General features: G+C 51.4%; 106 protein-coding genes (1 of these 106 only partly in view). 61 read left to right on the top strand and 45 right to left on the bottom strand.

Features of this window, described 5'->3' with window-relative positions:
- Positions 1-83 precede the first annotated feature (83 nt).
- On the top strand, positions 84-4,058 hold the full coding sequence (locus ACKWCC_RS04285; protein WP_413994671.1) for a PQQ-dependent sugar dehydrogenase: 3,975 nt from the start codon (positions 84-86) through the stop codon (positions 4,056-4,058).
- 391 nt (positions 4,059-4,449) lie between these two features.
- Here ACKWCC_RS04285 and ACKWCC_RS04290 read toward each other — a convergent pair whose 3' ends face one another.
- The 4 genes from ACKWCC_RS04290 to ACKWCC_RS04305 form a co-directional block, all read right to left on the bottom strand.
- A complete protein-coding gene (locus tag ACKWCC_RS04290) occupies positions 4,450-4,674 on the bottom strand; it encodes a helix-turn-helix domain-containing protein (RefSeq protein ID WP_413994672.1) in 225 nt (74 codons plus the stop codon).
- A gap of 1 nt (position 4,675) precedes the next feature.
- Positions 4,676-5,182, bottom strand: coding sequence for a hypothetical protein (locus tag ACKWCC_RS04295; protein ID WP_413994673.1), 507 nt, complete (start codon positions 5,180-5,182; stop codon positions 4,676-4,678).
- Positions 5,183-5,192: 10 nt separating this feature from the next.
- Positions 5,193-5,735, bottom strand: coding sequence for a DUF2975 domain-containing protein (locus ACKWCC_RS04300; protein ID WP_413994674.1), 543 nt, complete (start codon positions 5,733-5,735; stop codon positions 5,193-5,195).
- 407 nt (positions 5,736-6,142) lie between these two features.
- A complete protein-coding gene (locus ACKWCC_RS04305) occupies positions 6,143-6,397 on the bottom strand; it encodes a hypothetical protein (RefSeq protein WP_413994675.1) in 255 nt (84 codons plus the stop codon).
- A gap of 230 nt (positions 6,398-6,627) precedes the next feature.
- Between ACKWCC_RS04305 and ACKWCC_RS04310 the strand changes: the two genes are divergently transcribed.
- Positions 6,628-7,485, top strand: coding sequence for a universal stress protein (locus ACKWCC_RS04310; protein WP_413994676.1), 858 nt, complete (start codon positions 6,628-6,630; stop codon positions 7,483-7,485).
- Positions 7,486-7,671: 186 nt separating this feature from the next.
- Here ACKWCC_RS04310 and ACKWCC_RS04315 read toward each other — a convergent pair whose 3' ends face one another.
- Complete coding sequence (locus ACKWCC_RS04315; RefSeq protein ID WP_413994677.1) at positions 7,672-9,471, bottom strand: M61 family metallopeptidase; 1,800 nt, start codon at positions 9,469-9,471, stop codon at positions 7,672-7,674.
- Between the two features lie 195 nt (positions 9,472-9,666).
- Here ACKWCC_RS04315 and ACKWCC_RS04320 point away from each other — a divergent pair, with 195 nt between their 5' ends.
- The 5 genes from ACKWCC_RS04320 to ACKWCC_RS04340 all read left to right on the top strand — a co-directional run bounded on the left by ACKWCC_RS04320 (position 9,667) and on the right by ACKWCC_RS04340 (position 13,544).
- Entirely contained in the window at positions 9,667-10,788 is a 1,122-nt protein-coding gene (locus ACKWCC_RS04320; RefSeq protein WP_413994678.1) for an aminotransferase class I/II-fold pyridoxal phosphate-dependent enzyme, read from the top strand.
- Complete coding sequence (locus ACKWCC_RS04325) at positions 10,788-11,183, top strand: putative signal transducing protein (protein ID WP_413994679.1); 396 nt, start codon at positions 10,788-10,790, stop codon at positions 11,181-11,183. The genes ACKWCC_RS04320 and ACKWCC_RS04325 overlap by 1 nt, the downstream gene beginning before the upstream one ends.
- Positions 11,180-11,797 carry a dethiobiotin synthase gene (gene bioD / locus ACKWCC_RS04330; protein ID WP_413994680.1) on the top strand — a complete coding sequence of 206 codons (618 nt, stop codon included), beginning with the start codon at positions 11,180-11,182 and terminating at the stop codon, positions 11,795-11,797. The genes ACKWCC_RS04325 and bioD overlap by 4 nt, the downstream gene beginning before the upstream one ends.
- Positions 11,798-11,896: 99 nt before the next feature.
- A complete protein-coding gene (locus tag ACKWCC_RS04335) occupies positions 11,897-12,859 on the top strand; it encodes a YheT family hydrolase (protein ID WP_413994681.1) in 963 nt (320 codons plus the stop codon).
- Positions 12,860-13,064: 205 nt separating this feature from the next.
- Entirely contained in the window at positions 13,065-13,544 is a 480-nt protein-coding gene (locus ACKWCC_RS04340) for a c-type cytochrome (RefSeq protein ID WP_413994682.1), read from the top strand.
- Positions 13,545-13,803: 259 nt separating this feature from the next.
- Here the strand turns inward: ACKWCC_RS04340 and ACKWCC_RS04345 are convergent, their stop codons facing one another.
- Positions 13,804-14,580 carry a hypothetical protein gene (locus ACKWCC_RS04345; RefSeq protein ID WP_413994683.1) on the bottom strand — a complete coding sequence of 259 codons (777 nt, stop codon included), beginning with the start codon at positions 14,578-14,580 and terminating at the stop codon, positions 13,804-13,806.
- Between the two features lie 166 nt (positions 14,581-14,746).
- Between ACKWCC_RS04345 and ACKWCC_RS04350 the strand changes: the two genes are divergently transcribed.
- From ACKWCC_RS04350 to rpmA, 4 genes are all read left to right on the top strand, one after another.
- Positions 14,747-14,968 (top strand): hypothetical protein, encoded by a 222-nt coding sequence (locus tag ACKWCC_RS04350; RefSeq protein WP_413994684.1) that lies wholly within the window; start codon positions 14,747-14,749, stop codon positions 14,966-14,968.
- 78 nt (positions 14,969-15,046) lie between these two features.
- On the top strand, positions 15,047-15,502 hold the full coding sequence (locus ACKWCC_RS04355) for a DUF4199 domain-containing protein (protein ID WP_413994685.1): 456 nt from the start codon (positions 15,047-15,049) through the stop codon (positions 15,500-15,502).
- 86 nt (positions 15,503-15,588) lie between these two features.
- Positions 15,589-16,251 carry a 50S ribosomal protein L21 gene (gene rplU, locus ACKWCC_RS04360; RefSeq protein ID WP_413994686.1) on the top strand — a complete coding sequence of 221 codons (663 nt, stop codon included), beginning with the start codon at positions 15,589-15,591 and terminating at the stop codon, positions 16,249-16,251.
- Between the two features lie 61 nt (positions 16,252-16,312).
- The gene (gene rpmA / locus ACKWCC_RS04365; RefSeq protein WP_413994687.1) at positions 16,313-16,573 is read left to right on the top strand and encodes a 50S ribosomal protein L27; all 261 of its coding nucleotides are present in this window, start codon (positions 16,313-16,315) and stop codon (positions 16,571-16,573) included.
- A gap of 291 nt (positions 16,574-16,864) precedes the next feature.
- On the opposite strand, the gene ACKWCC_RS04370 is transcribed toward rpmA, so the two are convergent.
- Entirely contained in the window at positions 16,865-17,386 is a 522-nt protein-coding gene (locus ACKWCC_RS04370; protein ID WP_413994688.1) for a 5' nucleotidase, NT5C type, read from the bottom strand.
- Positions 17,387-17,503: 117 nt separating this feature from the next.
- Between ACKWCC_RS04370 and ACKWCC_RS04375 the strand changes: the two genes are divergently transcribed.
- Complete coding sequence (locus tag ACKWCC_RS04375) at positions 17,504-18,085, top strand: DUF3332 domain-containing protein (RefSeq protein ID WP_413994689.1); 582 nt, start codon at positions 17,504-17,506, stop codon at positions 18,083-18,085.
- 103 nt (positions 18,086-18,188) lie between these two features.
- The gene (locus ACKWCC_RS04380) at positions 18,189-18,521 is read left to right on the top strand and encodes a CCC motif membrane protein (protein WP_413994690.1); all 333 of its coding nucleotides are present in this window, start codon (positions 18,189-18,191) and stop codon (positions 18,519-18,521) included.
- A gap of 63 nt (positions 18,522-18,584) precedes the next feature.
- Here ACKWCC_RS04380 and ACKWCC_RS04385 read toward each other — a convergent pair whose 3' ends face one another.
- Together ACKWCC_RS04385 and ahcY are read right to left on the bottom strand one after the other, a co-directional pair.
- On the bottom strand, positions 18,585-19,688 hold the full coding sequence (locus tag ACKWCC_RS04385) for an SDR family oxidoreductase (RefSeq protein ID WP_413994691.1): 1,104 nt from the start codon (positions 19,686-19,688) through the stop codon (positions 18,585-18,587).
- A gap of 119 nt (positions 19,689-19,807) precedes the next feature.
- Positions 19,808-21,124: an adenosylhomocysteinase gene (ahcY, locus tag ACKWCC_RS04390; protein WP_413994692.1), complete on the bottom strand. Its 1,317-nt coding sequence runs from the start codon at positions 21,122-21,124 to the stop codon at positions 19,808-19,810.
- 80 nt (positions 21,125-21,204) lie between these two features.
- On the opposite strand from ahcY, the gene ACKWCC_RS04395 reads away from it, so the two are divergent.
- From ACKWCC_RS04395 to ACKWCC_RS04440, 10 genes are all read left to right on the top strand, one after another.
- Positions 21,205-21,849 carry a 4'-phosphopantetheinyl transferase family protein gene (locus ACKWCC_RS04395; protein WP_413994693.1) on the top strand — a complete coding sequence of 215 codons (645 nt, stop codon included), beginning with the start codon at positions 21,205-21,207 and terminating at the stop codon, positions 21,847-21,849.
- Positions 21,850-21,996: 147 nt separating this feature from the next.
- Positions 21,997-23,046, top strand: a complete 1,050-nt coding sequence (locus ACKWCC_RS04400) for a glycoside hydrolase family protein (RefSeq protein WP_413994694.1) — start codon at positions 21,997-21,999, stop codon at positions 23,044-23,046.
- A gap of 136 nt (positions 23,047-23,182) precedes the next feature.
- A complete protein-coding gene (locus tag ACKWCC_RS04405) occupies positions 23,183-23,443 on the top strand; it encodes a thiamine-binding protein (protein WP_413994695.1) in 261 nt (86 codons plus the stop codon).
- A complete protein-coding gene (gene pnuC / locus ACKWCC_RS04410; protein WP_413994696.1) occupies positions 23,427-24,065 on the top strand; it encodes a nicotinamide riboside transporter PnuC in 639 nt (212 codons plus the stop codon). Before ACKWCC_RS04405 ends, pnuC begins: the two co-directional genes overlap by 17 nt.
- On the top strand, positions 24,020-26,116 hold the full coding sequence (locus ACKWCC_RS04415) for a DUF4301 family protein (RefSeq protein WP_413994697.1): 2,097 nt from the start codon (positions 24,020-24,022) through the stop codon (positions 26,114-26,116). The genes pnuC and ACKWCC_RS04415 overlap by 46 nt, the downstream gene beginning before the upstream one ends.
- 250 nt (positions 26,117-26,366) lie before the next feature.
- Entirely contained in the window at positions 26,367-26,672 is a 306-nt protein-coding gene (locus ACKWCC_RS04420; RefSeq protein WP_413994698.1) for a hypothetical protein, read from the top strand.
- A gap of 210 nt (positions 26,673-26,882) precedes the next feature.
- Complete coding sequence (locus tag ACKWCC_RS04425; protein ID WP_413994699.1) at positions 26,883-27,104, top strand: hypothetical protein; 222 nt, start codon at positions 26,883-26,885, stop codon at positions 27,102-27,104.
- Between the two features lie 988 nt (positions 27,105-28,092).
- On the top strand, positions 28,093-30,261 hold the full coding sequence (locus ACKWCC_RS04430) for a TonB-dependent receptor (RefSeq protein ID WP_413994783.1): 2,169 nt from the start codon (positions 28,093-28,095) through the stop codon (positions 30,259-30,261).
- A gap of 3 nt (positions 30,262-30,264) precedes the next feature.
- Positions 30,265-31,179: an ABC transporter substrate-binding protein gene (locus tag ACKWCC_RS04435; RefSeq protein ID WP_413994700.1), complete on the top strand. Its 915-nt coding sequence runs from the start codon at positions 30,265-30,267 to the stop codon at positions 31,177-31,179.
- A 428-nt stretch (positions 31,180-31,607) separates the two neighbouring features.
- Positions 31,608-32,600: a Gfo/Idh/MocA family protein gene (locus ACKWCC_RS04440; protein WP_413994701.1), complete on the top strand. Its 993-nt coding sequence runs from the start codon at positions 31,608-31,610 to the stop codon at positions 32,598-32,600.
- Positions 32,601-32,627: 27 nt separating this feature from the next.
- Here the strand turns inward: ACKWCC_RS04440 and ACKWCC_RS04445 are convergent, their stop codons facing one another.
- Entirely contained in the window at positions 32,628-33,065 is a 438-nt protein-coding gene (locus tag ACKWCC_RS04445; RefSeq protein ID WP_413994702.1) for a Rieske (2Fe-2S) protein, read from the bottom strand.
- A gap of 133 nt (positions 33,066-33,198) precedes the next feature.
- Between ACKWCC_RS04445 and greA the strand changes: the two genes are divergently transcribed.
- Both greA and ACKWCC_RS04455 read left to right on the top strand, forming a co-directional pair.
- Positions 33,199-33,675: a transcription elongation factor GreA gene (greA, locus tag ACKWCC_RS04450; RefSeq protein ID WP_413994703.1), complete on the top strand. Its 477-nt coding sequence runs from the start codon at positions 33,199-33,201 to the stop codon at positions 33,673-33,675.
- 103 nt (positions 33,676-33,778) lie between these two features.
- A complete protein-coding gene (locus tag ACKWCC_RS04455; protein ID WP_413994704.1) occupies positions 33,779-34,168 on the top strand; it encodes an HIT family protein in 390 nt (129 codons plus the stop codon).
- Here the strand turns inward: ACKWCC_RS04455 and ACKWCC_RS04460 are convergent.
- Both ACKWCC_RS04460 and ACKWCC_RS04465 read right to left on the bottom strand, forming a co-directional pair.
- A complete protein-coding gene (locus ACKWCC_RS04460) occupies positions 34,158-34,514 on the bottom strand; it encodes a hypothetical protein (RefSeq protein WP_413994705.1) in 357 nt (118 codons plus the stop codon). The two genes, ACKWCC_RS04455 and ACKWCC_RS04460, sit on opposite strands and share 11 nt — an antisense overlap.
- Positions 34,514-35,665, bottom strand: a complete 1,152-nt coding sequence (locus ACKWCC_RS04465) for a sensor histidine kinase (protein WP_413994706.1) — start codon at positions 35,663-35,665, stop codon at positions 34,514-34,516. The genes ACKWCC_RS04460 and ACKWCC_RS04465 overlap by 1 nt, the downstream gene beginning before the upstream one ends.
- 127 nt (positions 35,666-35,792) lie before the next feature.
- Between ACKWCC_RS04465 and ACKWCC_RS04470 the strand changes: the two genes are divergently transcribed.
- Together ACKWCC_RS04470 and aat are read left to right on the top strand one after the other, a co-directional pair.
- The gene (locus tag ACKWCC_RS04470; RefSeq protein WP_413994707.1) at positions 35,793-36,167 is read left to right on the top strand and encodes a DUF3127 domain-containing protein; all 375 of its coding nucleotides are present in this window, start codon (positions 35,793-35,795) and stop codon (positions 36,165-36,167) included.
- Positions 36,168-36,294: 127 nt separating this feature from the next.
- On the top strand, positions 36,295-36,963 hold the full coding sequence (gene aat / locus ACKWCC_RS04475) for a leucyl/phenylalanyl-tRNA--protein transferase (RefSeq protein WP_413994708.1): 669 nt from the start codon (positions 36,295-36,297) through the stop codon (positions 36,961-36,963).
- A 32-nt stretch (positions 36,964-36,995) separates the two neighbouring features.
- On the opposite strand, the gene ACKWCC_RS04480 is transcribed toward aat, so the two are convergent.
- From ACKWCC_RS04480 to ACKWCC_RS04490, 3 genes are all read right to left on the bottom strand, one after another.
- Positions 36,996-37,592, bottom strand: coding sequence for a DNA-3-methyladenine glycosylase I (locus tag ACKWCC_RS04480; protein WP_413994709.1), 597 nt, complete (start codon positions 37,590-37,592; stop codon positions 36,996-36,998).
- Between the two features lie 17 nt (positions 37,593-37,609).
- Positions 37,610-38,572 (bottom strand): sodium-dependent bicarbonate transport family permease, encoded by a 963-nt coding sequence (locus tag ACKWCC_RS04485; RefSeq protein WP_413994710.1) that lies wholly within the window; start codon positions 38,570-38,572, stop codon positions 37,610-37,612.
- A 733-nt stretch (positions 38,573-39,305) separates the two neighbouring features.
- Positions 39,306-39,692, bottom strand: a complete 387-nt coding sequence (locus tag ACKWCC_RS04490) for a hypothetical protein (protein WP_413994711.1) — start codon at positions 39,690-39,692, stop codon at positions 39,306-39,308.
- 138 nt (positions 39,693-39,830) lie between these two features.
- Between ACKWCC_RS04490 and ACKWCC_RS04495 the strand changes: the two genes are divergently transcribed.
- The 5 genes from ACKWCC_RS04495 to ACKWCC_RS04515 all read left to right on the top strand — a co-directional run bounded on the left by ACKWCC_RS04495 (position 39,831) and on the right by ACKWCC_RS04515 (position 45,701).
- The gene (locus ACKWCC_RS04495; protein ID WP_413994712.1) at positions 39,831-40,517 is read left to right on the top strand and encodes a TetR/AcrR family transcriptional regulator; all 687 of its coding nucleotides are present in this window, start codon (positions 39,831-39,833) and stop codon (positions 40,515-40,517) included.
- On the top strand, positions 40,510-42,174 hold the full coding sequence (locus ACKWCC_RS04500; protein WP_413994713.1) for a peptidase domain-containing ABC transporter: 1,665 nt from the start codon (positions 40,510-40,512) through the stop codon (positions 42,172-42,174). Before ACKWCC_RS04495 ends, ACKWCC_RS04500 begins: the two co-directional genes overlap by 8 nt.
- An 8-nt stretch (positions 42,175-42,182) precedes the next feature.
- The gene (locus ACKWCC_RS04505; protein ID WP_413994714.1) at positions 42,183-43,535 is read left to right on the top strand and encodes an HlyD family secretion protein; all 1,353 of its coding nucleotides are present in this window, start codon (positions 42,183-42,185) and stop codon (positions 43,533-43,535) included.
- Between the two features lie 2 nt (positions 43,536-43,537).
- Positions 43,538-44,941 carry a TolC family protein gene (locus tag ACKWCC_RS04510; protein WP_413994715.1) on the top strand — a complete coding sequence of 468 codons (1,404 nt, stop codon included), beginning with the start codon at positions 43,538-43,540 and terminating at the stop codon, positions 44,939-44,941.
- Positions 44,942-45,101: 160 nt separating this feature from the next.
- Positions 45,102-45,701, top strand: coding sequence for a thioredoxin family protein (locus ACKWCC_RS04515; protein ID WP_413994716.1), 600 nt, complete (start codon positions 45,102-45,104; stop codon positions 45,699-45,701).
- Here ACKWCC_RS04515 and ACKWCC_RS04520 read toward each other — a convergent pair.
- The 6 genes from ACKWCC_RS04520 to ACKWCC_RS04545 all read right to left on the bottom strand — a co-directional run bounded on the left by ACKWCC_RS04520 (position 45,684) and on the right by ACKWCC_RS04545 (position 51,045).
- Entirely contained in the window at positions 45,684-46,415 is a 732-nt protein-coding gene (locus tag ACKWCC_RS04520; RefSeq protein WP_413994717.1) for a hypothetical protein, read from the bottom strand. The two genes, ACKWCC_RS04515 and ACKWCC_RS04520, sit on opposite strands and share 18 nt — an antisense overlap.
- Before the next feature lie 58 nt (positions 46,416-46,473).
- A complete protein-coding gene (truB, locus tag ACKWCC_RS04525; protein ID WP_413994718.1) occupies positions 46,474-47,187 on the bottom strand; it encodes a tRNA pseudouridine(55) synthase TruB in 714 nt (237 codons plus the stop codon).
- Positions 47,188-47,220: 33 nt separating this feature from the next.
- The gene (locus ACKWCC_RS04530; protein ID WP_413994719.1) at positions 47,221-48,018 is read right to left on the bottom strand and encodes an undecaprenyl-diphosphate phosphatase; all 798 of its coding nucleotides are present in this window, start codon (positions 48,016-48,018) and stop codon (positions 47,221-47,223) included.
- A gap of 1 nt (position 48,019) precedes the next feature.
- The gene (locus ACKWCC_RS04535) at positions 48,020-48,283 is read right to left on the bottom strand and encodes a DUF3098 domain-containing protein (protein WP_413994720.1); all 264 of its coding nucleotides are present in this window, start codon (positions 48,281-48,283) and stop codon (positions 48,020-48,022) included.
- A gap of 9 nt (positions 48,284-48,292) precedes the next feature.
- Entirely contained in the window at positions 48,293-49,171 is an 879-nt protein-coding gene (locus ACKWCC_RS04540) for a cell division protein FtsX (RefSeq protein WP_413994721.1), read from the bottom strand.
- A 62-nt stretch (positions 49,172-49,233) separates the two neighbouring features.
- Positions 49,234-51,045 (bottom strand): T9SS type B sorting domain-containing protein, encoded by a 1,812-nt coding sequence (locus ACKWCC_RS04545; protein ID WP_413994722.1) that lies wholly within the window; start codon positions 51,043-51,045, stop codon positions 49,234-49,236.
- A 245-nt stretch (positions 51,046-51,290) separates the two neighbouring features.
- Between ACKWCC_RS04545 and leuS the strand changes: the two genes are divergently transcribed.
- The 4 genes from leuS (at position 51,291) to ACKWCC_RS04565 (ending at position 57,186) form a co-directional block, all read left to right on the top strand.
- Positions 51,291-54,203: a leucine--tRNA ligase gene (gene leuS, locus ACKWCC_RS04550; RefSeq protein ID WP_413994723.1), complete on the top strand. Its 2,913-nt coding sequence runs from the start codon at positions 51,291-51,293 to the stop codon at positions 54,201-54,203.
- Between the two features lie 49 nt (positions 54,204-54,252).
- Positions 54,253-54,507, top strand: a complete 255-nt coding sequence (locus ACKWCC_RS04555; protein ID WP_413994724.1) for a SemiSWEET family sugar transporter — start codon at positions 54,253-54,255, stop codon at positions 54,505-54,507.
- Positions 54,508-54,988: 481 nt separating this feature from the next.
- Positions 54,989-56,089 (top strand): alanine dehydrogenase, encoded by a 1,101-nt coding sequence (ald, locus tag ACKWCC_RS04560; RefSeq protein WP_413994725.1) that lies wholly within the window; start codon positions 54,989-54,991, stop codon positions 56,087-56,089.
- 401 nt (positions 56,090-56,490) lie between these two features.
- The gene (locus ACKWCC_RS04565; protein WP_413994726.1) at positions 56,491-57,186 is read left to right on the top strand and encodes a zinc metallopeptidase; all 696 of its coding nucleotides are present in this window, start codon (positions 56,491-56,493) and stop codon (positions 57,184-57,186) included.
- Between the two features lie 55 nt (positions 57,187-57,241).
- Here the strand turns inward: ACKWCC_RS04565 and ACKWCC_RS04570 are convergent, their stop codons facing one another.
- Together ACKWCC_RS04570 and ACKWCC_RS04575 are read right to left on the bottom strand one after the other, a co-directional pair.
- Positions 57,242-57,712 (bottom strand): Lrp/AsnC family transcriptional regulator, encoded by a 471-nt coding sequence (locus ACKWCC_RS04570; RefSeq protein WP_413994727.1) that lies wholly within the window; start codon positions 57,710-57,712, stop codon positions 57,242-57,244.
- 140 nt (positions 57,713-57,852) lie between these two features.
- The gene (locus tag ACKWCC_RS04575) at positions 57,853-59,226 is read right to left on the bottom strand and encodes a saccharopine dehydrogenase family protein (protein WP_413994728.1); all 1,374 of its coding nucleotides are present in this window, start codon (positions 59,224-59,226) and stop codon (positions 57,853-57,855) included.
- A gap of 78 nt (positions 59,227-59,304) precedes the next feature.
- On the opposite strand from ACKWCC_RS04575, the gene ACKWCC_RS04580 reads away from it, so the two are divergent.
- A complete protein-coding gene (locus ACKWCC_RS04580) occupies positions 59,305-59,703 on the top strand; it encodes a DUF423 domain-containing protein (RefSeq protein WP_413994729.1) in 399 nt (132 codons plus the stop codon).
- Between the two features lie 212 nt (positions 59,704-59,915).
- Positions 59,916-61,532: a phosphoenolpyruvate carboxykinase (ATP) gene (gene pckA / locus ACKWCC_RS04585; RefSeq protein ID WP_413994730.1), complete on the top strand. Its 1,617-nt coding sequence runs from the start codon at positions 59,916-59,918 to the stop codon at positions 61,530-61,532.
- 310 nt (positions 61,533-61,842) lie between these two features.
- On the opposite strand, the gene ACKWCC_RS04590 is transcribed toward pckA, so the two are convergent.
- Genes ACKWCC_RS04590 through ACKWCC_RS04600 form a run of 3 tightly spaced genes read right to left on the bottom strand, consistent with a single transcriptional unit; the run spans position 61,843 to position 64,928 of the window.
- Positions 61,843-62,589 (bottom strand): uroporphyrinogen-III synthase, encoded by a 747-nt coding sequence (locus ACKWCC_RS04590; RefSeq protein WP_413994731.1) that lies wholly within the window; start codon positions 62,587-62,589, stop codon positions 61,843-61,845.
- Positions 62,590-62,597: 8 nt separating this feature from the next.
- The gene (locus ACKWCC_RS04595) at positions 62,598-63,254 is read right to left on the bottom strand and encodes a DUF4271 domain-containing protein (RefSeq protein ID WP_413994732.1); all 657 of its coding nucleotides are present in this window, start codon (positions 63,252-63,254) and stop codon (positions 62,598-62,600) included.
- Entirely contained in the window at positions 63,255-64,928 is a 1,674-nt protein-coding gene (locus ACKWCC_RS04600) for a glycosyltransferase family 39 protein (protein WP_413994733.1), read from the bottom strand. It abuts the gene before it with no gap.
- A 129-nt stretch (positions 64,929-65,057) separates the two neighbouring features.
- Between ACKWCC_RS04600 and ACKWCC_RS04605 the strand changes: the two genes are divergently transcribed.
- From ACKWCC_RS04605 to ACKWCC_RS04615, 3 genes are read left to right on the top strand one after another with little or no spacing between them, the layout of a single operon-like run.
- On the top strand, positions 65,058-65,786 hold the full coding sequence (locus ACKWCC_RS04605) for a polyprenol monophosphomannose synthase (RefSeq protein ID WP_413994734.1): 729 nt from the start codon (positions 65,058-65,060) through the stop codon (positions 65,784-65,786).
- 1 nt (position 65,787) lies between these two features.
- Positions 65,788-67,122 carry a dihydroorotase gene (locus ACKWCC_RS04610; RefSeq protein WP_413994735.1) on the top strand — a complete coding sequence of 445 codons (1,335 nt, stop codon included), beginning with the start codon at positions 65,788-65,790 and terminating at the stop codon, positions 67,120-67,122.
- Positions 67,122-67,535, top strand: a complete 414-nt coding sequence (locus ACKWCC_RS04615; RefSeq protein WP_413994736.1) for a DUF4296 domain-containing protein — start codon at positions 67,122-67,124, stop codon at positions 67,533-67,535. The genes ACKWCC_RS04610 and ACKWCC_RS04615 overlap by 1 nt, the downstream gene beginning before the upstream one ends.
- 50 nt (positions 67,536-67,585) lie before the next feature.
- Here the strand turns inward: ACKWCC_RS04615 and ACKWCC_RS04620 are convergent, their stop codons facing one another.
- On the bottom strand, positions 67,586-68,593 hold the full coding sequence (locus ACKWCC_RS04620; RefSeq protein ID WP_413994737.1) for an NAD-dependent epimerase/dehydratase family protein: 1,008 nt from the start codon (positions 68,591-68,593) through the stop codon (positions 67,586-67,588).
- A 90-nt stretch (positions 68,594-68,683) separates the two neighbouring features.
- Here ACKWCC_RS04620 and tyrS point away from each other — a divergent pair, with 90 nt between their 5' ends.
- Together tyrS and ACKWCC_RS04630 are read left to right on the top strand one after the other, a co-directional pair.
- Positions 68,684-69,982, top strand: coding sequence for a tyrosine--tRNA ligase (gene tyrS, locus ACKWCC_RS04625; RefSeq protein WP_413994784.1), 1,299 nt, complete (start codon positions 68,684-68,686; stop codon positions 69,980-69,982).
- 1,161 nt (positions 69,983-71,143) lie between these two features.
- Entirely contained in the window at positions 71,144-71,596 is a 453-nt protein-coding gene (locus tag ACKWCC_RS04630) for a hypothetical protein (RefSeq protein ID WP_413994738.1), read from the top strand.
- Positions 71,597-71,803: 207 nt separating this feature from the next.
- On the opposite strand, the gene ACKWCC_RS04635 is transcribed toward ACKWCC_RS04630, so the two are convergent.
- Positions 71,804-72,784 (bottom strand): LuxE/PaaK family acyltransferase, encoded by a 981-nt coding sequence (locus tag ACKWCC_RS04635; RefSeq protein ID WP_413994785.1) that lies wholly within the window; start codon positions 72,782-72,784, stop codon positions 71,804-71,806.
- Between the two features lie 55 nt (positions 72,785-72,839).
- Positions 72,840-73,163: a T9SS type A sorting domain-containing protein gene (locus ACKWCC_RS04640; RefSeq protein ID WP_413994739.1), complete on the bottom strand. Its 324-nt coding sequence runs from the start codon at positions 73,161-73,163 to the stop codon at positions 72,840-72,842.
- A 652-nt stretch (positions 73,164-73,815) separates the two neighbouring features.
- Between ACKWCC_RS04640 and ACKWCC_RS04645 the strand changes: the two genes are divergently transcribed.
- The 5 genes from ACKWCC_RS04645 to ACKWCC_RS04665 are packed head-to-tail and all read left to right on the top strand — an operon-like array spanning position 73,816 to position 80,848.
- Positions 73,816-76,812 carry a type I restriction endonuclease subunit R gene (locus tag ACKWCC_RS04645; RefSeq protein ID WP_413994740.1) on the top strand — a complete coding sequence of 999 codons (2,997 nt, stop codon included), beginning with the start codon at positions 73,816-73,818 and terminating at the stop codon, positions 76,810-76,812.
- Between the two features lie 38 nt (positions 76,813-76,850).
- Positions 76,851-77,225: a four helix bundle protein gene (locus ACKWCC_RS04650; protein WP_413994741.1), complete on the top strand. Its 375-nt coding sequence runs from the start codon at positions 76,851-76,853 to the stop codon at positions 77,223-77,225.
- Between the two features lie 36 nt (positions 77,226-77,261).
- Entirely contained in the window at positions 77,262-78,518 is a 1,257-nt protein-coding gene (locus ACKWCC_RS04655; RefSeq protein WP_413994742.1) for a restriction endonuclease subunit S, read from the top strand.
- Between the two features lie 26 nt (positions 78,519-78,544).
- Positions 78,545-79,195: a transposase gene (locus ACKWCC_RS04660; RefSeq protein ID WP_413994743.1), complete on the top strand. Its 651-nt coding sequence runs from the start codon at positions 78,545-78,547 to the stop codon at positions 79,193-79,195.
- A gap of 6 nt (positions 79,196-79,201) precedes the next feature.
- Entirely contained in the window at positions 79,202-80,848 is a 1,647-nt protein-coding gene (locus tag ACKWCC_RS04665; protein WP_413994744.1) for a type I restriction-modification system subunit M, read from the top strand.
- A 1,646-nt stretch (positions 80,849-82,494) separates the two neighbouring features.
- Here ACKWCC_RS04665 and ACKWCC_RS04670 read toward each other — a convergent pair.
- The 3 genes from ACKWCC_RS04670 to ACKWCC_RS04680 all read right to left on the bottom strand — a co-directional run bounded on the left by ACKWCC_RS04670 (position 82,495) and on the right by ACKWCC_RS04680 (position 87,004).
- Complete coding sequence (locus ACKWCC_RS04670; protein WP_413994745.1) at positions 82,495-82,803, bottom strand: T9SS type A sorting domain-containing protein; 309 nt, start codon at positions 82,801-82,803, stop codon at positions 82,495-82,497.
- 147 nt (positions 82,804-82,950) lie between these two features.
- Positions 82,951-84,150: a multidrug transporter gene (locus ACKWCC_RS04675; protein ID WP_413994746.1), complete on the bottom strand. Its 1,200-nt coding sequence runs from the start codon at positions 84,148-84,150 to the stop codon at positions 82,951-82,953.
- A gap of 31 nt (positions 84,151-84,181) precedes the next feature.
- Positions 84,182-87,004, bottom strand: a complete 2,823-nt coding sequence (locus ACKWCC_RS04680) for a TonB-dependent receptor (protein ID WP_413994747.1) — start codon at positions 87,002-87,004, stop codon at positions 84,182-84,184.
- Between the two features lie 183 nt (positions 87,005-87,187).
- Between ACKWCC_RS04680 and ACKWCC_RS04685 the strand changes: the two genes are divergently transcribed.
- The 10 genes from ACKWCC_RS04685 to ACKWCC_RS04730 all read left to right on the top strand — a co-directional run bounded on the left by ACKWCC_RS04685 (position 87,188) and on the right by ACKWCC_RS04730 (position 95,122).
- Entirely contained in the window at positions 87,188-87,874 is a 687-nt protein-coding gene (locus ACKWCC_RS04685; RefSeq protein ID WP_413994748.1) for a response regulator transcription factor, read from the top strand.
- Positions 87,875-88,005: 131 nt separating this feature from the next.
- Positions 88,006-88,920 (top strand): sensor histidine kinase, encoded by a 915-nt coding sequence (locus ACKWCC_RS04690; RefSeq protein WP_413994786.1) that lies wholly within the window; start codon positions 88,006-88,008, stop codon positions 88,918-88,920.
- A gap of 200 nt (positions 88,921-89,120) precedes the next feature.
- Positions 89,121-89,789 carry a tRNA (guanosine(46)-N7)-methyltransferase TrmB gene (gene trmB, locus ACKWCC_RS04695; RefSeq protein WP_413994749.1) on the top strand — a complete coding sequence of 223 codons (669 nt, stop codon included), beginning with the start codon at positions 89,121-89,123 and terminating at the stop codon, positions 89,787-89,789.
- Between the two features lie 4 nt (positions 89,790-89,793).
- Positions 89,794-90,423, top strand: coding sequence for a LysE family transporter (locus tag ACKWCC_RS04700; protein WP_413994750.1), 630 nt, complete (start codon positions 89,794-89,796; stop codon positions 90,421-90,423).
- Position 90,424: 1 nt separating this feature from the next.
- Entirely contained in the window at positions 90,425-90,772 is a 348-nt protein-coding gene (locus tag ACKWCC_RS04705; protein WP_413994751.1) for an MGMT family protein, read from the top strand.
- 281 nt (positions 90,773-91,053) lie between these two features.
- Complete coding sequence (locus ACKWCC_RS04710) at positions 91,054-92,010, top strand: ROK family protein (protein ID WP_413994752.1); 957 nt, start codon at positions 91,054-91,056, stop codon at positions 92,008-92,010.
- Positions 92,011-92,204: 194 nt separating this feature from the next.
- Complete coding sequence (locus tag ACKWCC_RS04715; protein ID WP_413994753.1) at positions 92,205-93,350, top strand: Mrp/NBP35 family ATP-binding protein; 1,146 nt, start codon at positions 92,205-92,207, stop codon at positions 93,348-93,350.
- An 8-nt stretch (positions 93,351-93,358) separates the two neighbouring features.
- Positions 93,359-93,598: a NifU family protein gene (locus tag ACKWCC_RS04720; RefSeq protein ID WP_413994787.1), complete on the top strand. Its 240-nt coding sequence runs from the start codon at positions 93,359-93,361 to the stop codon at positions 93,596-93,598.
- A gap of 62 nt (positions 93,599-93,660) precedes the next feature.
- On the top strand, positions 93,661-94,722 hold the full coding sequence (locus tag ACKWCC_RS04725; RefSeq protein ID WP_413994754.1) for an NAD(P)/FAD-dependent oxidoreductase: 1,062 nt from the start codon (positions 93,661-93,663) through the stop codon (positions 94,720-94,722).
- A 67-nt stretch (positions 94,723-94,789) separates the two neighbouring features.
- Positions 94,790-95,122, top strand: a complete 333-nt coding sequence (locus ACKWCC_RS04730) for a 2Fe-2S iron-sulfur cluster-binding family protein (protein ID WP_413994755.1) — start codon at positions 94,790-94,792, stop codon at positions 95,120-95,122.
- Between the two features lie 74 nt (positions 95,123-95,196).
- Here the strand turns inward: ACKWCC_RS04730 and ACKWCC_RS04735 are convergent, their stop codons facing one another.
- Complete coding sequence (locus tag ACKWCC_RS04735) at positions 95,197-96,933, bottom strand: ABC transporter ATP-binding protein (protein WP_413994756.1); 1,737 nt, start codon at positions 96,931-96,933, stop codon at positions 95,197-95,199.
- A gap of 88 nt (positions 96,934-97,021) precedes the next feature.
- Between ACKWCC_RS04735 and ACKWCC_RS04740 the strand changes: the two genes are divergently transcribed.
- Positions 97,022-98,098 carry a TPM domain-containing protein gene (locus ACKWCC_RS04740; protein WP_413994757.1) on the top strand — a complete coding sequence of 359 codons (1,077 nt, stop codon included), beginning with the start codon at positions 97,022-97,024 and terminating at the stop codon, positions 98,096-98,098.
- Between the two features lie 85 nt (positions 98,099-98,183).
- Positions 98,184-100,379 (top strand): acylase, encoded by a 2,196-nt coding sequence (locus ACKWCC_RS04745; protein WP_413994758.1) that lies wholly within the window; start codon positions 98,184-98,186, stop codon positions 100,377-100,379.
- A 298-nt stretch (positions 100,380-100,677) separates the two neighbouring features.
- On the opposite strand, the gene ACKWCC_RS04750 is transcribed toward ACKWCC_RS04745, so the two are convergent.
- The 10 genes from ACKWCC_RS04750 to ACKWCC_RS04795 form a co-directional block, all read right to left on the bottom strand.
- Positions 100,678-101,340 (bottom strand): hypothetical protein, encoded by a 663-nt coding sequence (locus tag ACKWCC_RS04750; RefSeq protein WP_413994759.1) that lies wholly within the window; start codon positions 101,338-101,340, stop codon positions 100,678-100,680.
- A 49-nt stretch (positions 101,341-101,389) separates the two neighbouring features.
- Positions 101,390-102,139, bottom strand: a complete 750-nt coding sequence (locus ACKWCC_RS04755) for an SGNH/GDSL hydrolase family protein (protein ID WP_413994760.1) — start codon at positions 102,137-102,139, stop codon at positions 101,390-101,392.
- A complete protein-coding gene (locus ACKWCC_RS04760; RefSeq protein WP_413994761.1) occupies positions 102,136-103,206 on the bottom strand; it encodes a dipeptidase in 1,071 nt (356 codons plus the stop codon). The genes ACKWCC_RS04755 and ACKWCC_RS04760 overlap by 4 nt, the downstream gene beginning before the upstream one ends.
- Complete coding sequence (locus ACKWCC_RS04765) at positions 103,203-104,315, bottom strand: D-TA family PLP-dependent enzyme (protein WP_413994762.1); 1,113 nt, start codon at positions 104,313-104,315, stop codon at positions 103,203-103,205. Before ACKWCC_RS04765 ends, ACKWCC_RS04760 begins: the two co-directional genes overlap by 4 nt.
- 135 nt (positions 104,316-104,450) lie before the next feature.
- Positions 104,451-104,912 (bottom strand): RidA family protein, encoded by a 462-nt coding sequence (locus ACKWCC_RS04770; RefSeq protein ID WP_413994763.1) that lies wholly within the window; start codon positions 104,910-104,912, stop codon positions 104,451-104,453.
- 149 nt (positions 104,913-105,061) lie between these two features.
- Positions 105,062-106,378 (bottom strand): gluconate:H+ symporter, encoded by a 1,317-nt coding sequence (locus ACKWCC_RS04775; protein WP_413994764.1) that lies wholly within the window; start codon positions 106,376-106,378, stop codon positions 105,062-105,064.
- A gap of 115 nt (positions 106,379-106,493) precedes the next feature.
- Positions 106,494-107,177, bottom strand: a complete 684-nt coding sequence (gene aqpZ, locus ACKWCC_RS04780; protein WP_413994765.1) for an aquaporin Z — start codon at positions 107,175-107,177, stop codon at positions 106,494-106,496.
- Positions 107,178-107,632: 455 nt separating this feature from the next.
- Entirely contained in the window at positions 107,633-108,529 is an 897-nt protein-coding gene (locus ACKWCC_RS04785) for a metallophosphoesterase (RefSeq protein WP_413994766.1), read from the bottom strand.
- A gap of 114 nt (positions 108,530-108,643) precedes the next feature.
- A complete protein-coding gene (locus ACKWCC_RS04790) occupies positions 108,644-109,513 on the bottom strand; it encodes an NHL repeat-containing protein (RefSeq protein WP_413994767.1) in 870 nt (289 codons plus the stop codon).
- Positions 109,514-109,588: 75 nt separating this feature from the next.
- Positions 109,589-110,947, bottom strand: a complete 1,359-nt coding sequence (locus ACKWCC_RS04795; protein ID WP_413994768.1) for a vanadium-dependent haloperoxidase — start codon at positions 110,945-110,947, stop codon at positions 109,589-109,591.
- A 56-nt stretch (positions 110,948-111,003) separates the two neighbouring features.
- Here ACKWCC_RS04795 and ACKWCC_RS04800 point away from each other — a divergent pair, with 56 nt between their 5' ends.
- Complete coding sequence (locus tag ACKWCC_RS04800) at positions 111,004-111,198, top strand: hypothetical protein (protein WP_413994769.1); 195 nt, start codon at positions 111,004-111,006, stop codon at positions 111,196-111,198.
- Here ACKWCC_RS04800 and ACKWCC_RS04805 read toward each other — a convergent pair.
- Both ACKWCC_RS04805 and ACKWCC_RS04810 read right to left on the bottom strand, forming a co-directional pair.
- Complete coding sequence (locus tag ACKWCC_RS04805) at positions 111,195-114,491, bottom strand: VCBS repeat-containing protein (protein ID WP_413994770.1); 3,297 nt, start codon at positions 114,489-114,491, stop codon at positions 111,195-111,197. The genes ACKWCC_RS04800 and ACKWCC_RS04805 overlap by 4 nt on opposite strands.
- A gap of 2 nt (positions 114,492-114,493) precedes the next feature.
- A protein-coding gene (locus ACKWCC_RS04810; protein ID WP_413994771.1) for a VCBS repeat-containing protein crosses the window boundary here: on the bottom strand, positions 114,494-115,343 show its 3' end. It continues 2,366 nt past the right edge of the window; 850 of the gene's 3,216 nt are visible here — the last part of the coding sequence; its start codon lies beyond the right edge, outside the window; it ends in the stop codon at positions 114,494-114,496.

Genomic DNA, 115,343 nt, shown 5'->3' on the forward strand with positions numbered 1-115,343 from the left:
TTCCAAGATCCAATAACATGGCCTTCTTGGACTGGAGGGGCAGATTGTATTCCTATGATTTTAATGTGGATGGCAGAACTACCTTGATCGGGGATTTAACCTCAATGGTGTCTCAGAACAATAATAGGTTTGGTTTTAAAGGCTTTGCTTTTCATCCGGACTATGGTTTGGCAGGATCACCGAACAGTCGTTATGTGTATATGACCTATTTGCCAAATGGAAGGGACAAGCTTTTAAGTCGGTTCACGGTTTCTGCGTCTGGTACGATCGATCTTAATACCGAACAGGTACTGATAAGGCAAAGGGTTCCGGCAGGCTCCTATCATTCTTATGGTGAGTTGGCTTTTGGCTTGGACGGGTTCTTATATATCACATCGGGTGATGGGAGTGGCGGAAATTCCGCACCCTATCCTGAAGGTTATGATATCAATACCATCATGAACCTTACCCAAGAAATAGACAATAACCTGTTGGGTGGTATTTTAAGGATAGACGTGGACAGGGATCCAACAAGAAGTCACCCTCCGGTAAAGCGCCTGCCCCAAGTGTTTCCGAGTGAAACCTCTGGTAATGGATATTGGATTCCCAATGACAACCCCTGGTTAGACCCCAATGGTTCAATAATGGAAGAATATTATAGCCTCGGGGTGCGGAACCCTTGGAAGCTGACCATAGATCCCTTAACGGGAACGCCTTGGTTCGCAGATGTGGGGCCATCTAACGGTGAGGAGATCAATAGGGTCTCCAATGGAGATAATTTTGGTTGGCCCTATAGGGTCGGGGCCACCGGAGAGATTGCCTGGGACAACCGTAGCCCAACCGCACCAGAACCCAACCCTTATCGTGGAAACCTGACAGAGCCTGTTTTCTCCCCGGAGCGGAGTTTGGCACGTTCAATAATTGTTGGCCCAGTATATAGAGGAGATAAATGGCCTGAGCTGTACGGTAAGATATTGGCCGCTGATGCATCAACAGTTAATGTTTGGATGATTGATTTCGATGAAGGTACGGGCCAGGTTACGGTTGAGGATTTCCCTGCAAGGCCAACCCGGACCTTTACTTATTTTGAAACACCATCAGGAGATATTATGTTGATAGGACAAAACGGGGTGCTTTATGCCCTTAACAAAACCGAAGGTGAAACCTCCGAAATACCAGCGTTATTGTCCCAAACAGGTGCATTTTCCAACATGACAACCTTGTCCACAGTCGCAGGAATTCTCCCTTACACGGTAAATACACCTTTATGGTCGGACGATGCCGAAAAATTAAGGTGGATCGCATTGCCTTCCGATGGAAATTTCAATGCGGCCCGCGAACAAATCATATTTTCAGAGGAAAATCCTTGGGAATTTCCAGAGGGCACGGTCTTCATTAAGCATTTTGAGCTGGCACTTGATAAAAACAGACCTGACAATGTACGCCGTATAGAAACTAGGTTTACCATTGTGGGTGATCAAGGAAATGTTTACGGGGTAACCTATCAATGGAGGCCAAATGGTCTTGAGGCAGATTTGGTCGCTTTTGAAGGTGCAACCGAAGATTTTGTGGTTACCGGTATAGGTGGTGAGCAATACAACCAGACTTGGACCTATCCAAGCCAAAACGATTGTTTAAACTGCCATAATCCCAATGCGGGCCAAGCCTTGGGCGTAAATACCCAGCAGTTGAACCGAAATTACTTTTATGCGGCCACTGGTGTCACGGACAACCAATTGAACACTTGGAATTTCCTAAATCTGTTTAACCGAGATATCGGGGATCCCAACGATTATTACCATAATGTTCCCTTGGACGACCCCTTGGCCACCAACGAATTTAAAGTGCGCTCCTACTTGGATGCCAATTGCGCTTATTGCCACATGAACAATGGGGTGGAGGCTGTTTTTGATGCTCGTTTAAGCGTTGCGTTAAGGGAGCAAAACCTTTTGAATACGGCACCGACCAGCAGTGTATCCAGACTGGCAAATGTGGTGGCCCCCGGAAATATTGCGGGGTCGGAACTTTGGGCCAGGGATGTCTCTACGGGTAGTGATGCCATGCCGCCATTGGGCAGGAGCTTCGTGGACCAAGAGTATATTGCGGCCTTGGAAGCTTGGATAGTAGGTCTTCAAGAAGACAACAATGTCATAGGGGAAGTGGGCAGTGTTTCTTTGGACCACAATTGGCAGCGCGTAAACTTTAATGGCAGCTATAGCGATCCAATCATAATCGCCGGAGGTTTAACCATGAACGGAAGTCAGACTGCCATGGTCCGCGTAAGGAATGTTACCCCCACTGGATGCGAAATACAAGTAGATGAATGGGATTGTCAGGATGGCGTTCATTTTCAGGAATTAGTTTCCTATTTGGTGGTTGAGCGTGGTGTGCACACCTTGCAGGGAGACCTTAAGATAGTGGCCGGGAAGAGCATGTTGTCCAATGAAGCCAATGATGTGAATATGGGCAGCGAATTTAGCGAAAGCCCGCTGCTCTTTGGACAAATCCAAACGATGGACAGCGAGCGAGCCGCGCGCTTGGAATTTCAAAATGTATCGACCAACTCGTTTACGGCCAGATTAAGGACTACGTCCAACACGCTTGCGTTAGAGGAAGAAGTAGGTTGGTTGGCAATGGAAGAGGGCCAATCTGGCGTAGGCCTCCCTTATGAATTTAAACGTGTACAAAATTCTTTGGCAACAGAGTTCAATAGCCTTACGTTTGATCAAAAATACGGTAATGAAACAGTTTTTATTGGGCAGACAAATGGAATGACCGGTGGCGATATCATTAATTTGAGATACCAGAAACTGAACTCCGGTGCCGTAGAGGTTCTGATCCAGGAAGAGGTATGCAGCGATGCGGAAATTATTCATTATTTTACAGGAGAAGTGTTGGAATACATGACCTTTGGGCGCGAAGGTTTTTTGAACGCCGTAAGCTCGGATACCGATCCGGGAACGGAAGACGGCAGACAGCTCATAGTACAATCGGGTACTGTTGAAATAGAACAGCAAGACAGGGAAGATTGGGTAACGGTTACTTTTCCCACCCCCATGGAGAACCCGGTTGTGGTCATGGGGCCGGTATCCTTTAATGGACCCGATCCGGTCACCACTAGGGTAAGGGCCATAACAACCTTAGGTTTTGATGTTAGGATAGAGGAATGGTCTTACTTGGATGGGGCTCATTTTCCTGAACGTATTTCGTGGATGGCCGTAGAAGAGGGAGCCCATAGATTGGAAGATGGCACCCTGATAGAGGCAGGCTTTGGTTCGGTTGATCACACCGATGAAGAGATCTTGTTTGATGTTCCTTTTAATGACGGGGTTCCTTTGGTGTTTGCCCAAGTTTCATCATTAAGGGATCCAACCCCCGTTTCAACCAGGATCAAATCAAAATCTGAAGCGAGTTTCACCATGGCTTTGGAGGAAGAGGAGGCACAAGATGATATCCATGCTGTTGAAAGGATATCTTGGGTAGCCTTTTCCAATGATCCCACCAACCGTTGGCAGGGCGGAGAGTTGGTCAATGCCGTGAACCATACCACGACCACCATAAATTTTGATAGAACTGAAAATGGTAGGTTCTTCGCAGCTATTCAAAGTTACATTGGGCCGGATGTAGCAACTGTGAGGTTACGGTCTCTGGATGCTGTAAGCGCCGATATTTTCCTCGAAGAAGAACAATCGGCCGATGCGGAAATACAACATTTTAGGGAAAATCTAGCTTGGCTGTTACTGGAAGATGATCTTTACACCGAACAGGATCGGTTAAATGCCACAAGTTTGAGACTTTCATTTGAAGAGGTTGCAGAGTTGGAAGAGGATTTTTTGGTGTATCCCAATCCGTTGCCAATGGGCGCACTGCTTACCATTGAACTTAGCTCACTACAGGCTGGGGTAACCACCTTACAGTTGTTTGATATCACCGGAGTCCAGGCCAGGGCATACAACCAAGATATTGTGGCCGGTAACAATGTACTGAGAATTTCAGTAGCTGGGCTGGTTCCTGGAATCTATGTGCTGCAGACAGAAGTGAATGGTACCATGAGAAGCGCCAAGCTCGTTATTCAGTGATTTCAGTGTTTTGGCCAACGGCTTCGGGACATGGCATCTTGCTCAAGTACCGTTTGGCAATAGGCCTTCCCTGAAACCATTTTAGGCTTTGCAAAATAGGGATATGTTGCCAACAGTGTACGGTATGGGCCCTGCCCTGCCAAATGGTAATACCATTTCCCCATTGAAAATAAACCAAGAAATGGTTTCTTTTTACGCCCTACTTCAAAATAAAAATAAGCCGTAGCCGGGCCAGGCCTGATTTTTCTTTTTCGCAGGCCAAAAAAAATAATTCAATTCCTTTGGCAGAATTTCAAAAGAGAACTGGTATTATGCCCTGTTTTTCATGGCCACTGCCCAAAGAAAAAATTCAATTTCCCTAACTGCTTTTCAAAAAGAGAATGGGCAAAACCTATTTTTTATGGCCGTCCCCGGCAGCGGTATAGACCAAAATATCCCCCGGCTGGCACCGCAGTTCCCTACAGATGGCAGAGAGGGTGGAAAACCGGACCGCCTTGGCCTTGCCCGACTTTAAAATGGACAGGTTGGCCTCGGTGAGACCAATGGCCTGCGCCAGTTCCTTGCTCTTCATGTTGCGGTCTGCCAAGACCTTGTCCAAATGGATAGTGATGCCCATACTAAATGGTTAGGTCGTTTTCTTGTTGTACCTGCATCCCTTTTTTACAGATGTGCGTCAAAAAGAATCCCATGGCGCCAAAAAGCAAGGTCAAGATCAAGTTGTGCGCGTTGGCAAAATGGCCCCGCTGCATAATGCCAAAGGTAACAACAAGATAGAGGACAGGGCCAAGGATACCCATAAGAACGGTAAACTGTTGTAGGCTTTTTACGAAGCGTGGCGTAAAGATGGGCGAGACCCTCAAGGCATTGAAAATGGAGGCCAGCGAAAGCGCCGTGGCCGCCAGAAAGAGCAGGGTAAGGCAAACGGTGAGCATGGTTTTTACATGATAAGCACCTTCAATGGCACTGCCAAAAAAGGGAATGGCATAACGCCCACCTTCCACACTATGGTTATGGGTGAGAAAAGAGATGCCCACATAGGCGAAGAGCAACAGCAGCACCATCCCGATGGTCTTTGTGATGTAATGGAGAATTTCCGATAGCGATTTTGGGCCAAATAGGGTCATAGGTTTCGTTTTAAATGGTTAGGTCGTTTTCTTTTTTAAGGCGATGGCCGTCTTCAGCCAGCTCCGCCAGGACAAAAAAGAGCAGGCCAAGGATAATGGTCGTGGTTTGTTTTGATAAACCCCTACCGACGGTATATCCGAGATGATAAGACATACTTTGTACTTTACCTTCATATACTATGCTTTCTGGATAATTGGGGTCTGTCCAATCAGACATCAGAACAAAACAGAATGATAACAAGGCGAATACGAGAAGTGCCTTTCCGAACTTCTTGAACCTTTTGATGTTTGAAGGAGAAAAGAGACCGTTTTTCTCCGCCTCTTGGGCCGTTCGTAAAACACCGACCAAAATGAGCACAAGATAAAAATGAAGCCCAACTTCAATCATGGGAAGAACAAAGGCATCCATATTGGATAGTTCCTCAGTTCTTGTTTGGGCGGTATTCAACCATAATGATGAAACGATCTTCTTTAAGTTGAAAATTATTTTAAATGTCGGTACAATCAATAAAAAAAAAGTTGCGATTCTTAGGTAATGGGCAGATTTATTCATAAAATTATTGATAAACAATAATAAAATTGATAAAAACCAAATAACACCCCAATTGTAACCCACCCTGATCGATCTTTTAAAAACCATTGGCCAGTGGCTGTGCCCGTATTCTTAAAATAGCCCATGCCTTTTTTATGTTTTAAGCGGGAGGCCACCTTTATCTTGTCGCCGTCTAAAATGCACTTTAGAGCAGTCCTTTTTTTTGGGGGAGTGATGGATGTGTTGAGGGATAGCGGTAATATCTGCACCAAAACAGTGCATTTCATCGAAAAAATGGTTGATTTCAACGATGCAAACTTTCGGTGACGTATTTTTAAGTCCATAATCTTAATACCACTTTTTCGTTTATGGGCACTCATCGTAAGAATGTATGGTTTACATTCCCCCTTCTACTTCTCGCGATCACATCAACTTCCTGCCAAAAAGACCATGATCTGGTTGCCGGCTATGTGACCCAAGCGGAGGTTCCCTTGTTGCGGTCCGGCGGGGAACAGTCCGGAAATGCTGACCAACATCCCCTTAAAGACCATGATGTTCCCGGCAATAATGCCCGGCGCTCCGCTGCCAAATAGTTTTGGCTTTCCATCGGTGGTGGGCACGCTTAGGGAGTCATCCTTTATTTTTTTTATGTTGGTTGCATTGCGTTTTTTGGGGCGTAGCACCGCCTAGGGAATGGTTTCTCGTTTCCGCCCAATGCCCCAATGACTGCATATCCCGTCACCTTCCTTTAATTCCCAGTTTTTTACTACTTTTAAGGGAGTTGCCAATATCCTGCCATATCATTGCCTTGTCATGCGCAAGTGGTGCTTTTGTTTTTGCGGGATGTAGTGTGACTTGAATCATGGCATGATTGCTGCGAATGGACTAATTTTACCAAAAAGACCTACAGGTTATGATGAACAAGAAGATTTTGATGCCCACGGACTTCTCAGACAATTCACTGAAGGCCATTGAATACGCGCTTAACCTATATGAAAAGGTTCCGTGTACCTTCTATTTATTGCACATGTATACCGTGGACCCCTTCTCCATGCAGAGTTCGGCCTATATCATTCCCGAGCGTGGCCAAGGCACCCATGATGTGGCCAAGGAAAAGGCACGCGCAAAGTTTGATGGTTTTCTAGAGCGGGTAAAGGCCATGTCCAAGAATCCGGACCATGTCTTTAAGACAAAAATTGTTTACAAGAAATTGTTGGAGGCCGTACGGGATGCGGTGGCCAAATACGATATTGGGATGGTGGTCATGGGCACCAAGGGAAAGACGGGCTCGGAAACCGTTATTTTTGGCACCAATGCCCTGATGATCATGGAGGGCATTACCGAGTGCCCCGTGATGGCCATACCGCATACCGCAGAAATCAAGGTGCCCAAGGAAATTGTGTTCCCAACCGATTTGTTGGGCCCCTTTAAAAGTAGGGAACTCCGTTATCTGGTCCGTGTGGCGGAACTCCACCGGGCCAACATTTGCATCCTTCACATTAAAAAATCTGACAAGTACAACCAGAAACAGCTGGAGGGCCGGGAACTGCTGGAATCCATTTTGGGCAACGTGGACCACAGCTTCCACGAGCTCAAGGGCATTAAGGTGCAGGCGGGCATCAACGCCTTTATTGAGAGCAGGAACAGTGACATGGTGGCCTTCATTAACCAGAAGACCCATTTTTTCAGCAACCTTTTCAGAAAGCCCTTGGTACAGCAGCTCAGCTACCACAGCAATGTGCCCGTTCTGGTGCTCAAGGACCGCAATTGAGCCCTGGCGGGGCATAAAAGCTTGGGGCCCCGGTTTTAGCGGAAGGTGCCCCCGGCCAAACAAACGTCTCCGCAACCCTGATCGCCCAAGCCCGTGGGACTTACCCTGGGGACACCTCCACCATGTAAATCTGTTGTCCCAGCACAAGATGACCTCAAAATCTTGAGAAAACCGATGGTTTCGCCATTAAGGGGCGCTGCTGCCCAGCCAAGCCGCCCTGCGTTTCAATTGTTCCCGACTGGGAGCTGTTTCCGTTTGCTCCATCAGGCCAATTTCGTAAGCCGGATCGGCCGTTAAAACCACCTTGGTCCCTTGTTCCTTGCCGTGCCGTACAAACCTGATGTCCAAGGCATCACCCATGGCAAAGGTGCCCATAAAATCGGCAAAGGACCCCGTGTTAGGGAACGAGCTGCCGTTAACAGTGAGCAGCTGGTCTCCACGGGTAAGTCCGGCCTTGTAGGCGGGGCCACCCATTTTTGGGTAGCCCTTGATCACGGCTTTCCCTTCCCCGTCCATCTGTGCATTTGCCCCAAAATAGGCGTCCTGTTCGGGCTGGGCCAAAAATAGGCCCACGCTCTGGAACAAGTCCGCATAAGGGGGCATACCGCTTTGGTGAACATAGTTTTCAAAGAAATGGGCCGCAAGGGCCGCGCCGGCGTAGGCCTCCAACTTTTCCTGCAGTTGGTTCAGGGTGTAGGGCGTCTCGTTACGGCCGTAGGCTTCCCATAGCAATTTCATATATCCGTCCAAGGTCAACTGTTCCCGTCTCAGCGCAAGGTCCAGGGCAAGCCCCAGCATGCTGCCGTAGGAATAGTAGCTAATAAAGGTGTTTCCCCGGTTCACGGGATCCACTGAGGTGGCCGCGTCCACAAAAGGGGCTTGGTGGCTCATTTCAACCGGCGAAAAAAACTGGCGGCCCGGGGAGTTCCAGACGTAGTTGAAGGTACGGTTAAGGCCTTGGACATATTCGGCCGGGGCGATCAGGCCCGCGCGGCACAGGATAAGGTTGGTGTAATAGCTGGTAAAGCCCTCGGCGAACCATAGGGCACCGCTCATATTGGCCTTGCTGAAATCAAAGGGCTCCAAAGATTTGGGGCGAAGACGCTCCACGTTCCACGCGTGGAAGAATTCGTGGCTCACCGTGCCAATATTGCGCTCCATGCCGCCCTGGGCCAGGGATCGGGTACTGGTAAGGATGGTGGAGTTTCGGTGTTCCATCCCGTCTCCAGAGGCGTGGGGCAGGTAACAGGCCAAGAAGGTATAGCTGCCATAATCGAACTTGGGCAGTTCCCCGTACACCTCTTTTTGGGCCAGCACCACTTTTTTTACCTTTTCAAAATAGGTGTCCAACTCCGCCTCTGTGCCGTGGTGGTGCAGCGCCAGACGTATTTTTTGTCCGTCCAGGGTAAATTCCCTCAGGCCAAAATCACTGATCTCCGTGGGGCTGTCCATAAAATAGGCCAAATTGGGTGCCGTGTAGGTGCTGCCCGACAGCAGGGGCAACTGGGTGGCCACTTTCCAATTCAGATCTTCCCGGAGGGCAAAGGTGATCTCGATCGGCCTATCCTTTAAGCTTGGGGCATACATGAAGGTAGCGGGAATGTTCAGGTGGGCATGGCTTTCATCTATCTGGGAGTAGGTCCCGTCCGCACGATCGGCAAAAAGGGTGTAGGCGATGTTCACCTCGCCATTATGGCCATAGATGAACCAAGAATAAGGGTCTTTTCTAAAGATGGGCAAAGGTGCGCCCTGGGCATCCGTGGCCTTAAAACGGTACACGTTCTTTGCGAATTCATGCAGGGCATAGCGGCCCGGCGAGGAACGTGGCATCCTTACCTCCAGGGTGTCCTGGTCCAGGGCGCCGAACCGCAGTGTTATTTGGGCCTCGTGGTGCACGGCATTTTCAAAGGAGATGTGGTAACGGTTGGTCTGGCCAAGGACCAAAATGGGCAAGGCGAGCCATAGGGGCATGAGAAAGCGCAGCATACGGTACGGGTTTGTTGGCTAAGATACCAAAAGCGGCCCAAATGGGAAACACAGGTAGCTTTTGGTGGTTTAAAAAACAAATTGATGCCAAAGCAGGGGGAAGGGTATTTTTTCCATCGGATACCGTTTCATTGCAAGCGGCAATGGATTACCTTTGGGAGCATGCAGGCGTTACCCGAAAGATTACAGAAAAAAATGGAAGCACGCGAGGCCTCCCTGGGATCAAGGACCTTGGGGAACACTTCCGGGCTGGTCGATTTCTCGTCCAACGATTATCTGGGCTTTGCCCGGAATGAAACCTTGTTCAGCAAAACGTTTCAGCTATTGCTCAGTGCCAACATTGCCCATAACGGTGCCACCGGCTCCAGACTGGTCTCCGGAAACCACCCCTTGTATGCGGATCTGGAACTGTTGTTGGCCCAATTTCACAGGGCCGAATCTGCCCTGGTGTTCAACTCCGGTTACGATGCCAACATAGGGTTCTTTGGCGCGGTGCCGCAGCGTAACGATGTGGTGCTCCATGATGCGCACGTGCACGCCAGTATCCGTGATGGGATGGCCATGGGCAGGGCCAAATGTGTAAAGTTTGAACACAATGACCTGTTGGACCTGCAAAAAAAGCACGCAGGGCTCAAAGACGCCCTACATGGGGACAGTACGGTCTATGTGGTAACCGAAGCGGTCTTCTCCATGGATGGGGATACGCCCGATCTTGCCGCCTTGGCCGCTTTCTGCAAGGACACGGGGGCGCTCTTGGTGGTGGATGAGGCCCATGCCGTGGGCGTTTTGGGCCAGAGGGGCGAGGGTTTGGTGCCCTCCCTTGGTCTGGAAGATGAGGTCTTTGCCCGTACGGTCACTTTTGGCAAGGCCTTGGGGGCCCACGGTGCCGCCGTACTGGGAAGTAAGGCCCTGGTGCAGTATCTGGTCAATTTTGCCCGAAGCTTCATTTACACCACGGCCCTGGCCCCGCATACCTTGGCCACCATTTTGGCGGCCTACCAACATTTGCAGGCCGAAGGGGCCAAGGAAATGTTCTGCCTGCGCGAAAACATGGACTTTTTTGAGCAAAAGATGGCCGCCGAAAAATTGACCCATCACTTTGTGGGGAGCTCCAGCGCCATACGGGCCTGCTTGGTGCCCGGGAACGCCAAAGTGCTCAAGCTGTCCGGCATGCTCAGGGACCAGGGCTTTGATGTTAAGGCCATGCGGGCACCCACCGTGCCCGAGGGCTCCGAACGGCTCAGGTTCTGCCTGCACAGCACCAATGGCAAAGAGGAGATCGGTCTGGTACTGCAACTACTCTCTAAATTCTTGTGATGGACCCAAAAGAAACCTTTGTGCAATTGGCGGCCTTTGAGTATGTCGCAGACGTACAGGCCATAAAGGGAAGGCTGGAGGCCGAGGGCATCCCCGTGTTTCTCCGCGACGAGAATATCCTGAACTCCGATCCGCTCATTAGCCACGCCATAGGTGGGGTAAAGCTCCTGGTGCATGCCAAAGACAGGGAGCGCGCCCAGGAAATCTACGATGAGATACGGGCCTACGCGCAAGATCACCTTGGCCACCCCATTGTCTGTCCCAACTGCAAGGCCACCAAATCTGAGGTGTACTACAGCCGCAAGGGGATTTTTTATAAACTTTTCCCATTTTTTGAGAAAAGAAAACATAAGTGTTTAAATTGTGGCATAATCACGAAACCAGGACACCCATGAAACGTATTTTTGTCACCGGAATCTCCACCGAGGTGGGCAAGACCATAGCCGCCGCCATTATCACGGAAGCCCTCCAGGCCGATTACTGGAAGCCCATACAGTCCGGCGATCTTGATGACACGGACAGTGACAAAGTTTCCAGGCTCATTGGCAACGACAGCACCAAAATACACCCCAGCAGCTATGCCCTGAAAACACCGATGAGTCCGCATGCGGCGGCAGCCCTGGACAAGGTGAACATTGACCGGTTTCACATCAAGGAACCAAAGACGGACAACCACTTGGTCATAGAGGGTGCCGGTGGCATTTTGGTGCCCTTGAACGAGGAGGATACCATTGTGGACATCATCTTGCCCAATTACAAGGTGGTTGTGGTCTCTAGGCATTACCTGGGAAGCATCAACCATACCTTGCTCACGGTCTTCTGGCTGCAACAAAAGGGCTATGATGTCTCCCTGCTTTTCAGTGGCGATGAGCACCCCACCACGGAATCCATCATCCTACAAAAAACCGCTGCGCCCTGTTTGGGACGCATCAACGAGGAAAAGGAATTTAACCAGGATGTTGTAAAATCCTATGCCACCCTCTTTGCGCCCGCCCTGGAGGCACTTTGAGCCCATCTTCTTGGATTTTATGACAGTACCGCATTTTTGTGGCGTGGTCCAATTTTGAATTGTTGACAGAAGAAAAGCCATAACCGTTACCTTTGGCAAATGCCCCTAGTGCCCCATACTTACAGACCTCCCCTTTTGTACCGAAATGGACATCTGAGCACCATGTACGCCGGTTTGCTCCGCCGGGTGCCAGGGGTGGTGCAGCAAAGGGAGCGCATTGATCTCCCAGACGGGGATTTTTTGGATTTGGACTGGAGCCATGCGGCCGCCCCCACCGATCGTGCCGTGGTGCTGTTGCACGGGCTGGAGGGCAATGCGCAGCGGGCCTATATGTTGGGGGCCGCCAAAGCCCTCAATGGGGCAGGGTATGATGTGTGTGCGGTAAATTTCAGGGGGTGCAGCGGAACGCCCAACAACAAGTACCGCTCTTACCATTCCGGGGCCACGGAAGATCTAAAAGAGGTGATCACGGCACTGTGCGCCAAGCGCGGATATGAACATCTGTTTCTGAAGGGCTTTAGTTTGGGAGGCAATCTCATCTTAAAATATTTGGGCGAGGGGAACACGGTCCCGGAACAGCTAAGGGGTGCCGTGGCCGTCTCGGTGCCCTGCCAATTGGCGGAATCCCTCGCCGCCCTGCTCACGCCACAGAATGCCCTGTACGCCCTGCGCTTTAAAAAGAACCTCCTGGCCAAATTGCGCCAAAAACAGAAGATGTTTCCCGGCACCCTTTCCGATGCGGACATTGATCGGGTGGCGACCTTAAAGGATTTTGATGATGTATATACCAGTAGGGCCCACGGTTTCAAGGATGCCATGGACTACTACGCCCGTTGCAGTGCTCTACAGTTTTTGCCAAACCTGAAATTGCCCGCACTGGTCATCAACGCCAAGAACGACTCTTTTCTTGGTGATGCCTGCTACCCTGTGGACGTGGCCCGGGAACACGAGCACTTGCACTTGGAGATGCCGGAACACGGCGGGCACGTGGGCTTTTATGGGCCAAATGGCAAAACGTATTCCGAGCATAGGGCGGTGGAATTCTTCAATTCCCTGTTGTAATTGGCAATGGGGACCACGCTGGGTGCACGGGGCATTGTGGTTGCTGGGAAGCGGCAGGCCTTTATCCCTTCCCGCTGGCGCGCTTGCCTTTATGCGTTGCATTGGAGCACCAAATTGAACTTTTTTGGCAAGCCCTCCCAATAAAAATCCGTAACTTGCCGTTTCATTTAAATTGATTGAAAACCATTAAAACCCAAAGCAAAAAATGAAGAAATTGTTAATGATGATCGCCGTGGGATCCCTAATGATGGGCTGCGGTGAAAAGAAAGAGGAAAAAAAGGGTGGTTTTGAAATGAACCGCACCAAGAAAGAGGTGAAAGCCACCAATGCTTCCGGGGAGGTTCCCGTGGACATGGACAACAAGGGCGTGGGCCCATTCACCGACGTGAGCTTTGCGGACGACATTGATCAGGAAATGGCCGCTGCCGGAAAGGCAAAGTACGACATGCTCTGTACCGCCTGCCATATGCCCGAAAAACGCATGATCGGCCCGGCACTGAAAGGGGTGTACGAGCGTAGAAGCCCGGAGTGGGTCATGAACATGATCATAAACCCTGACGGCATGCTCAAGGAAGATCCCATTGCCAAGGCCTTGCTCAAGGAGTACAACAATGCCATCATGCTGAACCAGAACCTTTCTGAGGAAGACACCAGGAACATTGCCGAATACTTGCGCACCTTGTAAACCGCACGGCAGTTTTGCACCAAAACAAAAAACCCTTTCCATAAAGATGAAAGGGTTTTTTGTTTCCTGTACGGAAAACAACGGGCCCAAGGGCGGTCTTATACCAGTTCTCGTTTGAAATGCAGCCATAGAAATGGAATTATTTTTTTGGCCTGCGAAAAAGAAAAATCAGGCATGGCCGAGCTACGGCTTATTTTTATTTTGAAGTAGGGCGTAAAAAGAAACCATTTATCGGCTTATTTTCAATTGGGAAATGGTATTACTCAAAGTCGGCATCGGTCACGCCTTCGTTCACCAATATTTCGCCCACATTGAACTCCACATTTTGGCCGGCCGTGCTCTGCACGAACAACATGGGGAAATAAATGCCCGCCACTTCGTCGTAATTGTAGTACGCCAGTACCTGTGTCATTTGCTGCCCCTGGATTTCGGCTTTGTTCACTTCACGTAACTTCAATCCGGTTTCCACATCGTAATAATTGGTTTTGTTTTCCGTGATTTTCAGGGCATAGGCCTTCTTTTCGCCGAAAGACTCCACTCCCAAGAGCGTTATGCCCTCTTTTTTTAGGTAGTACATTTCCGGGAAGGGCACGGCCTCTTCCTTGATGCGCGCAATCTCTTCTGGGCCAAGTTGCCTTTCCTGGCCCTGCACCAATACATAGCCCTCGTTTCCGTTAAGTACCTGCCGGCTCATGACGTTGCCCATCATCGTGATGTCCTGCATGAACTGGTCTTGTGCCGTTTTTTTCAGCCACAGCTCCAAGACACTGCCCTGCACATTGGCAGTGGCCAACATGGCAATGCTCTTTACGGCGGCCAACTTGTCCTTACCGCCAATGGCGGCCAGATAGTTTTCCAGTACCCGGGCGGCAGAGATGTCCAAGTCCTCCGGGGAAACAGTTTCCGTTGGCGGCATCCCGCTGTTGGGGGCCGGAGCCTCCGGCAGTGTGGTTTGGGGCTGCTGCGCACATAGGAGTGCGGACGCGAACAGCAATACGGGCAAATAAATTCGCTTTTGCATCATTGGGTACATCATAAATCCTTTAATTTAAAAATTCGGTCTTTCTACGGCCGGTCCTGGGACCGGAAATGTCGGCAAAAAGAAAGGAATCACGAAATAATGGGAGCAAAAAAACCTTCCGGGAGGTTCCTGTGCAACACGGACCTTTCATTTTAACATCACAAAAACCAAGGTACCAAAAATGATACCAGAGGAAGAACATTGCCCAAAAAGTGCGGTTCTGGGGCGTTTTTTACATCAAAATGGAGGGAATGCCCTTTTTTTTGGGCGCGTTGTGCCGATTTTAACAGCGCGCAATATGAAGCAATGGTTATTTGTTGTACCTTTTAGAGAAATCGTTCAACAAAAAAAAGAACCATTGTTTTTTCAGCTCAAGATGCAGTGGGCCATGCACTGGGCATAGCCTGTAAAACAGACCCACCATTTGCTCGGTCCGGAAGCAAGTTTTAAAATATAGTGTAACCTTTAAACCCCATGCAACATGAAAAATTACGCACTTCCCATCCGCTTTGGCATTGCCACCAGCGGCTCTTTGATAGCTTATTTCTTGGTGCTTTCCCTCATAGGCTGGCACACCAATGTGTTCTTTAGCCTCTTCAACGGGGTGATCACCGGTTTTGGCATCTATGAGGCCATAAAATACTATAAGTTGAAGAAGGGCCCCCACTTCAACTACGGAACCGGATTTATGGCCGGTCTGGTCACCGGAGGCGTGGCCACGATCATCTTTACCATATTTTTTGCCCTGTACAGTACAGAGTTGGCCCCAACTTTCCTAGCGGAACTTTCCAGCCAGTGGGCAGGTGAGTTCATGAGCTTTAAGGCCATTGTGTTCCTGATCGTGGCCATTATGGGCTTTACCACCACCTTGGTGCTCACGTTGTCTTTCATGCAATTGTTCAAATCGTCCCTTAACCCGGTTAAAAAAGGACTTTAAACCCTTGTGCATTGCAGATTATGAAGTATATTTGCAGCCGTCTTTGGAAAAAATCCAGGGCAGAACCTAATTATTAATCGAGCAGTATGTACGCAATTGTAGAGATGGCAGGGCAGCAGTTTAAAGTTGCAAAAGACCAAAAAGTGTACGTTCACCGTTTGCAGACAGAAGAAGGTCAGAAGGTCACTTTTGACTATGTTCTGTTGTTGGATGACGGCACGAACGTTACCATTGGCGCCCCGGCCATAGACGGAGCCGCAGTAGAGGCCAAAGTCATTAAGCACCTGAGGGGCGACAAAGTCATTGTCTTTCACAAAAAAAGGAGAAAGGGCTACAAAAAGAAAAACGGGCACAGGCAGTCCCTAACGGAAATTGTTGTGGAGAGCATTGTGGCCAAAGGGGCCAAAAAGGCCGCTCCGGCCAAGGCAAAGAAAGCTGAGGCACCCAAGAAAGAAGAAGCCCCCAAAGTGGCGGCTCCCGCCAAGAAAGCGGCGGCAAAGCCAAAAGCGGACGACCTGAAGAAAATTGAGGGCATTGGGCCAAAAATTGCCAAGACCCTTACGGATGCCGGCATTGCCACATTTGAAGCTTTGGCAAAGACCACGCCCGAGAAAATCTCCGAAATCATTGCCGAGGTTCGTGGAAACCACGTGACCGATACTTGGCCCAAGCAAGCCCAAATGGCCGCAGACGGCAAGTGGGACGAGCTCAAGAAATGGCAAGACGAGCTGGACGGCGGAAAGGCTTAAATAAAAACAGTAATTTTGTGATGCCCCCAACGTTGGGGCCTCATCCATAAAACCGAATAAAATGGCACATAAAAAAGGTGTAGGTAGTTCTAAAAACGGAAGGGAATCAGAATCGAAACGCCTGGGCGTAAAGATTTTTGGTGGCCAGCCCGCCATTGCCGGAAACATCATTGTTAGGCAACGCGGCACGCGCCACAATCCCGGTGAAAATGTATATGCCGGAAAAGACCACACGCTTCACGCAAGAGTGGACGGAATGGTGAAATTCGAGAAAAAAGCCGGCGGAAAATCCTATGTTTCCATTGAGCCTTTTGAAGCTTAAATGACCTAAAATCATAACAAAAGCCCCGACTCCTTGGAGACGGGGCTTTTTTTGTGCCCTTGTTTTTCTTTTGATTCTACCACCAATGTTGTGGAAACGAAAATGGCATTGGCCAGCGGTGGGACCATAATGTAGGACGCAAGACAAAAACAAGGTCCAATGACAAACACCCGTAAAGCAGGTCTCCAAAATTCAGGGAACTACAACTACAACATCCTACGTCTTCTGGTCTTACCCCAAATTGTGCGCCAAGCCTTTTTACCCATAAAAATAAGGGCAAAACCTATCTTTTTAGAGGAGCAGCTGGCGCACCTCCAACCAATCCCTGGCCCGCTCAAAGCCATTGGTGTGCGCGTTGTGCGGGGACGAGAACAAAATGCCCCTGCCGTTGAAATGCTTTAGGTTGTAGCTACGATCGTCTATGAGCACATCTCCCTTTAGAATGTGCTTGTGCCCGCACAGGATGCGGTTCTGCCAAGGGATAAAAGGGAGGTGCCGATCCAGCCACTCACTTTTCTCCTCCAGGGAATTGGGAAACTGCATTGCCGCAGAGGCAATATACACCTCGTGCACCCCGGCAAGTTCTTTGATGACCTCCTGGCTATGGGGCAGCGGATTGAGGTCTTTGAAAAAGCCCCTTCGCCGGGCGTGGTTTCGCACGGTGTCCCGATGCGCTTCCGGCACCATGTGCCATACTTCCTTGCCCAAGCACTGAACGGGGTCCAGGCTGGCCCGGTGTTCCCGGTTGTATATCTCAATATGCGCCCCATAGGTGTCTGCAATAACCTCGTCCATGTCTATAAACACTACCATAGCTATAATTTAATGAATGGAATCACATCCATTTCGTTTGCGCCAAAAAAGTACTGGAAAAAGAACAAGCAACAAGGATAAAGATGCTAATTTTTCCAAAAATTTAAATCAGATAGTATGAAGAAATCAGTCATTTGTATTGCGCTCTCCAGTAGTTTGTTGTTCTCCAGTTGCTTGGGCAGTTTCAATGCTTTCAACAATCTAAAGGATTGGAACCAAGAGGTATCCGACAGTAAGTTTGTGAACAACCTTATCTTTTGGGGGCTCAACATTGTTCCCGTTTACGGGCTGTTTTTTCTGGGGGATGCCATTATTTTCAATGTCATTGAATTCTGGGGCGGCAGTAACCCCATTGCCATGGCACCAGGTGAGCGTGAAGTGCAATTGGTGGAGCACGAGGGGAATACCATAAGAATGGAAGCCACCAAGAACCGCATGTATTTGGAAGTGGTTCAGGGCCCCAAGAAGGGGTCATCCTTAGATATGATGTACTGGCCCGAATCCCAAAGTTGGAACGCAGTGAAGGATAACGGGGACGTGATAAAACTGTCCTCTTTTGAGCAAGGAATGTTTTTGGTTCATCTGCCCAACGGTGAGGTTGTGGAGATAGACCCGCTGTTGTCCAGGCAAGAGGGGTTGGCCCAATTACGGCAGGATGCCCAAGACCGTTATCTTTATGGAATGGTGGCATCGCAATGAGGTAGCCTTTGAACCAAGACTGCCTTAGGACACAAAACAATGAGTGCGGCACAATTTGGGGTCTGTAACTGGTTTTTTCAGTATCTTACAGGAAAATCCAGTCATGACCACCAAACAATTGCCCAACAGCACCACCATTTACCTCTTGTCCCTTTTGGGACTGTTTTTGTTTTGCTTTGCGGGTGTGGGCCTTGTCCCTTCCGTTATCGCCTTTATTATGGCTAAAAAATCTGAAAGGCTGTATGCCGCCGCTCCCCATGAATATAGCCATGGGGGCAAGGTGAAAAAAGGCAAGGTTTTGGCCATTGTGGGCATTGTGCTCAACTTGATCATTGTGGGGGTGGCCATCTGGACGCTGATGACCATAGGTTGGGACGCCTGGTCCGATGAGTTCGTTAGAAAATGGAACGCCGGTCTGGAAAGCGGAACCCGTTGATTAAAAAAAATCGGCCTTACAACGTTTAGCACCCAGACGTTCCCATACCGCCCAACGCAACACTTACCAAGGTTGGTTTTTAAAGCCTGAAACTTTAGCGAACTGTATGGTGCCCTGCAAGTAGGTCTCCAGGTCGTAGGCCGGTATGGGCAGAATGGCCTCCAGCAGTGTGGTGTCCCAATGACAGGGCTTCCCGGTGAGGTAAGGGGTTAGGTGCAGCCCTATGGTACTGTAATAGAACCTCTCCAATTTGTTTTCAAAGCCATTGGCCCTGTTCAAAGGCGTTGCGGTAAAGCTGAAGTTATCAAAGTTCACCGCTTCCAAGATTTTTTCAATGCCCTGCTGTACATTGGTGGCGGTATGGTGCACAATGTTCAACTGGTCAATGTCCCGATCAAATACCCGGCAAATGACCATGGCGGCATAATCCGTGGGAATAATGTTGAGTCCACTTTGTGGGGCCGCCGTTATGCGCACTGCGCCAGCGTTGCCGTTTCTATGGAAAAATTTGGCAAAGAGGTAAAAGACCATGTACTTGGAGATAAAAAAACAGGGCGTTCCCAATATGTTGCCACCGAGCACACTGGGTCTCAGGATCTGCACGGGCAGTTGCGTGTCCCGTCCCCACGCCGCCACATACTTTTCAGCGGCAAATTTAGAGGCTTCGTAGTGGTTTCTGTAGGTATCGGGGGCAGTCTTCAAATAGTCGTTTTGCAGCACACCGCCCACATCCCCGGCAGAGAACGCGGTACTGATGTAGATGAACTTGCCCATATGGTCTCGGTAGGCATTTAAAATATCCTTGGTAAAGTCCAGATTCTCCTTGAATATTTCATCTTTGGCCTCTTGGGCCGTGGAAAGGTTCACCAAACCTGCCGAATGGATAAAGTGAGACAACCGCCGGCCCTTTAGAAAGGAAGCGGGGTCCAGGAGCTGTTGGGCATTTACCACGGTGATCTTGGCCATCATCTGATCCCACTGTTCTTTGATATGGGCAGGGGCAAACGGACTTTGCAGCATGTTCTTTATGCGTTGCAAAGGTGCCGTGCCTTTCTTGGGGCGCACTGGCAAATAGATGTGGTCTATTTCCGTATGCCGCTCCTGCAGCAGGCTGAACAAGACTTGGGAACCCAGCGTTCCCGTGGCCCCGGTTAAAAGAATACGCATAAAAATCGATTTTAAAAGGGCTGGCAAAAGCCATAAAAAAGCCCTTTACACTAAGGTAAGGGCCTGTTTTTTTTTTGAAGGGTGGCCTCCAGGGAGCTCCGCAAGGGGCGCCCCTAAACCTAGTACCTGTAATAATCCGGTTTAAACGGCCCCTGTACGGTCACGCCAATATATTCCGCTTGGTCCTGCTTCAGCTCGGTAAGCTCCGCCCCCAGACGGCTCAAATGCAACTTGGCCACTTTTTCATCCAGGTGCTTGGGCAGCATGTACACCTTGTTCTCATAGTTGGCCCCGTTTTTCCACAGCTCTATCTGGGCCAGGGTCTGGTTGGTAAAGGAGTTGCTCATGACAAAGCTCGGGTGGCCCGTGGCACAGCCCAGGTTCACCAAACGGCCTTCCGCCAGGATAATGATGTCCTTGCCGTTCACCGTGTACTTGTCCACTTGCGGCTTAATTTCGTCCTTGGTGTGGCCGTGGTTTTTGTTCAGCCAGGCCATGTCTATCTCATTGTCAAAATGGCCAATGTTGCAGACAATGGCCTTGTCCTTCAATGCCTCAAAATGTTCGGCACGTATAATGTCCTTGTTCCCGGTGGTGGTGATCACAATGTCTGCCCTGCCGATCACATTCTCCAGTTTCTTCACCTCAAAACCGTCCATACAGGCCTGTAGGGCGCAGATGGGGTCAATTTCCGTGACGGTAACGATAGATCCCGCGCCGCGGAAAGAGGCTGCGGTGCCCTTGCCCACATCGCCATAACCACAGACCACCACTTTTTTTCCGGCGAGCATGGTGTCCGTGGCCCTGCGTATGGCATCCACCGCACTTTCCTTGCAGCCGTACTTATTGTCGAACTTGGATTTGGTCACCGAATCGTTCACATTGATCGCGGGCATGGGCAGGGTGCCCTTCTTTACCCTTTCGTACAAGCGGTGCACCCCGGTGGTGGTTTCCTCGGAGAGGCCCTTGATGTCCTTGGCCAGTTCCGGATAGCGGTCCAGTACCATGTTGGTCAGGTCGCCCCCGTCATCCAAGATCATGTTCAGCGGTTTGCGCTCTTCGCCAAAGAAAAGGGTTTGCTCAATGCACCAATCAAACTCCTCCTCGTTCATGCCCTTCCAGGCGTACACGGGGATGCCGGCATCTGCCATGGCGGCGGCGGCTTGGTCCTGGGTGGAGAAGATGTTGCAGGAACTCCAGGTAACCTCTGCCCCCAGGGCCACCAAGGTCTCTATGAGCACTGCGGTCTGTATGGTCATGTGCAGGCATCCGGCAATGCGGGCACCCTTCAATGGCTGCTCTTCCTTGTATTCCTCACGCAGGGCCATAAGCCCTGGCATCTCGGCTTCGGCAAGGTCAATCTCTTTTCTTCCCCAGGCGGCCAGGCCAATGTCCTTTACTTTATAGGGGATATAGGGTAGGGTATTGGTGCTCATTTCCATTTATTTTTGGTTAACTTTCAATTTTCAATGCACTTTTTTCTGCGACGCAAAGATACACAATACCCCAAGAAACCATGCCCCTATACAAAACCATTGCTGTGGATGCCCATACCGAAATTGCCATCTGGGAGGTGCTGGAGCCCGAAACCCAGCTCCAGGAGGGCATTGAACTCTCCCCTCCGTGCCAGCAGCGTTTCAATGGAATGAAGTCAGAAATGCACCGCCGCGCCTTTTTGAGCATACGGCACCTTATGGCGCGCTATGGCCTGGTGGACCGCGATCTGCGGTATGATGCCTACGGGAAGCCCCACCTACGGAACGGGAAGCGCATTTCCATTACACATTCGCACCAGTTCACCGCCATCATGATCGGCAGCCAGAGGGATGTGGGCATAGACATTGAGAAACAACGGGACAAGATCCTGCGCATTGCCCATAAATTTACCCCCGTGCATGAATACCGTACCATGGCCAATACGGCGGCCTTGGTGCGCAAGCTCACCATTGTCTGGGGGGCCAAGGAAGCCCTCTACAAAATTTATGGAAAGAGAAAGCTCAGTTTCCTAAAGCATATTGATGTGTCCGATTTTATGTTTGATGACGGTGGCACCCGAGCCACCATTTCCATAGGGGGCCAAGTGCGTTCCTATGAGGTGCACTTTTTGGAGTTTGAAGGTTTTACCTGTGTGTATGCCTATGGGGACAATGAACGGAACTAGATGGGAAGCCATTGCTCTTGGAAGCCCTTTGGTCATAACCAAAGAGGTATTCCAGTTTTTATATCATATCCACCAGTACCAACTTTTCTATTTTGCCATCGGTTCCGAACAGAGTGGAACAAAAGGCAATGAGACTTTAACAAGTATATGAAACAGCATCTCTTTTCTGCGTTGATGTTTTTTGGAACTCTTACCATGCTCGGTCAAGAAAAAGCGGAGGACTTGAGGTTTGACAACCGTTTGGAGCCCATAACCAAAGACCATATTTTTTACGATTCAGATTTCTTTCATTGGGGAGGATCCATCATTAGGGATGCAGATGGCACCTACCACCTGTTCTATTCCAGATGGCGAATGGATTTTTCCGCATGGCTCACCCATTCCGAGATTGCCCGTGCTGTTTCCGATGATCCAAGCGGGCCGTGGGAATACCAAGAGACCGTGCTAAAGGGAAGGGGAGCCGGTCATTGGGACGCCATTACCGCCCACAACCCAAAAATCAAGTTTTTTAATGGCACTTACTATTTGTACTATATTTCCACGAACCCGGGCCATTTAAATTTTACCGAAGAAGATTTGGAGGCCACACAGGGAAAGTCCTTAGAGGAAAGCCCCCTGCGCAAACTGCTACGGGAAAATCAGCGAAGCGGGGTTGCCATTTCCAAAAGCTTGAACGGGCCGTGGCATCGACTGGAAAAACCCATTGTGGAACCCTCTGGCCCCATTGAAACGCTTGCGGTGAATCCTGCGATCGCCCAAGGAAGCGACAATCGGTTTTATCTGATCGTTAAAGGCGACAAACCGCAGGTTGAAGGGTTTGTAAGGAATCAGGCCATAGCCATTTCGGGTGCCCCCGAGGGGCCATTTGCCGTGCAGCCCCGAGCCGTAATGGATAAAAGGGATACCGAAGATATGTCCCTTTGGTTCGATGAACAAAGAAATCGGTTTTACGCCATATATCACGCCCACGAGTTCATTGGACTGCTAACTTCCAAAAGGGGTGTGGTCTGGAAGAATGCCGAGCATGCGGTAGTGCTAAACAACACAATTATGATGAAGGACGGATCTATTTTAAGCCCAGATCGTATGGAACGACCCTTTGTCTATTTGGAAGACGGGCAGCCCAAAACCTTGTGCTTGGCCGTGAAGAGCGGAAACAGCGCATTCACCGTTTTTTTGCCCATAAAACAGAAATGATGGACGATGGTTGATGCTTAACGAAAATGGGAGTGCCCCCAAGACCAGACAATGCGCTCATTTTGAACTACCCTTTTTTTACCCCGCCCACTTTGCCTTACCTTTACGGCATCAATCTTCCAAAACCGTCACTTTTATGGACATTTCCGTGGAACTCACCTTTTCGCCCCTGCAAGATGATTATGAGCGGCATATCATCAACTTCATTAAAAAATTGCGCGCTTCGGGTGTCTCCATAAAGGAAAATGCGCTGAGCACCCAGGTGTTTGGTGACTATGATGCCGTGATGGAGGTCTTGAACCAAGAGATCAAGACGGCCTTTGAACTGATGGATAGAGGACTGCTCTATATGAAGCTCGTTAAATCTGACCGCAGCGGCTATGAGCCCCATTTTTGACTTTTTTCTGGATGCCTACCGGGGAAAGGAAACCTACATCATTTTTCTGGAGGCCATAGTCTTTGTTTTTGGCATAGCCAGTGTCTGGTACGCGAAAAAGGAACATATCTGGGTGTATCCCACCGGGTTGTTGGCCACCGCCATTACCGTGTACCTCTTTTACCGGGACGGACTTTTGGGAGATATGCTAATGAATTTCTATTGGTCTGGCATGAGCATCTACGGCTGGTACAACTGGAGCCGTACCAAGGACAACAAAAAAGTGGTGCGCATTTCCCGTACCACGACCAGGGAAAAGGCCATTGGGGTGGCCCTGTTCCTGGCCACCATGTTGGTAAACTATGGGGTGTACCGTTTTTTTGGAAAGGAAATCCTTACCAGCAACTATGTGGACATCTTTACCTCTGGTATCTTTTTTACCGGGATGTGGTACATGGCACTCAAAAAATTGGAGAACTGGACCCTTTGGATCATTGCAGACATCATTACGGTTCCTTTGTACGCCTCTAGGGGCTGGGGCATGCTATCTTTGCAATACCTAATTTTTACGATATTGGCCCTACAAGGCTATCTGGCATGGAAGAAAAGTTTGGACAACAGCCCGCAAACCTCGTCAAAGTAGTGCTCTTTGGTCCGGAATCCACCGGAAAGACCACCCTTTCCCAACAACTGGCCCAGCATTACGCCACCGCTTGGGTGCCCGAATATGCGCGGGAATATCTGCAGGACAAATGGAACCGGGAGCAAAAAACCTGTGAGCCCAAGGACCTACTCCCCATTGCCGAAGGGCAAATGCGACTGGAAAACCGTTTGGCCAAGACCGCCAAGAAACTTTTGGTGTGCGATACAGACCTGCTGGAGACCAAAGTGTACTCAGAAGCCTATTATTTGGGAAGTTGTGACCCCATCTTGGAAAAATATGCCCTGCAGAACCATTATGACCTCTACTTCCTTACCTATATAGATGTGCCTTGGGAGGCAGATGACCTCCGGGACAAGCCCCGGGAACGCGAGCGAATGTTCACCTATTTCAAGGATACCTTGGAGCGGTACCACCGGAATTTTGTTATCTTAAGGGGCAATAAGGAAGAACGGTTGGCCACTGCGGTGCACCACATAGATAAATTATTGAAAATGAAGAAATTCACGGAAAAAGACCAAGAGCAGTTACGGCAAAAGGGCATTGCGGCAGCCACTGTGGCCGCACAACTGAACACTTTTAAGGAAGGCATTCCCTTTGTGCAACTGGAAAAGGCCGCAGTGATCGGTGACGGTATCCAAAAATTTTCAAAGGAGGACGCACAGCAAAAGATAAACCTGTTTAAGGAGCGCGCAGAGGGCTTGTCCCTTTTAAAATTTGTCCCGGCATCCGGTGCGGCCTCAAGAATGTTCAAGGCGCTCTTTAACTTTTTGGAAGGCTTTGATCCCACAACGGAAACCTTGGAGACCTACCTTGACCGTACCGGGGACAAGGCTATGGGAGTCTTTGCCAACGGATTGCAGCAATTTCCTTTTTATGATGCCGTGATGCAACGCCTTCCGGATCACTTTGATTCCCAGGGACAAAAAGTGCACGCCTTTGTGCATGAACTCCTTTCTGAAGAAGGGCTCAACTATGGATTTTATCCCAAGGGGCTCTTGCCCTTCCATAAATATGGCGATATCGGCGCCACTCCTTTTGAAGAGCATTTGAAAGAAGCGGCACTCTACGCCAGTGCCAAGGGACACGCACAGCTGCACTTTACCATCTCGGAACAGCATGAGGCCATGTTCAGGGCAGAACATAAAAAAGTGGGAAACCGGGTGTCCAAGGCCAACAGCACGGAGTTCCATGTGTCCTATTCCTTTCAAAAACCGTCCACGGATACCGTGGCGGTGGATCTGGAGAACCAACCCTTTAGAAACGCGGACGGGTCCATGCTCTTCCGTCCCGGAGGGCATGGGGCGCTCATTGAAAACCTGAACGAACAGGATGCGGACATTATCTTCATCAAGAACATAGACAATGTGGCGGTACTGCAAGATGCCGAGGCCGTGGCCCAGAGCAAGAGACTCTTGGCGGGCGTGTTGTTGGAGGCTCAGGAAACCGCCTTTGCCCACGCCGCCCAATTGGAACGGGGCGAATGGGATGGGGCCCTATTAGATCGCGTGGCCACCTTTTTGCAGGAGGCCCTGAACGTGCGGCTGGGCACTGCCTTCACCGAAGCGGATACGGAGACCAAAGTGGCCCGGCTAAAGGAAAAGCTGCACCGGCCCATAAGGGTGTGCGGCATGGTGAGGAACGAGGGCGAGCCCGGGGGCGGGCCGTTCTGGATTCAGGGCGCCGACGGGGCCATTTCGCTACAGATCGTGGAATCTGCCCAAATAGATATGGACCGCGACGATCAGGCCGCCATTGTGGCTAAGGCCACCCACTTTAACCCGGTGGACTTGGTCTGTGGCGTGCGCGATCACAAGGGCAACAAATACGACCTCTCCCAATTTGTGGACCCCAAGCAGGGCTTTATCACAGAAAAGACCAAAGAGGGCAGGGCGCTCAAGGCCTTGGAACTCCCTGGCCTTTGGAACGGGGCCATGGCCCATTGGAACACCATCTTTGTAGAGGTGCCCTTGGTGACCTTCAACCCGGTAAAAACGGTGAACGACCTCTTAAAGCCCTCACACCAGGTATAAGACAAGGGCAGCTTGTTTCGGCGGAAAAGGCCGCGGCCCTTCCCTGGGGCCATTGGTCCTCTAAGGGGCATTGTCCAAGAATGGGCCCACCTTTCCAATGGCAGTCCTTGAAATAAATGATGTGCCATCCACAACTACAGTGGTAATGGGCTGCCACGGGCCGGGCCGGGGGTTCCTTGGCCTTTTTTTCCACCAAAAAAATCCATTTTTCAAAATGTGTCGTAAATAGCATCGAAAAAAGACGTTTCCGATGAAAAAATACATGCTATTGTCCCTGACCTTTGTTTCCTTTGCCCTACACCTAGGGGCCGCAACGCCACAAGCCGCTTTGTGCCACGCGCCCGTAACGTTCACCACGGACGGGTTCAAGAAGGTGTCTTCCAAAGAACTTACCCCACCGGTGGTGGAAGAGCTGTTAAAGCAATATCCCACCTCCAAACTGGCGGGCGTTTACAAAAATGACCGAGGGGAATTTAAGTTGATCATGGTGCTGCAGAGCGGTACGCGCAGAACGGTATATATAGATATGCACGGCAATTGGTTCAAAAAGAAATAATGGAGGCCCCATTGAAGAAAAAACTGCTTTTTGCAGTTTTTTTTTTGTCCTTATGTGACCTACCGGAGAATGTTGTGTCTTACTTAACAGAACCTAAAATGATAGTCTAATGATCGTTATCCTGCTCCCTGTTTTGGCCACTGTGATTTTTGTGGTTTCACTGGGCATCATTGCCCTGGGCCATTGGGATCGATTTAAAACTGGACAAAAATGAAAGACATCCTTAAATCCATTTTTTTGGGCGTTGTGTTTGTTCTTTGTAGTGTGTACGCTTCGCAGGCACTCCACGCCGAAACCCAACATACAACCGATGAAAATGTAAAGGAATGGAAGAAGGTCTCCACAAAGGGGCCACAACATGAAAAAGGGAATGAAAACACCAAAGATACTGATACGGAAGATATCGTTAAAGAGTCCTTTATGAAACACTGACCATTGATTATAAAGGCGCAACCATTGAAACCAGTGTAAGTCTATTGGGTACTCCCCCGAGTACATTGTTTTACTTGTGATGTTTGGTAATGCACTGTCACAATATTGAAAACAGGTTTTTTTGGTTGGTTCTGAGAGGGTCGCGAAAGCGGCTCTCTTTTTTTTGTCTTGTTGGGGAGCACTTTCCAACAAAGAGGACATTTTTTTCTGATGATCAAAGGGATACGGAAACGTTCTGGACAAACGTTGCACCCAGATGATGCATTAAACCCAGATTAAGCAATAGAAATTCCATTACGGCTGCAAATCCCTTCAAAATCAATCGTTGCACTGACTTTTGTTCATTCACCGTAGCGATGGCTATACCTCAATCGCAAAAGTCTTGATTTTATTGGGCTTTACACCCTCATAGAGAAAGTCTACTATATAACACTCAAGCAACCAAGTTATCCTTTGAAAAATTATGAAGCCATTCATCAGGGGACTAGTGCATAATCTGGGTTAACACCCCACCACAAAAGTCCCGTACTTTATGTGGGTTCAGGGAAAATGCATCTTTGGGTCATTTTTTATGGACGGGATGTTGTGCCGATCAAAAAGTCTGTCATACCTTTGTCCCGTCTCAAAGGGGTGCCAAATCCACTTCTTTTTTGGTGAAAGCCGCAAAAGAAGGGGAGGAAGCTGAGATCATACCCAAAGAACCTGGGCGGGTAATGCCGCCAAGGGATGCGCGAAAGCGTTTTATTGGAACCATACCGTCCTTAGTTGGGCAAAAAAAATCAATTCACATTAAAGAATAATAGCCCCTTTTATTCGTAAAAAATATCTTTTACGGATGAAATCTATCTATTCCATTTTTAAGGCGGCACTTGCGCTGAGGTGCCCACAGAACGTACTTTTCCATCAGGCAGTTTCTTATTTTAAATCGTTGTCCAAGTCCCAAAAATGGCCGCCCACGCGTTCCGGTGCGGCTATCAAGGATTTTTCGATGTTGTCTGGCCTTGTACTGGCCCTGTTGCTCACTTCTTTTTCCATAAGGGCCCAACAGGTCCCCACAGACTCCCTGGAGGGGAAAAAAGTGGTATTGGATGAGGTCTTTGTTTCGGCCGTAAGGGTCACCAAGGCCTCGCCCGTTACCTTTTCCAATCTGGACAAGGCAGACATTGCCCCCAGGAACCTGGGTCAGGACATTCCCATTTTAATGAATTTCCTGCCCTCTGTGGTCACCACTTCAGATGCAGGTGCCGGTGTGGGCTATACGGGCATACGGGTACGGGGCAGTGATGCCACCAGGGTAAACGTGACCATCAATGGCATTCCGTACAATGATTCGGAATCGCACGGCACGTTTTGGGTGAACATGCCCGATTTTGCCTCCTCTACCGAGAGCCTGCAGCTGCAGCGCGGCGTGGGCACTTCCACCAATGGCGCCGGCGCTTTTGGGGCCAGTCTTAACCTCCTCACGGATGGCTATTCTGAAGAGGCCTTTGCCCAAGTATCTTCCTCATACGGCAGTTTCAATACGTTGAGGAACAATCTCAAATTCAGCACCGGCCTGCTCAACGATCATATAGAGCTCAGCGGAAGGCTCAGCAAATTGGACTCCGATGGGTACATTGACCGGGCCAGTTCCAACATGGACTCCTACTTCCTGCAGGCGGCCTATAAGGATGACAATACCTTGGTCAAGGCCCTGCTCTTTGGAGGGCACCAAATTACCTATCAGGCTTGGTACGGTATTGATGCGGCCACCTTGGCCACCGATCGCACCTTTAACCCCTCGGGCATCTATACCGATGACGACGGGAACACCCAATTTTACGAAAATGAGGTGGACAACTACAAACAAGACCATTTTCAATTGCTCTGGAACGAGCAGTGGTCCGAGTTTTGGAGCACCAACGTGGCCCTTCATTACACCAGGGGCAGGGGCTTTTTTGAGCAGTTCCGCGAAGATGACGACTTTGCCACCTACGGCCTACGGCCCCTGACCGTGAACGGCGAACTGGTGAACACCACGGACCTGATCCGCAGGAGATGGCTGGACAATGACTTCTACGGCACGGTCTTCTCTGCCAACTACAAAAAGGAAAAATGGGACGTGATCCTAGGCGGGGGCTGGAACCAGTACCAGGGCGATCATTTTGGGGAGATCATCTGGGCCCGCTTTGCCGGCGATAGCGATATCAGGGACCGGTACTATGAAGACACTTCGGACAAGTCCGACTTCAACCTGTACGCCAAGGCCAATTATGCCCTGAACGGGAAATGGTCCCTGTACGGAGACCTGCAGTACAGGACCGTGGGCTACCGGGCCAACGGCGAGGACACGGGCATTGTGGACGATACCTTTAACTTTTTCAACCCAAAGGCGGGCCTCACCTTTGACCTGAACCGCAACAACAATTTTTATTTTTCCTATGCCGTGGCCAACAGGGAACCCAATAGAAACGATTATGAGAACGGGAGCCCCAAGCCGGAACGCCTCAACGATTTTGAATTGGGCTGGCGCTATGTGAACACGGACGTACAGGTGAACACCAACCTGTATTACATGAAGTACCGAGATCAATTGGTGCTCACGGGAGAACTGAACGATGTAGGGGGGCCGTTAAGGGCCAATGTGGGAGACAGTTACCGCTTGGGCCTTGAGATCGATGCCAACATACGGCTCAGCGATAAGTTCAGCCTAACCCCCAATGTGGCCATCAGTACCAATAAAAACCAGGATTTTGTCTTTCAAAGGGATGGGGTGCTGCAGGAACTGGGCAACACCAACATAGCGTTTTCACCGGGAATCATTGCCGGAAACCTGTTTACCTATGCCCCGAAACCGGAACTGCAGCTCATTTTGCTCTCCAAGTACGTGGGCGAGCAATACATGGGCAACATAGACGCAGAGAGCTCCAAACTCAGCGCTTACACCCAGACCGATTTTAACGTGCAATATGAATGGAAGGTGAACGGGGTTTTGGACAGTGTGGTGTTCTCAGGCCTGGTGAACAATATTTTTGATGCCAAATTTGAGTCCAACGGATATTTTTTCACCTTCGATGACGGTTTTAGCAATCCCGGGACCGTGACCACCGTGGAGGGCGCCGGTTTTTATCCCCAGGCCGGCATTAACGTCTTGCTGGGGGCAACCTTAAATTTTTGAGCGATGAAGAAGATACGTATGGCCTTGGACTGGACGGCCAATACCAACCACAGCGGGTTTTATGTGGCCAAGGAAAAAGGATATTATGCAGCGGCGGGGCTGGAGGTGCAACTGCTTGCCCCAGATCAAGACGGTTATGCCAAGACCCCGGCCAAAAAAGTGGAGGAGGGCACCGCAGACATGGCCCTGTGCCCCTTTGAAAGCATCCTGAGCTACAACACCAAGGGCAGCCCCTTTGATGCCGTGGCCCTGGCGGCCATTTTTCAGGAAGACCTCAGTGCGGTGGTCAGTCTCTCGGGCAAGGGCATCGCAAGGCCCAGGGATCTGGACGGTAAAAGCTACGCCTCCTACAGGGCGCGGTATGAAGACAAGATCGTGGAGCAGATGGTAAAGAACGATGGTGGGCAGGGCAACCTGGACATGGCCTATCCCGACAAATTGGGCATTTGGGAAACCCTGCTTACCGGCAAATACGACGCCACTTGGATCTTTATGAACTGGGAGGGCGTGCACGCCCAAAACAAGGGCATTCCCTTGAAAGCCTTCAAGATGGCAAATTTTGGCATTCCCTATGGCTACTCGCCCGTGATCATGGCCGGCAGATCCAGGGTAGAGAAAGATACGGCGGCCTACGCAGGCTTTTTGGCGGCCACCAAAAAGGGCTATCTCCACGCCCAAGACGAGCCGCGCTTTGCGGCAGATGCCATAGCCCCGTACGTGGCACAAGGAGATGCCGATCTGGACGTGCTCCAGAGCCAGGAGTTTACCAATCCCTATTATGGCAATGAGGCCAATTGGGGCAAAATGGAGGTGCGCGGTGTGCAGCTTTTCCTGGATTGGCTCGTGAAACACGGCCTAGAGCCCAGCGCCCCCCCAGCAGCCCGTTTACTGATGCAAGATTTCTGGGCGTCGCCGTAACCCACTTGGCTTTGGCTTCTTTTATTTCTGAGGATGGACCGGGGCAGGGCACTCCAGTACAGCTGTTGCCGCACAAACGGTTACCTTTGCCCTGGAGCATCCATAAATGCCAAGGCACACATTGGGGAGTGTTATGGATGTTTTGGACCATGGCCATTTTGTGCATCCCATCCTGGTCATTATAAACAAGAAAAAAGCAAGTGCGGTTGCAAAAGCAATGCCTTTCACAGATTTTTTTTGGGATAAGGTTCCCCGACCCCTGTGGGTGCCTATACGGTTTTATGGCCGCGATGTGATTTTTAATGCGTCCTCTGGGTTTTGCCCCTTGGGGAACCTGTGGAATTTTCGGAGGCCCGGGGGCAAAGGGATGCCGCGGGGTGGGCAACAAGAACAATTGTTTAAACTTACAAGGAGCAATCAAATAGGATATGAAGCAGTACACGGTTAAAAACCCCCTGCGTTGGGGAATGATCGGTTGTGGCAAGGTCACCGAGGTAAAGAGTGCCCCGGCCTACGGCCTGGTTCCCGGTTTTGAGCGTTATGGGGTCATGGCCCGGAGCCTGGATCGGGCAAAGGCATACGCCCAGCGGCACGGATGGCCCTTTTTTACGGACCGTGCGGATGAGCTCATTAACCACCCCGAAATAGATGCGGTGTACATTGCCACCCCTCCGGATTCCCATTTGCGGTACGCGCTAATGGTGGCAGAGGCCGGAAAGCCCTGTTGCCTGGAAAAGCCCATGGCGCCCACCTACGCAGAGAGTCTGGAGATCCATACCGCTTTTGAAAGACGCAATGTACCCTTGTTTGTGGCCTATTACAGGAGGAGCCTGCCCCGTTTTTTGCAAATAAGGGAATGGCTGCAAGAGGGCCGTATTGGAACGGTGCGCCATATATCCTGGCACAAGGCCAGGAGCGCCAGCCCGGAAGACCGCAGTGGTGCGCCCAATTGGCGCACGGACGCCCAAGTGGCCCCCGGCGGGTATTTTGACGACCTGGCCAGTCACGGCCTGGACCTCTTCACCTTTCTGTTGGGAGATATGGAAGCTGCCGTGGGGCTGGCCACCAACCAACAGGGGCTCTACACCGCCCATGATGCCGTCACGGGCAGTTGGATCCACAAAAGTGGGGCCACCGGGTCCGGAAGCTGGGTGTTTGGTGCCGATGCTGCGCAGGACAGGGTCACCATCATAGGGGACAAGGGGCAGATCCATTTTTCCGTCCTGGAGGAGAAACCCATAGAACTGTGCACGGCCACGCACCAGGAGTCATTGACCATTGCCCACCCAGAGCACGTGCACCAATATCACGTGGCCCAAATGGATGGGCACCTAAGGGGGGGCGAAACACATCCCTCCACGGGCGCCACGGCCCTGCACACCAGTTGGGCCATGGATAGGATCTTGGGCAAAAACGTATAAATTATGCTGTCTTCCCCCAGATGGCCGTTAGTTGGAGATGATGATCGTATTTCCACTGGCGGCGGCCCGGTACTCCAACATGTCGTAATAACGCCTGCCATCATCAGGGCGGTTCAGCATTTGCCCGGTAAAGAGGCTGTATTGGTACTCTTCACAGGAACAGGTGGCCACTTGGCCGCTAAGGGTCATGGTGCTGCAACTGTTGGGCTCGTGATTGGGGCAGCTGGCCTCAAAGGCCCGGTACTGATCAAAACCGGTGTTTACCACAAATACGCCACGGGTGCCCACAGCTGTATTATCTATGAAAATGGCCGTGCCGGTGTTGGTCAAAGGACTGTAAAGGGGTAGGTTAAGGTTGATGTCGAAACGGAAACCTATTTCCTGTAAAAAGGGATTTCTGTTGGTGGTGTCGTCATCACAAGACCAAAGGGCGAGCAAAACAACAAGGATCCAATAGGGTTTCATAAGGCTGCTCCGATTTCGGGTTCATCAAACAAAATTGCACAAAAAATATGTATCTTTGTTTTAAATCCTCTCTAAAAAGCGGCCGCAAAGGTACCTTTACAGAGGATTTTCTTATTTGTAAAACGACGTAATCATGGGAAACGTATCTTATTACACGGCGGAAGGACTTAAAAAGCTAAAGGAAGAACTGAACCAGCTCAGGGACGTGGAGCGCCCCAAGGCCTCACAGGCCATTGCGGAGGCCAGGGACAAGGGCGATCTTTCCGAGAACGCGGAATATGATGCGGCCAAAGAGGCCCAGGGCCTTTTGGAAATGCGCATTTCCAAGATGGAGGCCACCTTGGCCAATGCCCGTCTTATCGATGAGTCCCAATTGGATACCTCCAAGGCCCTGGTGCTTTCCACCGTAAGGATAAAGAACCAGACCAACGGCATGGAAATGAAGTACACCCTGGTGGCAGAGAGCGAGGCCGATCTAAAATCGGGCAAGATATCCGTGAATTCCCCCATAGGGAAAGGGCTTTTGGGCAAAAGCGTTGGTGATGTGGCCGAAATAAACGTGCCCAATGGCACCCTGAAATTCGATATCCTGGAAATCACCCGGCAATAAGAGACATTTATTTAATAACTTTAATCCCACAAAGGCGTTGTGGGATTTTTTGTGCCGGGCCACGGCCCCAAATCCCCGGGCCAGACACCAAACCACCATTGATATGTCCAGTATTTTCACCAAGATCGTACAAGGGGAGATCCCCTGTCACAAAATTGCCGAGGACGATGACTTTTTCGCTTTCTTGGACATCAATCCCAATGCCGCGGGACACACCCTCTGCGTTCCCAAAAAGGAGGTGGACAAGCTGTTGGACTTGGATGAGGCCACCTATATGGGGCTTATGGCATTTTCCAGGAAAGTGGGGCTTGCCATTGAAAAGGCCATACCCTGCAACCGGGTGGGCCTGACCGTCATTGGCCTGGAAGTGCCCCATGTGCATGTGCACCTTATTCCCTTGCACAGCATGGCCAACGCCACATTTCAGAACAAAGAGAAGTTGAGCCCCGAGGAATTCAAGGCCATTGCCCAAAAAATTAGGGCTAATATGTAATGGTGCCGCCCAAGAGGAAATAGGTGGCCACCGCTGCCAGGAGAAACAGGAGAAAGAGGAGCAGGTAGAGCCTCCAGGTGGGCTTTATGGACTTGGGTTCCGGCTCCACCGTTTTTTGGTAGTAGTTGAACATGCGCTCAATGTCATCCGTCCATTTTACGGGGTAGATCATAGAGTTGCACTTTTTGCAAACAATTTGGTGGGTAACCTCCTTGGTGGTGCGGTGCAGGAAAGTGCCATAGGTGTGCTTTTGGTAAAACCGAAGTTTAAGTTCCTGGTTAAAGCACTCCGGACAGTTGTTTTTCAGTAGCGCTTCCTTAATGGGCACTAGTTTCTCTTTCGCCATCACTCTTTGTTTATTTTCAGGGAAATCTGCATGATCGTACCTTCCCTCCCTGAGGATTGCACTTTTATCTTGCCTCCGTGGTATTCCTCAATAATGCGTTTTACCAAGGAAAGTCCCAGTCCCCAGCCCCTTTTCTTGGAGGTCACGCCCGGATTAAAGATAGTGTTAAAATTGCTTTTGGGAATGCCGTGGCCCGTATCGGCCACCAGGATGTTCACCCTATTGCCCTCGGGCACCACCTCAATGGCAATGCTGCCCTTGCCCTTCATGGCATCTATTCCGTTCTTTACAAGATTTTCAATGGTCCATTGGTAGAGGGCGGGGTTCAATTGCACGGGCACCGCTGCTACGGAAGAGACAAATGAAAAGTGAATGAGCTTGGAGCTTCTCTTTTTTAGGTAATGGAAGGCTTCCCTTGTCTCTTCCACGATATTGGCGGGCTGCAAGGTGGGCAGGGAACCAATTTTGGAAAACCGCTCGGTAATGGTCTGCAGCCGGTCAATGTCCTTTTTGATCTCCTTGGTAATGTCGGGATTGATGTCTTCCTCCTCCAGTAGTTGGTTCCAGCCCAACAGCGAGGAAAGTGGCGTCCCGATCTGGTGGGCGGTCTCCTTGGCCATACCGGCCCACAACTTGTTCTGTTCAGAGGCTTTGTTGGTCTTGAAAAGGAAGTAGATCACCGCGCCAAAGAGAAAAATGATCAGCAGCAGGGCTATGGGGTAGTACTTTAGCTTGTTCAACACTTCGGAATTGCCGTAGTAGAGGGTGGCCAAGTGCTCTCCCTGCTGGTCTATTTCAATGGGGGTGTTCTCTGCCCTGAACTTTTTTAGTTTTTTGGCAATGTAAACAGAATCGGAGGCCATCTCCTTGGGAATGTTGTTCACCTTTATGGAACTGTCCTTGTTGATCAAGATCATGGGCGTGGTGGTGTTGTTCTGAAAGACCCGCAGGTGCAGGTTGCCCAGATCCACGTTCTCCGCAGACTGCAGAAACTCTGACTGGGCCGTGGCCCAAATCTCCATTTTAAGCCGTTCCTCTTCCTTGAAGGTCTTAAAAAAACTGTTGGTGTTCCATAGGATGAGGCCCACCAAGACAAAGGAGCCCGATAGGAGAAAAATCTTGGTGACCTTATTTTTGGAGCTAAAGCGCATTCCCTGGGTTTCTATTACTAAAGATAACCCAATTTGTGGTTATTTGTTGTGCGCCCAAAAGGTCGCAGGGTTTTACGGGAGCATCATTTTGTGTACTTTTGTGTTTCTGCAAACAAGAAGATACATTATGGAAATTCAAGGTAAAGTAAAAGTGCTCGGCGAAACCAAGGTAGTGAGCAACAGCGGTTTTAAAAAAAGGGAATTGGTGGTGACCACGGAAGATCAATATCCACAGCATTTAATGGTGGAATTTGTTCAGGACAAGTGCGATTTGTTGAACGGTTACCAAGTGGGCGAGGACGTTAAAGTGAGCATTAACCTCAGGGGCCGGGAATGGACCAACCCCCAAGGAGAGGTAAAATACTTCAATTCCATTCAGGGGTGGCGCATAGAAAAGCTGCAACAGGAGAAGCCACAGGAAATGCCGCCGGTACCGCCCATGGACGCCTTTGAGCCGGCGGACGACCTAAATCAGGAAGACAATGACGACCTTCCCTTTTAAACCAAAGGGAGGTACCATCTGAACATATTGGCACCAGAGCCCTGCCCAACCGGCGGGGCTTTTCTGTGCTTATGGGTTAAACAGTTTTTTGCCAAAAGGGGGGATTTAAGTACTTTAAAGGCAAAAAGTGACAAAAGGAAAAAAGCAGAACACCGTTCCTTTTCTGGACCACGGCCTTTGGTTCCCTTCAGTGGAAACCGCCAATGCAGACGGACTTTTGGCCGTTGGCGGAGACCTGAGGGTAGAGCGCCTCCTGTTGGCCTACAAAAACGGCATCTTCCCGTGGTTCAATGAAAATTCCCTCATCCTCTGGTGGAGCCCCGACCCCAGAATGGTGCTCTATCCAAAAAACATCTCCATATCAAAGAGCATGCGCAAGGTCATGCGCTCCGGCATTTTTAAGCTCAAAAAGAACACCAATTTCAACCAAGTGCTGCACCATTGCGCAGGCGTGGAACGAAAGGGACAGGAAGGCACCTGGATCACGGAAGAGATGGTTACGGCCTATAGGGAACTCCACGCCAAGGGCGTTGCCCATTCTTATGAGGTGTATGAAGGGGGCGCGCTTGTGGGCGGGCTCTACGGCATTGACCTGGGGCACGTCTTTTGCGGCGAGAGCATGTTCAGCCTAAAACCCAATGCGTCCAAGTTTGCTTTTATCTCCCTGGCCCAGGAACTGCAAGAAAAGGGATACCGCTGTATAGATTGCCAGTTGTACACGGATCACTTGGCCAGTCTGGGCGCCCAAGAAATCTCGAGGAACGACTACATGGCGCTGTTGAACCAAGCGGATTGACCTTTGGCCACTACGGGATAAAGCGGCTGTTCTTACTTCTTTGCACTGGTCTTTGCCGCGATTTCCCCGTAACGGAAACACCGGGTCTCGTGGTCGTTCACCATTCCCACGGCCTGCATAAAGGCATAGGCCACTGTGCTGCCCACAAATTGAAACCCGTCTTTCTTCATTGTTTTTGCCATAGCGGTAGATCGGGCGGTTTTGGAGGGCGCTTCCCGGTAATGGGCGTAAGCATTGGTTATGGGCCGGTGGTTTACAAAGCCCCAGACGTAATGCGAAAAACTGCCGTGCAGCTCCCCCATTTTCAAGTAGGCCTTGGCATTGGCAATGGTGGCCTTTATTTTTAGGCGGTTCCTAACAATGCTTTTTTGTTGCATTAGAAAATCTATTTTTCCTTCATTGTAACGGGATATGGCCTTGGCATCAAACCCATCAAAGGCGGCCCTAAAACCTTCCCTTTTTTTTAAGATCGTGATCCAACTGAGACCGGCCTGGAAGGTCTCCAGCACCAGGAACTCAAAAAGCAGGGCATCATCCTTCACGGGAACGCCCCATTCCCGATCGTGGTAGCGCTGGTAAAGGGCGTCTTCCCCGCACCAGCCACATCTGTGTTTCACCGTGTTTTCCATACGTTGCCGCGGCGGGTTCATAGATTTTGAATCAGATAGAGGTAAATGGGCATGCCCAGGGTAATGTTAAAGGGAAAGGTAATGGCCAGGGCCATGGGCAGGTAGAGACTGGGATTGGCCTTTGGGGCCGCCAACCGCATGGCCGCCGGTACGGCAATATAGGAGGCACTGGCCGCCAAGATGGCAAATAGGAAACGGTCTCCCGTACTTGCTATGAACCAGCCGCTCAGGAGGGCCACCAGACAGCCGTTGATCAGGGGCATGACAATGGCAAAGGAAAGGGCAAACCATCCTTTTTTGATAAAGTCGGCCAGCTTTTTACCGCTGGCAATGCCCATATCCAAAAGGAACACCGCCAGAAATCCCTTAAAGATGTCCGTGGTAAAGGGTTCAATGCCCCTGGCCTGTTGGTCGCTGGCCAAGAAGCCAATGACCAGGCTGCCCATGATGAGCAGTACACTGCCGTTGGTCATGGAGTGCCGTGCCACGGCCCACAGATCCACTTTTTTGGTCTTCTCTTTTCGAAAGTAGGACATTAACAGCACGCCGACTATGATGGAAGGGGCCTCCATCAACGCCATCACGGCCACCATGTGCCCCCCGAAATCTATATCCTTCATTTCCAGGAAGGACACCGCGGTAACAAAGGTCACGGCACTCACCGATCCGTAGGCCGCGGCAATGGCCCCCGAATCTGCCACATTGAACTTGCGCCTCAATATAAAATAACTGTACACCGGAACAACAATGGCCAAGAGAATGCCAAGTACCAGGGCCCAAAAGATGCCCATGTCCAAAGGACTGTGGGAAAGCTCCAGCCCGCCCTTGAACCCTATGGAAAACATAAGGTAGAGCGAAATGAACTTGGAGGAGTTGGGCGGTATTTCCAGATCGCTCTTGAGCTGTACGGCCAAAATGCCCAAAAAGAAAAAGAGCAGGGCCGGATTGGTCAGGTTTTCAATAAGGAGGCTAAGATCCATGGTGTACTGGTTTTAAAAGCTGGGAATGGTCAAGGGTGGGGCGTGCCCCCCTATGCAGGGAAATGGTGTCCGGGGCCCGTAAAGGAAAAGTCATTGCAGTGCTTTGGTGGGTTGGGGGTTGGACAAAGAGGCTTGTTTGGCCAAAATTTGGAAGCAAGACCTCTTCCGCATCTTTTGATGGTTCTTTAAGAATAATGGCAACAGGGTCATAGGTCTTGTTCGCTTGGAAAAGAATGCCGTTTACAGGGCACCTTTGGGCTGCGAAGGTACGTTGGCAGGCCTCTTTTTTCAAATTTTCCTGACCGTTCCATCTTTTTTTTTGGACCTTCCAAAAAAAATGTACGGCCGTAAAGGTACAACCTGGAGATCAAACCCGGAGCATGCAGCAAAAAATTACACTGCGGCTTTAAATTTCGGCAACAGCGGTCGTTGTGCCCACTTTGGCCCGATCACCGCGGCCATGGCCCTCTTTTGATCGCAAAAATCTTGATCTTATGGTGGGTTGTGCCCCCATGGCCAGCAGCCAATACCTGGCCGGGGTTAGCCCCCAGGTTTTTATGGGACGGGCCCATAAAAAAGGCCCGTTATCCCAAAAACTAGCGTGCAAGGGGAATTCCGGGCCCGAGTGGAGAATTGTTTCTTTTTAGGGCTGTTTTGGGATGCCCAGTGACACCGCCGGCATTGGCCCCTAAAACATCGGTGCAGGCTTTCCAAAACCTTTCAAAGGGCGCATCTAAGGCTTGCGCGCGGTGTTGAACAGATCCAGATCCCTGCTGCTGGCCGGGACGATCTCGGCGTTCAAGATGGGGTAAAGGCCATAAAAGTTCTTTCCATCTTCCCTTCTTAGCACCAGATGGGTGTTGCCATTGGAGGCAATGTCCTTTCTTTCAATGATCACCTTGGACCCAAAGAAATTGAAGTAGTTGTTGGCACCGTCCCAATCGTTGAGACCGCCCATGACGGCCACCACCTTGTTTTGGGATATCTGCGCCTGTGGCCCAAGATCTCCGTAAGAGGCTTCCCACTGGTTGGCAGAGCTCAGCTTTAAAAAAGTGATTTCCTGGGCAGCGAGTGCGCAGGTGGCCAATAAAAAGAAAAAGCAGGGTAAATATCTAGGCATACGCAAATTTTTTATAGTGTTACAAGATAGCATGTTTTAGGTAAAATAGGCGCTGTGCGGCGGTTAAAGATTAGTTAAACTATCAAAATATGAAAGCGACACTATTATATTTGTGCCTCAATTTTAAATATCCCTGTTATGGACCAGTTGTTTCAGTCGGTAAAAATCGTGGTGAACGAGAAGATTTTTGTGAAGGATCCGGAATCTTCCAAATTGGGCAAAAAAATCATAAAGCAGGGCATTGTTATGATCGCCGAAATGGGCTTTGACAGCTTTACCTTCAAGAAACTGGGAGAGCAGATCGGCTCCAATGAGAGCTCCATTTATCGCTATTTTGAGAACAAGCACAAACTATTGCTCTATTTGGCCTCTTGGTACTGGGGCTGGATGGAATACCAGCTGGTCTTTGCCACCAACAGTATCATGGACCCCAAGGACAAATTGAAGCGGGCCATTGAGATCGTTACGAGGGAAACCAAGGAAGATTCTTCGTTTTCGCACATTAATGAAGTACTTTTAAACAAAATTGTGGTAAACGAGTATTCCAAGTCGTATCTCACCAAGGAGGTGGACCTGGATAACCGCGAAGGATATTTTGTGATATACAAACGTCTTGTGGGGCGCTTGAGCCAAATGATACGGGACTATGACGCAACGTACGATTATCCTTCCAGCCTGGCCAGTGGCATTCTGGAAGGCAGCCTGCACCAGTATTTTTTAATAGAACATTTTAAATCACTCACAGATTGTGACGCCAACACCACACCAACCCACTATTTTATGGACCTAGTATTTAAATTGCTAAAAAACACCGCGGATGGCTAAAAGCATATTAACGGCCTGGCAACGCTTGGTCCGCTTATTGAAATTGGACCGAAAGGATGTGCTGCAGATTTTTTATTACGCCATTTTTGGCGGGCTGGTAAGCCTTAGTTTGCCCTTGGGCATCCAGGCCATCATAAACCTGATACAGGGGGCCCAGGTAAGTACCTCATGGATCGTGCTCGTGGTCATTGTTACGCTGGGAGTCGCCTTTGCCGGGGCCTTGCAGCTGATGCAGTTGAGGATCATAGAGAACATTCAGCAAAAGATATTTACCCGGGCATCTTTTGAGTTTGCCTACCGCTTTCCCAAAATAAAAATGAGCGAGCTGCGCAATTTTTACCCCCCGGAGCTGGCCAACAGGTTCTTTGATACCCTGAACGTGCAAAAAGGGGTCTCCAAGTTATTGATAGACTTCCCAACGGCGCTGCTGCAGATCATTTTTGGCCTGTTGCTGCTGTCCCTGTACCATCCGTTCTTCATTGTCTATGGGGTGCTGTTGCTGCTCTTGATCTATGCCGTGTTCAAATACACCATTTCCCGGGGCCTGGAAACGAGCCTCGCGGAATCCAAGCACAAGTACAAGGTGGCCCATTGGGTACAGGAGGTGGCGCGGAGCATCATCAGTTTTAAGCTCTCCGGGAAAACCAGCCACGCCCTGGAAAAGAGCGATCGCTTGGTGGGGGGCTATCTCGCTGCACGGGAAAGCCACTTTAAGATCTTGGTGCTGCAATTTGTGCAGATGATCGCCTTTAAGATCTTGGTCACCGGAGGCTTGTTGGTCATTGGGGGGCTGCTGGTCCTGAACCAAGAAATGAACATTGGCCAGTTCGTGGCCGCGGAAATCATTATTTTATTGGTCATTGCCTCGGTGGAGAAGCTTATTGTGGGGCTGGAATCTTTCTATGACGTGCTTACCTCCCTGGAGAAGTTGGGCCAGGTGGTGGACAAGGAAGTGGAGCCCGAACAGACGCCCCTTCCCCTTTTTGACGATCGCGAGTTTGTCCTGGAACTCAACAACGTTACCTATAAGATACCGGGCACGGACCGCGTTATACTGGACAATATTTCCCTGACCATCGGGCCCAAGGAGAACATTGTGGTGCAGGGCCCCAACGGCAGTGGAAAAACCACCCTGCTGCACGTGATCGCCGCCCTACTTATCCCGGACAAGGGCAACCTGTACGTTAACGGAGTGCGCTTAAAGGACGAAAACCTAAAGCATTACCGCATGCACGTGGGGCAATCCTTTAAGGAAGAGACCCCGTTTGAGGGCACCTTGTTGGACAACATCACCTTTGGGGACAAGGACATTGCCAAGGAAGACGTGCTTTGGGTGATTAAGGCGGTGGGCCTGGAGAAGTTTTTGAAGGAGTCCGAAAACGGGCTGGACACCCTGCTCTACCCAGAGGGAAAACAGCTTTCCTATACCATGGCAAAAAAAATAGTGTTGGCACGAAGTTTGGTCAAAAAACCCAGAATGTTGGTCTTGCGCGATCCCCTTGACCAGTTCGACAAGGAGGAGGCGGAGCGCATCATGGACCTGCTCACCGCCCCGGACAAACCCTGGAGCTTGGTGGTGGTCAGTGGAAACGACCGCTGGGTAGAAAAATGTGGCCGCAGCATAATTTTAAAGGACGGCAAGATCATCAATCCATAACATAGGGCATGCTTAACATTTCCAGACAGAGTTTAAACAGAAGCGTGGACATTTCCGGGTTCAAATCCGTGAAACAGGTGTCCCGTAGGCGGCACAGCAAGCACTTTAACCGCTTTCTCATTGCCTTCGCGGTCATCGCCGTCATCATCCTGTTCCTTCCCTGGACGCAAAATGTGCAGGGCAAGGGCTTCCTTACCACCCTTACCCCGGACCAACGCCCGCAGACCATACAGTCTCCCATTCCGGGAAGAATAGAAAAATGGTATGTGAGGGAGGGCGATTTTGTGGAGAAGGGAGATACCATCCTGTTCATATCAGAAATAAAGAACGAGTATTTCGATCCCCAATTGGTAGAGCGCACCGGACAGCAGATCAGGGCCAAATCTGCCTCGGTGAATTCTTACCAGAACAAGGTCAAGGCACTGCAGAACCAGATTGTGGCCCTTAAAAAAGAGCGGCGCCTAAAGCTGGAACAGGCCAGGAACAAACTGCTCCAGGCCAAGCTCAAGGTACAGAGCGACAGTATAGACCTGGAAGCAGCCAAGACCAACATAAGCATTGCAGACCGCCAGTTTGATCGTACCTCCCTCTTGGAGAGTGAAGGCCTTAAGGCCGTGACCGATGTGGAGGAAAAAAGGTTGAAACAGCAAGAGACCCAGGCCAAGCTCATTTCGCAACAGAACAAGTTGTTGGCCTCAAGGAACGAGATCCTGAACGCAGAGGTGGAGATCAACAGGGTGGAGGCCGAGTACATGGACAAGATATCCAAAGCGGAGAGCGATATGTTCACCGCCCAATCCAGCGGCTTCGATTCCGAGGCCCAGGTGACCAAATTGGAGAACCAGTACACCAACTACTCCATCAGGAACGAGATGTACTACATCCGTGCCCCGCAGAGCGGCTACATTAACCGGGCCATACAGGGCGGTATTGGGGAGACCTTTAAGGAGGGCGATCGCTTGGTGGGCATTATGCCGGCGGAGTATGATATGGCCGTGGAGACCTTTGTGGAACCCATAGACCTGCCCCTGATGCACCTGGGCGAAAAGGTGCGCATAGAGTTCGATGGCTGGCCGGCCATTGTCTTTAGCGGTTGGCCCAACGTGTCCTACGGTACCTATGGCGGTGTGGTGGTGGCCATAGAGACCTTTATCAGTGAAAACGGCATGTACCGGGTGCTCTTGGCGCCCGACCCCGATGATTATCCCTGGCCGCAGGACATAAGGGTGGGATCCGGCGCAAACACCATTGCCCTCTTGGAAGACGTGCCCATCTGGTTTGAACTGTGGCGGCAGCTGAACGGCTTCCCGCCCAACTATTACCAACCGCAACGTATGGATGGTAAAACTGTAAAAAAATAGCCATGCGCAGCTGCTTTCTTGCCTTGCTCGTTGTCATGTCATTGCCCACCATGGCCCAGGAACAGGACTCCATAGTACTGCAGTTTGCCGAGTACTTGGGGTATGTGAAAAAATTCCACCCCATTGCCCGCCAGGCAGAGCTCACCATAGATACGGGGCAGGCCAACCTTATGAAGGCCAGGGGCGGTTTTGACCCCAAGGTGAACGTGGACTACGAGCGCAAGGAATTCAAGGACATAGAGTACTATGATCGCTTAAATGCCACGTTCAAGATTCCCACTTGGTACGGTATTGAGCTCAAGGGCAATTTTGAACAGAACGAAGGGGAGTTCATAAACCCCGAAGAATCGGTCCCGGATGCGGGGCTCTACAGTGCCGGGGTGGCCCTGTCCCTGGGCAGGGGCTCCTGGATCAATGAGCGCATGGCCACCCTGAAACAGGCCAAACTGTTCCGGGAACAGACCAAGGCCGATCGAGACCTGTTGGTGAACCAGATCCTCTTTGATGCCTCCCTGGCCTATTTCGATTGGCTCCAGGCCTACCGCAACAGTCTGGTGTTCAGTAATTTCCTGGAAAACGCCCAAGTACGTTTCGAGGGCATCAAGAAGAGCGCCGAGGCCGGCGAGAACGCGGCCATAGATACCGTAGAGGCCAAGATCGCCGTGCTGGACCGCTCCTTGGAGCTGGAACAGGCCCTGGTGACCCTGCGCAACACCACCTTGGACCTTTCCAACTTTCTCTGGCTGGGAGACAATACCCCGGTGGAGCTGCAGCCCAATGTGGTGCCCGATCTGTTCCTGGACACGGAAATAGACAATACCTTGGAGATCGCGGGAATGCCCCTGAACAGCTTTACCGTGGAGAACCATCCCAAGCTCCGCTCCCTGGGCTTTAAGATAGAGGGCTTGGAAGTGGAGAAGAGGTTAAAGACCAACAAACTGCTCCCGAGGATAGACCTGGAGTACAATTTCCTGACCGAGACCCCGGAGTTCATCAACTCCTTCCAGACCGAGCAGTACAAGGGCGGACTCATTTTTGAGATGCCCCTGTTCCTTAGAAAGGAGCGGGGAGACTTAAGATTGGCCAAGATCAAATTGCGCGATGCCCAGTTCGATTTTGACAATGCCCGCATTGTGATCATGAACAAAATTTTGGCCATTTACAACGAGCTGGAGTCGTTTGATACGCAAAATGTGCTCATAGAGGACATTGTGGAGACCTACGAGACCATGCTCAATGCAGAACTGCGCAAGTTCAGTTTTGGCGAGAGTTCGCTCTTTCTCATCAACGCCCGTGAAAGCAAGCTCATTGATGCGGTGTTGAAGAGAAATTCCGTGGAAAACAAATTCTTCAAGGCCAAGGCCAAACTCTTCAACAGCTTGGCCCTTAATCCAGAGGAACTCTAAAAAGGGGGCATGAACGGGGAACCCTGGGGCGTTTTTTGCGGCCATCGTCCATCAACCTAAAAAAAACGCGCCATGGTTTCTTCAAAAAGGGCCTTGGGTCTTGCCAATTGTGGCTATTTTTGTGGCTGAATGACATGGTGCCATAAAACCGACCCCTTAGATGGACAAGATATTGACCGAAGCCCTGAACGATTCCATTTCCTACGACGAATACATTGCCCTGGTGGCCCAACTTGCCAAGGAAGGGAAATCTACCGCGCCGGAGCAGACCGATGCCCTGGCAGACTATACCCTTTTGAACGACAAACGGATGAAACGCTGGAACAAGGTGTTCAAGCTTCCGCAGGAGGCCTTGGCCCAGATCGGGCGCTTTTCATTGCCCGTGACCTGGTTGGTGATCACCGAAAGCTGGTGCGGCGATGCCTCCCCGGCCCTGCCGGTCATGAACAAAATCGCCGTGCAAAACCCACAGATCGCACTGCGCATTGTGCTCAGGGACCAACACCCGGAATTGATGCAACAGTTCCTTACCAACGGCGCCATGTCCATTCCAAAGCTCATACAGTTGCAGACCGATACCAAAACCGTTCTGGGCACCTGGGGCCCACGTTCCCGCAAGGCCACTGCCCTGGTACAGGCCCACAAAGAGGCCCATGGGAGCATACAGCCGGAGTTCAAGGAAGAGCTGCAGATGTTCTACAACAAGGACAAGGGACGCAGTATCATGGAAGAGCTCTTGGAGCTACTTGCCCTGAAATAAATAGGTAATGCTGCCCTTCTGCAGGTTCTTTGCGGCATCGGGGCTAAACTTGGCCTTATAGGCATAGGCAATGGCGTTGTCCACCAGGCAACCATTGGAGGTGCCGGAGCTCTTGGCGTTGAAGTCTGCCGCGATGACATTCCCGTAACCGTCCACCTCTATGTTTATGACCACCTTGCCTCCCTCAATGCAGGTATAGATGGGGGGCGGTAGCCTATGGCTGTTGCGGTCCACCAAAGAGTACGATACAGAGGTGCGGCGTTTGGCCAAATTGTTGGTAAATTCCTTTTTTTGGGCGTCCTTTTCGCCCAGCAGTTGTTTTTTTTCCTCCCTTTTTTTTGCCAGTTCGCGTACCTTGGCCACGTAGTCGGAGTCCATGGTGTTCAGGGCGGTGACATCGGTTTCCATCTGCTCTGCCCGCTCTTCCATGATCTCATCCAGGGTCTTGAGCGGTTCGGGTGCGCCGTAGCTGGGCTTGGCGGTCTCATTGTAGGCCATATGGCTTTTAATGGGGTCTGCTTTTTCCATCTCTTCCCGCAGTTCCTCATTTTCCTTGATGAGTTCCTCCAGGTCTTCGTCCAACAACATTTCCACCACGTAATCGTCCGCGCTCTCCGTCTCTTGGCCCATTTGCAAATTGTACAATAGCAATACCACGATGCCCAGGGAGAAGAGGGTGATCAAAAACGATAGTTGCTTTCGGTTCAGATGCATGGGTATATAACCAAATTTTTGGCAAAATATTTTAAAATGGTGGGGGCCCGGGGAATTCCTAAGGCGTTCCAGTGCCCAGCAACCGCTTTGAAAAATCTGCCGGATGCACTGCCCTATCTACGTCAAAATCCCCTATTTTGGTTCTCCGGAGGGATGTTAAATGCCCGCCAGACCTTAGGTGTTTTCCAAAATCATGGGCCAAGGACCTAATGTAGGTGCCCTTGCTGCAGGCCACCCTGAAATGCACCAGGGGGAGCTCGGTCTTGGTGATCTCAAATTCCAGGATGGTCACCTTTCTCTTCTTGACCTCCACCGTTTTTCCCTCCCGGGCGTATTCATAGAGTCGTTTTCCCTCTTTTTTAATGGCAGAGAACAGTGGGGGCGCTTGTTCCATGGCTCCCGTAAAGTGCACGGCGGCCGCTTGGAGCATGGCCTCCGTGATATGGCCCGTGGAAAAGTGCCCATCTACCTCGGTTTCCAGGTCATAGGAGGGCGTGGTGGCCCCAAGGGCAATGGTGCCGGTATATTCCTTGGGCTGGCCTTGGTATTCCGGTATTTTTTTGGTGAACTTTCCGGTACATACAATGAGCAGGCCGGTGGCCAGGGGGTCCAAGGTACCGGCGTGGCCTATCTTTATTTTTTTAAGGTCGAATTTTTTTCTGATGGCCCATTTCAATTTGTTCACCGCTTGGAAAGAGGACCATCCCAAGGGTTTGTCCACCAGAAGTACCTGGCCGTTTAGAAAGTCGTCCTTGTCCAGATCTGTTTGCATGCCGTAACAATGGTTTTAAGGTGGTTTGGAAACCTAGGAGCCAAAAATCCCAAACCCTATGGCAATGACTCCCACCACGGCACAGTAAATGGCAAAGTAGGACAATTTGCTCTGGCGCACCAATTTGATCATCCAGGTACAGGCGGCCAGGCCCGCCACGAAGGCGGCCACAAAGCCCGCGGCCATGGCCATGTTGTTCTCCCCATTAAAATTGAGCTCCCCGCTCATGAGGTCTTTGGCGATCTTGCCAAAAATAAGGGGCACCACCATGAGAAAGGAAAAACGGGCCGCCTCGGTTTTGTCCACCCCCAAGAGTACCGATGTGCTGATCGTGGCCCCACTTCTGGAGATTCCCGGGAGCATGGCAATGGCCTGGGCAATCCCCACGATAAAAGCACTCTTGGGATCTACCTTTCTATCGGTGTCCGTGGCCTTGTCCGCAAAATAGAGCAAAACCGCCGTTATGATGAGCATGACCCCCACAAAGGCAATGTTGCCGCCAAAAAATGCCTCCAACTGTTCCTCAAAAAAAAAGCCCACCAGCGCAGCGGGCACCATGGAGATGATGATGTTCAGGGAAAAACGGGTTTCCTTGTTCCAAGAAAAAGAGAACAGGCCCTTGATAATGTCCCACACGTCCTTACGGAACACCAATAGGGTGCTCAAGGCGGTGGCAAAGTGCAGCACCACGGTGAACAACAGGCTTTCCTCGGGCACGGAGTTGTCCCCTAAAATGGCTTTTCCGAGTTCCAGGTGGCCACTGGACGAAACGGGTAGGAATTCGGTAAGGCCCTGAATGATTCCCAGGATAATGGCATCGAGTATATCCAAATCAGTGCTTGTTTTTGTGGGGGTTCAATAAAATGGCATATACTTCCAGAGCTAGGCCCAAGAGCACCAAGGTGGGCGCCAGGCGGATCCTTCTAAAATTGTAGATTTCCGGATTAAATACATTGGGGTCTTCGCTGCCCCCGCCGCTCATCAGGATAAAGCCCAGGGCGATCAGGGCAATGCCAATGAACATAAATAGGTAGTTCTTTCGCTGAAAGATGAATTCTTGTTTTGCCGGTGGCGTCCCGGTAGTCTTTTTCCCCATGCCGCAAAGTTAGTAATATAATTCGTCTGTTCTCAGGTTTAGGAAGCGTTGGGTGGCAAAGTAGGTGCTCACCAGGGAGATCACAATGCCCGAAACAAAAACGGACACCAAGAGCACCACCAAAATATAGGGGTCTTCCAACAGGCCCAGATCTTGAAAATTTAGGTTGATGTAGTAGATCACGCCCACAATGGCCAACAGGGCCAACAGGGCCCCCAACATGCCCAATTTAATGTTCTGCCAAATAAAGGGCCGCCTAATGAACTGTTTGGTGGCCCCCACCATCTGCATGGTCTTGATGATGAACCTTTTGGAGTAAATGGAAAGCCGAATGGAGCTGTTGATCAGCAACACGGCAATGACGGTGAAGATGCCGCTGGCCACCAAGATCCAGAAACCTATGCGCTCCACGCTCTTGGCCACCATGCCCACCAATACCTTGTCATAGCTCACCTCGTCCACAAAACTTCGCTGTCCCAGTTCATCCGCAATTTCGGCCACCTTGTCCGCGGTCACAAAATCTGCCTTTAGGTTCACGTCTATGGAGTTTTTTAGCGGGTTGTAGCCCAGGTAATCCACAAAATCCTCGCCAATGTCTTCCTTGTGTGCGGCGGCGGCATCTTCCTTGCTCACATAGAGGGCAGATTTGGTGTAGTCTGCCATGGCCAGGGTCTTTTTAAGTTGGTCCACCTCGGTGTCCTTGGCATCGTTCTTTAGGAATATGGAAATGGTGATCTGTTCCTTGCTCCGATCCGCCAATTTTTTGGTGTTCAGTACCAGGAGGGCCAGGATGCCCAGCAAAAAGAGCACCAGGCCAATGCTTAGCACCACCGAAAAATAGGAGGAGATCAGCTTACGTCTTTGGTATTTTTCAAAAGATTGGGCCATAGGTTGCAATGAGAGGGTAAAAATAGCAAAGTAATGTGAAACGGCACCAAAAAACCATACGGCTATCTTTTTAGGAGCAAGGGGCCCTTTCTGGTGAAGTCCGGTGTTTCCAAGACATACCAATAATTTCCGGCGGGCATTTGGCGGCCCTGAAATTCCCCGTTCCATTCCAAGCGCCCGTCCGTGCCAAATTTTAGGAGTTTGCCGTAACGATCGTAAATGGCCAGGGTGCTGGCGCCTTGAAGCGCACTGGCATCTATGGAGAAGAGGTCATTGTTGCCATCTCCGTTTGGGGTAAAGAACTGGGGCACCACGATATGCACGTGCTCTTGGGCCACGTTGCCACAACCATTTCTTTCCCTGACCCTTAGCGTGTACCTCCCGCTGGGCAGCGGCCCAAAAGTGGGTGTTTCTTGAAAATTCCCGCTGTCCAGCGCGTATTCAAAGTCGCCCGTATTGGTGGTGCCCACTTCGATCAGGGGCCCGTTGGAGCGTATTTCGCCCAAAACGGGCCGCTCCAGTTCTTCCACCACATAGGTCTGTACCGCACTGCAATTGTTGGCGTTTGTTATGGTTACGGTGTATTCCCCGGGGGCGCCCACGGCAATGGTCTGGGCGATCTCCCCTGTGCTCCATTGATAGCTTGTTGCGTTGGGCGGCGCGCTCAAATCCACAGTGGTGCCCTCGCAAAGGAAGTCCTGGATGGGCGGCCCCACTTGTGGGAGTGGGTTAATGGTAAGGGTCACCGGCGTTCTGGATGCAGAGGGGCAGGCCACGGCTTCGGTGATCGTTTCTGCATAATAGGTGCCCGCTTGCTCCGTTTCAAAGACATCGCTGTTGGCCAACAGTAGGTTGCCGCCGGTGGGGGCATCGTACCAGTTCACGGTTTCCCCGGCCCGTACCGTGGCCCTGAGGCGAGCGGTATCCCCTTCGCATGCCGCTTCGTTGCCATTGGCTGCCGGGGCCGGGGGTATGGGCACCACTTCCAGGGTAAAAACATCGGACACCACATTGCAGCGATCGTTGTTCAGGTTCACGGCATCTTGGGCCACCTTGGTGCGGTAGTAAGTGGTTTCCGTTATCGCGGTGGTGGTGAGCGTTGGGTTGGTGGCCCCCGGGATGTCCGTCCAATTGGTGCGGTCCGTACTTTCCTGCCATTGGTAGTTATGGGAACTGAAAATGGACAGGTCCGGGGTGGCCACCAGGTTAGCGCTGATGTTCCCTTCGGAGGCACAGACCGTTAAACTGTCTTGGTTGTTTTCATCGGCCACGGTTACAATGTCGCCACAGGATTTAAAGACAATGTCGTCTATGGCCAGATCGTTGCCACAGCCCCCATTGGCATTGTTGCGCATTTTTAGGATAATGGACGTTTGCCCGGGCAGGGTCTCAAAGAGGACACCGTACTGCTCCCAATTGGGACTGGTACTGCCGGGTATCCTACCCGTGTCCCCAAAGGCCAGGCGCTGGGTGTCATTCTCGTCCCATATTTCAAAACGAACATTTACGGGTATGGCATTTCCCCCGCAGCCGGCTGCGGGCAAAATGTTCATGAGCCAGGCAGAAAACTCGTAGGAGGTGTTCTCACAAAGATTGTCCACTTGCACCCGGTAAAACTCATCGGCGGTAAAGCTGGCGTTCACAATGAGCATTTTTCCATTGACATCTCCCGGGGTGTGGTCTTCCACCTCAAACCAATCCAGATAGTCCGTGTTGTTGTTTATGGTGTATTGTCCCGCTCCCGGGGTGCCCCGGGTAAAGACATAGGTCGTGGTCCCCGCTGGCAAGGCCGGGCCAATATTTGGGCCCGCCCCAAAATCTTCCGTAAAGATAGGGTCGCCGGAATTCCCCTGGCAGAATCCCAATTGGGCCACAGCCATGAAAGGTAGGCACAAAAGCAATGGCAGGAAAAGCCATATATATGGGCAACGGGTACTTATCACCAGATAAAGATACTTCTTTTAAAGTGTTCTGGCCAAGGGCCCTTGTTCGGTTAGTGGGGCATATCTTTTCAACTTCCGTTGAATACGCCTATTTTTGCCCCTTGAAAAACGCGTTACAGTTTGTGTGTTTCAGAACACCGGGAGTGCGGGCACACACGTATCCATAAGTCATAGGTATGAAGTACGATTTCAACACCATTGAAAAAAAGTGGCAGGCCTATTGGGCCAAGAACCAAACCTTTAGGGCAGAGAACAAATCTGACAAGGAAAAGTTCTATGTGCTGGACATGTTTCCCTACCCTTCCGGGGCCGGGCTTCACGTGGGGCACCCATTGGGCTATATTGCGAGCGATATCTATGCGCGCTACAAACGGCACAAGGGTTTCAATGTGATGCATCCACAGGGCTACGATTCGTTTGGGCTTCCCGCCGAACAATATGCCATACAAACGGGACAGCACCCCGCCGTTACCACCGCCAAGAACATTGCCACCTACCGCCGGCAGTTGGACCAGATCGGCTTTTCGTTCGATTGGAGCCGGGAGGTGCGCACATCGGACCCTTCCTATTATAAATGGACGCAGTGGATCTTTATACAGCTGTTCAATTCCTGGTACAACAGGGAAACCGATCGGGCCGAGGACATCAACACCTTGATCGCTATTTTTGAGGTCGATGGCAATAAAAGCGTACAGGCGGCCTGTGATGACGATGTGGCGCCTTTTACGGCGGCACAGTGGAAGGCCTTTCCCCAGGAGAAAAAGGAGGCCGTGCTCTTGCAATACCGGCTTACCTACCTGGCCGAAAGTGAGGTGAACTGGTGCCCTGCCCTGGGTACCGTCCTGGCCAACGACGAAATTGTGAACGGCGTCTCCGAACGGGGCGGCCACCCCGTGGTGCGCAAAAAAATGACCCAGTGGAGCATGCGCATCTCTGCCTACGCCCAGCGCTTGTTGGACGGTCTTGAAAAGGTGGACTGGCCCCAGCCCCTCAAGGATGCGCAGACCAATTGGATCGGGCGCTCGCAGGGCGCCAGTGTGGTCTTCCGTGTGTTGCCCGGGGCACGGAACATCGGGGCCGGCAAGCACATAGAAGTGTTCACCACCCGCCCAGATACCATTTTCGGTGTCTCTTTCATGACCTTGGCCCCCGAGCACGACCTGGTGGCACAGATCACCACCGAGGCCCAAAAGGAAGAAGTGGCCGCCTATGTGGAGGCCACGGCCAGACGCTCGGAACGGGACCGCATGGCAGATGTCAAGACCATTTCAGGGGCGTTCACCGGTGCCTATGCAGAACATCCCTTTACCAAGGCCCCCATTCCAATATGGATCGGCGATTATGTGCTGGCCGGATACGGCACCGGGGCCGTAATGTCCGTTCCCTGTGGGGATCAGCGGGACCATGACTTTGCAAAGCACTTCAACATTCCCATTCCAAACATCTTTGAAGGGGTAAATGTTTCCGAAGAGGCCTTTGCCGATAAGGAAAATACCATCATTTCCAATTCAGATTTCCTAAACGGCCTTCCCCATAAAAAAGCGGTGAAAAAGGCCATTGCCGCACTGGAGGAACTGGAACAGGGAAAAGGGAAGATCAATTACCGCCTCCGCGATGCGGTCTTTAGTAGGCAACGGTACTGGGGGGAGCCCTTTCCCGTGTACTATGATGCCGCCGGGATGCCACAAATGCTCCAGGAGAAATTCTTGCCCCTTCCCCTGCCGGAGGTGGACAAGTACCTGCCCACGGAAAGCGGGGAACCGCCCTTGGGCAATGCCAAGGAATGGCATTGGTTGCAGTATGGGGACAACGGCAAGGTGGTTTCCAAGGAGGTTTTTGATCGGGCCGCTCCGGAGGGAAAGATCGGGGGCCCCTTGGAATTGAACACCATGCCCGGTTGGGCGGGAAGTTCCCAGTACTTTAACCGCTACATGGACCCGCACAATGACCGGCAGATCTTCTCCCCAGAGGCCATTGGCTATTGGCAGGATGTGGACCTGTACATAGGGGGCAGCGAACACGCCACGGGCCATTTGCTTTATAGCCGTTTCTGGCAAAAATTCATGTTCGATAAAGGGCTGGTGCCCAAGGGCGAGTTTGCCAAAAAACTCATCAACCAGGGGATGATCACGGGCACCAGTGCCTTTGTGTACAAGGACATGGCCTCCAACACCATCTACTCCAAGGGGGCCAAGAAGGGCAAGGAGGTCATTCCCCTCCATGCCGATGTTTCCCTGGTCAATGCTTCGGATGAGCTGGACATCGAGGCCTTCAAGGACTGGCAGCCAGAACATAAGGACGCCACGTTCATCTTGGAAGATGGGCAAGCATACCAAGGCCCGGGAGCGGCGGTCCCGGGAGCGGCATTTGTGGTGCATCGGGAGGTGGAAAAAATGTCCAAATCCAAGTACAATGTGGTGAACCCCGATGCCATTTGCGAAGCCTATGGGGCGGACAGCCTGCGCCTTTACGAGATGTTCCTGGGTCCCCTGGAGCAATCCAAACCTTGGAACACGGCCGGCATTACGGGAACCCACGGTTTTTTGAAAAAACTGTGGAAGTTGTACCATTCCGGACCGGACGGGACGTTCCAGGTCACTGGCGCATCGGGCGGAAGCGCCCCCACGGCAGACAACCTCAAGACCCTGCACAAGACCATTAAAAAGGTGGAAGAGGACATAGAGGGCTTTAGTTTCAACACCACCGTGTCCACCTTTATGATCTGCGTGAACGAGCTTGCGGCGCAGCAATGCAACCACAGGGACATTTTGGAACCTTTGGCCATCTTGGTATCTCCCTACGCGCCCCATATTGCAGAGGAACTTTGGGAGAAATTGGGGCACGAGGGCTCCATTTCCACGGCGGCATTCCCCACTTTTGAGCCCCAGCGCTTGGTGGAGCGCAGCAAAGAGTACCCCATCTCCTTCAACGGGAAAATGCGCTTTACGTTGCAACTGCCGCTGGATCTGGACAAGGAGGCCATTGAGGCGGCCGTCTTGGCCCACGAAAAAACACAACAACAACTGCAGGGCAGGACCCCGAAAAAGGTCATTGTGGTGCCCGGTAAAATCGTGAACATTGTGGGCTGATGCACTCTTGGCCCAATCATTAAGCACCCGCTAAACCCCAAATGTACCCATGGACACAACGGAACTGATCGGTCTGGTGGCCGCCACCATGACCACCTCTGCCTTTTTGCCCCAAGTGGTAAAGACCTGGCGGCAAAAATCCACCAAGGACATTTCCCTGCTGATGTATTTGGTGCTTACAACGGGCACCTTGCTCTGGTTGCTTTACGGGGTCTTGATAGACAGTCTCCCCATTATGTTGGCCAACGCCATTACCGCTTTTCTTTTGTGCTGCATGCTGCTTTTGAAATGGAGGTACCGGTAGCCTTGCGTGGCCATCTGTACATCTGCCCAAGAAACGGCAGCGCCTTTTTGCATGCCTGCCCAAAAAAGGCGGGGCTTGCCGGAAAACAACTTCTTATACCGTTTCTCATTTGAAATGCGGCCTTGGAAACTGCATTTTTTTTGGCCTGCGAAAAAGAAGAATAAGGCAGGGCCCGGCCACGGCCAATGTCCTATTGGGAAATGGCATGGCGTCGATCCCGTTCCTATTAAATGGATGGTGGCCCATCAATGGGGGTCGGTCTTTCATATTTATAATACATCACCATAACCTACCCCTATTTTTAAAGGGTAAAATTTTTTATAAATGTATTTTTTGATTTACTACCCTAAAAAAAATGGGGGTATTTGTTTAAAAAAGCTATTTTTACCAAGATAAACCTTCATTTTGTCGAATACTTGCCCCTGGACAAATGAAATGTTGCACTTTAGCCCCATAAATAATAATGTAAACGTGTTGCGTCATGATCGTAGGTGTGCCAAAAGAAATCAAGAACAATGAGAGCCGTGTGGGCATGACACCCGCCGGGGTGTTTGAACTGATCAAGGCGGGCCATGAGGTCTGTGTGCAGGCCACGGCCGGGGAGGGCAGTGGTTTTTTTGATGCCGATTATGAGGACGTGGGTGCCCGCATCTTGGGCAGCATTGAACAAGTGTATGCCAGGGCAGAGATGATCGTTAAGGTAAAGGAGCCCATTGCCACCGAGTACCCTTTGATCCGGGAGGGCCAAGTGGTGTTCACCTATTTCCATTTTGCCAGCAGTGAACCCCTGACCAAGGCCATGATCCAACAAAGGGGGGTCTGCATTGCCTATGAGACCGTGGAAGACGCGGAGGGGACCCTGCCCCTTCTTACGCCCATGAGCGAGGTGGCCGGCCGCATGGCCATACAGCAGGGGGCAAAATATCTGGAGAAGCCGGTCAAGGGCCGCGGGGTGCTCTTGGGTGGCGTGCCGGGCGTGGCCCCGGGCAAAGTACTGGTGCTGGGTGCCGGTGTGGTGGGCATACAATCCGCCAAAATGGCGGCCGGCCTGGGTGCGCAGGTGACCCTGATGGACGTGAACATGAAACGCTTGCGCTATGCCAATGATGTCATGCCCCCGCACGTGGTCACGGAATTCAGCAATGAGTACAACATAAGGAAGCACATTCGCACCCATGACCTGATTATTGGTGGCGTGTTGCTAAAAGGCGCCAAAGCCCCCAATCTGATCACCAGGGACATGCTCAAGGACATGCGCCCCGGCACGGTGATCGTGGATGTGGCCGTGGACCAAGGGGGCTGTGTGGAGACCACAAGGCCCACCACACACGCCGATCCCATTTACATCATTGATGACGTGGTGCACTACTGCGTGGCCAATATGCCCGGGGCCGTGCCCTATACCAGTACCGTGGCCCTTACCAATGTAACCCTGCCGTACGTGCTGCGCTTGGCCGGTCTGGGCTGGGAGAAGGCCTGCCAACGGGATGCAGGGCTAAAGAAGGGCCTTAACATTGCCAACGGAAAGGTGGTGTATGGGGAAATCGCGGAAGCCTTTGGCTGGCAGCAGGCCTTGGCATAAACGTACATTTTGTCAGTAAACGGCACCCCGCCAACCTTTTGGACACCACCAGAAAGGTTTGGCGGGGTTTTTGCTTTTGGAAATGAAGTTCCAATTTATAGAGGTCAGTAGATAGTTGCTTATTTTAAAGCGAGTTGATAGCCAAAATGTCAGGCTGAAGGCAGTCGAAGCCTCCTTTGTCTGGCGAATGGTTCTCGACTGCGCTCGAACTGACAACAGAACAAATCATTAATCATATAGTAATCAAATATTTACCTTGTTCAATGAATACGTATTTATCTTTTTGCCTCTACCAATTTAAATCGGAATGTTCACTATATTTAGCCCAGATTGTGTAGCGGACCTTCGCAATGGAATGTTTATGGCATGATCTGGGTTCAACATTTTAAAACGAATACGTTATGATGGGATATTATATTTTGATCGGGGGCATTGCCCTGTTCAGCTGGTTGGTAAGCAGTAAATTGAAGAGCAAGTTCAAGCATTACTCCAAAGTGCACCTGCAAAATGGGATGAGCGGTGCGGAGATCGCCCAAAAAATGTTGGACGACCATGGCATACGGGACGTAAAAGTGGTGTCCACCGCCGGGATGCTCACGGACCATTACAACCCCAAGAGCAAGACGGTGAACCTCAGTGAAGGGGTGTACAACCAAAGAAATGCGGCCGCGGCCGCCGTTGCCGCCCATGAGGTGGGCCATGCGGTACAGCACGCCCAAGCGTACGAGTGGCTCACCATGCGCTCCAAATTGGTGCCGGTGGTGAGCGTTACCTCCAGCATGTCCATGTGGGTGGTGTTCGGTGGCCTGGCCCTTGGGGCGGCCACGGGTGCGGGTCTGGGCTTTTACGTGGCCGTGGCCGGTCTGGTCATGATGGGCTTTGCCACCCTGTTCAGTTTTGTGACCCTACCGGTGGAATACGATGCCAGCAACCGGGCACTGGCCTGGTTAAAGGCCAAGAACATAGTGACCCAGTCCGAGTACAAGGGCAGCGAAGATGCCTTGAAGTGGGCCGCAAGAACGTACCTCGTTGCCGCCATAGGTTCCTTGGCCACTCTGGTCTATTGGGGGCTTCAAGTCTTTGGGAACAGAAATTAAAAAGGTCTTTACCACTCTGAAAGACAGCTGCGAACATAGCTTCGCAGCTGCTTTTTTATATGCTGATCTGCCGATCGATCTGTTGGGCCAGGGAGATAAAGGTCTCGGTCCGGGACACGCCCTCTATGGTCTGGATCTCCTTGTTGAGCAGTTGCATAAGATGTTCATTGTCCTTGCAAAGGATTTTGATGAGGATGGACCAGTTGCCGGTGGTGTAGTGGCACTCCAAAACCTCGGGAATCTTTACCAATTGCTTAACGGCGAACGGGTTGCTCATGGCCTTGTCCAAATAAATGCCAATGTAGGCCATGGTGGTATAGCCCAAAATTTTGGGGTTAATGACAAACTTGGACCCCGAGAGGAGTCCGGAGGCCTCCAGCTTGCGTAGCCGTTGGTGCACGGCAGCGCCCGAAATGCCAATACTTCGGGCTATTTCCAATACCGGCTTACGGGCATCGGCCATTAAAAACCTCAGAATCTGCTTATCAATGCCATCCAAGGTTACATTCTCGTCGGTTTGCTTCATTGTTGGGTGTCAATTAGGAAAGAAATAAGAGCAATCGACATTAAAACTAATCAAATTTCATCATTGAACGGGATATTTTCCATGTTTTATTGGCACCGCCAAAGGGTTTGATACTCCGAGGCTTGCCCAGAGGTAGTTTACTAGCTCGCGACCGTATCCGGATTGTAGCCCAGATACGGCACTTCGTGCTCCTTGAAGCTAACCCCATAGGTTTCCAGTTCTGCTAAAATGGGGCCGTACACTTCCTTGGTGATCGGTATCTGTACTCCCGGGGTGGTTATTGCCTTGTTCAGGATTAGCAGCGTGGCAATGCCCACGGGGAGCCCCACCGTCTTGGCCATTGCCGTGTGGGTACGATTCTCGCCAATGACCACCATATTGCTGTCCAACTGCTTTTTCTTTCCGTTGTGTTCGTAACCAAATTTGTGGTACATGACGATCATGTCCTTTTCGTCCTCTTTCAGTGTCCAGCTGTCTTCCAGGATTTTTTGCAGCATTTGGGCCGGGGTGGCGTTCTTGAGGCCTATGCGCCTTTGGTCGTCAAAAATATTGAGCTCCAAGAGCTTGTACCAGACACTGTCGTCCTGATCGATCTTCAGGTAGTGCCGCAATTTCAGTTCCACGGAATCGGTGGGGGAGTAGGGCAGGAACAGATTCACAAAATCCCGGTAGGTCATGTTTTCCGAATTTTCCACGGTAAAACTATCGTCCGTCATCCCCAATTGCACAAAAATGTTCCAAGCCTTGGAAAACCCTACCCTGCGCATGGTGCCACGGTAAATGGTAAGGGCTTTTTGGAGCCCGTAGGCCTCCCTGTAGTCCAGGGAGTCCCTGTTGGCATACCCCTCAAAGCGCCCGTAGCCCTCGATCTCAAAGAACTCGGTGCGCCGGAACAGCTTGTGGTAGGGGATGTATTTGTAGGTGCCTTCCTGGATGAATTTTGCGGTGCCGCCCTGTCCTGCCAAGACCACGTTCCTGGGGTTCCAGGTAAATTTGTAGTTCCACAGGTTGTTATCGCTCTCTGGCGCCACGAGCCCGCCGGTAAAGGACTCGAACAATAGCATGTTGCCCCCTTGGTCCCTGATGGTGTCAATGGCCTTCATGGCACTCATATGGTCAATGCCCGGATCCAGGCCGATCTCGTTCATGAACACCAGACCGCTCTCCTTTACCGCTGCATCCATGGCCTTGATGTCTGGGTGCACATAAGAGGCGGTGACCAGGTGCTTTTTGAGCCTTAGACAGTCTTGGGCCACCACGTGGTGAAAGCTGGCCGGCAGCATGGAGACCACAATATGGGCCTGGGCAATGGCCTTTTCCCTGGCAGCATCATTGAAGATATCCAAGTTCTGCAGGTGGCAGCGCTCTTGTTTTGCCAGGTGCGGCGGTACGGCGGTAAGGTCCAGATCGGCCACGGTGAGGGCCAAGTCTTCCTCCAGCGCCTTTTCCATAAAATAGTCCAACAGATATGCGGTGGATTTCCCGGCACCGATCACCAATATATTTCTTGTCATAGGGTTTTGTACTTTTATGGGCTGGGCGCAAAAGGCACCCATCTTGTTATATTTATAAAAATAAGCGGATTTATTGTTATGGACAAAACAATTTTTATCATTGCCGTGATCTTAGGGGTGTCTGCCGTTGTTTTGGGGGCATTTGGGGCCCACGGCCTGGAACAGCTGGTCAGTGCCGATAAGGTAAAGAGTTTTGAGACCGGGGTGCGCTACCAGATGTACCATGCCTTTTTTTTGTTTGTAGTGGCCTTGGTGCCGCACCTTTCGGCCGGGGCCAAAAAGTGGGTCTGTGGCTGCGTTTGCATCGGGGTGCTGCTCTTCAGCGTTTCCATTTACGGTTTGGCCCTGAACCAGCTCACGGCGTTCGATTTTAAAAAAATAGCCTTTGTTACGCCCGTTGGCGGGCTCTTTATGATCGCCGCTTGGCTGCTCTTGGGCTACCATTTTGTGGCCCGAGAGCGCGCCGCCACGGAATAGGAACAGGGCGGTTTTTTGGGGTGCGGTGCCTGTTTTTGCCCAGTCATTTTAGGGTTGTTTGGCCGCTGTGACGGGTCTGGGAACCCCTGTGCGCCAAGGCATCAAAGATCACCAAAAATATATTTTAGGCCGATAAAAGAACCTCTTTATGGATAAATTTGCAATGTAATGCCAATATTTTAATAATTTCGCAAAAAAATAAACAGCATTTTATGAGCGCTTTTTCCAATCCATCAACATCCATTTCTCTAGAAGGTTACGGTATCACGCACAAAAACATCCACTATCAGCTAGCACCGGGACAGCTGCAACGGCATACCCTGGACAAGGAGATGGGGGTGGCCACGGAGAACGGTACCTTGGCCGTGAACACGGGAGAATTTACCGGCCGATCGCCCTTGGACCGCTTTATTGTAAAAGATGAGGTTACCCAAGACCGGGTATGGTGGGGAGACATCAACAAACCGTTTGATCCAGTGGCCTTTGATCGGCTCTATGACAAGGTCATTGCCTACTTGAACCAAAAGGAGCTCTATGTGCGAGATGCCCATGCCTGTGCGGACCAAGACTATAGGTTAAACATCCGTGTGATCAACGAGTACCCATGGTCCAATATGTTCGTGTACAACATGTTCCTGCGCCCCACGGAAGCCGAATTGGAAGACTTTACGCCGGAATGGACGGTGGTGAACGCCCCCGGTTTCATGGCCAATGCCGCAACCGATGGTACGCGGCAGCACAATTTTGCCATCTTGAACTTTAAACGTAAAATTGCCCTGATCGGGGGCACGGGCTATACCGGGGAGATCAAAAAGGGCATCTTTTCCGCCCTGAACTTTATTCTCCCGGTGTACCGGGACACCCTGCCCATGCACTGTTCGGCCAATGTGGGGCAGGAAGGCGACACCGCCATTTTCTTTGGGCTGTCCGGTACGGGCAAGACCACCCTGAGCACCGACCCCAACAGAAAGCTCATTGGCGACGATGAGCATGGGTGGACGCAAAAGAACACCGTGTTCAATTTTGAGGGGGGCTGCTACGCCAAGGTGATCAACCTGAGTGCGGAACAGGAACCCGCCATTTACCACGCCATTAAACCGGGCGCCATCCTGGAAAACGTTATTTTGGACGATGCCGGCCGAGTGGATTTCGCGGATACCTCCATAACCCAGAACACCAGGGTGAGCTATCCCATATACCGCATAGACAACATACAGCAGCCCTCCATTGGGGAGAACGTGAAGCACGTCTTTTTCCTTACGGCCGATGCCTTTGGGGTGCTTCCCCCCATTTCCAAGCTCACGCCGGCGCAGGCGGCCTACCATTTTATCTCGGGCTACACGGCCAAGGTGGCGGGCACGGAGGCCGGGGTGGTGGAGCCACAACCCTCTTTTTCGGCCTGTTTTGGGGCACCTTTCATGCCCTTGCACCCCACAAAGTACGCCGAGATGCTGAGCAAGAAAATGATCGCGTCCGGTGTGGATGTCTGGTTGGTGAACACGGGCTGGACGGGTGGACCCTACGGTGTGGGCACACGGATGAAATTGAAATACACCCGGGCCATGATCACCGCCGCCCTGAACGGTTCCCTGGGGCTGTACAGTTATGACGACTACCACATCCATTCGGTATTTGGGGTGGCCCAGCCACGGGAGTGCCCCGGGGTGCCCACCTCCGTCCTGAGCCCCCGCACCACCTGGAACAACGATGCGGCCTACTATGAGACCGCCTTTAAGTTGAGCAATGCCTTCCGGGAGAACTTCAAGAAGTTCGAGGCCTACGCCAATGAAGAGATACGCCGGGGAGGCCCACAGCGCTATGCCTTTTAAACCGGGATCGATCACTTAAAATTCCACTGCGCGGGCAACTACCTGCAAGGTGCCATCAATATTGTTGTGGAAACGAAAATGGTATGGGCCACCCGCCCGTACCGAATGGCACGTTCGGGCGGGCCTGCCCGACTGAGTCATTCAGGCGGGCCTGCCCAACTGAGTCATTCAGACGGGTGACCCGACCGCAAAATTTATGATTTTATGGGGGTGCACCCTTACGGCAAAAAGGCCGATACATTATCTGGGTTAAATAAAAAAACCCCGCATTTGCGGGGTTTTTCAATGATCATTTCAGGGGGGTGTTGCCTTATTTTTTGTTCACGGAGGTAATGTATTTCTGCAGCGCCATGGTCATGGAAGGCGTCTCCGGCGTGGGTGCCTTGATGTCTATGCGCAGCCCGGCATCCGTGGCGGCGCTCACGGTAGAGTTGCCAAACACGGCAATGCGGGTGTTGTTCTGTTCAAAATCCGGGAAGTTCTGCAACAGGGACTCAATGCCAGAGGGACTGAAAAACACCAGGACGTCATAGTACACGTCCCTGAGATCGGAAAGGTCACTGATCACGGTTTTGTAAAAAATGCCGCGTTTCCATGTTACTTTTAAATTGTCCAAGGCCTCCGGCACCTCAGGTTTCAAGGCATCGGAGGAGGGGAGCAGAAAATTCTCGTCCTTGTATTTCTTTATGAGGGGCACCAGTTCTTTAAAGGTGCGCTGGCCCACGTAGATCTTTCGCTTGCGGTACACCACATATTTTTGGAGGTAGTAGGCCACGGCCTCGGACTGGCAGAAGTACTTCATGCTGTCCGGCACCTTAAAGCGCATTTCCTCGGCCAATCTAAAATAATGGTCCACGGCATTGCGGCTGGTAAGGACAATGGCGGTATATTCCTTGAGGTCGATCTTTTGCATCCGTACCTCCTTGGCATCCACGCCCTCTACATGGATGAAAGGCCTAAAATCTACCTTGATCTTTTCCTTGTCTATGAGTTTGGAGTAGGGAGAGTTCTCCATTTTTGGTTCGGGTTGTGAAACCAAAATCGTCTTAACTTTCATACCGTCCGCTATTTAAGAAAATTGCCAAGTAAAACGAGGGGGGCAATTTCAAGAGCGCAAAGGTACAAAATAAAATAGAAAAGGTAAGGCAATACCACTTTTTCGGAATTCTTAACCACTGTGATCCAACCAATAAGATTAATGGCCAAAAAAAGGAAAAACCCTACGTAAACCACAAGTTTTGACCCTATAAGGACATAGTTTAGCAGTACGTTGGCAAGAAACAGTACCAGGCCGCCGTAGTTTAAATAGGACAGTTTTTTAAAGACCACCTCATTAAAAAATCCAAAGGAACCAAAAACAAAGCCGTTGCCCAGCTGTAGCATGACCTTGGCCACCAAGAAGAGCACCAGGCCACCCACAAATCCCAGAAATGGAACGATCTGGGGCGCCCTATTTGTGTTTTCACTAAAAATGGTCCACGTGAAGTAGAGGAACAGACCGCTGTTTATGATCTGAAAAACAGTGACCAAGATGTGAAAACTGTGTGAGAGGAGTTCCTTGTTGCTGAACTGGGAAAAGTATTTGTTGTTCAACGGAAGGGCCAGAAAATTCAAGAAGCGTTGGTAGTACAGTCTTTTGGCCACCACCACCAATACAAGACTGCCAAAGAGCACCAAGGTGGTCCAGTCGGATACGGGCAGGAATCTGAGGTCGGGCTCCATTTAGTTTAGGGGTATGGGGCGGCTGTTGAGGCCGTAATATAGTTCGTTTTCAGAGATGGCAACCCTAAAATAGGGGATATGGTCCTTATTGCTGGGCGGAAGCACCATGCTAAATTGGGCCGTGCCCCTGCCGGGCAGCTCGGTAAGCCCGTTTTGCCGCGGTAACAGCGCAACGGGGACAATGTCCTGTGTTTTTTTATAGTCGTTCAAATGGGCCACGGCAAAGCGCAGCCGGTCCAGCGGAACGGGGAACGGATAGGGATTGTGCACCGCTATGGTCACCGTGTCTCCCAAGGTGGCACGTTCCTGTGGCCCCACCAGGTCTGCACGGAGTTTTCGGTACGATTGAAACTGATCGATATACCTTCCCTTAAAGGTGGTGCCATCTGTCTTGGTGTAGGAGATGGGGCCGTCTTTCAGGTATTTGGAGACATAGGCCACCTTTTGTCCCCGCACGCGCTCTTCGGAGTCGTCCAGGGAATATTGGTTTTTGCGGTAGCGCAGGTTGTTCAGGGAGAAGGTGGCCGCGCCGCCGGAATAAAAGGCGTACATGGGCGCCCGCCGATACGAGTTCTCGAACACCACGGGAAGGTCTCCCACCTGTTTCCTCAACTGGGCCACCCAGTCCTTGTTCCCGTGGCTCTCGTAGTAGAAGTTGAACAGCAGGGGCTGGTGCACCAGGCCCAGCCGCAAATAGCAGATAATGGCAATGTTGATCCAGCCCAGGCGCAGCATCCACCTTAAAAAATTGGGGTGCTGTAGCATATGGCGGTACACCAGGACCACCAAGGGAATGCAGATAACGATCAGCCACTGGGTCTGTACCCTACGGTTAAAGCTCGATACAAAGAAGAACAGGATCACCCCGTAGGTAAGGTAGCGCAGCGCCTTGGTAAAAAGGTCTTTTTGCCGACTTCCCCATAGGGCACGGTACACCAAGGGAAAGGTGAGGCCAAACAGGGCAATGAGGTTCACCAAGAAGCCCAAGGTGTATTTTTCAAAGTTGTAGGCGTCATTGGGGCGCTCGTACAAGTGGTAGTTTATGGAGACAAAATCGTTCTCGTAGAGCCAATGGAAATGCGGAAGGTAGGCCGTGAGTGCCACCAGCACGGCCATCCAGGCCCATTTGTTGGTCAGCAGTCCTACATTGCTCAAGAGCACAAACACAATGACCAGCACCGCGTGGTACTTGCTGTACATCAGGGCGGCCATGACCAGGCCCAACAGCAGGGCAATGCCCGCTCCCGGTGCCTTTAAGAAGCGTTTGTAGGCCCAGAGGAAACAGGCGGTGAAGAACAAGAGGGGCGTGTCTGGCAGGGTCATGAACCCATAGGCATTGAGCAGGGTCATGGACAGTACCAAGACAAAAAATGCCGGGATGTGCCCTTCTTTCCGGGCATCGTCCACCAGGTCCCACAGCACGGGCAGGGTCAGGGTGGCCAAGAGCACGCTCACAAAGCGCACGCCCAGCTCGGCATCGAAAAAGAGGCTGCCCAACTTTATGAGGAGGGCCACCATGGGCGGATGGTCAAAGTACCCCCACGCCATGTCCTGGCTGTAGTACCAGTAATAGGCCTCATCAAAAATGAGCTCGGTAAAATGGGCCTGCAGTACGTTCACCACAAAAAAGACCACGAGAAGCAGTGAAAAGGTCTTTTGGTTTTTTGCTGACATCAGTTTGGTTTCGTCCGGTAAATTTACAAATATTGCCACGGTTTGCTTTTGTAAAAATTTCACAAAGCCCCATGGGGTGTTTTTTAGCCTTGCCGAAAAGGTTATTTTTGTGTCCATAGGCACAAGAACATGTCCAGCAACATCATCATCATTCCCACGTACAATGAAATTGAGAACATTGCCGCCATTACCAAGGCGGTCTTTGACCTGAAGAAGGACTTTCACGTCTTGGTGGTGGATGACAACTCCCCGGACGGCACGGGTGCCAGGGTAAGGGAGCTCCAAGAGCAGTATCCGGCCGCGCTGCACTTGGAAACGCGCACGGAGAAATCCGGTTTGGGCACGGCCTACATACACGGGTTCAAATGGGCCCTGGAACGGGACTACGAGCATATTTTTGAAATGGATGCCGATTTCTCCCACAACCCCGAAGACCTCCCCAGATTGCTAAAGGCCTGCCTCAACGGGGCCCATGTGGCGGTGGGCTCCCGTTACAAAAAAGGGGTGAACGTGGTGAACTGGCCGCTGTACCGGGTGCTGCTCTCCTATGGGGCCTCGGTGTACGTGAAGATGGTCACCGGAATGCGGGTGCACGATCCCACGGCCGGTTTTGTCTGCTACAAACGGGAGGTGCTGCAGCACATAGAATTGGATTCCGTGAGGTTTGTGGGCTATGCCTTCCAGATAGAGATGAAGTTCAGGGCCTATCTAAAGAACTACACCATAGAAGAGGTGTCCATCATATTCAGGGACCGCGAAAAGGGAAAATCCAAAATGAGCGGTTCCATCATCAGTGAGGCGGTCTGGGGCGTTTTTGCCATGAAGCTCCGGAGCCTCTTTCAACGAAACAGATTTTGACATGACCAAGATTCTCTTAAAAAATGCCACCCTGGTGAACGAGGGACAGGTAACACAGCAAGACGTGCTCATCAAGGGCGAGCGGGTGGAAAAGTTGGGCAGGGACCTTTCGGACCCCCAGGCCAAGGTAATGGACCTGGAGGGCCACCATATCCTGCCGGGCATCATAGACGATCAGGTGCATTTCCGCGAACCCGGCCTTACCCACAAGGGCACCATTGCCACGGAGAGCCGTGCGGCCCTGGCGGGCGGCATCACCACCTTCATGGAACAGCCCAACACCAACCCGCAGACCGTGACCCTGGAAAAATTGGAGGAGAAGCACGGCATTGCCGCCCGAAGCAGTTTTGCCAATTATTCCTTTCCCTTTGGTGGCACCAATGACAATTTGGAGGAAATAAAGCGGTTAAACAAGCACGCCTGTTCCGGCATTAAACTCTTCTTGGGCTCTTCCACCGGGAACATGCTGGTGGACGACGAAAAGGTCATTGAGGGCATTTTCAGCAACACGGAAATGGTGATCTCTGCCCATTGTGAGGACGAGGGCACCATTAAGAGAAACCTGGCCCAGCAGATGGAAATATACGGGGAAGACATTCCCATCTCCAAGCACCATGTCATCCGCAGCGAGGAGGCCTGCTACCTCTCCTCTTCCCGCGCCATTGCCCTGGCCAAGAAAACCGGGGCACGCCTGCATGTCTTCCACCTCTCCACCGGCAGGGAAATGGAACTTTTCCGAAACGACATCCCGCTCGCGGAAAAAAAGATCACCGCAGAGGTCTGCATCCACCACCTGTGGTTCTCGGACGCGGACTATGCCGAGAAGGGCACCCTGATCAAGTGGAACCCGGCCGTAAAGACCGCCAAGGACCGGGAAATGCTGTGGCAGGCCCTTTTGGACGATCGCATAGACGTGGTGGCCACCGATCATGCGCCCCACACCCTGGAAGAGAAGCGCCAGGTCTATACCAAGGCGCCCAGTGGCGGCCCCTTGGTGCAGCACGCGCTGCCGGCCATGTTGCAGGCCCACGCCCAGGGAAGGATCTCCTTGGAGACCATGGTGACCAAAATGTGCCATAACCCGGCCATCCTGTTCCAGGTGAAGGACCGGGGCTTTGTGCGCGAGGGCCATTATGCCGATCTGGCCGTGGTACACCTTAACAAGGACTTTACGGTGACCAAGGAAAACATTGCCTACAAGTGCGGCTGGTCCCCTTTTGAGGGCCACCGCTTCAACGCCAGCGTTACCCACACCTTTGTAAACGGGCACCTGGGGTACGAGAACGGGACGTTTTCTACGGAAAGGAACGCCAAACGGTTAACCTTCAACAGATAATGGGCAAGCTAAAAACCTTCCTCATGGCCGGCTTGGCCGCACTGCTGTTCTCCTGTGGGGAGAAATTGATCGAGCCGCCGGAAAATGTGATCCCCAAGGACAAGATGGTGCTCATGCTAAAGGAATTGGCCGTCCTCAACGCGGCCCGTACCACCAGCATAGCCAAATTGAAGGAATACGGCATTGACCCCACCTCCTATGTTTTTGAAAAATTTGGGGTGGACAGCCTGCAATTTGTGGAGAGCGATCGCTACTACGCCTCCCTACCGGCCCAATACGAGGACATCTACCTCCAGGTGGAAGCCCTGCTTACCCAGGAAAAGGAACGGGTGGACGCCCTGAAAAAAATGAACGATAGTTTGGAGGCCGTGGAAAAACGCGATGCCCTCTCTGCCGAAAAGGACACGCTTTAGCTTTTTTTGGGAGGATGGTTCCCTGTTGGCCCCTGGCCGTTGGTAAGTGCTTATCCGTTCTCTTTTTTAAACTGCGCACAGCAAAAGGCCAGGGTGTCGGAAAGGGGCGTTTTTTTTAGGGTCACCGTTTGTTCCAGTTTTTCCGTGCTGTACCATTGCCGTTGCAGCAGGCCTTTTATGGTGTCCTTGGTAAGGCGGCGCTCCCTGCCGGTGAACAGGCTGGCACAGGTTTCTAAAAAACGGCCCAAGTGCAGTTGCCAGGGGGCCAGCTCGCGGGTGGGCGGCCGCACGCCCAAGTGCTGGGCAATGGCCGTGAGCAGTTCGCGGTAGCTTTTGTTCCCGTCCACCAAGATAAAGCGCTCGTTCTGGGCCTTGGAAGCCATCAGGGCCAGCATGGCCCCTACCACGGAGGAGACGGACACAAAGCCGGTGCCACCGGGAGGGTAAAAGGCCCCGCCCTTTTGCGCTGCGGTGGAGAACCTGCCGCTTCCCGAGGTCCAAAATCCGGGGCCCAAGACCACCCCGGGGTTCACGATCACGGCCGGGACGCCCTCTTGGGTGCCCCGCCAGACTTCCATTTCGGCCATTTTTTTGGAGAGGGCGTACACATTGTGGTGCTGCGCGTTCCAAGGGGTCTCCTCGTTGGCCTCCTCGCCGTTGGGGCTTCGGCCTATGCACCCAATGGTGCTCACATGGCAGAGTTTTTTCACCTTGTGGGCAATGCACAGGTTCACCACGTTGGCCGTGCCCTCCACATTGGTCTTTTCAAGGTTCCGGTGCTGCTTGGGGTCAAAGGAGATCAGGGCCGCGGCATGGTACACGGTTTTTACCCCCTCAAAGGCCGTTTCCAGGGAGGGGAGGTCCAGAATATCGCCCTTCACCCAAATAATGCGTTCCAAAAGGGCACCGGGGGCATCAGTGTAGTAGGAAAAGACTTTTTTTACCTTTTCCAGCCCGCTTTCCGATCGGTAGAGCGCCTTTGTCTCCGCGCCCGATCGGCATAATTGATAAAGAAGGTGCGACCCCACCAAACCCGTACCGCCCGTGACTAAAACCATGGTCCAAATTTAGGTATTCCTGGGCCATAACGGCATATCTGCTGTGGAATTACGTTTATATTTGCACCCAAGAATCTTGAAATGGAGAACATGACTAAGAATTTTGTGGAAGAGCTTCGCTGGCGCGGGATGTTGCACGATGCCATGCCGGGCACCGAAGCGCACTTGATGGAAAGCATGCGATCGGCCTACCTGGGCATAGACCCCACGGCCGATTCCCTACATATTGGCCATTTGGTGGGCGTGATGATGCTGCGGCACTTTCAGCTGGCCGGCCACAAGCCCTACGCCCTGATCGGGGGCGCCACGGGCATGATCGGGGACCCCTCGGGAAAATCGGCCGAACGAAACCTCCTGGACGAGCCCACCCTGCGCCACAACCAAGCCGCGCTCAAGGAGCAGCTGTCCCGTTTCCTGGATTTTGAGGGCAGTGCCCCCAATGCCGCCGTACTGGTGAACAATTACGACTGGATGAAAAATTTCTCCTTTCTGGAGTTTATCCGGGATGTGGGCAAGCACATTACCGTGAACTACATGATGGCCAAGGACTCCGTGAAAAAACGGCTCTCCCCGGAGGCCAACGAGGGCATGTCCTTTACTGAATTTACCTACCAATTGGTGCAGGGGTACGATTTTCTCCACCTTTTCCGCCAGCATGACTGCACCCTACAGATGGGCGGCAGCGACCAGTGGGGCAACATCACCACCGGCACCGAGCTCATACGGCGCGTGGGCGGCGGCAAGGGGTACGCGCTCACCTGCCCCCTGATCACCAAGGCAGACGGCAGCAAATTTGGCAAGACCGAAAGCGGAAACATTTGGTTGGACGCCCAACGGACATCGCCCTATAGATTTTACCAGTATTGGTTGAACACCTCCGATGCCGATGCCGAAAAGTACATCAAGATCTTTACCTTTATTCCAAGGGAAGAAACGGAGCTGCTCATTGCCCAACACGCCCAGGCCCCCCACCAACGCGCTTTGCAGAAAAGGTTGGCCGCCGAGATCACCACCATGGTGCACTCCAGGGAAGATCTGGACAATGCCGTGAAGGCCAGTGCCATCCTGTTTGGCAAGAGCACTGCGGCCGATCTAAAATCCTTGGACGAGAAGACCTTTTTGGACGTTTTTGAGGGCGTGCCCCAGGCCAACGTGCCCCTTTCCCTCTTAAAAGAAGGGATGGACATGATCGCGGCCCTTTCTGCCCAGACCGGCTTCTTGGGCTCCAACGGGGAGGCCAGAAGGGAACTGAAGCAGAATGCCATTTCCGTGAACAAGGAAAAGGTTTCCCAAGACCGCATCATTACCCCAGAAGACCTGATCAACGGAAAATTTGTACTGCTGCAACGCGGCAAGAAAAATTATTTCGTGCTGGTGGCCCAGACCTGAGGCCCATTTCGTTTTCACTAGTCTTCGAAGACCTGTGGGCCATGGGTCACTTACCTATTTTTCTTGAACAGGCGCCCCTTTTTTTTTGAACAAACTGTTCGCATTATGGTTCCATCCCCTAGCAGGGGAAGGTGGATTGCTATCCCGACCTGAAGTTGGGATGGCAAGACGGAAGGGGTTGAACCCAGCCCATATCCAAACGCGGCCTCTTATGGCAATACCATTTCCCCATTGAAAATTGGCCGATAAATGGTTTCTTTTTCGCAGGCAAAAAAACAATTCAATTTTTTTGGCAGAATTTTAGAATAGAACTGGTATAACGTACCGATACGTCGTATTTGCGACAATATAAATATCCGTCTTGCCCGGGGGTTGGGGTGCTGCCCCTTCCGTCATCTTTGCCCTGCAAAGGGGAAGGAAAACAGACCTAAAACGAAAGTCTGTACCTATGATTTCAAAGGACTTTATTGGCACCGCCAAAGGGTTTACTATTCCGAAGCTTGCCCCGAAATTAAACTACAGCCAAAACCATTTATGGAGGTCAGTACTTAGGTACCTATTATAAAGCCCATTATTGACACAAATGTCAGGCTGAGCGCCCGCCTAAATTGTAGTCGAGGCAGGCAGTCGAAGCCCGATTTTGGCAATCAAGCGTTCTCTCCCGAAATTTCGGGAGCGCTCGAACTGACAGCGACAAAAAAATATTGTTATGATTTTCAACATAATAACCTATTTTAATAGTAAGTATTTATCTACTGACCTCTAAATATTTATTATCGGTTTGGCAGCTATGTTGATATATGGGTCCTCCCCTTATTTTCAAGGGGAGGTGCCGATAGGCGGAGGGGTCTCCACCGAGGTCAAGGGCTCCCAAATTATAAAGCATGTCCGTTGAGAGTCAAAAATAGTACGTTTACGTTGGGTAGATAGTTGCTGACCTCTACCCATTTAAATCTTCAAGGCCATGTTTAGCATCCAAGCCGGATGTAACGCAACCTTTGCGGCCCGTTTTCATCTACAAGGTGGATAAGGAAGGGCATTGCCCGGCCATTTTGGGGCGGTGGTGTAAGGAAGTTTCCCTATTTACGACTTAAAAAAAGCCTTTTGGTACCCTGTCCGCGCTATGGGGATCACAGGGTTAAAAGTGATAACGTGCCTACAATGAAATCTTTAAAACCTCTTTTTTGCCCGGTGTTGGTGGCCCTGTTGTTCGGGGCCTGTGTCAATGAGGGCATGGATGCCGATGCCGATGGTCTTGAGGCCGATGCCCAACGCTGGCAATTGGTGCAGATGGGCGGTTCCGAAGGCTCCCTGATGCAAGGAACCGAGATGGAGTGGCAGGAGACCTATGTCTTTCATCCAGATGGCACTTTTGTAAAGACCAGGACCACGGCCGCCGGAACCTTGGAGGCCACGGGGGTTTTCCAGGCCGTGGAGTACGACAATGACGATAGGGATTACCTGGAGCTCAGCTTTACCACCGGAGACGCCTTGGCCGGTGGCTGTGGCGGGGCCGGGCAGGAGACCCTGATCTACTTGGGCAGCGAGCGTTTGGCCAGCACCTGGCAGGCCTGTGACGGCCCCGGACTGGAGTATGTGCTGGTCAGGGATTAGGTAGCCCATCGGTTTGGGCGGTGCCGAGCACCCATTTTTCTTTTCGCAGATCAAAACACCTCCTTCCCGTACTTCTTGGTGCCGTTTTCCCATATCTTTTAGGCACGGAAAAGAGGTCCTTTTATAGGAAGGGCCCGCAATCAGGGGCAACACCCTTCGCCCTATACCCCTTATCCAAAGCACGCCCTGCCGTATGTCACGGTTCCCTCACAGCGCCATAAGGTTACAGCCCCTAACATCGGAATGGTCAAAGCGGCCCAGCACCTCAAAGGTATTCCCGGCCCGTAGCCTGCCCAGGTCCTGGGTGGCCAAGAAGGAGCATGAATTTCGGTTGGCCAGGTCAATGATGTTGATGCCGCCCGAGCGGCCATGGCCCAGATGGGAAAAGGGGTCTTCCGTGTCCCGGACCAGCACCCGCATCCACGGCGGACAGGAAAAAAGGCCGTCTCCCTGGGAATAGGCCTGGGACAGCAGCTCCGTCATCCCGTATTCCGAATGGATCTTGGGCACCCCCAGCCCTTGGCACAACAGCCCGTGCAGTTCTTCCCGGATCATTTCCCTGCGGCGGCCCTTCATCCCGCCCGTTTCCATCACCACCGTATGTTCCAGGGAAAGGGGCCCCAGTGCCACCAGGTCCAACAGGGCAAAGGACACCCCAAGGAGCAAGGTCTTGGTGCCCGCGGCCTCCAATTGGCCCAAGGTGCGGCGCAGGGCCTCCAGGTCGTGGAGAAAAAAACCGCTCTGCGGGTGGGGGCTGGCGGCAATGAAGTGGTTGGCCATATAGATCAGGGAAGACCCCTGCCGTTCCAGGTAGGAGGGCAGCAGGGCCAGCACGCAGTAGTCTTCCACCGGCCCGTAAAAATGGGCAAAGCCCTGGGTAAAACTGGCCTCGTACAGGGACAGGTCCGTTACGTGGTGGCGGCTGGTGGCCTGGCCGCTGGTGCCGCTGCTGGTAAAAGTGGCCGCCACGGCACCCGTGCCCGTGAGCACCCGCTGGGTCTTGAAGAATTCAATGGGCAAAAAGGGAATGTCCCGCAGTTGGGAAACCCGCTGGGGACGTACCCGCAGATGGTCGCAATAGCTGCGGTACACCGGGTTGTGGGCGTACTGGTGCCCAAAGGTCTCCAGGGCCTGGGCCAGGAAGTCTCGGGGCGTGTCTATGTTCAGGAAATTGCGCTGTGCCATGATATTGTGGTGGCACAAAGGTAAAGAAGATGCGCGGAAGTTTTGGGGCGGTCCAGGTTTAGCGCACCACCAATTTGCGGTGCATGTGCTTTCCGTTCTCGGTGACCCGCACCATGTACACCCCGGGCACAAGACGGCCAATGTTCAGTGTTTTGCCCCTAATGTTGTCCGTTAGCACCAGTTCCCCGAACACATCGTAGATGTGCACGGTCTTGATCTCGTTAAGGGCGGTGCTCACATAGACCACTTGGTCCGTGGCGGGGTTGGGGTACAGTTTAAAGCCCTCTATGTGCTTCTCTTGCGGGGAAACAGCCGTGCGGGTCTCCTGCGCCGTGGCAGAAAGGGTCATTCCAATGCAAAGGAGTAGGTAGATTGTTTTCATGCGCCATTGATTTGGGAGTCAACATCCCAAAGGTAGGCGCCAACGCCGGCCCGGGCCATAAATTGTTGTGAAAGCCAAAAAATTGTAGGTCAATGCCTTGCGGGCTTCCTTTCATCGATTTTTTTGTGCGGGTTGTCGGTAGGGGGGAGGGGTGGGGTGTTTGGGTCTCGGCCTTGCTGTTTGGCCAATTGGGCCGTTTTGGCAGATAAGGTGGTCCGTATTGAGTTGGGTGTGCCTTATTGGTTATATTCGGTGGTACTATTTCAATTAAATGATCACCAAAGGAATGCACCTGATCAACCCTTACGGAATTGGAGTCTAATCCCCAATTTGATCAGGTAATCCATAGTGAAGGTTTTGGCGGGCGGTCTGTATGCGGATAAAGCCGGATGGCGGATGATTTTGACCAATCTAAAGCAAGTAATATCCAGCGGGGTTACGACTGATTTGGCTATTTTAGGGAACTATAGGGAAAAACCAATTAAGATGATTTTTTGAACTGGACAGACCTGGTTGGCAGAAGGCTTAGGGGCAGCGGTACTATATGGTAATCACTTACGCCCAAAACAGAAGACAACCAAATTTGGAGACGCTGTTTGAGGTCATAAAAATGGGAAAGGTTGAAGTAAAGTCATAAACAAAGGAAGATCGAATGGACTTAGTTAAGGAAGCAGACATAGAATATGGGCTTGTAGGCAGATTACAAGATTTAAAATACACCTATAGGCCTGATATAAGGGACTTAAACGCGCTGGAGCAAAATTTTCGCGAAAAATTTGAAAAACTCAACAAGGTGCAACTCACCGATTCCGAATTTGAAAAACTGAGTACCCAAATCATTGACCCCGATGTATTTGCTGCATCCAATAGTTTAAGAAAAACAAACACCTTCTTTCGCGAAGATGGAACACCCTTGCACTATACCCTTGTAAACATCAAAGACTGGTGCAAAAACGACTTTGAGGTCATTAACCAACTTCGGATAAACACAAAAAACAGCAACCATAGATATGATGTCATTGTCCTCATCAATGGCGTGCCTGTGGTTCAAATAGAATTAAAAACGCTGGAAGTGAGTCCCAACAAGGCCATGCAGCAGATTGTGGACTATAAAAATGATGTGGGAAACGGCTACACCAATTCGCTCATGTGCTTTATGCAGTTGTTTATTGTGAGCAACAAAAGCAAGACCTTCTATTTTGCCAATAACAACAATGAGCACTTCGCTTTCAATGCAGATGAGCAATTTTTGCCCGTGTACACTCTCGCAACTGAAGACAACAAAAAAATAAATCACCTCTACGACTTTGCCGACAAATTTTTAAGCAAATGCACCCTGGGGCAAATGATAAGCCGCTATATGGTTTTGGTGGCAAGCGAGCAAAAAATACTGGTAATGCGACCGTACCAAATCTATGCGGTAAAAGCCATTGTAGATTGCATACACCAAAATAGAGGAAACGGATACATCTGGCACACCACGGGAAGTGGAAAAACACTCACCTCTTTCAAAGCTTCCACACTCTTAAAAGACAATCCCGATATTGAAAAGTGCTTGTTTGTTGTGGATAGAAAAGACCTCGATAGGCAAACACGACAAGAGTTCAATAAATTCCAAGAAGGCAGTGTGGAAGAAAACACCAATACGGCCACTTTGGTCAATCGTATGTTATCTACAGATTATGCAGATAAAGTAATTGTGACCACCATTCAAAAACTGGGCTTGGCACTCAACCAAAATAGTAAACGCAACGTAAAGCAACGAGAGGACAACCAAGAAAGCTATTACGATAGGTTGGCACCCTTACGAGACAAAAGAGTGGTATTTATTTTTGATGAATGCCACCGCTCGCAATTTGGCGAAAACCACGATGCCATAAAAGAGTTCTTTCCCAAAGCCCAACTTTTTGGATTTACCGGAACACCCATTTTTACGGAAAACGCTACCTATAAAACCATTGAAGGCGACCAAGCTTCCTACAAAACGACCCAAGATGTTTTTCAGCAAGAACTGCATGCGTACACCATCACCAATGCCATTGAAGATAGGAACGTACTGCCTTTTCATATCGACTATTTTACGGCAGAAGGTCAACCGGATTTCAATGGTTTGAGCCATAAAATGGCGGTGATACATGCCATTCTCAAAAAGCACGACAAAGCTACGGACCACCGAAGGTTCAACGCCATACTGGCTACTTCTTCCATTGCAGATGCCATTGAGTATTATCACCTCTTTAAGCAAAACCAAAGGGAATACGCCCAAGTGAACGAAGACTACGCCCCGCTCAACATTGCTTGTGTGTTCTCTCCGCCTGCCGAGGGCAACAAAGACATACTGCAGTTGCAAGACGATTTACAACAAGAAAAAGCCGACAACCAGATAGAGCCCAATAAAAAGAAGGCAGCCCTCACCCAAATTATGGCAGATTACAATGCGCAGTATGGCACCAACCATAGTATCGCCGAGTTTGATGGCTACTACCAAGATATACAGCAGCGTATAAAATCGCAGAAGTACCCCAACAAAGATGTGCCGCACAAAGACAAAATAGATGTGATCATTGTGGTAGATATGCTCCTTACGGGTTTCGACTCTAAATTCCTCAACACCATTTACGTAGATAAAAACCTAAAATATCACGGTCTCATACAAGCCTTTTCCCGCACCAATCGTGTCATAAATGACAATAAACCCAAGGGAAACATTCTCGATTTTAGACAGCAGGAAGAGGCGGTGGACAATGCCATGGTGTTGTTCTCCGGTGCCCAGATAGAGCGAGCAAAAGAAATCTGGCTCGTGGAACCCGCACCGGTGGTCATTGAAAAATACCAGGAAGCGGTAGGCAACCTGAAAATGGTTATGGAATCGCACGGATTGGAATGTAAAGCCCACGAAGTAGCCAACCTCAAAGGAGACGAAGCACGTGCACAGTTCATCAACACCTTTAAAGAAGTACAGCGTTTAAAAACACAGCTAGACCAATATACCGACTTGGAAGACGCCCAAGCCGATACCATTGAAGCCACCTTGCCCACAGACGATTTCCGTTCCTTTAAGAGCAATTACCTCGATACCGCAAAACGCTTAAAGGAAATACAAAACAAACCCGATGCACCAGAGGCAGTGAAACAGCTAGATTTTGAGTTTGCCCTGTTCTCTTCTGCCGTTATAGATTACGATTACATCATTGGCCTGGTAGCCAAACACCTGCACAATGCGCCAAGTGAAAAAACCAAAATGACCAAGGAGCAAATTATACAATTGCTCAGCGCTAGTGCCAACATGCAAGACGAACGTGAAGACATCATTGCCTATATCAACGCCTTGCCCATTGGCGAAAAATTGACTGAAAAGGAGATACGCGAGGGCTACCAACAATTTAAAGACAAAAAAGCCGCCAAGGAACTCAACGCCATTGCCCAAAAACACCAGCTAGAAACCCAAAGCCTCAAAGCCTTTATAGATGAAATTATGAACCGAATGCTGTTTGATGGTGAAAAACTGACCGATTTGTTGGCACCCTTGGGGCTGGGCTGGAAAGACCGCAGGGTGGCAGAATTGGCACTGATGGAAGACCTGGTGCCCTTATTGAACAAACTGGCCCAAGGGCGAGAAATTGCGGGGTTGAATGCCTACTCTGTTTGAATTGTGAATTATGAATGGTGAGTTGTGAGTTGTGGATTATGAATGAGAAAAGACCAAATATTATTAGAGATAAAAGTTTTGCGTTTGCGCTAAGGGTAGTGAAGCTCTATCGATTTCTCTGTGAGGAGAAAAGAGAGTTTGTAATGAGTAAACAACTGCTAAGAAGTGGTACTGCTATTGGTGCGATGGTCAGAGAAGCAGAGCACGCAGAAAGTAAAACCGATTTTATTCACAAATTGGCAATCTCCCAAAAAGAAGCCAATGAAACCGATTATTGGTTAGAACTTCTGCATAAATCCGATTACCTCGAAGAAAAACAAAATCAATCCATTATTCAAGACAGTAAAGAAATCAATAAGATACTCGCATCCATTATCATCACCTCAAAACAAAAGCATTATGCCAACAAGTAATTCATCATTCACAATTAATAATTCATAATTCAAAAAATGAGCAGCAAACAAAAACATGCCCTGAGCAGAGTCGAACGGGTAGTACCACCATTGCGTTTTCCTGAGTTTGAGGAGGAATGGACTATTGAAAACCTAGGCTCATTAGCCGAAAATTTGAGTAATAGAAGAATACCAATAACAAGCAACAAAAGAGAAAAAGGAGATATTCCTTATTATGGAGCCACTGGAGTAATTGATTATGTAAAAGATTTCATCTTTGATGAAGAATTATTATTAATTTCTGAAGATGGAGCTAATTTATTGGATAGAAATTACCCGATAGCATATTCAATCTCTGGGAAAACTTGGGTGAATAATCACGCACACGTTCTTAAGTTTGAGAACAAATCAACAGAAATTCTGGTTCAGAAATATATCAATTCAAACAGTGTTGAAGAATATTTAACAGGTAAAGCACAACCCAAGTTAAACAGAAGAAACTTAGAAAGAATAAGAATTCCTCTTGCCAAAAACCCCGCAGAACAACAAAAAATAGCCAATTGCCTATCTTCTTTAGATGAAGTCATCACAGCAGAAACTGAAAAACTAGACCTTTTACAAGACCACAAAAAAGGATTGTTGCAACAGCTGTTTCCCAATCCCATGGTGAATGGTGAAACAATGGTGAATGGTGAAACAATGGTGAATGATGAAACTCACAATTCACAATTCACAATTCACAATTCAAAAGTGCCTAAATTTCGTTTTCCTGAGTTTGTGAATGATGGGGAGTGGGAGGAAACGACTCTTGAAAAGTGTTTGGATTACTTGCAACCAACACCCTATTTGGTGAGTAGTACAGATTATGACGACAAATTCGAAACGCCAGTTTTAACTGCCGGTAAAACATTTATTTTAGGCTATACAGATGAAAAAGAAGGAATATTTGATAAAAATCTTCCCGTAATAATTTTTGATGATTTTACAACTGCATCAAAATTTGTTGACTTTCTATTCAAAGCCAAATCATCCGCAATGAAAATTTTACTTGCCAAAGATGATAACAATATCAAGTTTATGTTTGAAGCTATCCAAAATTTAAAATTTGAGGTTAGCACGCATAAAAGGCATTGGATTTCTGTTTATTCCAAACTCAATATTTTAAGACCAAAAGACCCAAAAGAACAACAAAAAATAGCCGCTTGTCTTTCTGCAGCAGACGAACTAATAGCAGCCCAAGAAGAAAAAATAGAACAGCTACAAGAGCATAAAAAAGGCTTAATGCAACAGTTGTTTCCTAATCATAACCCGTAAAGACACAATACATTGCGTCTCAGAAAATGGATAAATACAAAAACAAATACCGCATTGCCTCTGCCCGTGCCCCATTTTGGGATTATGGGTGCAATGCCGCCTATTTTGTAACCATTTGTACCCATAACCGCGAACATTATTTTGGCGAAATAATAAATGGAAAAATGCAATTGTCTGAAATTGGGGAAAACGAATGGTTAAAAACATTTGAAATGCGACCTGATATGAATTTGTGGATGGGCGATTACGTGGTAATGCCCAATCATTTTCACGCCATCATTGGTATTGGTCAAAACCAATACAATACGCAACGTGATACGCAACGTGATACGCAACGTAGAGACGCAATGCATTGCGTCTCTACCACAAACACCACAAACACCACAAACACCACAAACACCGCAAACACCACCCACACAAACACCACCGCCACCACAAACAATGATTTACCATTACCATCGAAAAACCAATTCGGCCCACAATCCAAAAATTTGGCATCCATTATTCGTGGGTTTAAAATTGGGGTAACCAAAAATGCCCGAATATTAAATCCCGATTTTCAATGGCAACCTCGATATCACGACCACATTATTCGTGATAATAAATCGTTTAACACCATTTCCAATTACATTATCAACAATCCGATGAATTGGAAAGAGGATAAATTTTTCAATTAAAGAAATATGACCGCACAACAAAAACAAGAAGAACTAGGCAAAACCCTTTGGGATATAGCAGATAGTTTAAGAGGCGCCATGAATGCAGATGATTTTCGTGATTATATGCTATCGTTCCTCTTTTTACGCTACCTATCTGATAATTATGAAGCTTCGGTTCAAAAAGAATTGGGGTCAGACTATCCCAGTAAAGACGCTATGCATAGCGTCTCCACAAACCCACTTTCGATTTGGTACGAAGCAAATCCTAATGACATTGTGGAATTCGAAAAGCAAATGCGGAGAAAAGTGCATTATGTAATTGAGCCGCAATATTTATGGAGCAGTATTTCAGAACTGGCAAGAACACAGCACGAAGATTTATTAAAAACACTTCAAAAAGGGTTTAAATACATAGAAAACGAATCCTTTGAAAATTCGTTCAAAGGCTTGTTCTCAGAAATTAATCTTGATTCTGAAAAACTAGGCAAGAACTATGAAGCTAGAAATGAAAAGCTTTGCAAGATCATTACCCAAATTGCCGTAGGTATTGCAGACTTCTCCACGGATAGCGATACCCTTGGAGATGCTTACGAATATCTGATCGGACAGTTTGCAGCAGGTTCAGGTAAAAAAGCAGGCGAGTTTTACACACCACAGCAATTATCTACCATTCTCTCGGAGATTGTGACTTTAGACAGTCAAAACCCAAAAGCAGGTAAAAAGAAAAAGATAAATAAAGTGCTCGATTTTGCTTGTGGTTCTGGTTCCTTGCTATTGAACGTAAAGAATAAAATTGAAAAAGCCGGTGGTACTTTAAGTAGAATTTATGGGCAAGAGAAAAACATAACCACCTACAACTTGGCCCGGATGAATATGCTGCTGCACGGAGTAAAAGCTTCAGAATTTGAGATATTCCACGGAGATACCTTAAAAAATGACTGGGAGATTCTAAACGAAATGAACCCTGCAAAAAAGGTAGAGTTTGATGCCATCGTTGCAAATCCGCCTTTTAGTTTACGCTGGGATGCCTCCGAGGCTATGGGCGAAGATTTCCGATTTAAAAATTATGGGTTGGCACCAAAATCAGCTGCAGATTTTGCCTTTTTATTGCACGGTTTCCATTTTTTGAGTGAAGAGGGAACCATGGCCATCATTTTACCGCACGGCGTTTTATTTAGAGGTGGAGCGGAATCTCGCATAAGGGAAAAACTGCTCAAAGACAATCATATAGACACCGTAATTGGCTTGCCTTCCAACCTTTTCTTTTCAACCGGAATTCCAGTATGTATTTTGATTTTAAAGAAATGTAAAAAAGAAGATGATGTATTGTTTATCAATGCCAGTGAGGGTTATAAAAAAGAAAAGCGTCAAAACGTATTGCGAAATGGAGATCTTGAAAAAGGAGAGAAAAACGATATTCTTGAGATCATCAATACCTACAAAAACCGACCTGAAAAAGTGGAACGTTACGCTCGCAGAGTTCCAATGGAGGAAATCGTGAAAAACGAGTTTAACTTGAATATTTCCCGTTATGTGAGTACGGCAAAACGAGAGCCGATCATTGACTTAAAAGAAGTGAATGAAAAACTGGTTGATATAGAAAAGAAAGCCACGGAAGCATTAAATGAGCACAATGCATATTTAAAGGAATTGGGACTGAAAACAATCTAAATGATAATTGCCATTGGTCGTGCAAGAAGTCGTTGACCCTTTGGCTTGCATTGAGAACCAAGGGCCCGCTCCTCCCCTTGGTCAAGGGGAGGTGGTTTTCCACTTCACTGTGGAAAAGCGGAGGGGTTGTTCCGTGGGCACTTTGGGCTGTTTTTTCCCCAAGCTCCCAGAGCGGGGTGCCCCGCAGCTAAAGCAATGCACACGACCGAAGGCCCGCAAAAGGTCCGGTGGACGTTTTGCAGTGAGGGGCGCGGCGGTGCGCCGCCCTTGCTGGCCCTGGAGCTGCATCCCAGTAAGCAGCCCCATCCGCACGACCCAATGGAGCACCTGAAAGTGACGGATTGCCGCGCTGCGCTCGCAATGACGGTGTTTTGGCTTTGGCTTGCATTGAGAACCAAGAGCCGCTCCTCCCCTTGGTCAAGGGGAGGTGGTTTTCCACTTCACTGTGGAAAAGCGGAGGGGTTGCTGCGTGGGCACTTTGGGCTGTTTCAACTCGAATTTCCCAGAGCGGGGTGCACCGCAGCTAAAGCAATGCACACGACCGAACGCCCGCAAAAGGTCCGGTTTCCCAGAGCGGGGTGCCCCGCAGCTAAAGCAATGCACACGACCGAACGCCCGAAAAAGGTCCGGTGGACATTTTGCAGTTAGGGGCGTGGCGGTGCGCCGCCCTTACTGGCCGTGGGGCTGCATCCCGGCAAACGGCCCCGATCCGGACGACCCACTGGGGATTCTGAAAGTGACGGATTGCCGCGCTGCGCTCGCAATGACGGTGTTTTGGCTTTGGCTTGCATTGAGAACCAAGAGCCGCTCCTCCCCTTGGTCAAGGGGAGGTGGTTTTCCACTTCACTGTGGAAAAGCGGAGGGGTTGCTCCGTGGGCACTTTGGGCTGTTTTTTCCCCAAGCTCCCAGAGCGGGGGACAGGCCTGGGAAGAACCTTTTGGTTATGAATTCACCCTATCAACCACCCCTTTCTTCCGCCTTTGGAATTCATTTCCCGTCCGTACCGTTCGGGCGGGCCAGCCTTGAACAAGGAAGGGAGCTTTTTATCTTTTGAAGACCCATTCCATCTTGGTGGCCGCCTCCATACACGCGCTGCTGATCATGCGTGATGTGCACGTGACCGTCTTCTGCCTCATAATTTGGACCATAATGATATGGATGTGAAAAAAAAGGTCAATATAGTTAAAAAGTGGGGATAGGTAGGTTTTGGCCCCCCGGACAACGGCCTTCGCGAAAGGGGGCCGGATCTTGCCATGACACTTGGGCGTCTAGGGCCGGTCGGATGTTTTTTTCAGAAGACCGGAGAGGATAAAGACAAGCACGCTCAGTGCAAAGAGCAGGGCGGTAACGGCAATGTAAAAGGTGAAGGCGCTCATACCTCTGGTGTTTTTACGTTTAATGGGACAACCTTGTCCCGGGTCATTTTAAATGACGAAAGTAAGGTAGGGCGTAGGGCCCAATTGGCCCAACACAATTGTATAAAGTGGGGCACTTACCGTATAAAAGGTAGGAAAACGGCCATTTCCTGAACTGCCCCAGGGGGCGTGGAAGGAAGCGGGCCACGGCCACGGCACGTGCCCACCAACGGCAAGGCTGTGGCAAAACGGGCCACCGCCTGGATATTTCCAAAAAAATGTTGGAACGACCTATTTGACGATGAGCTTCCTGGTGGCCACCCGTTTGCCTTCCAGCACGCGCAGCACATAAACACCGGCGTCCAGGTCGGACAGGTTCAGTTCCCTGCCCAGGATGGTGGTCTTGAGCACCAAGGTGCCCAGCACGTCATAGATCATGATCTCTTTGGGGCCGTTGTTCTGGGTGGTAATGTAGATGCGGGCATTGGTCACCGGATTGGGGTACATAGAGAAGCCCTCAATATCTCCCCGGTCCGGGCCAGACTGGCCAAAACCGATCGCACTGAATACGAAGAATGCAATGAGGTAAAAGTGCTTCATAAGGTATTGGGTGCAAATGCCATACCACAAAGATAGAAATAATCGGTTCCAAGTATAAAAAGAAGGGCGGTTTCTTGTGTTTTTTCCTTCAACCAAGTGTAAAAGCCCGCACTGGGCGGGCTTTTATAATTCTATTTTAGGCAGGGTTTAGTCTATGCCCACGGTCCAGCCCGCGCCCCAGGCAGCAATGTCGGTTCCGGTCCCGTTCCCTTCCCCGCTGATCAGATCGGCCTCCGTGGCGTCCCCGTCCAGCTCGGTAAGGGTGGGCACATCGGTAAAGGTTACATTGGTAAAGTTCAGGGTTCCGTCCAGGATGTTGGAAGAGGTGGGCGTGGCGGCCTCGTCATCGTCCACCAAAATGCCAGTGTTCTTGCCCACAATGAGCACATTCTCAAAAGTGCCCTGGGTGCCCGCGCGCAGCAAGAACCCACGGGTGCTGTCATTGGTGCCGCTTTTGCTCTCTATGGTGACATTGGTTACGGTGGGGTTGGAAAAATTACCGGAGGCGTTGGCAAAATCGGTATTGAAACCATCGCACTCAAAGGCCTCGTCCCCAATGCCGTTGCCTTGCAGTACAAAGGCATCCGTAATGCTGCCGCTGAAACCCTCGGTCCAGTCAATGGAATCGTCCTCGGCGTTCACCACGGCCAGGAAGCGGGCGTTCACCGTACCGCCAAAGAACTCAATGCCATCATCTGCCCCCTCAAAGGATTGGATGTATTCAATGGTGGTGCCGCTGCCCACGCCATAGAAGGAAAAGCCGTTGTTCTCGGACTGTCCGTCCGCGGCCCCACCGGAATACTGCACCCGCACATAGCGCAGTATGCCGGAGTTGTCATCGGCCACATTGCCGCCGTAGGGCAGGTTTCCGATCTCCGAGGTGGCGGTGGCCGTGCCCGTGACCGAGTTCACCGGGGCACGACCCAAGAGGATGAGCCCGCCCCAGTCCCCGGCAGAGGGCGCGGTACTGTCCGAGGTGAACACAATGGGATTGGCCGCCGTACCGTTGGCCACGATCTGGGCGCCCTGCTCAATGGCCAGGTACACGTTGGGCCCGGCCGTGGCCTTGATCAGGGTGCCGGGTTCTATGGTCAGTACGGTGCCCGAGGCCACAATGGTGGCCCCGTTGAGAATGTATTCCTTGTCTGCCTCCAAGGTCAGGTCTTCGTTAATGCTGCCGGAGGCCGGGGTAAGGACCACCGTGGTCTCCCCACCGCCCTCGGTGGCCGTGGTGTTGTTCACCGTGGTAACACTGTTGTCCGTGATGATGATGTCCGCGGTGTCATCGCGCTCACAGCCCACAAAAAGGGCCGCTAGGGTAACTAAGCTCAAGATCGATTTTTTCATTGTTTCTAGTTTAAATGCAGTTTTGGATGTTTTAAAATTTATACTTCAGGGTGATGCCCAGGTTGATGCCCAGGGTGTACTCCCGGATAATGATGTCCCCGTCCCCGGTGTTTTCACGGATAAGGGCAATGTTGGGGTCCAAGAGGTTGGTGGCACTAAGGTTGGCCTCAAAATGTTCGCCAATGGGATTTTTCCAGATAAAATTGAGGGTGGGCACCCCCTTTTCCACAATGTTCCCCAAGGACCCGGCCCCCAGGGCGGCGATGCGATCGGAAAAGTAGGAGAACACCAAGGTGGCCTTGGGCGCATAGTTTCCAAACGTGGGGCTGTAGTTCAGGTCCGTGTTCACAATAAGGGGGGAGGCGCCCTGCAGGGCGTCCGAGCTGCGATCAAAGGTGGTGCCAAAGGTGTTCTGCTCCCCGGCGGCAATGTTCCTTAGGTCTTGCCGGGTATGGGTATAGGCGGCATTGACGCCCAGGGAGAGGGTGGCGCGTTCCTCCGCATTGGTGAGCAGGTTTTTGCGCAGCTCTACCTCCAGCCCCAGTACCCGGGCCGCTTCCCCGGTACGGAAGAGACGTTGGGTGCCCGTGGCATCTGCTGCGATCACACGGTTCACCGGATCTTGTATGAGCTTGCCAAAGGCGGCAATGGAGAACAGCTCGCCCCGGGACATGAACCATTCGTACTTCAGGTCCAGGTTGTAGATGTCAGAATAATTGACCCCATCCCCGTTCTTGCCCCCGAACAGATCGGGATTGCCCCCAAAGCGCTGGGTCACGCCCTCGTAAACAAAAGGGGCCACTTCCTTGAACTCCGGAAAGGAGACCGTGTTGCTAATACCCAACCGGAGGTTGGCGTTCTCGCTAAGGGCATAACGGGCGTTGAGACTGGGCAGAAAGAGGGACTCTTGGACATTGCGGAAGCCCGGGTCCGAAGGCGGTAGGTTGATCACATCGTACACAATGTCCTGGCTCACGGACTCGGCCCGTATGCCGGGCACCAAGAGCAGTTGTTCCGTTACCTGCCACTCGGCCGAGAGAAAACCGGCGTGGATGTCCAGGTTGCCACGGTAGGTGTTGTCCGGAAGGCCGGGACGGTTCACCGCACCAATGTCATTGTTGATCGGGTTCAGGTTGCGGATCTCGTAGAGGGCACCCTCCTGCCCGCCCAGGCTGCTGTTTTCTATGGTAAAAAAGGAGTCCAGGTTGTTCACGTCCGTTACCGGGGTGGTGCGGTCAAAGATGCGGTAGCCGTAGCGGATGCTGTTAAAATCGCGCTGTTTGGTGCGGCCATTGTAGCCAAAGTTCAGGGTGAGCGCTTCGGAAGCCGTATGGCTCAGATTCACAAAACTGTTCAGTTCCCGATCTTCTATGCTCTGGAAAAAGCGCTGGTTCTCAAAAGCGGTATTGGTAAAGAACACCGGGTTGGTGTTGGGGTCAGCGTCCAGGGCAAACTGGTAGTTTTCCAGGGTGATGCGCTTTCGGTCCGGTTCGTCCGAAAAGACGGTGTTGTACCCAGTTCCCCAATCCAGCACCCAATCCTCTTGAAACCTATGTTTGCCCGTGAGCTGGTTCACAAAGATCATGTCCTGGTTAAATTGCACGTTCGACACAAAGAAACCGTTGTCCGAGGTAATGCCGTCCCGGTTGAAGCCCTCTCCGTTCACCCCAAAAAAGCTCACGGCATCGGTGGCACTGTTCACAAACAGGGAACTGTACTTGATCTTGTGCCCATTTTTCATCTGGTACACCATGTTGGCCAGAGCCGTGGTGTTGGAAGAATAGATGTATTCCTCCGTTTCGGGGAAATCGAATTTGAGCACGTTGGTAAAATCCCGGGCGGGACCCTGTAGGTACTCGTACCCATTGCCAAAGGCGGCCGTGCCAAAGAAGCTGAGCTTGGAATCGTCCCGAAACGTGATGGAGTACCCTCCCTCAAGGGCACCGTTGAGGTTTACCGGGGCCCCCATTTGTTCCGGATCCACCCCGTGCGAGAGGATAATGGCAAAGGGATTGTTGTTGTACCTATTGTAAAAACCAAAGAAGCTGGTGCCCTCGCTCTGCAAAAAATCCTGCCCCACGGCATTGGAGTTGATGCCGTTGCCCAAGGAGACCTCCAGATACCCGTTGCCGGAGTATTCCTTGGAGTCAACGTTCACGTTTCCGGCAGAGAAATCGCCATAAAAAGAGGCGTTGTAGGCCTTGCTCACGGATACGTTCTCAATGATGCCGCTGGAAAAGAGGTTTAGGTCAATGTTCTTTTTGTTCACGTCATTGGAGGGCAGGGAAAGCCCGTTCATGGTGGTGTTCTGGTAGCGATCGCCCAGCCCTCGCACATAAACGTTTCCTGAGCCCTCCTGTTTGGAGATGCCCGAAATCTGCGACACCGCGGCAGCGGCATCGTCAATGCCCTTTAGCGTAAGGGCCTCGGCGCCAATGGCCTCCTGGATCAGGTTGGCATTCTTTTGTTGCAGCAACAGGGCCTGCTCGGAATCCTTTGCGGTGGAGGTGATCACCGTTACCTCTTCCAGGGCCATTCCCTTGGAGGCGCTCATGGCCACGTCCACGGTGGTGGTCTGCCCGGCCACTACGGCCACGTTGGCGATCTCCACAGTTTCGTACCCCAAGTAGCTGAACACCAAGGTGTACACGCCTGGATCCACATTGTCAATTTCAAAAAGGCCGTCAAAATCAGAGGTGGTGCCCTTGGAGGTGCCCTTGATCAGCACATTGGCAAAGGCCAGGGGCTCGTTGTTGTATTCCTTGTCCGTAAGGGCGCCCGCAATGCTGCCCGTGTCTTGGCAAAGGGCGGCGGTGGCGCTTAACAGGAGAAAGGCAAAAAGTATTTTTTTCATCTAGGGGGGTGTCTCTTAAATCCGCTGCAAAGAAACCGGGTGCCTGTAAAGGTCGGGTTAGGTGCATGTTAAACCTTTATATTTTTAGTGTTACGGAAAGGTTACTACATTAAATCAACGTTAAGCGCGGCCGGCAAAGCGGTATTCTTTATTACATTTGGGAAATAAGCACGAAAAACGACCATGAAAAAGAAAGATATGCGCATCCTTTTGGTGGATGACGAGCCAGACATTCTGGAGATCGTGAGCTACAACCTCTCTTCAGAGGGCTATGAGGTGCACACCGCCAAGAACGGTGCGGAGGGCGTGGCCAAGGCGAAAAAAAAGAAACCGCACCTCATTATCCTGGATGTGATGATGCCAGAAATGGACGGCATTGAGGCCTGCGAGCTGATACGGCGCACCCCGGGACTGGAAAACACCGTTATTACCTTTCTCACCGCAAGGGGCGAAGACTACTCCCAAATGGCCGGTTTTGATGCCGGCGCGGACGATTACATTACCAAGCCCATTAAACCCAAGGTGTTAATGAGCAAGGTCAAGGCCCTGCTCAGGAGGGTGGGTACCGCGGAGGAGGCCGTGGAGGACATTACCACCGTGGGCGACCTTACCATAGACCGGGAGGAGTACAAGATCATAAACAAGGGCACGGAGATCGTGCTGCCCCGAAAGGAGTTTGAGCTGTTGGCCCTGCTCACCTCCAAGCCCAACAAGGTCTTTAAACGGGAGGTGATTTTGGACAAGGTCTGGGGCAATGAAGTGGTGGTGGGCGGCCGCACCATTGATGTGCACATTAGAAAACTGCGCGAAAAGATAGGCGAGGAGCATTTTAAGACCGTAAAGGGGGTAGGGTATAAGTTTGTGCTGTAATGGCGGTGCGGGCCAAAAGATCCTACCGCTTTGCACTGCGCTCTGCCGTGCTGCTCACCGGGTTGATCTCCCTTGGTGGGGGCTTGGTGCTGTGGTGGGCCAACATCTTTTCCTGGCCCGTGCTGCTGGCCATGGCCGGCCTGGTGTTCGCCCTTTGTTTTTTGGTGCTGCAACTGCGCATAGAACGCTTCATTTACAGAAAGATCCGAAAAATCTACGACGACGTGGCCCTGCTGGAGTCCACCACCCTGACCTCCCAGCCCATTACCACGGACATGCGCACCCTGACCGAGGAGATAGAAAAATTTGCCAAGGACAAAAAAATTGAGATAGACACCCTAAAGATCCGCGAAGAGTACCGCCGCGATTTTCTGGGCAACGTGGCCCATGAGCTCAAGACGCCCCTCTTTACCGTGCAGGGCTACTTGGAGACTCTGTTGGACGGTGCCCTGGAAGACAAGGCCGTGCGCAAAAAGTATGTGGTCCGGGCCAACAAGGCGGTGGACAGGCTGATCTATATTGTAAATGACCTGGACCTGATCACCAAACTGGAGGTGGGCGATCTGCGCCTGGAAAAGGAAGACTTTAACATTGTGTCCCTGATCCAAAGTGTTTTTGACCTCTTGGAGATGAAGGCGGCCAAGAGCCATATTGTCCTTACTTTTGATATGCCCTATGACACCCCCATCATGGTGCACGCCGATCGGGAGAAGATCAGGCAGGTGCTCACCAATCTCTTGGTGAACTCCATTAAGTACGGCAATGACAACGGCACCACGGAGGTGAGTGTGGAGAACTTGGTGAAGAACAAGGTCATTGTCAGGGTCACGGACAACGGAGACGGTATTCCCAAAGAACATATCCCACGCTTGTTCGAGCGTTTTTACCGGGTGGACCCCAGTGGCAGTAGAAAGGCGGGAGGCTCTGGCCTGGGGCTGGCCATTGTGAAACACGTCATTGAGGCCCACGGGGAAAAAATATATGTGGAAAGCGTGGTGGATGTGGGATCGGAGTTTTCCTTCACCCTGGAAAAAAGCAAGACCTAGCAGGGATGCCACCCTGCCGCCCCCGCTACATTGTGGGCCAATTTTCGTTTCCACAACATTCGTGGTGGCACCAAAAAAAAGAAAGGCCGCACGCCAGAACAGCCCCCTGCCCATTTCGGCGCCGTCCCAAACTTTATGGCCATCCGTACCGCCCGATCCCTCCCTTTTCATAATTTTGTGGGGAACCATGCACGGACATCTTGGGAAGCAAGAACAAATTACAGCGATTTAAGGAGAACGAGACCTTTGGGAACGTGATCCAGCCCAGCCGGGAAGAAGTGGAACAGGGCTTTGCCCAGCGCGGGGCCTGGCACGGGCATTTTGGCAATGACCACCCCATTGTCCTGGAATTGGGCTGCGGCAAGGGGGAGTATTCCGTGGGCCTGGCCAAAATGTTCCCCGAAAAGAATTTTATAGGCATAGACATCAAGGGCGCACGTTTCTGGCGGGGCGCAAAAACGGCACTGGAAGAAGGGCTGCACAATGTGGCCTTCCTCAGGACGCAGATCGAGCTGGTGGACAAGCTTTTTGCCCCGGGCGAGGTCTCGGAAATTTGGATCACCTTCCCCGACCCCCAGATCAAGTACAAGCGCACCAAGCACCGCATGACCAACAAGGACTTCCTGGCCCGGTACCAAAACATACTGCGCCCCGGTGCCTTGGTGCACCTTAAGACAGACAGTGAATTCATGCACGGCTATACCCTGGGGCTGTTGCACGGCCTGGGGCACGAGGTGATCTACGCCAACCACAATGTGTACAAAAATGAGGGCAGTCCTAGGGAAGTGCTGGAACTGCAAACGTTTTACGAAAAACAGTACCTTGGGATGGGAAAGCCCATTACCTACATCCAATTTAGGTTAACCTAGGGCCATGCAGCACCTCCTGATCCTTTTTTTTGCCACTTTTTCCGCCGCCTTCATGGCCACGGTGCCCCCGGGACTGCTCAATGTGAACGCGGCCAAGACCAGTGTGCAAAAGGACAAGCTCAACGGCATTGTCTTTAGTCTGGGCGTGTGCACCATGATCATGATGCAGGCCACCGTGGCGGTCTTCATTTCCAAGTTCCTGCACAAAAACCCCGATGTGGTGGCCATTCTCCTTAAAGTGGCCATTGGCGTCTTTGCCGTATTGGCCGTTTATTTTTTTATGGCCGCAAGGAGCAACAAGAAACAAAAAATTAATGAGATCAAGCTGAGCAAGCGCAACAGCTACCTAAAGGGTCTGTTCCTCGCGGCGCTTAACCTGCTCACCATTCCCTATTACAGCGGCCTCAACATCATGTGGAACGCCTCCGGATGGATCAAGTTCCAGGTCTGGGACATTGTCACCTTTGTCCTGGCCGCCGGGGCAGGCACCTTCTCCGTGCTCTATCTCTACGTGTTTTATTTTAACAAATTGGAGCACAAGACCCATAAATTTGCCAAGAACGCCAATTACATCCTGGGCTTTTTAATGCTGGTGCTGCTCCTCATGACCATTGTAAGGGTGTACCATAACTGATATGGCAGACAAGGAAAGTTTCTTTTTAAGGGTATATGAGGTGGTGCGGCAAGTGCCCTACGGCCGGGTCACTTCCTATGGCGCCATTGCCAACTATCTGGGCGCGGCCCGCAGTGCCAGAATGGTGGGCTGGGCCATGAACGCCTCCCACGGCAGGGAAGACGTGCCCGCCCACAGGGTGGTGAACCGTAAGGGTCTCCTCACCGGAAAGCACCATTTTGGGGGCAGTAAGCTCATGGAGCAGCTCTTGGAAAGTGAAGGGGTAAAGGTAAGGGACGACCAAGTACTGGATTTTAAGGCACGCTTCTGGGACCCCATGGCCCAATTGCCGCCCCCCAAAACCCCATAAGACCGGCCTGGGGCTCTTGGGCAACGCCCTTGGCAGTGTTTGCCAAAAGCTTCCGATGAGCACAAAACCCGCTCCCGACTCCCCAAGCCCGTGCCATGGCCCCAATGTGGGCCGGGCCAAGGGCCCACCGGGAAACAATGCCCCAAATAATTGTCCGTAAGACAAATATTTTTCGCACTTTTGACTTTGGTTTGGGGCCCATTTCCAAAAGCTGTGTCATGCTTTTGGAAAGTGTCTTGGGCCTTTGGTATTTTTTGGCAACATCAATCACAGCACAGGATATGGAAGTAGTAGTGGGAATAGACATTGGCGGCACAAAGACAAAGATCGGTCTGGTGGACAGCACGGGCCATTGCCATGTGGAGACTTTTTTTAGGACGAAGGAATATCCCATCCTGGACCATTTTTTGGACCAGATCAAGGAAACGGTGACGGGTCTGCTGCAGCGCTTGCCGCAAGCGCCCGTGGTGTTGGGCTGTGGCATAGGGGCCCCAAACGCATCGAGCAAGACCGGAACCATAGAAAATGCCGCAAATTTGGCTTGGAAGGGGCACGTGCCCTTGTTGGAAAAGCTCCAACAAAAAATGCCCATGCCCATGCGCCTCATGAACGATGCCAGTGCCGCCGCCCTGGGAGAGCTGCTCTTTGGCAGTGGCCAGGGGATGACGGATTTCATTGCCATTACCTTGGGAACCGGTCTGGGGGCCGGGATCGTGGCCAATGGGCAACTGATCGATGGCCATACCGGCCTGGCGGGCGAACTGGGGCACATGGACCTCACCGTGGGCGACGGTAGGCTAACGGGCCTTGGCGTGCGGGGCGGACTGGAGGCCTATGTCTCTGCCACGGGACTCAAGCGCACCATCATGTACATGCTGAGCAAGTACATCGAAGACAGCCGCTTTAGAAGCATTGCCTTTAACGACCTGCACGGGGAGGACATTACCAAGGCCGCCGAGGAAGGGGACGTGATCGCCCTGCGCGCTTTTGACTATACCGCAAAGCACCTGGGGTTTGCCTTGGCCAACTTTACCGCCTTTACCCAACCGGAGGCCTTTATCTTAATGGGGGGCCTAACCAATAGTGGCAAGTTTATCATGGAGCCTCTGGAGAAGTACTTCAATGAGCACTTGCTCCCCATTTATCGGGGCCAGGTAAAACTGCTCATTTCCGAGATGCCCGGAAAAACCGCCGCCATCTGTGGTGCCGCCGCCCTGATCTGGGAACAGAACAAATAGGGCGCCATCTGCATGGCCCTTACGGCAAGGGGCGGCCCACGGGCCGTGTCACCTGATCGGCATACCTTCCGAGCGCCCCGGGACGCCCCGGCCAGCCATTGCGGGCGGCAATGCCGCCATACCTTATTTCAATGCAAAATCTTTCCGTTCTTGCCCCTAAGCCCTATCTTTGTTGTTTAGAATCAATTTACATAATGAAGCTGGACAAAAAGGAGATTATCAAGGCATTGGAGGAGATCACCGTGCCGGGCGAAGGCCAGAACATGGTGGAGAGCGGAGCGGTAAAGAACGTTCAGGTTTTTGGTGATGAGGTAGAGGTGGACATTACCATTGCCAACCCCAGCCTACAGGCGCGCAAGAAGACCGAAGTGGAAATTCTAAAGGTCATACACCGCAAGGTGTACGAGAAGGCCAAGATCAAGGTGAACATCACCGTAGATGCACCGGCTGCCAAGCCCAAGGCCAATGAGATCAAGGGCAAGCCCATTCCCGGCATACAGAACATCATTGCCGTGGCCTCCGGTAAGGGCGGCGTGGGAAAAAGTACCGTTACGGCCAACCTGGCGGTGACCTTGGCGAAGATGGGCTTTAAGGTGGGCCTCCTGGATGCCGATATCTATGGTCCTTCCATGCCCATTATGTTCGATGTGGCCCAGGAAAAACCCCTGGCCGTGAACGTGAACGGAAAGTCCAAGATGAAGCCCGTGGAAAGCTATGGGGTAAAGATCCTGTCCATTGGGTTTTTCACCCAGCCCAACCAGGCGGTGATCTGGCGGGGGCCCATGGCCTCCAAGGCCCTGAACCAAATGATCTTTGATGCCCATTGGGGCGAGCTGGACTTTATGCTGTTGGACCTTCCGCCGGGAACGGGAGACATACACCTGAGCATCATGCAGGCCATGCCCGTTACCGGGGCCGTGGTGGTGAGCACCCCACAGGAAGTGGCCCTTGCCGATGCCAAAAAAGGGGTGGCCATGTTCCAGCAAGATTCCATTAACGTGCCCGTGCTGGGCATAGTGGAGAACATGGCCTACTTTACTCCAGCGGAGCTTCCGGACAACAAATATTACATCTTTGGAAAAGATGGGGCCAGGAACCTGGCAGAGGACGTAAAGGTGCCCTTTTTGGGACAGATCCCCTTGGTGCAGAGCATACGCGAGGCCGGGGATGTGGGACGTCCCGCGGCCATGCAGACGGCAACGCCCACCGCCCAGGCCTTTGAGGAGCTCACCAAGAACGTGGTGCAGCAGGTCGTGGCCCGGAACGAGAACATAGCGCCCACAGAGGCCATTAAAATAACGACCATGGCGGGTTGTTCCGCCATTAAAAAGAACCGATGATGGTAGCCATGACACCAGAGGAACTGAAAAGCAACGTAGAAAAGGCCCTGGACGAGATACGCCCTTTCCTGCAAAGTGACGGGGGAGATATTTCCCTCATATCCATAGACAACGAAACCTCCGTAAAAGTGAGGTTGGAAGGCAACTGCATTGGTTGCACCGTAAACCAGATGACCTTGAAGAGCGGGGTGGAAATGACCATAAAGAAATATGCCCCACAAATCCAAGAGGTGATCAACATGGAATGACATTTATCATGTTATCCTTGCGACCACCATCGTTATTTTGCCAAGTTTAAAGAAAATTGTGCATGATCAAGACAGATATATTGATTATCGGTGCGGGGCCCACGGGGCTCTTTGCCGTTTTTGAAGCAGGACTCTTAAAATTGAAGTGCCACCTGATCGATGCCCTTCCGCAGGCCGGAGGACAGTGTTCCGAACTCTACCCCAAAAAGCCCATATACGACATTCCCGGTTTCCCCGAGGTGTTGGCCGGTGATCTGGTGGACAACCTTATGGAACAGATCAAGCCCTTTCAGCCCGGATTTACCTTGGGCGAACGGGCAGAGACCATTGAAAAACTCGAAGACGGCACTTTTGTGGTCACCACCTCAAAAGGAACCCAACACAACGCACCCGTTGTGGCCATAGCCGGTGGCCTGGGGAGTTTTGAGCCCCGAAAGCCGCAGTTGGAAAACCTGGCCAAGTTCGAGGACAAGGGCGTTACCTATATGATCAAGGACCCCGAGATCTATCGCAACAAAAGGGTGGTCATTGCCGGTGGCGGTGATTCTGCCCTGGATTGGAGCATATTCCTGGCCGATGTGGCCGCTGAGGTGACCCTGGTGCACCGCCGCAACGAGTTTAGGGGCGCCCTGGATTCCGTGGAAAAGGTACAGCACCTGAAGGATACCGGAAAAATACGGCTCATTACGCCCGCCGAGGTCATTGGCCTGCAAGGTGCCGATGCTCTGGAATCGGTCATCATCAGAAAAACCACCAACGCCGCGGAGGACATCATGCTGGAAACAGATCACTTTATTCCCCTCTTTGGCCTATCGCCTAAATTGGGGCCCATTGCAGATTGGGGCCTGGAAATAGAGAAAAACGCCATAAAGGTGAACAATGCCCTGGATTACCAGACCAACATACCAGGGGTGTACGCCATTGGCGATGTAAACACCTATCCCGGTAAGCTAAAGCTGATCCTCTGTGGGTTCCACGAGGCCACCCTGATGTGCCAAAGTGCCTACCAACGCATTTTCCCCGACAAGAAATACGTGATGAAATATACCACCGTGGGCGGGGTCACCGGTTTTGACGGAAGCAAGAAAGAGGCGCCCAAGGCCGTGGTAAAGGCCATAGAGTAAGGGAAGGAATTATACGGCGCCCCAAACCAAGAAACGCAGTGCAAGGGGTGCGTTTGATCAAGAGTGCATGAGCGATATCAAGATTACGATCACGGACCGGGACGGCGCACGCCATGAAGTGGATGCCCCCACCGATATGAACATGAACATCATGGAACTGGTACGGGCCTATGAGCTGGCCCCGGAAGGCACCATAGGCATTTGTGGCGGCATGGCCATGTGCGCTTCCTGCCAGTGCTATGTGAACACCGACCACCCCCTTCCCGAAATGACCGATGACGAAGAGGCCATGCTCTCCGAAGCCTTCAACGTAAAAGAAAATTCCCGCTTGGGCTGCCAACTGCACATCTCTGAGGAAATGGATGGCCTGGAAGTGGAACTGGCCCCGGAGGAACTGTAGGGAAAGTGTTTTTGACTTTACCGAATCTGCCTTAAAGCGATGTCCTCCACGTTTTGGGCCTCACGGCATTTCCCTTAAATCCTCGCCTGGTAGGTGAACAAATTATAATACCTGCCCTCCTTGGCAATGAGTTGGTCATGGGTGCCCTGCTCGGCAATCCTACCATCCTCTATGACCAAGATCTCGTCTGCCTTGCGTATGGTGCTCAGCCGGTGGGCAATGACAAAGGTGGTCCTGCCCTCGGTCAGGGTGGCAAGGCTCTTTTGTATCAGGGCCTCGCTCTCGGTGTCCAGGTTGGAGGTGGCCTCGTCCAGGATCAAGATCTTGGGGTCGGCCAGAATGGCCCGTGCAATGGCAATGCGCTGGCGCTGCCCTCCGGAGAGCTTTACCCCGCGTTCGCCGATCAGGGTGTCCAGGCCCTCTTCAAAACGGTCGGTGAACTCGTTCACATGGGCCGCCCTTACCGCTGCCTGCAAGGCTTCCTCCGTGGCATGGGGCCGTGGGAACAGGATGTTGTCCCGTATGCTGCCCTCAAACAGGAACTCGTCCTGCAGCACCACCCCCAGGTGCCTCCGAAAACTGTCCAGGTTCACTTTGGCCATATTCTTTCCATCAATGGAAACCGTGCCCGATTCGGGGCTCAGAAAGGAGGCCGCCAACCCGGCAATGGTGCTTTTCCCCGAGCCCGAACTGCCCACCAGGGCCACTACCTTGCCCTTCTTGACCTCAAAACTGATGTTGTGCAGCACGTCCTTGTCTTCCTCATAGGCAAAGGATACGTTTTTAAAAGCAATGTGCCCCTGTATGTCTTCCAGGAAAAGGGTGCGGTTTTCCTCGTCGGATTCCGGGGTCATGTTCATGAGCTCCTCGGTGCGGTCCAGTCCGGCCAACGCTTCGGTGAGCTGGCTGCCTATGTTGCTCATTTGCACGATCGGGGCCACCATGAGCCCCAAAAGGAAGGTAAAGGTCAGAAATTCCCCAATGGTGAGTTGGTCCATCATGATCTTATATCCGCCAATGCCCATGATGCCCGTGGTGGCAATGCCCAACAAAAAAGTGGCGGAACTGGTCATGAAAGCCGTGGCGGTCAAGCTCTTTTTCACGTTCTGGAACAAACGTTCCACCCCTTCCTCAAAAATGGTGTTCTCCTGCGCCTCGGCATTGAAGCCCTTGATCACGCGCACCCCGCCCAAGGTCTCCGTGAGCCTCCCGGTGACCTCCGCGTTGATCTTGCCCCGGTTCCGGAAAATGGGCCGGATGATCTTAAAGGCCTTGAGGGCAATGAGGGCAAAAATGGCCAAGGGCACCAAGGTGAACAGGGTCATGGACCAACTTATGCCCAAGAGGAGCACCAGGGAAACCACGGCGGTTATGGTGCCGCCCACGAGTTGTACCAGGCCGGTGCCGATCAGGTTGCGCACCCCCTCCACATCGGTCATGATCCGGGACACCAGGGCACCGGACTTAGCATTGTCGAAAAAACGAATGGGGAGGGAGAGCACCTTTTTCTGTACCTGGGCCCTGAGCTCGGAGATGAGAAACTGGGCCTGTACGCTCAAGATCTTGGTGAGCAGAAAAGAGGTCACGGCCTGCACCAATATGGCAAAGGCCACGGCGGCCACCAGCCATTTAAGAAAATCAACGTCCTTGTTCGGGATAATGTCGTCCATTAAGTATTGCAGGGACAGCGGGGCCACAAAGCTCGCGGCCTTACTTACCACGATCAAGAACAAGCCTATAAAAACCAATCTGCGCCTGGGCCAGATAATGGTCTTGAAGGCACTTAAAATACTCACTTTTTTCTCTGTCATCATCCATTTTTAGAACAAGGTTGCAAATTACTTGAAATTAAAGAGAATAGTTAGCGTTACTACTGTATATCATCCAGATTTCAAAAGAGTGCGCCTTACGTCCAAACTACAGCTTGGAAACACCATCCTCAAAAATGTCCTTCTTTTATGGGCATTGTTGTCCTGGGCCCTGTTGCCCGGCCAGGGGCAGTACCCGGAAATCAAGGCGATCGTTACGGACAGTGCGGCCGTCTTCACGCCCACCGAAACGTCCCTGCTCATAGAAAAACTGACCGCTTTTGAAAAGGAAACCACCAACCAATTGGTTGTGGTCACCGTGGAACGGTTGGGTTTTGAGACCATTGAAAGCTACGCCAATGGCCTGTTTAACCAAAACGGATTGGGACAGGAGGGAAAGGACAATGGGCTGCTCATCCTTTTTTCGGAGCAGGATCGAAAAGTACGGATTGAAGTTGGCTATGGTCTGGAGCCCTATATCACCGATGCGGTGGCTTCCAGAATCATAAGGAACACCATGGTTCCGCGGTTTAAGAAAGATGAGTACTATAAGGGCATTTCCCTAGCTACCGATCAACTCATAAATTTTCTGGATAGCCCCGAAGCACTCGAGGAGTTTAAATCGGAAATAGAAAGAAGTGAAACCAAGTATAAGTGGTTCGGTTATGTGATGGTGGGTCTATTTGCTTCCATATTCCTGGGGTATGGCGGTTTTCTGTCCTATGCGTCGTATAAGGAACTTTTAAAAGTGGTCAGAGGCATGCTCTTGGGCAAGTTGGGACTTGTTCCGGGAATATTTGTGGTTTTGGGTGCGCTTTTAAACTGTTCTGTTTCTTTGGTGTTTATGTTGGTTCCCTTAGTGGTGGTCTATCAGATCCAATGGCCAAGTATTTCTTTGATAGACAGCCTTCTGGACCATAAAAATGTGGCGTTCTTGTTTCTGCTGGTGACCGTGGCTGTGGTGGCGGCCGCGATCAAAATTAGATTTTTTGACAAAAAGAAATTTCAATTTTCGCTTTGGAAGAACGATAAAACCTATTACCGAAAAACCTTCTCATCCTCCGGCTCCCATTCTTTTGGTTCTAGCGGTTCAAGAAGTGGAAGTTCCAGTAGTTTTTCCGGTGGTGGTGGCAGTTCCGGGGGCGGTGGGGCCAGTGGAAGCTGGTAACTTGATCTGTACCGTATCATTTTATTGTTTCCCGGGTTTTGCCGCTAGGCAGTTTATTGTATCTTCATAGGGTTAAAATATGCCCATGGACCGTATTGTTTACCTCCTTTTAATCCTTCTGATCAGTGCTTGCAAAACCGAACCCCAGGCCAGTGCCCCGGTCGATTATGCCACCATGTCCCTGGCGGAAAAGGCAGCCCGGGTCACCATTATACGGGACGACTTTGGCGTGCCCCACATTTACGGAAAAACGGATGCCGATGCCGTTTTTGGACTGCTGTACGCCCAATGTGAGGACGATTTTAACCGGGTGGAACAAAACTACATCTGGGCCACGGGCCGTTTGGCAGAGGTGGAGGGCGAAGAGGCACTGTACAGTGATCTGCGGGCCAAGCTGTTCATGACCCAGGAAGAGGCCAAGGCCAATTATGACAAAAGTCCCCCTTGGTTGAAGCAATTGTGCGATGCTTTTGCGGACGGCATCAACTACTATCTGGAAACACACCCTGAGGTGCAACCGAAATTGCTCAGCCGTTTTGAGCCTTGGATGCCCATGTATTTCAGCGAGGGCAGCATTGGGGGCGATATAGAGCGCATAAGCACCCAAAAGATACGGGCGTTTTACGAAGGGGATATGGCCGTGCCCCCACTGGAAATGATGGAGCTGCAGAAAGAAGAGGAACTTCAGGAGCCGCAGGGGTCCAATGGCATTGCCCTTTCCGGAAGTTTAACCCAGTCCGGCAACGCCATGCTCCTCATTAATCCGCATACCTCCTTTTTCTTTCGGGGCGAGGTGCACGTGGTTTCCGAGGAAGGGCTCAACGCCTATGGGGCCGTTACTTGGGGGCAGTTTTTTGTATATCAGGGCTTCAATGAAAAAACGGGATGGATGCACACCTCTACCTACACCGATGTCATGGACGAGTTCAAGGAAACCATTGTGAAACGGGACAACCAATTGTTCTATCAATACGGGGAGGAGCTGCGGCCGGTGGTTTCCGGGGAGGTGACCTTAAAATACAGCACGCCCCAAGGGATGAAGGAAAGGACCTTTCCCACCTACCGCACCCACCACGGCCCCATTACGCACATTGTGGACGGGCAATGGACGGCCTCTGCCATGATGTGGGAACCGGTAAAGGCACTGGAACAGTCCTACATCCGCACCAAGCAAGATGGGTATGAGGGTTTTAGAAAGATGATGGATATCCGTACCAACTCCAGCAACAACACGGTGTATGCCGATGCCGATGGGAACATCGCCTACTTTCACGGTAATTTTGTGCCCAAGCGCGATGTGAGCTTCGATTATTCCCAACCCGTGGACGGCAGCGACCCCAAGACCGATTGGCAGGGGCTGCACACCGTGGACGAGAACATCTTGATTTTTAACCCGGACAATGGGTGGATACAGAACTGCAATTCCACTCCCTATACCGCCGCTCTGGAGCACAGTCCCAAAAGGGGGGACTATCCGTATTACATGTCACGGGATCAGGAGAATTTTAGGGGCGTGCACGCCATTTCACTGTTAAAGGAGGTGGATGATATGACCTTGGACGGCTTGATCAATTTGGCACATGACCCCTATTTACCTGCTTTTGAGGTTTTGTTGGAAGGTTTGTTGGAGGCTGTTTATGAATATGACGACCGAAACCCAAAATTTGTGGGGCCCAAGGAGGTCTTGGCAGAGTGGGATTACAAGACCTCAAAGGAATCTGTGGCCATGACCCTGGCGCATTTCTACGGAACCCGATATCTGAGGGAAGGTGAATTTCCGGAAGGATTGTCCCAAATGGAGCGCTTGGAATACGCCGGACAACTGTCTAACACCGCAGAGCGCAGGGTTATCTTTGAAGACGTCTTGGATGAGCTTACAAATAATTTCGGTACCTGGAACATCCCGTGGGGAGAAGTGAACCGGTACCAGCGAAACAACGGGGACATACGGCAGGAATTCGATGATGCCAAACCCAGCATTCCCATTGGTTTTGCCTCGGGCCAATGGGGCGCTTTGGCGGCCTACGGGGCCCGCTACACCACGGAGGGCGCCAAGAAAATCTATGGTACCCGGGGCAACAGTTTTGTGGCCGCGGTGGAGTTTGGGGACAAGGTCAGGGCCAAGACCATCTTGGCCGGTGGGCAGAGCGGGGATCCCAACTCCCCCCATTTTAACGATCAGATACAAAGGTATGCCAATGTAAACTGGAAGGAGGCCGCGTATTACAGGGAAGATGTATTGAAAAGGGCAAAGGAGACCTATGTGCCCGGGCAGCGATAATACCATTTCCCAATTGAAAATAAGCCGATAAATGGTTTCTTTTTATGCCCTACTTCAAAATAAAAATAAGCCGTAGCTGGGCTATGCCTGATTTTTCTTTTTCGAAGGCCAAAAAAATAATTCCATTTCTATGGCTGCATTTCAAACGAGAACTGGTATAATGGAAATGTGCACTATGGACACGGCCTTGCCAAGTGCCGAAAAGGGAAAAAATAAAATGGTTTTTTCAAATGGGGGAACGTCCAGAACAGACCCTCTCGGGAAAAGAAGTGCCATAGGTCTTTTTAAACCTACCTTGCTAATCCCCTTCCTTGGTGACAATGAGCGTGGCGGTAGATCCAGAGGAGAGCATCCATTTGTTGGAGTAAAGAAGGTTTCCTTTGTCATCATAGACATCCACTTGGGCCGTGTTGGGGGCAGATGATCCGTGGTTCAAGGCCACAAAATCCAACCGGTTAAACCCTTCCTGTAGGTCCACATTGATACCTTTGAACCCGCCGGTGAGCAACATGTTGGGCTCCACCACCTTTTCGTTGAGATATATTTTTACGCGGTCGCCATCCACATATTCATGGTCCCGGCACACGATGCCCACAAATTTTCCGTTGCTCTTTACATCACCCAGATATTGGTCTGGAAAGTACTGCCCGGAACCGCCCATGCGCTCCCCGGGACCCACTTTGGGGTCTATTTTCATTCCTGTTCCGGCCTGCACCAGTTCCCGGTCCGGTAACATTTTTACCGGGTTCTTGGGGTTCATGTCCAATTTGGGCCGTTCTTTGATCATGGAGGGCATCTTTAGCAGGTTGCCCGTATTGGTGTTTCCCTTGTCATTTAACTTGTTGGCCGACTCAATCTTCAACGGTCTGGCCACGGGAAGGTCGCCTTGGGCGTAGCCCACGCCAAACGACATCCCCATACAGAGCATAAAAAGAAGGATATTTTTTGCCATCACGTTCATAAACAATATAAAGGTAGCAAATACCCTGCCATAGCGGCTTAACGCGGTGTTAAAATGATAGTTGGCCCATAATGGTCTCGGCAATGAGGCGGTGGCCCTCAGCGTTGGGGTGTATGGGATCGTCATCATAGGCCACCGTCTTTTGGGCCCGTAATGGGTCATGGATGTTCATGGTCCCCATAAGGTGCGAATGCTCCATACCTTGCAGGATCTCCCGAAATTTTTGCAGTACCTCCCCATCGTAGGCCGGGTAAGGGGCCAGATAGGAGTAGGTGCCGGGTGGGTTCAATTTTTGCTTTTCGGCTTCTGACAATACCAGGGGCGGGGTGGTGAGTCCTATGGCTTGGATGTCCCTTGCCTTTAGCTTTTCCAGAAGCGTGCGCACCCCAATTTCAAAACTTTGGAACACGTCCCGGGAAGGTGGCCCATAAATGCCACAATTCATGCCGTAGCAGAAAAAGAGCACATCCACGGGGGTGGATTCCAACAGGGTGTCCAGCCGTTCAAAAAGGTAGGGCCTTGGCCCGGGGTGGTCCTGCTCGGTAAGTCCCGTAAGGGTTTCGCTGCTCTTGCCCCAGTTAAGAAACTGTAGGTTAAGCTCGGGGTGGTCGCGGTTGGCCATTGCCTGCAACCGCTGCACATAGCCGTGCGGACCTTCCGTGGCCGTGATGCTGTCTCCCAGACAGGCCACGACCTGGTTTTTCCTTAGGGTGAGCGTTTTGCCGTTGCCGCCGCATGCGGGCAACAAGGCCGCTAGGCCCGCTGCCCCCAACTGTTGTACAAAGGTTCTTCTTTTCATGCCCAAGCCCGGTTTAAAAAAGCCAAAAAATTTCCGTGCAAAATGGCCTTGATGTCTTCTTCCGTATAGCCCCGGTCCCGCAACAGTTGGGGCAATTTCTGAAGGTCTGCTATGGTGTCCAGATCGGCGGCCGTCTGTTCGGTGCCAAAGCCGCCGTCCAGGTCGGTACCGATGCCCACGTGCTTTGTGTTCCCGGCCAATTGGCAGATGTGGTCCAGGTGCTGTACGGCGTGCTCCAAACGTACCGCGGTGTTGCTGGGGTGGGAAACGCCGCGTTGCCAATGGGGCACCATCATCCAAGCATCCAAGGCCATGCCAACAACGGCCTCCCACTCTATTAGTTCACGCAGTTGGGCATCTGTAAATTGCCTATTGTGGTCAACCAAGGCCCGGCAATTGTTGTGGCTGGCCCAGACGGGTCCCTGGTACACGTCCATGGCTTCCCAAAAACTCTCATCGCAGAGGTGGGTGGCATCCAAGATAAGGTTCAGTTTGCCCATTTCGCGCAATAGCTCTTTTCCCTTGCGGCCCAAGCCCCCGGTGGAATCCGTTCCGTGGGCGTAGGTACCCGGCCCATAGTGGGCCGGGCCAATGGCGCGCAAGCCTTGTGCGTGGGATCGGTGCAGGTGCTCCATGTCCAAGATGGAATCCGCACCTTCCAAACTTAGAATGTACCCAATGGGAGTGTTTTCCGGATCCTTTTCCCAAGCGCCAAGGTGCGCTTGCAGCCCTTGCTTGTCCGTGATCTGTCGCAGGGCCCCGCAGGTTTCCATGCTCTTGTACCAAGCCCACTGTCCCTGTGTCTGTGCCCAGGCCTGTTGGGCGGAATTCCACCCGGGCAGGGCATTGTCCGTATGTACATAACGCGCGATCTGGGTGGCCACACAGAGGCCAATGTTTCCCTTGCGCATGGCCGGGAAGGACACGGTGTTGCGGCCGCGATCGGGTTTGTCCGTCATTCCTTTTTCGCTTTCCCTGATCTGGGCCACGGGCCATCGCAGGTCACGGTTCCACTCCATGGCGTTCATGGAAAGGTCAAGATGGGCGTCAAAAATAAATGGGCTCAAATGTTCAGTTTTTGGTTACGGGCCGTTACCGGCCATTCACGGGTCACCGCTCCTTTTTCCACCACCAAGAGGCGATCGTATTTTGCCACGGTGGGGCAGATGTGCATGGGCACCGCGTAGTGGGCCTGGCCCACGGGAAGGGATGTTCCGTTGTCCAGGGCCAGGACCAAGTGCTCTTCGGACTGTTTTATCTGTTCGCTCTGGGGCAAATCCAGAAACTGCACCCTGGGAAACCCCATTTCCGGGGCCAGGGACTTGTGCCCAAGGTCCATACAGCATACGCCCGGCTTGGGATTGCTGATGACCCGGGTAAAAAGGACGGCGGCGGGCAGGAAGTCCATCTCCTTAAAAAGTCCTCCGTATCCGGCATCCCAGAGCAGGGTGGTGCCAGGGCTGGCAATGACCCCTTTTCTTTTGGCGTGAAAGGGAAAAGTGGGCGATCCCCCCGCCACGATGGTGGGCGGCGGCAGCGATGCCTTTTCAATGGAGGTGGCCAGCGCCTCCACCGAAGCGAAAGCGGCATCACAATCGGCCCTGCGTTGGGCCGCATCCGGATTTCTCAAATGACCGTCATAGGCGTGGAGGCCCTTGGCTTCCAGGTGGGGGTGTGCGGCAATGTAGCGGTACAGGGCCAAGGCCTCTTCCCCGGGTACTATGCCGGTGCGGTGCATGCCCACATTGAGGTCCACGTACAGGGCCATGGTGGTGTTTTCTTTTTTCGCCAACTGGCCCAGGGCCGTTGCGGTGATCAGGTTGTCCACCAGGGTGGAAAAGGCACTGCCGGGGTAGGCCGCCATCAATTTTACAAAGCGGGCCGGGTTTGCCCCTACGGGCTGCATGGCCAAAAGGATGTCCGGGGCGCCCGTCCGGGCCAGCAGTTCGGCTTCGGCAATGGTGGCGCATTTAAACTTATCAATGCCCCTTTGCAGTTGCAGTTCAATGATATGGGCGCTCTTATAGGTCTTTACGTGCGGGCGCAGCTGCTCCGTGCCGCCCGCCATCCGCACCATGGTGTCAATGTTGTGCGCTATGCGATCGGGGTACACCAGTAGGGCTGGGGAAATGATGTCCTCGCTTCGTTTTACTTCAAACCATTTGTTTTGTTCCATACCTGGTCTTGTTAGCCCCTCTCCGGGGTTATGTTTCCATAAGGGGAAAAAGGACATCGGCCTGCATAAAAAAGCCACGCTTCCCTTGCTGCCCTTTGTGTGCTTTTTCTTGTTTGCGTTAAAATGGGGCCGGGGTCAGGGATGCAGTTCAAACATGGCTTCAATTTCCACGGCAATGCCCCCGGGGAGCATCATCCCAACGGCAGAGCGAACGCCCACACCGTGGTCGGGTCCAAAAACATCGGCCATTAATTCGCTGTAGCCGTTGATCACCAGGGGATGGTCCTTAAAATCGGGAGTGCAGTTTACCATTCCCAATGATTTTACCAGCCGCTTTATGCGGTCCATGTCCCCAAAATGGGTGGTGATGGTGGCCAGCATGGTCAAAGCGGTCTGTCTGGCGGCCGCCTTGCCCTCTTCCAGGCTAAGGTCATGGCCCACGCGGCCCTCGATCAAGGTGCCGTTGGCGCGCATGCACCCTTGTCCGGATACATAGAGAAAACGATCTACCACCAGCACGGGTTTGTACAGACCGGCGGGGGGCGGTGCGGGCGGAAGTTCCAAGCCCAGTTGCTTTATTTTTTCAGAAGCTTTCATCTTTTTGGTTTTATTGTTTCAATTCGATGCACTGCCATTCGCCCTTAACCATCTTAATGGGAATCAAGAACTGTTGGACTTACGTTATACCCATTCCATGTTTTTGGGGCGATATTTTTTTTGTTTGAACGATGCCTTGCTTTCCACATTTAAACAAACAGGTCTAGCACGAGCACGCCCAGAAGCCCCATGACGCCCACCGTGGTCTCCATGACCGTCCAGGTGCGCAGGGTGTCCTTGATGCCAAGGTTGAAATATTCCTTGAAAAGCCAAAATCCGCTGTCGTTCACGTGGGACAGCATGAGGCTGCCGGAACCAATGGCCAATACCATCAATTCTGCCGAGACCCCATCATTTTGAACCAAGGGCAGCACGATTCCGGCGGCGGTGAGACCCGCCACGGTGGCCGATCCCACACACACCCGGATTACGGTGGCAATGCCCCAGGCCAGCACCAAGGGAGATACGGACGACCCTTTTAGAAGACCGCCAATGTACTCGCTCACGCCGCTGTCTATCAATACTTGCTTCAGTGCCCCCGCCCCGGCGATGATCAGGAGCACCATGGTAATACCGGTCACGGCACTGCCCACGGTGTCCATGACCTCGGTCATTTTTTTGCCTCGTGCCAGCCCCAGGGTGTAAATGGCCACCAGTACGGATAGGAGCATGGCCATGACCGGATTGCCCACAAAGACCAAAATTTGTTGCAGTGGGGCATTGGCGGGCAAGAGCAGTTCTGCCAAGGCGGCCATGGCAATGAGGATCACGGGAAGTAGGGCGGTGAAGATACTGATGCCCGTTCCCGGCATCTCTTCGTCCTTGAGTACGGTGGGGTTCACAAATTCTGCCAAGGGGGTGGCCTTGATGTGCTTCATGGTGCGCGAGAGCAAGGGCCCACCAACGATTATGGCGGGGATGGCCACTACGATGCCGTAGAGCAAGGTCTTGCCCACATCTGCGTTAAAGGTGGCGGCTATGGCCGTGGGTGCAGGGTGCGGGGGAAGGTAGCCGTGGGTCACGGAAAGGGAGGCCAGCATGGGCAGGCCCACATAGATCAGGGGGAGCCCCGTGGCGGCGGCAATGGTGAACACCAGGGGCACGAGAATAACAAAGCCCACGGAGTAGAACATGGGGATGCCCACAATGAAACCGGTGAGCACCACCGCCCACTGCACATTTTTTTTACCGAACCTGTTCACCAGCTGGGTGGTAATGCGCTGTGCCGCCCCGCTATCTGCCACCAGTTTTCCCAGCATGGCCCCCAAGCCCAGGATAATGACCAGAAAGCCCAGAATACTGCCTATGCCGGCCTGGATGGAATCAATGACCGCAATGGGATCCATGCCCTGGGCAATGCCCACAAACAAGGAGACCAAGACAAAGGCAATGAAACCATTGAGCTTAAAACGGGCAATGAGCAGGAAAAGGAAGACAATTCCAACGAGGACAATGAGCAGTGGCATCTTCGTTTAGGTCGGTTTAGGTTTTTCGCCCTCCAAGATACCACAAAAAATCAGGAAGCGGAGGGGTTTTCAAAAATTCAGAAAAGACCTTACGCCTGCTGGTGCCCTAGGACGATCAATCGCCGTAGTTGAGCGCCTTGTACACCAAGCCCGCCAATAAGGCCCCAAGAATGGGGGCCACCCAGAAGAGCCACAGTTGGTCCATGGCCCAGTCTCCCACAAACAGGGCCTGGCTGGTACTCCGGGCCGGGTTCACCGAAGTGTTGGTAATGGGTATGCTGATCAGGTGAATAAGGGTAAGGCAAAGCCCAATGATGAGGCCCGCAAAACCGTTGGGCGCTTTTTTATGGGTGGCCCCCAAAATAACGAAGAGAAAAAAGAAAGTGAGCACCAATTCCGCCACCAGGGCAGAGATCATGTTGTAGCCGCCCGGGGAGTGTTCCCCGTAGCCATTGGCCGCAAAGCCGCCCATCTCAAAATTAGGATGTCCCAACATGATCAGGTAGAGTATGGCGGCGGCAGAGGTGGCACCTAAGAGTTGGGCCCCGATGTAGGGCAGGAGTTCCCTGGCCTCAAATTTTCCGCCCATCCAAAGCCCTAGGGACACGGCCGGATTGAGATGGCAACCGGAGATGTGGCCTATGGCGTAGGCCATGGTCACCACGGTGAGGCCAAAGGCCAATGAAACGCCCATAAACCCTATGCCAAGTTCCGGGTAGGCCGCCGCAAAAATGGCACTGCCACAACCCCCAAAAACCAACCAAAGGGTTCCAATGTATTCGGCTACATATTTTTTCATCATCTTAAAGGTTAGTGTGTTGTATGCTTTTTAGAACCAGAAAAGGGGTGCAAGTCACATTATATAAATTTTTTCGCTAAAAAAACACGAAATATGTGCCGTTAGGATGGTTTTTATGTACGATTGACAATTAACCCCGGATTACACCAGTTCTCGTTTGAAATGCAGCCATGGAAATGGAATTATTTTTTTGGCCTGCGAAAAAGAAAAATCAGGCATGGCCGAGCTACGGCTTATTTTCAATTGGGAAATGGTATTAAGCAATGGAAATTCCGTTACGGCTGCAAATCCCTGCAAAATCCAAGGCAAAAGGCGCGTTTTTACGGGGCGTTGCACCCTTGTGACGAAAGTATAACATATACGCTGGATCAAAAAAGGGAAGGGGTATGGTCGCCGGCTGCCGTTGCGCCTGGAACCGGGCAGTTTTGGCGAGCCTTATGTAAGGTAAGAAAAAATCAATGGGTGCGGTAATGGGCCAGGCGTTGTGGTCCTTCCAGCAAAATACGAACCACCCTTAGCGTGCCGTCTTCGGTGGTGTCTATTTGCCATTTGATCAGGGAGATGCTTCCGTTCTCAATCTCAATGCCCGTAATACTGCGCGGGTGCACGCAGCTACCATCGTTAAAGAAGGGGATGTCTCCCGGTTCTGGAAATCGGGGGCGGTGGGTATGGCCCACCACCGTAATGCGCATGTCATTTTTGACTATCCAGCGTTTTATGCGGCGCTCCAGCTTAATGAGTTCCTTGTAGTTTTTTGCCGGACTGGTAGGATCGGCAATGCCCCATACCTGTAGGGGCTTCCAGAGCACCCGAACCAAAAAGCGGCCCCACCGCCAGAAATTATAGTTCCACCAGTCTGCTTGGTGCCCGTGGGCCAAAAAGAGCTCTTGGTTGGTCTCCTCGTGGCGCAGCACCAAGGCCTCGTGGTAGGTAATGCCCTGGAACAAGGTCTTGTCCGTATTGTCTATGGGCTCAAAATAGCTGCTCAGGTACTTGTTCACATAGCTTTTGTCCTTGTACACCATATCGTGGTTGCCCCAGACCATGTGCAGGCGATTGGCCAAATGAAATTTTTTGAGGAGTTTGTACACGTGCTTATGGGCCTCGAAGATGGACTCAAAGTTGATGTTTTCCCAGAGTTCATCGCCATCGCCCAGCTCACAATAGGAAAAGCCCTCCTTGAAATAATGGTTCAGGGCGTGGAAATAGATGTTGCGGTTGTTGGCAAATTCATCGGCAAAGCTGTTGTCTCCACGATGGCAGTCACTGAACAGAACAAATTTTGATCGGTCGTTAAAGGGTACCACCTTGGCATTTTTGTAGGCACGGGAGAGTCTTTTATCCGAGGACATGGTTCATTTTTGTCTAAATATCCGAAAAAAGAAGGCAGCCAAACCCATCTAAGGGCCCCTAAATGGATGTTTCCGGTTTTTTTTTTGACCGGGCCACCGGCCACATTTTCAAAATCATTCCGCTTTTTCTGGCAGGACATAGGAATACAGGTTGCGCCCCCTGCCCTTCATGGTAAGTTCATCTGCCACCAGTACGGTACTGTCGTCCAAAAAGCAGATGGCCTCCAATTGGGCGTAGGCGTAGAGCTCTATCTCCTCTTTGTCTCCCAAGGTAAAATCATCGGTATTGAAATGGGTATAGCTTAAAATACGGCCGTAGGTGAGCAAGATCACCCGGCTGCCATCGGCGGAGATATCCGCTGCGGTCACTTGGCATCTACCGCCCTCGTAACAGGTTATGAACTCTGCCACCAAAGTGGCGGCATAGGAGCCTGGGCGGTCGGGCACTTTGTACAGTAAGGCGGTGCCATCAAAGGGATCGGCACGGTTTTTTGTGACAATGTACAAATGGTCCCCCCAGTGAAAAAGGGCTTCCGCATCGTAGTGCCGGGCTTCCTTTGGTGGTGGAAAGTGGTGCTGTTCCGGATAGTAAAAAGAGATGCGGGCCGCTTGTACCTTGTTTCCCGTAAGTTGGTTGGGATCGGGAATTTTGTAAATGACCAAATCCTTTCTGTCGTTGTCATTGTTGCCTATATCTGCAATGTAGAGGTTGCCCGCTTGGTCTTTGGCCAGGTCTTCCCAATCGCCATTTTCCGCATTTTCAATTTCAACGGTGCGCAGGCGGTTGCCCTTTAGGTCTATTTGATAAAGGTCATTGGGGTTGCCATTGTCCTCAATGACCCACAAGGTCTGATCGTTGCCCAACACCATTCCAGAGTTTTCGTCCATGGTAAAGGGAAGGTCTGCCAAATGCTGGAGCATTCCGGGATATTCCTGGCAAGAAAAGAGAAGGATGGTAAACAAAACGATGAGGCCTTTGTGCATCTGCTGGTTTTTAACGTTTAAAGAAACGTACCGTGGCGTTTCTGGCCCATCCTGAAGAGCTTTGGGGCACGGGCGTCAATTGCCCAGGGCCACTGTGGCCTTGTGCTTCATCTGTACTTTTTTCAACAGCAGCTCGCCCACGGCGCGGCCTTGGTCAATGCCCACTTCCACGGCGGCACGGTAGTGGATGCCCCCGTACATTCTGCTTATGGCCGCTTCATCTGCCGCGGCGTTGAAAGAGGGAAAACTACGTATGGGCAGGCCATAGGGCACTTCGGTGTCATCATCAAAGGCAAAACCGTCGCCAAAGATGTCCGTGAGCACCAGGCCGGCGGCCCCGGAGACCACGCTGTGCCCGCTGGTGTACTCTGGGAAGGGCGGTGTCTGCAATATGGGCACCCAATTTTCGTCAATGTGCTGGTTGATCAAGGTTTCCGGCCGTATGAGGTTGCTGCGGTATTTTTCGTCCCAGCAGCTTATAAAGGCATCGGCAATGGCCATCGAGGTTTTGGTGTAGGCAAAGAGGGTATCGTCAAAATCACTGTTGGTCATCCGGCTGGCTATCTTGCTAATGCCGATCCAGTGTGCCCCGGGGGTTATTTTTTTGGTGGCGAACATAAGGTGCCCACGGGTAACCGATACGTAGGGGTTGCAGTCCCAAAATTTAGCAATGGCCACCTCTTCGGAGTCGTCCCCTTTGGCCGTGATCTCCTTGCTGATCTCATAGACCTCCAAAAGCTCCTTGTAAAAATCCGAATCCTCTTCCATGGAAAATGGGGGTGGTGGCAGGGGCTTGAACTGGGCCGCGGAATCCAGGTAAAACGGTCTGATCTTGTCCCAATGTGGCTCAATGCCGTCCATGTAGGCCGGCGGGGTGGGCTGCCAACGGGCGGGATCGTCCGTATCTACCGTGAACTTGGGCATGGTGCGGGTCTGGTTGTAGTTGTCCTTGTTCATCCATTCCTTGATGTGGGCCGCCACCTGCAGGCCGTAATTTTTTGAAGCCTCGAACTGGGCCGCGTTGGTGTTCTGCCAACGCTGGTAGAGGCTGTCCTGGAGCACCTCGAACTTGTCCTCTGAGAAAATGAGCTGTTTGCTCACGTCCATATGGGCAATAAGGGCAGACAGGGTGGGGTTAATGCCCAATAGGGTGTCCATTTGCGGCACGGGCGTAAGCTCGTTCACCTGGCCGGCCAAGGATCCGTAGTCCGGGTTTGCCTGGGCCACGATCTCATAGGCGGCTATGTTGGGGTAGGCAAATATCCGGCTGGCCACGGGGGGCGAAAAAATATCGTGGATCATGATCTCCGTGACCTTGTCCACCACGGCGTGCAGGTCCTCGGGGCCCACTTCAATGGTTTCCTTTCCAGAAGGCCCGTTTTCACAGGAGAGGGTCAGTGCAAGGAGCAGAAAAAAAATGGGGCGTAGCTTCATCATCCAACAATTTACCTTGGACCGTTTCCCGGTGGGCACAGCGGAAAAATCGATCCTTGTTCATTACAGTTCAACCAGATGGCAAAATTACATTAATTTTTGGATCGGTGGCAATGGCAAGAGCATGGAAAACGGTGTTGTCCAGTTTAGAACAGGCCATTTTGGGGCGCGGGCACCTCTTCAGTGAAATGTGCGGCAGCGCCAAAGCGGGTACAGGCCGGGACAACTTGATCGTTGCAACAGTGGGTTAATCTTCCCCACCTCTTTTAAGGGTTATGGAAATGATGAAGGAGCGATCGTCATTTGCCACTACCAGATAACGATCTTCCCCCAGATGCACAATACGTCTCGCATTTAGATAGGGTGGCAGGGACAGTGCGCCTTGCACTTCCATTTTTCCATTGGGCCCCAGGGATAAGGTGCCACCGCTCCGAGCGGTACTCTGGCCCAGTTCGGTGGTATAGCCCAGGTAGTTGCCCACAAAGGATATAATTCCCTCCCCGTTTTGCTCAAAATCGTTCAAGGTGCTCATTTGCGCTTGCTTGGGAAGGGGTAGGGCCCGGGTGTTTGGCCCCACGTTCATATAGGCCATGGATCGCAATTCCCCGATGGTCTTTATTTCCATAATGGCATCTTCCTTTTTTCCTGTCAGGTCTTCTATGTTCTTGACTTTGGAAAAATCCGCATAGCTCGTGAATTTCTTTTTCAACGATGGCAACTGAGCCATTAACTTGTCTTTACTGGCATAAGGCACGTATTTTCCAAAAAATGGGTACATAATGATGGGGTCCGGTTGTTGGTTGTCATCAAAATCATCCAGGTACAGTTTTAGGGGTAGGCTGTCATTGGCCTTGAACTTAAAGTTCTCACCGGCATTTCCCGCCAGAATGTCCGGATTTCCGTTTCCATCCAGATCGGTGACGGTGACCGTATTCCACATCCCCCCCGTTTTTGTTAGACCAAAGAATTCGGTCTGGTTAAGAAAGGTGGCATCTCCTTGGTTCATGAGCACGGTAATGGGCATCCAATCGCCCACAATGACCAGATCCAGGTGGCCATCTGCATTAAGATCGGCCCATTCACTGTCTGTGATCATTCCCAGGCGTTCTTGTTGCTGCACCGAGAATTTCCCGTTACCATCATTTTTAAGGATGTAGCTATAGGGAGATAGGCCGTAGCCACCAGGGATGGATCGGTTGCCAATAAAAAGGTCGTCAAGGCCGTTACCATCAAAATCTGCCGCGGCAACACTCCCCCCATTTGTTTTTATGAGCGGTATGGCCAACCGCTCAAAATTCCCCAAACCATCATTCACATAGATGCGATCTTCCAAATTGGGATGGCCTTCGGTGAGCTCGTTGCCCCCGCTCATTACATATAGGTCCAAATCGCCGTCATTCTCCAGATCAAATGCCGTGGCATCCACATCTTCGTAAATGATGTCTTTTCTTAGGGCACTGGTCTTGTCTTCTTCATAGTCGTCATTGGGCTTCCGGAAATACAGGGCGGGAGATTGATATTTGGCCCCACCAATGAAAAGGTCTTCCAATCCATCGCCATTAAAATCCGCCTGAACCAGGGCCGGACCTTCTGTGGACAGTTTTTCTGGCATGAGCAGTTCCCTCTCATAGTCGCGGTAAGTGTTTTCCAGATGGCTGTATTTGAAAAAGCGGTAGGTCTCGGGCACCGGTTTGGGTTGCAATTCAACAGTGGGCAATCCTTCCTTTTGCGTGATGGTGTGATGTTGGTTGATGGCGAGCCCGTGCTCCCATTGCACCTCTAGGTTGGGCCATTCAATTTTTACGGAATCCAACACGGCATCTTGGCCCAGACCAAAATGAAGGTGTCTGGTGGAGGAGGACTGGAAGCCCTTTACCACGGTGAGCTCTTTTTTTAGTACGTTGTTGCCGGCGTAAACGGTTACTTTGGCGCCCAAGGGGTTGGTGGAGGGCCCTTTTCCCTTTAAGTTCAGGGATAGGTAATTTCCAGGGCTGCCCCCATTGCTGCGGTTCTCCAAAAGCGATGCTTCTTGGTCTATGTTGTTCACCACAATGTCCAGGTCGCCGTCCTGGTCCAAGTCTGCGTAGGCAGCCCCGTTCGAGTAGCTGGGGCGAAGGCCGGCAGAGGCCGAAAACCGGTTGAAGCTGTAATTGCCCAAATTGTGAAAGACCACGTTGGCAATGTTCAAAGTGGGCATCTGTTCAATGAGTTTTCTTTCTATGGCGTTCCCTTTGGTCTTATTGTACTGGGCAAAATCAACCGTGCTAAGATAGTTTATGTAGTCCAGGTCATTGGGTCTTTTATAGATGCCATTGGTAACGTAGATGTCGTTCATGCCATCATTGTCAAAGTCTTGAAGCAGGGGAGACCAGCTCCAGTCCGTTGCGTATATGCCCATCATCAGCGCCACTTCTTCATAATGACCCTTGCCGGTATTGCGTTGAAGGGTATTTCTGGCGTACTGCTCGCCAAAGCCAAAGCTTCTCTTGATCTGGTTGACGTTGTCTGAGTCTTCCCCTCCCGATTTCAGGAATATTTCTGCATCAGAGGGCATCATGTCCAGCGAAAAAATATCGGGAAGGCCGTCCTGGTCCATATCGGCAACGTCCACGCCCATGGTAAACCTACTGCTATGGTGCATGACATCTTGCCCTTTTTCCTGAAATGTGACCTGTCCTGTCCCTGCGGAGCGCCCTTGGTTCAGGTACACATAATCATTTTCATGGAAATCGTTGCCAACATAGATGTCTGGCCAACCATCTTCGTTCAAATCGGCCACGGTAAGGGCCAGGCCATAGCCCAGCGCACTGCTGTAAATACCGGCTTGTTGCGTCACATCTTTAAACCGGGTCTCTCCCTGCTTCAATTGGTTCTCAAAAAGACGGTCCCCGGCAATGGGGTCCGTCTCGTTGCGTAAGGCAATTCGTCCGTAGCTGCGAGGGGTGTGCAGGGAGTGATTCAAGAGATAAAGGTCCATGTCCCCGTCTTTGTCATAGTCCAAAAAAGCCGCTTGGGTGGACAGGCCCGAAAAATCCAGTCCGTATTCCCTGGCCATCTCCTTGAAGGTGCCGTTTCCCTGATTGATGTAAAGGAGGTTTTTTGCCTTGAGTTCTTTGTAGGCGCCCACCTTGCACACATAAATGTCCAGATGGCCATCATTGTTAACGTCTTCCATGGTGACCCCGGTAGACCAGCTGTTGTCCATCTCCAAACCGGCCGATGCGGTGATGTCCTTGAACCTCATATCGCCCTGGTTCAAGTAGAGCCGGTCCGCGCTCTGGTTCGCGGAAAGGTAGAGGTCTTCCAGCCCGTCATTGTCCAGATCCCCGATGGCCACGCCGCCACCATTGTAATAGTAGAGGTATTCAATGATGTTCAGATCGTCCGTGTGTCGCAGTTTGTTGACAAACCTCAAGCCACTGCTGTCCGCGGGCAGCTGATGAAAAAAAATCGGTGCCTTTGCACTGGGGACGGTGGGCTCTTCCTTGCCCGCACAGCCCAGGAGGATTAGAAAGGGCCAGATGGATTGCAACAGTTTTTTCATCTTTAAAATTTAAATGCAACGACGGAGTCCCTATTCCTGGAAACGATGAGCTGTCTTTGATCGACCAACATGTCCCGCACCTCTCCCTTGATTTTGAGCCCCGATGGTTGTATGGGCACTGAAAAGCAGCCCTGGCCATCATTCTCCAGGTAAAGGCCATAGGAGGCATCGTACCGGCCCACCTCCGGTTTTACGTTGTGCAAATTGCCGCCCAGGGCCAGATCCGGGTCTCCATCCCCATCGAAATCATGGGCCGCAATGGCATAAATGGGCGAAAATTGCGCCTCAATGGGCAGTTGCACCACTTTGAACATAAAGTTCCCGTCATTGAGCAGCACCACGGAGGCCAGGGTGTTCGCGGTCAGTTTCCGGCTGTCTTCCAATTGTTCGGGGGTGAAGATATCACTGATGGCGGCATCTTTAAAGGAGTCATAGTCAGGAAATTTTTTGGTCAGGGATTTGATCTGTTCCACCAAGTTGTGCCTAAGGGCATAGGGATAATCCTTACCCTCTTTTCGGCGAAGACTGAGGATCGGGTCCATGAACCCATTACCGTCAAAATCTTTGGAGTACAGTGTAATGGGGTTGGTCTCACTGGCACGGAACCGACTGTTGAGCCCGTGGTTTCCCACAATGAAATCCATATCGCCATCGCCGTCAAGATCACTTGCTTCCAGGGTGTTCCACCAGCCCTTGAGCTGTTCCAAAGGATGGTCGTTAAAACGGGACAGCGATCCTGAGTTGTTTTGGAATACGGTGATGCCCAGAAATTCCCCCACAACCAAAAGATCATCGTCCCCGTCCCCGTCCAAATCGCTGAAGTGGGCATCTGTGATCATCCCCAGATTGCGT

This window comes from Maribacter aquimarinus (assembly GCF_047345505.1).
Classification (GTDB): domain Bacteria; phylum Bacteroidota; class Bacteroidia; order Flavobacteriales; family Flavobacteriaceae; genus Maribacter.

Bases quoted from the DNA above. Each gene is read 5' to 3' on its own strand.
- ACKWCC_RS04290 (WP_413994672.1), bottom strand. From the start codon at position 4,674: ATGGGCATCACTATCCATTTGGACAAGGTCTTGGCAGACCGCAACATG.
- ACKWCC_RS04295 (WP_413994673.1), bottom strand. From the start codon at position 5,182: ATGACCCTATTTGGCCCAAAATCGCTATCGGAAATTCTCCATTACATC.
- ACKWCC_RS04300 (WP_413994674.1), bottom strand. From the start codon at position 5,735: ATGAATAAATCTGCCCATTACCTAAGAATCGCAACTTTTTTTTTATTG.
- ACKWCC_RS04310 (WP_413994676.1), top strand. From the start codon at position 6,628: ATGATGAACAAGAAGATTTTGATGCCCACGGACTTCTCAGACAATTCA.
- ACKWCC_RS04315 (WP_413994677.1), bottom strand. From the start codon at position 9,471: ATGCTGCGCTTTCTCATGCCCCTATGGCTCGCCTTGCCCATTTTGGTC.
- ACKWCC_RS04320 (WP_413994678.1), top strand. From the start codon at position 9,667: ATGGAAGCACGCGAGGCCTCCCTGGGATCAAGGACCTTGGGGAACACT.
- ACKWCC_RS04325 (WP_413994679.1), top strand. From the start codon at position 10,788: ATGGACCCAAAAGAAACCTTTGTGCAATTGGCGGCCTTTGAGTATGTC.
- bioD (WP_413994680.1), top strand. From the start codon at position 11,180: ATGAAACGTATTTTTGTCACCGGAATCTCCACCGAGGTGGGCAAGACC.
- ACKWCC_RS04335 (WP_413994681.1), top strand. From the start codon at position 11,897: ATGCCCCTAGTGCCCCATACTTACAGACCTCCCCTTTTGTACCGAAAT.
- ACKWCC_RS04340 (WP_413994682.1), top strand. From the start codon at position 13,065: ATGAAGAAATTGTTAATGATGATCGCCGTGGGATCCCTAATGATGGGC.
- ACKWCC_RS04345 (WP_413994683.1), bottom strand. From the start codon at position 14,580: ATGATGTACCCAATGATGCAAAAGCGAATTTATTTGCCCGTATTGCTG.
- ACKWCC_RS04350 (WP_413994684.1), top strand. From the start codon at position 14,747: ATGATACCAGAGGAAGAACATTGCCCAAAAAGTGCGGTTCTGGGGCGT.
- ACKWCC_RS04355 (WP_413994685.1), top strand. From the start codon at position 15,047: ATGAAAAATTACGCACTTCCCATCCGCTTTGGCATTGCCACCAGCGGC.
- rplU (WP_413994686.1), top strand. From the start codon at position 15,589: ATGTACGCAATTGTAGAGATGGCAGGGCAGCAGTTTAAAGTTGCAAAA.
- rpmA (WP_413994687.1), top strand. From the start codon at position 16,313: ATGGCACATAAAAAAGGTGTAGGTAGTTCTAAAAACGGAAGGGAATCA.
- ACKWCC_RS04370 (WP_413994688.1), bottom strand. From the start codon at position 17,386: ATGGTAGTGTTTATAGACATGGACGAGGTTATTGCAGACACCTATGGG.
- ACKWCC_RS04375 (WP_413994689.1), top strand. From the start codon at position 17,504: ATGAAGAAATCAGTCATTTGTATTGCGCTCTCCAGTAGTTTGTTGTTC.
- ACKWCC_RS04380 (WP_413994690.1), top strand. From the start codon at position 18,189: ATGACCACCAAACAATTGCCCAACAGCACCACCATTTACCTCTTGTCC.
- ACKWCC_RS04385 (WP_413994691.1), bottom strand. From the start codon at position 19,688: ATGCGTATTCTTTTAACCGGGGCCACGGGAACGCTGGGTTCCCAAGTC.
- ahcY (WP_413994692.1), bottom strand. From the start codon at position 21,124: ATGAGCACCAATACCCTACCCTATATCCCCTATAAAGTAAAGGACATT.
- ACKWCC_RS04395 (WP_413994693.1), top strand. From the start codon at position 21,205: ATGCCCCTATACAAAACCATTGCTGTGGATGCCCATACCGAAATTGCC.
- ACKWCC_RS04400 (WP_413994694.1), top strand. From the start codon at position 21,997: ATGAAACAGCATCTCTTTTCTGCGTTGATGTTTTTTGGAACTCTTACC.
- ACKWCC_RS04405 (WP_413994695.1), top strand. From the start codon at position 23,183: ATGGACATTTCCGTGGAACTCACCTTTTCGCCCCTGCAAGATGATTAT.
- pnuC (WP_413994696.1), top strand. From the start codon at position 23,427: ATGAGCCCCATTTTTGACTTTTTTCTGGATGCCTACCGGGGAAAGGAA.
- ACKWCC_RS04415 (WP_413994697.1), top strand. From the start codon at position 24,020: ATGGAAGAAAAGTTTGGACAACAGCCCGCAAACCTCGTCAAAGTAGTG.
- ACKWCC_RS04420 (WP_413994698.1), top strand. From the start codon at position 26,367: ATGAAAAAATACATGCTATTGTCCCTGACCTTTGTTTCCTTTGCCCTA.
- ACKWCC_RS04425 (WP_413994699.1), top strand. From the start codon at position 26,883: ATGAAAGACATCCTTAAATCCATTTTTTTGGGCGTTGTGTTTGTTCTT.
- ACKWCC_RS04430 (WP_413994783.1), top strand. From the start codon at position 28,093: ATGTTGTCTGGCCTTGTACTGGCCCTGTTGCTCACTTCTTTTTCCATA.
- ACKWCC_RS04435 (WP_413994700.1), top strand. From the start codon at position 30,265: ATGAAGAAGATACGTATGGCCTTGGACTGGACGGCCAATACCAACCAC.
- ACKWCC_RS04440 (WP_413994701.1), top strand. From the start codon at position 31,608: ATGAAGCAGTACACGGTTAAAAACCCCCTGCGTTGGGGAATGATCGGT.
- ACKWCC_RS04445 (WP_413994702.1), bottom strand. From the start codon at position 33,065: ATGAAACCCTATTGGATCCTTGTTGTTTTGCTCGCCCTTTGGTCTTGT.
- greA (WP_413994703.1), top strand. From the start codon at position 33,199: ATGGGAAACGTATCTTATTACACGGCGGAAGGACTTAAAAAGCTAAAG.
- ACKWCC_RS04455 (WP_413994704.1), top strand. From the start codon at position 33,779: ATGTCCAGTATTTTCACCAAGATCGTACAAGGGGAGATCCCCTGTCAC.
- ACKWCC_RS04460 (WP_413994705.1), bottom strand. From the start codon at position 34,514: ATGGCGAAAGAGAAACTAGTGCCCATTAAGGAAGCGCTACTGAAAAAC.
- ACKWCC_RS04465 (WP_413994706.1), bottom strand. From the start codon at position 35,665: ATGCGCTTTAGCTCCAAAAATAAGGTCACCAAGATTTTTCTCCTATCG.
- ACKWCC_RS04470 (WP_413994707.1), top strand. From the start codon at position 35,793: ATGGAAATTCAAGGTAAAGTAAAAGTGCTCGGCGAAACCAAGGTAGTG.
- ACKWCC_RS04480 (WP_413994709.1), bottom strand. From the start codon at position 37,592: ATGGAAAACACGGTGAAACACAGATGTGGCTGGTGCGGGGAAGACGCC.
- ACKWCC_RS04485 (WP_413994710.1), bottom strand. From the start codon at position 38,572: ATGGATCTTAGCCTCCTTATTGAAAACCTGACCAATCCGGCCCTGCTC.
- ACKWCC_RS04490 (WP_413994711.1), bottom strand. From the start codon at position 39,692: ATGCCTAGATATTTACCCTGCTTTTTCTTTTTATTGGCCACCTGCGCA.
- ACKWCC_RS04495 (WP_413994712.1), top strand. From the start codon at position 39,831: ATGGACCAGTTGTTTCAGTCGGTAAAAATCGTGGTGAACGAGAAGATT.
- ACKWCC_RS04500 (WP_413994713.1), top strand. From the start codon at position 40,510: ATGGCTAAAAGCATATTAACGGCCTGGCAACGCTTGGTCCGCTTATTG.
- ACKWCC_RS04505 (WP_413994714.1), top strand. From the start codon at position 42,183: ATGCTTAACATTTCCAGACAGAGTTTAAACAGAAGCGTGGACATTTCC.
- ACKWCC_RS04510 (WP_413994715.1), top strand. From the start codon at position 43,538: ATGCGCAGCTGCTTTCTTGCCTTGCTCGTTGTCATGTCATTGCCCACC.
- ACKWCC_RS04515 (WP_413994716.1), top strand. From the start codon at position 45,102: ATGGACAAGATATTGACCGAAGCCCTGAACGATTCCATTTCCTACGAC.
- ACKWCC_RS04520 (WP_413994717.1), bottom strand. From the start codon at position 46,415: ATGCATCTGAACCGAAAGCAACTATCGTTTTTGATCACCCTCTTCTCC.
- truB (WP_413994718.1), bottom strand. From the start codon at position 47,187: ATGCAAACAGATCTGGACAAGGACGACTTTCTAAACGGCCAGGTACTT.
- ACKWCC_RS04535 (WP_413994720.1), bottom strand. From the start codon at position 48,283: ATGGGGAAAAAGACTACCGGGACGCCACCGGCAAAACAAGAATTCATC.
- ACKWCC_RS04540 (WP_413994721.1), bottom strand. From the start codon at position 49,171: ATGGCCCAATCTTTTGAAAAATACCAAAGACGTAAGCTGATCTCCTCC.
- leuS (WP_413994723.1), top strand. From the start codon at position 51,291: ATGAAGTACGATTTCAACACCATTGAAAAAAAGTGGCAGGCCTATTGG.
- ACKWCC_RS04555 (WP_413994724.1), top strand. From the start codon at position 54,253: ATGGACACAACGGAACTGATCGGTCTGGTGGCCGCCACCATGACCACC.
- ald (WP_413994725.1), top strand. From the start codon at position 54,989: ATGATCGTAGGTGTGCCAAAAGAAATCAAGAACAATGAGAGCCGTGTG.
- ACKWCC_RS04565 (WP_413994726.1), top strand. From the start codon at position 56,491: ATGATGGGATATTATATTTTGATCGGGGGCATTGCCCTGTTCAGCTGG.
- ACKWCC_RS04570 (WP_413994727.1), bottom strand. From the start codon at position 57,712: ATGAAGCAAACCGACGAGAATGTAACCTTGGATGGCATTGATAAGCAG.
- ACKWCC_RS04575 (WP_413994728.1), bottom strand. From the start codon at position 59,226: ATGACAAGAAATATATTGGTGATCGGTGCCGGGAAATCCACCGCATAT.
- ACKWCC_RS04580 (WP_413994729.1), top strand. From the start codon at position 59,305: ATGGACAAAACAATTTTTATCATTGCCGTGATCTTAGGGGTGTCTGCC.
- pckA (WP_413994730.1), top strand. From the start codon at position 59,916: ATGAGCGCTTTTTCCAATCCATCAACATCCATTTCTCTAGAAGGTTAC.
- ACKWCC_RS04590 (WP_413994731.1), bottom strand. From the start codon at position 62,589: ATGAAAGTTAAGACGATTTTGGTTTCACAACCCGAACCAAAAATGGAG.
- ACKWCC_RS04595 (WP_413994732.1), bottom strand. From the start codon at position 63,254: ATGGAGCCCGACCTCAGATTCCTGCCCGTATCCGACTGGACCACCTTG.
- ACKWCC_RS04600 (WP_413994733.1), bottom strand. From the start codon at position 64,928: ATGTCAGCAAAAAACCAAAAGACCTTTTCACTGCTTCTCGTGGTCTTT.
- ACKWCC_RS04605 (WP_413994734.1), top strand. From the start codon at position 65,058: ATGTCCAGCAACATCATCATCATTCCCACGTACAATGAAATTGAGAAC.
- ACKWCC_RS04610 (WP_413994735.1), top strand. From the start codon at position 65,788: ATGACCAAGATTCTCTTAAAAAATGCCACCCTGGTGAACGAGGGACAG.
- ACKWCC_RS04615 (WP_413994736.1), top strand. From the start codon at position 67,122: ATGGGCAAGCTAAAAACCTTCCTCATGGCCGGCTTGGCCGCACTGCTG.
- ACKWCC_RS04620 (WP_413994737.1), bottom strand. From the start codon at position 68,593: ATGGTTTTAGTCACGGGCGGTACGGGTTTGGTGGGGTCGCACCTTCTT.
- tyrS (WP_413994784.1), top strand. From the start codon at position 68,684: ATGACTAAGAATTTTGTGGAAGAGCTTCGCTGGCGCGGGATGTTGCAC.
- ACKWCC_RS04630 (WP_413994738.1), top strand. From the start codon at position 71,144: ATGAAATCTTTAAAACCTCTTTTTTGCCCGGTGTTGGTGGCCCTGTTG.
- ACKWCC_RS04640 (WP_413994739.1), bottom strand. From the start codon at position 73,163: ATGAAAACAATCTACCTACTCCTTTGCATTGGAATGACCCTTTCTGCC.
- ACKWCC_RS04645 (WP_413994740.1), top strand. From the start codon at position 73,816: ATGGACTTAGTTAAGGAAGCAGACATAGAATATGGGCTTGTAGGCAGA.
- ACKWCC_RS04650 (WP_413994741.1), top strand. From the start codon at position 76,851: ATGAATGAGAAAAGACCAAATATTATTAGAGATAAAAGTTTTGCGTTT.
- ACKWCC_RS04655 (WP_413994742.1), top strand. From the start codon at position 77,262: ATGAGCAGCAAACAAAAACATGCCCTGAGCAGAGTCGAACGGGTAGTA.
- ACKWCC_RS04660 (WP_413994743.1), top strand. From the start codon at position 78,545: ATGGATAAATACAAAAACAAATACCGCATTGCCTCTGCCCGTGCCCCA.
- ACKWCC_RS04665 (WP_413994744.1), top strand. From the start codon at position 79,202: ATGACCGCACAACAAAAACAAGAAGAACTAGGCAAAACCCTTTGGGAT.
- ACKWCC_RS04670 (WP_413994745.1), bottom strand. From the start codon at position 82,803: ATGAAGCACTTTTACCTCATTGCATTCTTCGTATTCAGTGCGATCGGT.
- ACKWCC_RS04675 (WP_413994746.1), bottom strand. From the start codon at position 84,150: ATGAAAAAATCGATCTTGAGCTTAGTTACCCTAGCGGCCCTTTTTGTG.
- ACKWCC_RS04680 (WP_413994747.1), bottom strand. From the start codon at position 87,004: ATGAAAAAAATACTTTTTGCCTTTCTCCTGTTAAGCGCCACCGCCGCC.
- ACKWCC_RS04685 (WP_413994748.1), top strand. From the start codon at position 87,188: ATGAAAAAGAAAGATATGCGCATCCTTTTGGTGGATGACGAGCCAGAC.
- ACKWCC_RS04690 (WP_413994786.1), top strand. From the start codon at position 88,006: ATGGCCGGCCTGGTGTTCGCCCTTTGTTTTTTGGTGCTGCAACTGCGC.
- ACKWCC_RS04700 (WP_413994750.1), top strand. From the start codon at position 89,794: ATGCAGCACCTCCTGATCCTTTTTTTTGCCACTTTTTCCGCCGCCTTC.
- ACKWCC_RS04705 (WP_413994751.1), top strand. From the start codon at position 90,425: ATGGCAGACAAGGAAAGTTTCTTTTTAAGGGTATATGAGGTGGTGCGG.
- ACKWCC_RS04710 (WP_413994752.1), top strand. From the start codon at position 91,054: ATGGAAGTAGTAGTGGGAATAGACATTGGCGGCACAAAGACAAAGATC.
- ACKWCC_RS04715 (WP_413994753.1), top strand. From the start codon at position 92,205: ATGAAGCTGGACAAAAAGGAGATTATCAAGGCATTGGAGGAGATCACC.
- ACKWCC_RS04720 (WP_413994787.1), top strand. From the start codon at position 93,359: ATGACACCAGAGGAACTGAAAAGCAACGTAGAAAAGGCCCTGGACGAG.
- ACKWCC_RS04725 (WP_413994754.1), top strand. From the start codon at position 93,661: ATGATCAAGACAGATATATTGATTATCGGTGCGGGGCCCACGGGGCTC.
- ACKWCC_RS04730 (WP_413994755.1), top strand. From the start codon at position 94,790: ATGAGCGATATCAAGATTACGATCACGGACCGGGACGGCGCACGCCAT.
- ACKWCC_RS04735 (WP_413994756.1), bottom strand. From the start codon at position 96,933: ATGACAGAGAAAAAAGTGAGTATTTTAAGTGCCTTCAAGACCATTATC.
- ACKWCC_RS04745 (WP_413994758.1), top strand. From the start codon at position 98,184: ATGGACCGTATTGTTTACCTCCTTTTAATCCTTCTGATCAGTGCTTGC.
- ACKWCC_RS04750 (WP_413994759.1), bottom strand. From the start codon at position 101,340: ATGAACGTGATGGCAAAAAATATCCTTCTTTTTATGCTCTGTATGGGG.
- ACKWCC_RS04755 (WP_413994760.1), bottom strand. From the start codon at position 102,139: ATGAAAAGAAGAACCTTTGTACAACAGTTGGGGGCAGCGGGCCTAGCG.
- ACKWCC_RS04765 (WP_413994762.1), bottom strand. From the start codon at position 104,315: ATGGAACAAAACAAATGGTTTGAAGTAAAACGAAGCGAGGACATCATT.
- ACKWCC_RS04770 (WP_413994763.1), bottom strand. From the start codon at position 104,912: ATGAAAGCTTCTGAAAAAATAAAGCAACTGGGCTTGGAACTTCCGCCC.
- ACKWCC_RS04775 (WP_413994764.1), bottom strand. From the start codon at position 106,378: ATGCCACTGCTCATTGTCCTCGTTGGAATTGTCTTCCTTTTCCTGCTC.
- aqpZ (WP_413994765.1), bottom strand. From the start codon at position 107,177: ATGAAAAAATATGTAGCCGAATACATTGGAACCCTTTGGTTGGTTTTT.
- ACKWCC_RS04785 (WP_413994766.1), bottom strand. From the start codon at position 108,529: ATGTCCTCGGATAAAAGACTCTCCCGTGCCTACAAAAATGCCAAGGTG.
- ACKWCC_RS04790 (WP_413994767.1), bottom strand. From the start codon at position 109,513: ATGCACAAAGGCCTCATCGTTTTGTTTACCATCCTTCTCTTTTCTTGC.
- ACKWCC_RS04795 (WP_413994768.1), bottom strand. From the start codon at position 110,947: ATGAAGCTACGCCCCATTTTTTTTCTGCTCCTTGCACTGACCCTCTCC.
- ACKWCC_RS04805 (WP_413994770.1), bottom strand. From the start codon at position 114,491: ATGAAAAAACTGTTGCAATCCATCTGGCCCTTTCTAATCCTCCTGGGC.